This is a genomic window from Lysobacter sp. Soil_C_59 (genome assembly GCF_057656415.1).
The window spans coordinates 358220-440376 of sequence record NZ_JBDGKK010000004.1; the positions used below are offsets into that span (position 1 = coordinate 358220).

67 protein-coding genes and 1 riboswitch (1 of these 68 cut by a window edge) are annotated in these 82157 nt (G+C 67.8%); of the genes, 32 read left to right on the plus strand and 35 right to left on the minus strand.

Translation table 11 applies throughout. The features are described from left to right. Positions 1 to 909, minus strand: partial view of a protein-disulfide reductase DsbD gene (locus AC3A3Q_RS10905; protein WP_487586273.1) — the 5' end (the start) only. The gene continues 1500 nt to the left of window position 1, outside the view; the window shows 909 of its 2409 coding nt (coding positions 1-909); it begins with the start codon at positions 907 to 909; the stop codon falls past the left edge of the window. Continuing rightward, positions 902 to 1243, minus strand: coding sequence for a divalent-cation tolerance protein CutA (gene cutA / locus AC3A3Q_RS10910; RefSeq protein ID WP_487586274.1), 342 nt, complete (start codon positions 1241 to 1243; stop codon positions 902 to 904). Before cutA ends, AC3A3Q_RS10905 begins: the two co-directional genes overlap by 8 nt. Positions 1244 to 1375: 132 nt before the next feature. Here cutA and AC3A3Q_RS10915 point away from each other — a divergent pair, with 132 nt between their 5' ends. Then, a complete protein-coding gene (locus AC3A3Q_RS10915) occupies positions 1376 to 1861 on the plus strand; it encodes a hypothetical protein (protein ID WP_487586275.1) in 486 nt (161 codons plus the stop codon). Between the two features lie 15 nt (positions 1862 to 1876). Here AC3A3Q_RS10915 and AC3A3Q_RS10920 read toward each other — a convergent pair whose 3' ends face one another. Beyond that, complete coding sequence (locus AC3A3Q_RS10920; protein WP_487582411.1) at positions 1877 to 2278, minus strand: helix-turn-helix domain-containing protein; 402 nt, start codon at positions 2276 to 2278, stop codon at positions 1877 to 1879. A 510-nt stretch (positions 2279 to 2788) separates the two neighbouring features. Between AC3A3Q_RS10920 and groES the strand changes: the two genes are divergently transcribed. The 5 genes from groES to glnE all read left to right on the plus strand — a co-directional run bounded on the left by groES (position 2789) and on the right by glnE (position 11973). Further along, positions 2789 to 3076: a co-chaperone GroES gene (gene groES, locus AC3A3Q_RS10925; protein ID WP_487586276.1), complete on the plus strand. Its 288-nt coding sequence runs from the start codon at positions 2789 to 2791 to the stop codon at positions 3074 to 3076. A 143-nt stretch (positions 3077 to 3219) separates the two neighbouring features. Further along, positions 3220 to 4857, plus strand: coding sequence for a chaperonin GroEL (gene groL / locus AC3A3Q_RS10930; protein WP_200608712.1), 1638 nt, complete (start codon positions 3220 to 3222; stop codon positions 4855 to 4857). Positions 4858 to 5254: 397 nt separating this feature from the next. Continuing rightward, the gene (locus AC3A3Q_RS10935) at positions 5255 to 5863 is read left to right on the plus strand and encodes a DUF6445 family protein (RefSeq protein ID WP_487586277.1); all 609 of its coding nucleotides are present in this window, start codon (positions 5255 to 5257) and stop codon (positions 5861 to 5863) included. A gap of 363 nt (positions 5864 to 6226) precedes the next feature. Next, on the plus strand, positions 6227 to 8833 hold the full coding sequence (locus tag AC3A3Q_RS10940) for a S8 family serine peptidase (RefSeq protein WP_487586278.1): 2607 nt from the start codon (positions 6227 to 6229) through the stop codon (positions 8831 to 8833). A gap of 332 nt (positions 8834 to 9165) precedes the next feature. Further along, positions 9166 to 11973: a bifunctional [glutamate--ammonia ligase]-adenylyl-L-tyrosine phosphorylase/[glutamate--ammonia-ligase] adenylyltransferase gene (gene glnE / locus AC3A3Q_RS10945; RefSeq protein WP_487586279.1), complete on the plus strand. Its 2808-nt coding sequence runs from the start codon at positions 9166 to 9168 to the stop codon at positions 11971 to 11973. Positions 11974 to 12028: 55 nt separating this feature from the next. Here glnE and AC3A3Q_RS10950 read toward each other — a convergent pair whose 3' ends face one another. Next, entirely contained in the window at positions 12029 to 12985 is a 957-nt protein-coding gene (locus AC3A3Q_RS10950) for a mitochondrial fission ELM1 family protein (protein ID WP_487586280.1), read from the minus strand. 132 nt (positions 12986 to 13117) lie between these two features. On the opposite strand from AC3A3Q_RS10950, the gene AC3A3Q_RS10955 reads away from it, so the two are divergent. The 7 genes from AC3A3Q_RS10955 (at position 13118) to AC3A3Q_RS10985 (ending at position 18813) form a co-directional block, all read left to right on the plus strand. After that, the gene (locus AC3A3Q_RS10955) at positions 13118 to 13720 is read left to right on the plus strand and encodes a malonic semialdehyde reductase (protein WP_487586281.1); all 603 of its coding nucleotides are present in this window, start codon (positions 13118 to 13120) and stop codon (positions 13718 to 13720) included. Between the two features lie 38 nt (positions 13721 to 13758). Further along, positions 13759 to 14349 (plus strand): YceI family protein, encoded by a 591-nt coding sequence (locus tag AC3A3Q_RS10960; protein ID WP_487586282.1) that lies wholly within the window; start codon positions 13759 to 13761, stop codon positions 14347 to 14349. A gap of 10 nt (positions 14350 to 14359) precedes the next feature. After that, entirely contained in the window at positions 14360 to 15067 is a 708-nt protein-coding gene (locus tag AC3A3Q_RS10965; RefSeq protein WP_487586283.1) for a pirin family protein, read from the plus strand. A gap of 75 nt (positions 15068 to 15142) precedes the next feature. Continuing rightward, the gene (locus AC3A3Q_RS10970) at positions 15143 to 15340 is read left to right on the plus strand and encodes a zinc-finger domain-containing protein (protein WP_487586284.1); all 198 of its coding nucleotides are present in this window, start codon (positions 15143 to 15145) and stop codon (positions 15338 to 15340) included. A 34-nt stretch (positions 15341 to 15374) separates the two neighbouring features. Next, on the plus strand, positions 15375 to 16502 hold the full coding sequence (locus AC3A3Q_RS10975; protein ID WP_487586285.1) for a glycosyltransferase: 1128 nt from the start codon (positions 15375 to 15377) through the stop codon (positions 16500 to 16502). Next, positions 16483 to 17790, plus strand: coding sequence for an O-antigen ligase family protein (locus tag AC3A3Q_RS10980; RefSeq protein ID WP_487586286.1), 1308 nt, complete (start codon positions 16483 to 16485; stop codon positions 17788 to 17790). Before AC3A3Q_RS10975 ends, AC3A3Q_RS10980 begins: the two co-directional genes overlap by 20 nt. A 168-nt stretch (positions 17791 to 17958) precedes the next feature. Beyond that, positions 17959 to 18813 (plus strand): MBL fold metallo-hydrolase, encoded by an 855-nt coding sequence (locus AC3A3Q_RS10985; RefSeq protein ID WP_487586287.1) that lies wholly within the window; start codon positions 17959 to 17961, stop codon positions 18811 to 18813. A 23-nt stretch (positions 18814 to 18836) separates the two neighbouring features. Here the strand turns inward: AC3A3Q_RS10985 and lpxL are convergent, their stop codons facing one another. Next, the gene (gene lpxL / locus AC3A3Q_RS10990) at positions 18837 to 19772 is read right to left on the minus strand and encodes an LpxL/LpxP family Kdo(2)-lipid IV(A) lauroyl/palmitoleoyl acyltransferase (RefSeq protein WP_487586288.1); all 936 of its coding nucleotides are present in this window, start codon (positions 19770 to 19772) and stop codon (positions 18837 to 18839) included. A gap of 227 nt (positions 19773 to 19999) precedes the next feature. Between lpxL and waaA the strand changes: the two genes are divergently transcribed. Then, positions 20000 to 21295, plus strand: a complete 1296-nt coding sequence (gene waaA / locus AC3A3Q_RS10995) for a lipid IV(A) 3-deoxy-D-manno-octulosonic acid transferase (RefSeq protein WP_487586289.1) — start codon at positions 20000 to 20002, stop codon at positions 21293 to 21295. Positions 21296 to 21479: 184 nt separating this feature from the next. On the opposite strand, the gene AC3A3Q_RS11000 is transcribed toward waaA, so the two are convergent. The 3 genes from AC3A3Q_RS11000 to AC3A3Q_RS11010 form a co-directional block, all read right to left on the minus strand. Next, on the minus strand, positions 21480 to 22904 hold the full coding sequence (locus AC3A3Q_RS11000; protein ID WP_487586290.1) for a TolC family outer membrane protein: 1425 nt from the start codon (positions 22902 to 22904) through the stop codon (positions 21480 to 21482). 69 nt (positions 22905 to 22973) lie between these two features. Beyond that, entirely contained in the window at positions 22974 to 23621 is a 648-nt protein-coding gene (locus AC3A3Q_RS11005) for a protein-L-isoaspartate O-methyltransferase family protein (RefSeq protein WP_487586291.1), read from the minus strand. 202 nt (positions 23622 to 23823) lie between these two features. Beyond that, positions 23824 to 24507: a TetR/AcrR family transcriptional regulator gene (locus AC3A3Q_RS11010; protein WP_487586292.1), complete on the minus strand. Its 684-nt coding sequence runs from the start codon at positions 24505 to 24507 to the stop codon at positions 23824 to 23826. 122 nt (positions 24508 to 24629) lie between these two features. Here AC3A3Q_RS11010 and AC3A3Q_RS11015 point away from each other — a divergent pair, with 122 nt between their 5' ends. Continuing rightward, positions 24630 to 25697: an efflux RND transporter periplasmic adaptor subunit gene (locus tag AC3A3Q_RS11015; protein ID WP_487586343.1), complete on the plus strand. Its 1068-nt coding sequence runs from the start codon at positions 24630 to 24632 to the stop codon at positions 25695 to 25697. A gap of 3 nt (positions 25698 to 25700) precedes the next feature. Further along, a complete protein-coding gene (locus AC3A3Q_RS11020; protein ID WP_487586293.1) occupies positions 25701 to 28862 on the plus strand; it encodes an efflux RND transporter permease subunit in 3162 nt (1053 codons plus the stop codon). Positions 28863 to 28869: 7 nt separating this feature from the next. Here the strand turns inward: AC3A3Q_RS11020 and AC3A3Q_RS11025 are convergent, their stop codons facing one another. From AC3A3Q_RS11025 to thrA, 14 genes are all read right to left on the minus strand, one after another. Continuing rightward, positions 28870 to 29502 carry a hypothetical protein gene (locus tag AC3A3Q_RS11025; RefSeq protein WP_487586294.1) on the minus strand — a complete coding sequence of 211 codons (633 nt, stop codon included), beginning with the start codon at positions 29500 to 29502 and terminating at the stop codon, positions 28870 to 28872. A gap of 73 nt (positions 29503 to 29575) precedes the next feature. Further along, positions 29576 to 30664, minus strand: a complete 1089-nt coding sequence (leuB, locus tag AC3A3Q_RS11030; protein WP_487586295.1) for a 3-isopropylmalate dehydrogenase — start codon at positions 30662 to 30664, stop codon at positions 29576 to 29578. Then, positions 30654 to 31259, minus strand: a complete 606-nt coding sequence (gene leuD, locus AC3A3Q_RS11035; protein WP_487586296.1) for a 3-isopropylmalate dehydratase small subunit — start codon at positions 31257 to 31259, stop codon at positions 30654 to 30656. Before leuD ends, leuB begins: the two co-directional genes overlap by 11 nt. After that, the gene (leuC, locus tag AC3A3Q_RS11040; RefSeq protein ID WP_487586297.1) at positions 31259 to 32707 is read right to left on the minus strand and encodes a 3-isopropylmalate dehydratase large subunit; all 1449 of its coding nucleotides are present in this window, start codon (positions 32705 to 32707) and stop codon (positions 31259 to 31261) included. Before leuC ends, leuD begins: the two co-directional genes overlap by 1 nt. 58 nt (positions 32708 to 32765) lie before the next feature. After that, positions 32766 to 34337 (minus strand): 2-isopropylmalate synthase, encoded by a 1572-nt coding sequence (locus tag AC3A3Q_RS11045; RefSeq protein ID WP_487586298.1) that lies wholly within the window; start codon positions 34335 to 34337, stop codon positions 32766 to 32768. Continuing rightward, positions 34334 to 35425 (minus strand): threonine dehydratase, encoded by a 1092-nt coding sequence (locus AC3A3Q_RS11050; protein WP_487586299.1) that lies wholly within the window; start codon positions 35423 to 35425, stop codon positions 34334 to 34336. Before AC3A3Q_RS11050 ends, AC3A3Q_RS11045 begins: the two co-directional genes overlap by 4 nt. Positions 35426 to 35430: 5 nt before the next feature. Further along, complete coding sequence (locus tag AC3A3Q_RS11055) at positions 35431 to 36387, minus strand: aminotransferase class IV (RefSeq protein ID WP_487586300.1); 957 nt, start codon at positions 36385 to 36387, stop codon at positions 35431 to 35433. Continuing rightward, positions 36384 to 36620, minus strand: coding sequence for an ACT domain-containing protein (locus tag AC3A3Q_RS11060; protein WP_200608666.1), 237 nt, complete (start codon positions 36618 to 36620; stop codon positions 36384 to 36386). The genes AC3A3Q_RS11055 and AC3A3Q_RS11060 overlap by 4 nt, the downstream gene beginning before the upstream one ends. Then, entirely contained in the window at positions 36604 to 38343 is a 1740-nt protein-coding gene (ilvG, locus tag AC3A3Q_RS11065; protein ID WP_487586301.1) for an acetolactate synthase 2 catalytic subunit, read from the minus strand. The genes AC3A3Q_RS11060 and ilvG overlap by 17 nt, the downstream gene beginning before the upstream one ends. Then, positions 38343 to 39500: a ketol-acid reductoisomerase gene (ilvC, locus tag AC3A3Q_RS11070; protein WP_487586302.1), complete on the minus strand. Its 1158-nt coding sequence runs from the start codon at positions 39498 to 39500 to the stop codon at positions 38343 to 38345. Before ilvC ends, ilvG begins: the two co-directional genes overlap by 1 nt. After that, complete coding sequence (ilvD, locus tag AC3A3Q_RS11075) at positions 39424 to 41169, minus strand: dihydroxy-acid dehydratase (RefSeq protein WP_487586303.1); 1746 nt, start codon at positions 41167 to 41169, stop codon at positions 39424 to 39426. Before ilvD ends, ilvC begins: the two co-directional genes overlap by 77 nt. 337 nt (positions 41170 to 41506) lie before the next feature. Continuing rightward, positions 41507 to 42793 carry a threonine synthase gene (gene thrC / locus AC3A3Q_RS11080; RefSeq protein WP_487586304.1) on the minus strand — a complete coding sequence of 429 codons (1287 nt, stop codon included), beginning with the start codon at positions 42791 to 42793 and terminating at the stop codon, positions 41507 to 41509. Between the two features lie 135 nt (positions 42794 to 42928). Then, positions 42929 to 43906, minus strand: coding sequence for a homoserine kinase (locus AC3A3Q_RS11085; RefSeq protein WP_487586305.1), 978 nt, complete (start codon positions 43904 to 43906; stop codon positions 42929 to 42931). Next, positions 43903 to 46452 carry a bifunctional aspartate kinase/homoserine dehydrogenase I gene (thrA, locus tag AC3A3Q_RS11090; protein ID WP_487586306.1) on the minus strand — a complete coding sequence of 850 codons (2550 nt, stop codon included), beginning with the start codon at positions 46450 to 46452 and terminating at the stop codon, positions 43903 to 43905. Before thrA ends, AC3A3Q_RS11085 begins: the two co-directional genes overlap by 4 nt. 388 nt (positions 46453 to 46840) lie before the next feature. On the opposite strand from thrA, the gene AC3A3Q_RS11095 reads away from it, so the two are divergent. Together AC3A3Q_RS11095 and AC3A3Q_RS11100 are read left to right on the plus strand one after the other, a co-directional pair. Then, on the plus strand, positions 46841 to 47500 hold the full coding sequence (locus AC3A3Q_RS11095) for a CPBP family intramembrane glutamic endopeptidase (protein ID WP_487586307.1): 660 nt from the start codon (positions 46841 to 46843) through the stop codon (positions 47498 to 47500). A 93-nt stretch (positions 47501 to 47593) separates the two neighbouring features. Further along, positions 47594 to 48718, plus strand: coding sequence for a hypothetical protein (locus tag AC3A3Q_RS11100; protein WP_487586308.1), 1125 nt, complete (start codon positions 47594 to 47596; stop codon positions 48716 to 48718). Positions 48719 to 48764: 46 nt separating this feature from the next. Here AC3A3Q_RS11100 and AC3A3Q_RS11105 read toward each other — a convergent pair whose 3' ends face one another. The 4 genes from AC3A3Q_RS11105 to AC3A3Q_RS11120 are packed head-to-tail and all read right to left on the minus strand — an operon-like array spanning position 48765 to position 53449. Continuing rightward, entirely contained in the window at positions 48765 to 49793 is a 1029-nt protein-coding gene (locus AC3A3Q_RS11105; protein ID WP_487586309.1) for an alpha/beta fold hydrolase, read from the minus strand. Then, positions 49783 to 50832: a hypothetical protein gene (locus AC3A3Q_RS11110; protein WP_487586310.1), complete on the minus strand. Its 1050-nt coding sequence runs from the start codon at positions 50830 to 50832 to the stop codon at positions 49783 to 49785. Before AC3A3Q_RS11110 ends, AC3A3Q_RS11105 begins: the two co-directional genes overlap by 11 nt. An 18-nt stretch (positions 50833 to 50850) precedes the next feature. After that, entirely contained in the window at positions 50851 to 53085 is a 2235-nt protein-coding gene (locus AC3A3Q_RS11115; RefSeq protein WP_487586311.1) for an FAD-binding protein, read from the minus strand. Continuing rightward, complete coding sequence (locus AC3A3Q_RS11120) at positions 53072 to 53449, minus strand: DUF805 domain-containing protein (protein ID WP_487586312.1); 378 nt, start codon at positions 53447 to 53449, stop codon at positions 53072 to 53074. The genes AC3A3Q_RS11115 and AC3A3Q_RS11120 overlap by 14 nt, the downstream gene beginning before the upstream one ends. A 119-nt stretch (positions 53450 to 53568) precedes the next feature. Then, a riboswitch (TPP riboswitch) is annotated at positions 53569 to 53670 on the plus strand. Positions 53671 to 53721: 51 nt separating this feature from the next. Here AC3A3Q_RS11120 and thiC point away from each other — a divergent pair. The 6 genes from thiC (at position 53722) to AC3A3Q_RS11150 (ending at position 64370) form a co-directional block, all read left to right on the plus strand. Next, a complete protein-coding gene (gene thiC / locus AC3A3Q_RS11125) occupies positions 53722 to 55599 on the plus strand; it encodes a phosphomethylpyrimidine synthase ThiC (protein ID WP_487586313.1) in 1878 nt (625 codons plus the stop codon). Between the two features lie 122 nt (positions 55600 to 55721). Then, positions 55722 to 56399, plus strand: coding sequence for an ion channel (locus AC3A3Q_RS11130; RefSeq protein WP_487586314.1), 678 nt, complete (start codon positions 55722 to 55724; stop codon positions 56397 to 56399). A gap of 322 nt (positions 56400 to 56721) precedes the next feature. Then, on the plus strand, positions 56722 to 59007 hold the full coding sequence (locus AC3A3Q_RS11135; RefSeq protein ID WP_487586315.1) for a winged helix-turn-helix domain-containing protein: 2286 nt from the start codon (positions 56722 to 56724) through the stop codon (positions 59005 to 59007). A 144-nt stretch (positions 59008 to 59151) separates the two neighbouring features. After that, on the plus strand, positions 59152 to 60069 hold the full coding sequence (locus tag AC3A3Q_RS11140; RefSeq protein WP_487586316.1) for a helix-turn-helix domain-containing protein: 918 nt from the start codon (positions 59152 to 59154) through the stop codon (positions 60067 to 60069). Positions 60070 to 60402: 333 nt separating this feature from the next. Continuing rightward, on the plus strand, positions 60403 to 63249 hold the full coding sequence (locus AC3A3Q_RS11145) for a TonB-dependent receptor plug domain-containing protein (RefSeq protein ID WP_487586317.1): 2847 nt from the start codon (positions 60403 to 60405) through the stop codon (positions 63247 to 63249). A gap of 134 nt (positions 63250 to 63383) precedes the next feature. Further along, a complete protein-coding gene (locus AC3A3Q_RS11150; protein ID WP_487586318.1) occupies positions 63384 to 64370 on the plus strand; it encodes an aspartyl/asparaginyl beta-hydroxylase domain-containing protein in 987 nt (328 codons plus the stop codon). A gap of 60 nt (positions 64371 to 64430) precedes the next feature. Here the strand turns inward: AC3A3Q_RS11150 and ppa are convergent, their stop codons facing one another. Next, positions 64431 to 64985 carry an inorganic diphosphatase gene (gene ppa, locus AC3A3Q_RS11155; RefSeq protein WP_487586319.1) on the minus strand — a complete coding sequence of 185 codons (555 nt, stop codon included), beginning with the start codon at positions 64983 to 64985 and terminating at the stop codon, positions 64431 to 64433. 631 nt (positions 64986 to 65616) lie between these two features. After that, on the minus strand, positions 65617 to 67647 hold the full coding sequence (locus AC3A3Q_RS11160) for a sodium-translocating pyrophosphatase (RefSeq protein ID WP_487586320.1): 2031 nt from the start codon (positions 67645 to 67647) through the stop codon (positions 65617 to 65619). 254 nt (positions 67648 to 67901) lie between these two features. Between AC3A3Q_RS11160 and AC3A3Q_RS11165 the strand changes: the two genes are divergently transcribed. Further along, positions 67902 to 68420, plus strand: a complete 519-nt coding sequence (locus AC3A3Q_RS11165; protein WP_487586321.1) for a hypothetical protein — start codon at positions 67902 to 67904, stop codon at positions 68418 to 68420. A 51-nt stretch (positions 68421 to 68471) separates the two neighbouring features. Here AC3A3Q_RS11165 and AC3A3Q_RS11170 read toward each other — a convergent pair whose 3' ends face one another. The 3 genes from AC3A3Q_RS11170 to AC3A3Q_RS11180 are packed head-to-tail and all read right to left on the minus strand — an operon-like array spanning position 68472 to position 70947. After that, a complete protein-coding gene (locus AC3A3Q_RS11170) occupies positions 68472 to 68939 on the minus strand; it encodes a DUF2846 domain-containing protein (RefSeq protein ID WP_487586322.1) in 468 nt (155 codons plus the stop codon). Between the two features lie 11 nt (positions 68940 to 68950). Continuing rightward, complete coding sequence (locus AC3A3Q_RS11175) at positions 68951 to 69646, minus strand: hypothetical protein (protein ID WP_487586323.1); 696 nt, start codon at positions 69644 to 69646, stop codon at positions 68951 to 68953. A gap of 44 nt (positions 69647 to 69690) precedes the next feature. Continuing rightward, positions 69691 to 70947, minus strand: a complete 1257-nt coding sequence (locus AC3A3Q_RS11180) for a 6-phosphofructokinase (RefSeq protein ID WP_487586324.1) — start codon at positions 70945 to 70947, stop codon at positions 69691 to 69693. A 191-nt stretch (positions 70948 to 71138) separates the two neighbouring features. Between AC3A3Q_RS11180 and AC3A3Q_RS11185 the strand changes: the two genes are divergently transcribed. The 3 genes from AC3A3Q_RS11185 (at position 71139) to AC3A3Q_RS11195 (ending at position 74006) form a co-directional block, all read left to right on the plus strand. Further along, entirely contained in the window at positions 71139 to 71717 is a 579-nt protein-coding gene (locus AC3A3Q_RS11185) for an adenylate kinase (protein ID WP_200608633.1), read from the plus strand. A gap of 193 nt (positions 71718 to 71910) precedes the next feature. Beyond that, positions 71911 to 73350, plus strand: coding sequence for a Mur ligase family protein (locus AC3A3Q_RS11190; RefSeq protein ID WP_487586344.1), 1440 nt, complete (start codon positions 71911 to 71913; stop codon positions 73348 to 73350). 65 nt (positions 73351 to 73415) lie between these two features. Next, positions 73416 to 74006: an LON peptidase substrate-binding domain-containing protein gene (locus AC3A3Q_RS11195; protein WP_487586325.1), complete on the plus strand. Its 591-nt coding sequence runs from the start codon at positions 73416 to 73418 to the stop codon at positions 74004 to 74006. 14 nt (positions 74007 to 74020) lie between these two features. On the opposite strand, the gene AC3A3Q_RS11200 is transcribed toward AC3A3Q_RS11195, so the two are convergent. Next, a complete protein-coding gene (locus AC3A3Q_RS11200; protein WP_487586326.1) occupies positions 74021 to 76015 on the minus strand; it encodes a bifunctional DedA family/phosphatase PAP2 family protein in 1995 nt (664 codons plus the stop codon). Between the two features lie 121 nt (positions 76016 to 76136). Here AC3A3Q_RS11200 and AC3A3Q_RS11205 point away from each other — a divergent pair, with 121 nt between their 5' ends. From AC3A3Q_RS11205 to AC3A3Q_RS11215, 3 genes are all read left to right on the plus strand, one after another. After that, entirely contained in the window at positions 76137 to 76817 is a 681-nt protein-coding gene (locus AC3A3Q_RS11205) for a protein kinase family protein (protein ID WP_487586327.1), read from the plus strand. Positions 76818 to 76846: 29 nt separating this feature from the next. After that, complete coding sequence (locus AC3A3Q_RS11210) at positions 76847 to 77695, plus strand: SDR family oxidoreductase (protein WP_487586328.1); 849 nt, start codon at positions 76847 to 76849, stop codon at positions 77693 to 77695. Positions 77696 to 77812: 117 nt separating this feature from the next. Further along, positions 77813 to 79039, plus strand: coding sequence for an acetylornithine/succinyldiaminopimelate transaminase (locus AC3A3Q_RS11215; protein ID WP_487586329.1), 1227 nt, complete (start codon positions 77813 to 77815; stop codon positions 79037 to 79039). 42 nt (positions 79040 to 79081) lie between these two features. Here AC3A3Q_RS11215 and hemL read toward each other — a convergent pair whose 3' ends face one another. Together hemL and thiE are read right to left on the minus strand one after the other, a co-directional pair. Then, positions 79082 to 80365 carry a glutamate-1-semialdehyde 2,1-aminomutase gene (hemL, locus tag AC3A3Q_RS11220; RefSeq protein WP_487586330.1) on the minus strand — a complete coding sequence of 428 codons (1284 nt, stop codon included), beginning with the start codon at positions 80363 to 80365 and terminating at the stop codon, positions 79082 to 79084. Between the two features lie 49 nt (positions 80366 to 80414). Continuing rightward, positions 80415 to 81077 (minus strand): thiamine phosphate synthase, encoded by a 663-nt coding sequence (gene thiE, locus AC3A3Q_RS11225; RefSeq protein WP_487586331.1) that lies wholly within the window; start codon positions 81075 to 81077, stop codon positions 80415 to 80417. A gap of 92 nt (positions 81078 to 81169) precedes the next feature. Between thiE and AC3A3Q_RS11230 the strand changes: the two genes are divergently transcribed. Continuing rightward, on the plus strand, positions 81170 to 81361 hold the full coding sequence (locus AC3A3Q_RS11230; protein WP_158732207.1) for a rubredoxin: 192 nt from the start codon (positions 81170 to 81172) through the stop codon (positions 81359 to 81361). Positions 81362 to 81398: 37 nt separating this feature from the next. Here the strand turns inward: AC3A3Q_RS11230 and AC3A3Q_RS11235 are convergent, their stop codons facing one another. After that, positions 81399 to 81848, minus strand: coding sequence for a DUF192 domain-containing protein (locus tag AC3A3Q_RS11235; RefSeq protein ID WP_487586332.1), 450 nt, complete (start codon positions 81846 to 81848; stop codon positions 81399 to 81401). Between the last annotated feature and the right edge of the window lie 309 nt (positions 81849 to 82157).

Sequence of the window (82157 nt, forward strand, 5' to 3'; positions counted from 1 at the left end):
GCAGATGCCATCGGTCTGGCAGCCCTGGAAACCTGCGGTCAGGCGCACCGTGGCCGCATCGGTCTTGCCGCGCGCCAGTGCGACCGGCAATTCGACCTGGTCGAAATAGACCACCACGTTGCCGAAGTGCTCATCGCGGTGGGCAACGCCCTGCGGCCAGCGCGGTTTGCCCAGGGTGATGCCCGCCTTCGTCGCGGCGTCATCCAGGCGCAGCGTGGTCTTGTCGCGGTACAGGTAATAGCCCGGCGCCGGAGTGAAGCGCAGCAGCAGCGTGTTGCCGTCGCCGGAAATTGCTTCGAAGCCGAAGGCCTGCTCCGGCGGCAGCGGCAAGGCATCAGTGGCGCCGGCCTTGCCAGCCAGCAGGCCGCCGCCCAGCGGTGCGGCGCCGCGCGCAGGACCGAAGGCGACAGCCGGTTGCGTGGTCGCCGCACTTGCCTCGGGAAGGGTGACGCTGAGGCTGCGAGTCTGCGGTGGATAGCAGATGCCGGCGTCGGCGCAGCCCTGGTAACGCACCTTCAGGGTGACCTGGCGCGCGCCGCCCTGTGCCTGGCCCGGCAGCACCGCGGTGAGTGCCTGGCGGTAGGTCTCGACCCGGCCGAAGAACTCGTCTTCGTGCGCCTTGCCCTGCGGCAGCTGCAGCGGCTGTGCGGCAAAAGTGGCATCGGACTGCACCGCAACGCGGTGCTTGTACAGGTAGTAGCCGTCGGCGATGCGCCAATGGATCTCGATCCGGTCGCCGGTGGGCGCCTGTGCGCGCAAGGCGAACGCCTCGTCTACCGGCAGCAGGTCGTCGGGATTGATCGCCGCATGCGCGGGCGTGGCAGCGAGGCCGGACGCGACGAATGCCGCCGCGGTCATGGCCAGGGTCAGCAGCGCGCCGCGCAGGCGCAATGAAATGGATTCAGTCATCTTTTCGGGTCTGTTCGGCCACCCACTGCAGGTAGGGGGCAAGGCCGCCAACGGCTTCGACCGCGACCGCCTCCGGCAGTTCATAGGAATGCAGCGCCTGCAGTCGCGCGATCAGCGCGTCCTGGCGGTCGGCGGTGGTCTTGATCAGCAGCAGGACTTCGTCGGCCTGCTCGATCGCCCCCTGCCAGCGGTACGTCGACGACACCCCTGGCAGCACGTTGACGCACGCGGCCAGGCGCTCGCCGACCAGGGCCCTGGCGATGGCGTCGGCGCTTTGCGGATCGGCGCAGGTGCTGAGGACCAGCCGTACGGGCGAGGCGGGGGACGGGGTCATGAGGGGCGCAAGTGTAGCCGCCGCCCCGCGCACGGGCGAATCGCCGCTGCTGGGACGCAGGGTTGCGCAGGCCGGCGGCGGATGACGTAGGCTGCCGGCGCCGGCCCGGTCCGGCAGCCTGCAGGAGGTTCGATGTCGCTTCGCCATTGCTTACAGACCACCCTTGCCGCCAGGGCCATCCTCGCCCTGGGCCTGGTATCCGTGGTGCCGGCCGCCGCGGCCGCGCAGGCGGCGCCGGCGTTCGGCATCAACGTCCACGCCGCCTGCCACCTGTCCGCCGGTGCGACGTCGCGCCTGCTCGCGGACCTGAGCTGCGAAAGCGCCATGAGCTGCTGGGGCGAGCCGGACGCGATCACGCTGATCGACGCGGCTTCAGGCGAGGCGGTAGCGAGCTCGCCGGGTGAGCTGCTCTATGTCGATTCCGGCGGCAAGGTGCTGACCGATCCGCCGATGCAGGGCACGATCCGCGCGATCTGGGCGACGGCCATCGCGGCACCGCCCGCACCGGCGAAGTTGCAGCTGGCTGTCGACGGCGTCGCCGCCACCGCGGCGTTCGAGCCGGCGGCCGATTGCGCGGCATTGCCGGCAGGCGCGGTGAAGCGGCTTTCCGGCGGCTGAGCCGGAAGCAGGTTTCTACATGGAGGCGGGCTTGCCGCGTCCGCGTCCGGTGCGCAGTTGCGCCAGCTGTTCCACCACCTCCACCAGCGGCGCCTTCGAGCGCGTCGGCGCTTCGCGGAACGCGGCCAGCAACCGCAACTCCAGCGGGTCGTCGACCAGCAGCGCGTCCGCGGCCGCGACCGAGTCCAGCGCGGTGTCCGCCGACAGGCTCATCGTGCCGCGGCCGGTGGCCAGCCATTCGAACTGCACGCCGGTCACCATCGCGATCTCGCGCAGGTGCGCCACGCTCGGATACTTGCCGCGTGCCGCCTCCCAATGGCCGACCGCGCTGCGTTGCACGCCGACCGCCGCGCCCAGGGCGGCCTGGGACAGGCCGCAATGGCGTCGGGCCAAGCGGATTCGCTGCTGGGGTGTCATGTGGCCTCCGACCTTGGATACCGATATTCACCAGGTGACTGAGATTCGCCCAATGCTGTGTCCACTGGGTAGCACTGAGCGCCGATTGCAGCAGTGAAGTTCAATAGTTTCAAGCATTCCATGAAGGACGTGATACCGGGAGTCAGCAGGACACCGCTGGTCGAAAAAGCCCGCAGGGACGAAGATTGACCCCTGCCGACAAGGGCGTTGGTAGTGACAAGGCGTCGGTTCGGGGCCGTGCGCAGGACGCGACGAGCACAGGACAGCCACCTCCGCACCAGAAAGAGCGCGTTCCCTCGGGGGCGCGCTCTTTCTTTTTGTAGCGGCCGCAGCTGCCTGGAATGCCCGGCCCCTTGAAAGCCCGCCGCGGCCCCCCAATCTCCCCCGCTGTCCCGGTTCGCCGGGTTTCTTCGTCCCTGACATTGGCACTCGTCAGGGTCGACTGCTAAAATTCACCCAGTTTTGCTGTCCGTTCAACAACTTACGTAAATCCCTCGGAGATTTGTCGCGATGAATATCAAGCCGCTCTACGACCGCGTGGTCATCAAGCGCATGGAAGAAGAAAAGATGTCCGCTGGCGGCATCGTGATTCCGGACTCGGCCACCGAGAAGCCGATCAAGGGTGAAGTCGTCGCTGTCGGCACCGGCAAGGTCCTCGACAACGGCAACGTCCGCCCGGTCTCGGTGAAGGTCGGCGACAAGGTCCTGTTCGGCAAGTACAGCGGTACCGAGGTCAAGCTCGACGGCACCGAATTCCTGGTGGTCAAGGAAGACGACATCTTCGCGGTGCTCGGCTAAGCGAAGCGCAACGGGAAGAGGGAGCAGGGAAGAGGGAATGAAGCGCAATGCGCGCGTTCCGCACCCCGTTCCATCCCGTCAGTCGTCAAAGCCTTTCGTTCCCTATTCCCCATTCCCCATTCCCGCTTTTGAGGTAACAACAAATGGCTGCCAAGGAAATTCGTTTCGGTGAGGACGCGCGCGTCAAGATGCTGCGCGGCGTCAATGTGCTCGCCAATGCCGTCAAGGCCACGCTCGGCCCGAAGGGTCGCAACGTCGTGCTCGAGAAGAGCTTCGGCGCCCCGACCATCACCAAGGACGGCGTCTCCGTCGCCAAGGAAATCGAGCTTGCCGACAAGTTCGAGAACATGGGCGCGCAGATGGTGAAGGAAGTCGCTTCCAAGACCTCCGACAACGCCGGTGACGGCACCACCACCGCCACCGTGCTGGCCCAGGCGCTGATCCGCGAGGGCATGAAGGCCGTCGCTGCCGGCATGAACCCGATGGACCTCAAGCGCGGTATCGACAAGGCCGTCGTCGCTGCCGTCGACGAGCTGAAGAAGATCTCCAAGCCGTCCTCGACCAGCAAGGAAATCGCCCAGGTCGGTACGATCTCGGCCAACTCCGACGCCAACATCGGCGACCTCATCGCCCAGGCGATGGACAAGGTCGGCAAGGAAGGCGTGATCACCGTTGAAGACGGTTCGGGCCTGGAGAACGAGCTCGACGTCGTCGAGGGCATGCAGTTCGACCGCGGCTACCTGTCGCCGTACTTCATCAACAACCAGCAGTCGATGCAGGCCGAGCTGGACGATCCGTTCATCCTGCTGCACGACAAGAAGATCTCCAACGTGCGTGACCTGCTGCCCGTCCTCGAGGGCGTGGCCAAGGCCGGCAAGCCGCTGCTGATCATCGCCGAGGAAGTCGAAGGCGAAGCGCTGGCGACCCTGGTGGTCAACACCATCCGCGGCATCGTCAAGGTCTGCGCCGTCAAGGCGCCGGGCTTCGGCGACCGTCGCAAGGCGATGCTGGAAGACATGGCCGTCCTCACCGGCGGCACCGTGATCTCCGAGGAAGTCGGCCTGCAGCTGGACAAGGCCACGATCAAGGACCTGGGCCGCGCGAAGAAGGTGCAGATCTCCAAGGAGAACACCACCATCATCGACGGCGCCGGCGAAGTGTCGGGCATCGAAGGCCGCATCAAGCAGATCAAGGCGCAGATCGAGGAGACCTCCTCCGACTACGACCGCGAGAAGCTGCAGGAGCGCGTGGCCAAGCTGGCCGGCGGCGTGGCGGTGATCAAGGTCGGTGCTTCGACCGAGATCGAGATGAAGGAAAAGAAGGCTCGCGTCGAAGACGCCCTGCACGCCACGCGTGCGGCCGTTGAAGAGGGCATCGTCCCGGGCGGCGGCGTTGCACTGCTGCGCGCCAAGGCTGCGATCGCCAACCTCAAGGGTGCCAACGAAGACCAGAACCACGGCATCCAGATCGCCCTGCGCGCGATGGAAGCGCCGCTGCGCGAGATCGTGACCAACGCCGGTGAAGAGCCGTCGGTCATCGTCAACAAGGTCGCCGAGGGCAAGGGCAGCTTCGGCTACAACGCCGCCAACGGCGAGTTCGGCGACATGATCGAGCTGGGCATCCTGGACCCGACCAAGGTCACCCGCACCGCGCTGCAGAACGCAGCTTCCATCGCCGGTCTGATGATCACGACCGAAGCGATGGTTGCCGAGCTGCCGAAGAAGGACGAGCCGGCGATGCCGGGCGGCGGCATGGGCGGCATGGGCGGCATGGACTTCTAAGTCCCCGTCTTCTGTTGTTTGCTACACAAGGAACCCCGCAGAAATGCGGGGTTCTTTTTTTTGCCGTCATCCCGGCGAACGCCGGGACCCATTTTGACGTTGCCGTTGCTCTTGCTCCGGAGCGGCGTCGTCCGCCGGGCCGGGGATTGCTCCGCCCCTTCGCCGGACATCCTGTCCGGAGGCGGGGCGCGGGACATCCATGTCCCGCTGCTACGCAATCCCCAGCCCGTCGAACGCCGCTCCGGCATTTCATCGCCCGGTCTTCGTCGGTAAGCCGTCATTCCCGCGCAGGCGGGAACCCAGCGTCGTTGATTCCTTAGCCCGTCATTCCCGCGAAGGCGGGAACCCATGGACGTTGCTCTGGCCGGTCATCCCCGCGCCGGCTAAGCTCGCGCGCATGCCGACCTCCCTGATCATCGTTGACGACTTCCTCAGCCCGCGCGACGCGCTGCAGCTGCGTGAGGTCGGGCTGAAGCTGACCTATCCCGAACAGCAGGGCGCGTTTCCCGGTCGCAACTCGCTCGAGCGCATCGAGATCGATGGTCTGGAGCACAGCGTCTCGCACCTGGTCGGTGAGCGCGTGCGGCCGGTGTCGCCGCTGCAATCGCATGCCAAGTTCCGCATGACGCTGGCATCGGACAGCGGACGGGCGAAGGTGCACATCGACCAGGCGTACTGGTCGGCCATCCTGTACCTCAGTCGTCCCGAGGATTGCATGGGGGGCACCGAGTTCTTCCGCCACCGCCCCACCAACACCGACCGCGCGCCGATCACCGATGAAGAGATGCGCGCGATGGGCTTCGCGTCGATGGAGCAGATGCACCGCGAGATCATCGAGCGCGACAGCACCGATGAGTCGAAGTGGGAGCTCACCATGCACGCGCCGATGCGCTTCAACCGGCTGGTGCTGTTGCGGCCGTGGTTGTGGCACACGGCCGGGCCCGCATTCGGCGATCGCCTCGAGAACGGCCGACTGGTCTACCTGATGTTCTTCGCAGCGGCGTAATCGCGCCCCTCTCGTCGTTCCCGCGCAGGCGGGAATCCATGGACGCTGCCCTGACGCCGCCATTCGCGCAGTCGTGAAAGGTGGTTTCAAGCCGCGCGACCGGCAATTTCCATGCCACCTGATCGCCCCATTCACTGGCCGACGCGCAGTCGTAAGCGCGTTTGACTCCTTGCGCTATCGCTCGAGCCCCGGGCACGGCGTGAAGCCATTGTGAAATTCCGACGCAGTCATCTTCGCTGTGTCGGGAGGCGCGAATTCTTGTTGCATTGCCGCGCGCGGAGGCGACCGTTTTCAGGCAACAATGGCACCACAGGGGGCTGTTGCATTTTGCGTCATCACCTATTTTGAAGAAGGGGATTCGCAGTGAAGAAGCCATCCGTACTTGTCGTTACGGCGCTCGCGAGCGCCTGCATGGTCGCACTCGCCGCACCGGGTGCCGCCTTGCTTAACCAGGTTTTCCCCGACGAGCCCCTTGCCGAGCCCGAAGCCGGACCGCCGAAGGATGAAACCCCGCAACGCTGGTTCGTCGAACTCAGCGCCGCCCCCAAATCCGATGGCGGCTCCGAAGCATCGCTCCAGGCCGAGAAGAAAGCCTTCCGTGATGGCGCCCGTGCCGCGCGGATCAACTACCGCGAGAACTTCGCCTATGGCGATCTGTTCAACGGCCTGTCGATCACCGTGACGCGCAACCAGCTGAGCACCGTCGCGCGCCTGCCGGGCGTCAAGGCGATCTGGCCGGTCGAAGTGATGCAGATGCCGGACCCGGTGGCCAACCCGCAGCCCGATCTCTACACCGCGCTGTCGATGACCGGCGCCGACATCGCGCAGAATGAACTCGGACTCGATGGTCGCGGCATCCGCGTGGCAGTCATGGACACGGGCCTGGACATCGACCACCCCGACTTCGGTGGCAACGGCACCAACCACAGCACCGCATTCCCGACCGCTCGTGTGATAAGGGGCTGGGACTTCGTCGGCGATGCGTTCAATGCCGACCCGGCTTCGCCCACGTACAACCCGGTCGCCACGCCTGACAACAACCCCGACGACTGCAACGGCCATGGCACGCACGTGGCGGGCATCATCGGCGCCAACGGCGTGGTCAAGGGTGTCGCGCCCAAGGTGAAGTTCGGTGCCTATCGCGTCTTCGGCTGCGAAGGCTCGACCACCGCCGACATCATGATCGCGGCCATGGAGCGCGCCCACCACGACGGCATGGACGTGCTCAACATGAGCATTGGCTCGACCTACCAGTGGCCGGAATATCCGACCGCCAAGGCCGCCTCGCGCCTGGTCAACAAGGGGATCGTGGTGGTGGCTTCGGCTGGCAACAGCGGCGCCACCGGCATGTACTCCACTGGTGCCCCCAGCACTGGCGAGAAGGTCATCTCGGTTGCGTCGTTCGACAACATCGCCGCGCGCCAGCGCTACTTCACGGCTTCGCCCGATGCGCTGAAGGTCGGCTTCAACCAGGCAACCGGTTCGCCGCTGGCGCCCTCGTCGGGTAGCGCACCGCTGGGCCGCGTCGGCACGGCGACCACGACAGATGCCGCCTGCGCCGCGTTGCCGGCCGGCAGCCTCACGGGCCAGGTCGCGCTGATCCGTCGCGGTACCTGCTCGTTCTACATCAAGGCGATCAATGCGCAGAACGCCGGTGCGGTCGGCGCGGTGCTGTACGACAACGTTGTCGCCGCTCCGCTCAACCCGACTGTCGCCGGCACGCCGTCGGTGAACATCCCGGTGGTCGGCACCACCAAGGCGTTCGGCGACGTGCTCGATGGCCGGCTGGCGAGTGGTCCGGTCGAACTGACCTGGACCGGCGCAACCGACTCGTTCCCGAACGCGGTCGGCGGCTACATTTCAGCGTTCAGTGCCTATGGCCTGTCGCCTGACCTGACGCTCAAGCCTGACATCGGTGCACCGGGCGGTGCGATCTACTCGACCTATCCGCTCGAGAACGGTGGCTACGCAACGATCAGCGGCACCTCGATGGCATCGCCGCATGTGGCAGGCGCCGCAGCGCTGTTGCTGCAGTCGGCGCCGAACACCAATGCCAGGAACGTGGCGGCCATCCTGCAGAACTCCGCCGTGCCCAAGAACTGGTCGCTCGGCCCGGCCACGGGCTTGCTCGACCATGTGCATCGTCAAGGCGCGGGCATGCTGCGCATCGACGACGCCGTGACGGCCGCCGTCCGGATCAACCCGGGCAAGCTGTCGTTGGGCGAGGGCACCAGTGGTCCGACCACGCACGCGATCACGCTGAAGAACACCGGCAAGACCGCCGTGACCTACACGTTGTCCTACGTCAACGCGATCACCACCGGCCCCAACACCTTCACGCCTACGTTCTTCGTGGGTTCGGCCGGCGTGACCTTCTACTCGCCGACGGTGACGGTGCAAAAGAAGCAGAGCGTGACCATCCCGGTGACCATCACGCCTGCGGCGGATCAGCCGGGTGGCCAGTACGGCGGCTACGTGGTGTTCACGCCCAACGATGGCAGCCCGGTGCTGCGCGTGCCCTACGCCGGCTACATCGGTGACTACCAGCTGCGGCAGGTGCTTGTGCCGACCGTGAATGGATTCCCGTGGCTGGCGAAGTTGAATGCTGGCACCTTCACCAACCAGCCGGCCGGTGCGACGTACTCGATGGTCGGCGACGACATCCCGTTCTTCCTCGTCCACCACGACCACCAGGCCCGCGAGATGCGCCTGGATGTCTACGAGGCCGGTTCGGGCAAGCTCTGGTACACCGCCTACAAGGAAGAGTTCCTGGGCCGCAACTCCTCGGCGACAAGCTTCTTCGCCTATTCGTGGGACGGCATCACCACGAAGAACAAGAACAAGCAGCTGGTCGTGCCCAACGGCAGCTACATCCTGAGGCTGTACGTGCTCAAGGCGCTGGGTGATGAAAACAACCCGAACCATTGGGAGCAGTGGCAGTCGCCGGTGGTGACCATCGCGCGTCCCTGACCGTTAGACGAAACGAGGTAAGCCAGACCCCGCCGTGAGGCGGGGTCTGTGTTTTTGTGCGCTCTGCGCACGCAGGCACCGTCAAATCCCTATTCAGCGAATGGGTTTTCCACAGCTTCCTGAACCCGCGAGTTCTTTTTTGCAGTGCAGCGTGCAAGCCCCTAACGGTTCCTTCACGATCGGCCCCGCATCCCGACGTGGGGGAGGGAGCAGGCCCGCAACCGGTTCGACCGGGGCGGGCTTTTTTATTGCCCGGCCTTCTTGTTGCCGCGCTTTTCGACTGCCATGGCGTGCTGCTCCGGCTGCAAAGACGCGCATGCCATCATCTGTCGATGGACGATGTCGAACCCTTCATTTCGCGCGCACTCGCGCGCCTGCGCGCCGCGGCACCCGAGGCCTGGCACGCCGCTCCCGACCTTGATGCCCATCTGATCGCGCTGGCGCGAGCCAGCGACTTCGCGGTCGAAACCCTGCTGCGCCGGCCGGAACTGCTGCTGCGGCTGGCCGCCGACGCCGATGCGCCAAGTGAACACCTGCCGGACTTGCTGCCCGGCCACGGCGAACAATGGCCATCGTTGCTGCGGCGCCATCGCGCGTCCGAATCGACCCGCCTGATCTGGCGCGATGTGCTCGGCCTGGACGACGTCGACCAGACCCTCGCCGGCAGCACGCGCCTTGCAGAGCAGTGCCTGCAACTGGGCCTGGCTGCGCTGGAAAAGCAATTCGCGCAGCGTCATGGCGTGGTGCGCGATCGCGAGGGCAATCCGCAGCGACTGGTGGTGTTCGGCCTGGGCAAGCTTGGCGGCGAAGAACTCAACTTCAGTTCCGACGTAGACCTGGTCTACGCCTACGAGCATGACGGCGAGTCCGACGGGCCGCGCCCGCTGGATGCCGAACATTACTTCGCCCGCCTCGGCCAGCAACTGGCGAAACTGCTCGACGAGCTGACCGTCGATGGCTTCTGCCATCGCGTCGACCTGCGCCTGCGGCCGTATGGCAACGCCGGCCGCGTGGCCTGGTCATTTACCGCGATGGAGCAGTACTTCCAGCGCGAGGGCCGAGACTGGGAGCGCTATGCCTGGCAGAAGGCACGGCCGGTGGCCGGCGACACCGAGGCGGGCGAGCGCTTCCTCGATGGCCTGCGGCCCTTCGTCTACCGCCGCTATCTCGACTTCGGCGCGCTCGATGGTTTGCGCGCGATGAAGGCCGCCATCAGCGCCGAGGTCGCGCGCAAGGAACTGGCCGACGACATCAAGCGCGGTCCCGGTGGCATCCGCGAGATCGAATTCCTGGTGCAGGCGCTGCAGCTGATTTACGGCGGCCGCGAACCGGCGCTGCGTGGCCGTCGGTTGCTGCCGGCGCTGCAGGCGCTGGTGGAGGCACGCCAGGTCAGCGAAGAGGCCGCGGCCTTGCTGGCTCAGGCCTACCGTTACCTGCGCCAGCTGGAGAACCGCCTGCAGATGCTGCGTGACGCGCAGACCCATGCGCTGCCCGAGGCGCCGCAAGACCGTGCGCGCATAGCGACTGCATTGGCCTACACCGACTGGGACACGCTGCGTGATTCGCTGGACGTGCAGCGTGGTCGCGTCACCGCCGAGTTCGAGGCCCTGCTCGCGCCACGCCGCCGCCGCAATGCACCCGACGCGCTGACCGCCTACTGGCGCGCGCTGCCCGACAGTGGCGACAGTGCGGTGCTCGCCGACGCCGGCTTCATCGAGGCCGACAACGCCGATGCGGTGCTGCGCGATTTTGCCCGCAGCCCCGGCGTGCGCGGCCTGTCCGACAGTGCCCGCGCCCGCCTCGATCGCGTACTGCCGGCGCTGCTGCAGGCCGCGACGGCGTCGAGCGAACCGATGCTTGCGCTGAAGCGACTGCTGTCGCTGCTGCACAACGTGCTGCGCCGCAGTGCCTACCTCGCTCTGCTCGACGAACAGCCGGCGGCACTGGCGCGGCTGGTGGAAGTGGTCAGCCGCAGTGCCCTGCTGGCAGAGCGCCTGGCCGCGTATCCGCTGCTGCTCGACGAACTGCTCGATGCGCGCGTGGCCGGACCGTTGCCGGGGCGCGAGGCATTGCATGCCGCCTGCTTCGCCGTCGCGCAGGGCGATGACGACGATGCCGAGGCGGTGCTGCAATCCCTCAATGAAGTGCGCCAGGCACTGAGCTTCCGCATCGCGATGGCGCTGCGCGACGGCCGCCAGAGCGCTGCGGAAAGTGCCCGCCAGCTGGCATGGCTGGCCGACGGCGTGGTGATGCGCGTGCTGCACCTGGCCGATCACGAGGTCGCCAGCGCGCACGGTCGCATCGACGGCGCGCGCTTCGCCGTGCTTGGTTACGGCAGCCTGGGCGGCGAGGAGCTGGGATTTGGTTCAGACCTCGACCTGGTGTTCCTCTATGAGGCGCCCGGTGGCGAGGGCGCGTATTCGGACGGCGCGCGACCGCTGGAGGCCTCGCGCTGGTTCGCACGCCTGGCACAGAAGGTGGTTGCCCTGTTGGGCGCAGTCACCGGCGCTGGCCGCCTGTTCGATGTCGATGTACGCCTGCGACCGGACGGCGCCAAGGGGCTGCTGGTCTCGAGCCTGGCCAGTTACCGCGATTACCAGCGCGAGCGTGCCTGGACCTGGGAACACCAGGCGCTGGTGCGCGCGCGTTTCGTCGCCGGTGACGAAACGCTCGGTGCCGCCTTCGAGGAAGTACGGGCACAGACACTGGCACGGCCGCGCGATGCCGCCGCTTTGTGCGGCGACGTGGTGGCGATGCGCCGGCGCATGCGCGCCGAGCTCGATCGCAGCGATGCAGCCGCGTTCGACCTCAAGCAGGGCGAGGGCGGCCTGGTCGACCTGGAGTTCCTGCTGCAGTACGCGGTGCTGGCCGAATCGCTCGAGCACCGCGACTGGCTGCAGCCGCGCAGCACGCCCGAGTTGATCCGCGCGATGTCCGCCAGCGGCTGGTTCGGCGCGGATGAAACCGACGCGCTGCTGCAGGCGCACGCGGTGCTGCTTGAGGCCGGCCTGGCATGCACGCTCGACCGTCGCCAGCGACGGTTGCCGGTCACCGATGCGATTGCAGCGGCGAGGACGTCGATCAGCGAAGCGGCGCAGCGCCGCGGCCTGGCCTTCGACGGCGAGCCATCCGCCGTGTAGGAGCGAGCTTGCTCGCGAACAGTCCTGACGATTCAGATCGCGAGCAAGCTCGCTCCTACCAGCGCAGGCGTGCCTGCACCTGCGCTGCGACCCGTGCGGTTTCGCGCAGCGGCGTCACAGGATAGGGATCGGGCGCCTGGTCGAGCGCGCGAATGCGGCCGCGCTCCAGCAAGCTGGCGAGGAAGCGTCGCGGTCGGCCATCGATGCGGTCGACTCCGGCAACGAACACAGGTGCCCACGTGGCCGCTGCCTCCGACAGCATGTTGACCGAGTCGGCCGTGCAGACGATGCGGTCGGCCCAGCCGAGCAGGCCGGCGTAAGGATTGGCGCCGTCGGCCTCACCGCGCCAGACCACGCCAGGCAGCGCCGACAGGCGTTCGCGCAGGCGTTGCCGCACCGGCGCCGGCGTACGCCGCGATGCGGTCGCCAACACGCTTCCGCCTTCGCTCCGCACGATCGATTCCACCTGCGCCAGCACGCGCTCGTAGAGGGTGTCGTCGAAGCGCGCATGGGCGCTCGCGCCGCCGAGCAGCAAGGCGGTGCGCGGGCCGGGCAGGGCGGAGTAACTGTCGAAGTCGCGGCGCGCCGCCGCCAGCCACAAGTCGTCGACCGGGTGCAGGCTGCCCAGCAGGGCGATGACGTTGTCGCCGCGCAGGCGATCGTGCTCGGGTGCGATCACCAGGTCCCAATGATCGGTCGCGATGCGCGGGTCGAGGATCTGAACCGCGCGTGCGCCGCGCCCGCGCAGCAGGCGCGTTGCCAGCGCCGCCTGGCGGCCGCAGCCGATGGCCAGGCGCGGAGGCGCGGCCCGGGCGAAATCCTCGCCAAACGCGCGGCCGGAACCGGGCCATTGGCGCGGAGCCAGCCAGTGCCAAGGCGCCTGCGGCTGCAGGGTCCAGTCCCGGAACGGCTGGCCCAGCGCGTGTGCCAATGCGTCCGCCTGGCGGCGGTTTCCGGCCTTGGCGTCACTGAGCGACCACACCGTGGCGCTGTGCGCGCTTGCATTGTTCACACTGGCAGACCGCTGTTGTTGCACGATTGTGCTTAATCCGTTCTGGAAGCGTCGGGTGTTGCGATTGCGCCAGACTCTACACTTTCATACCTCGGCCGCGGGCTGTCCCGGCGGCTTCAATTGGAGTACCTGATGTCGCACCCGTCCCACGCCGCCCTCCCTGATGCAGTGCTCGATCAGCTGTTCCGCACCGCCCGCACGCACAACGAGCTTACCGGCGAGGTCAGCGACGAGACCCTGCATCAGCTCTACGAGCTGGCGAAGTGGGGCCCGACCAGCGCCAACATGTCGCCGCTGCGACTGGTGTTCGTGAAGTCGGCGCAGGCCAAGGCGCGGCTGGCGCCGGCCCTGGACGAGGGCAACTACGCCAAGACCCTGGCCGCGCCGGTCACGGCGATCGTCGGTTTCGACATGGCGTTCTACGAAAAGCTCCCGTACCTGTTCCCGCATACCGATGCGCGCTCCTGGTTCGATGGCCGCCCGGCACACGACCTGGAGGTCATCGCCCTGCGCAATGGCAGCCTGCAGGGCGCCTATGTGCTGATGGCCGCGCGCGCGCTCGGCCTGGATTGCGGCCCGATGTCGGGCTTCAAGAACGCCATCGTCGACGAGGCGTTCTTCGCCGGGACCCAGGTCAAGTCCAACTTCCTGATCAACCTCGGCCATGGCGATCCCGCCAAGCTGTTCGCGCGTTCACCGCGGCTGTCGTTCGACGAAGCCGCGCAGATCCTCTGATTCTTTTCGTTCGCCCCCTCCACAAGGAGCTCCACCTCATGTTCAAGCGCATCGCACTGGTTGTCGCCCTCGCCGCCGCCAGCACCGTCGCCGTCGCCGCGCCGGTCACCTACAAGATCGATCCCAACCACACCGACGTCGTCGCCAGCTGGAGCCATTTCGGCTACTCCAACCCGATCGCCCATTTCGGCGACGTCGATGGCGTCATCGTCTATGACGCCGACCACGTCGGCGCCTCCAAGGTCGAAGTGACCATCCCGCTGTCGGGCCTGGAAGCCAACGTGGCGGACTTCAACGAGCACCTGCGCAGCGCCGACTTCTTCGACGCCGAGAAGTACCCGACCATCACCTTCAAGAGCACCAAGGTCGAAGCCGCCGGTGACAAGAAGCTGCGCGTGTTCGGTGACCTGACCCTGCACGGCGTGACCAAGCCGGTCGTGCTCGACACGACCATCAACAAGATCGCCGAGCACCCGATCTCCAAGCGCGCCGCGGCCGGCTTCGATGCCACCACCACGATCAAGCGCAGCGATTTCGGCGTCGACAAGTACGCACCCAACGTCAGCGACGCGGTGACCATCCGCATCACGACCGAAGCCAGCGTGCCCAAGCCGGAAGCGAAGAAGTAAGCTTGCGGCAATGATCATCGAACGCCCATCCAGCGCCCGCGGCCACGTCCAGGCGGGTTGGCTCGACAGCCGCCACACGTTCTCGTTTGGCGGTTACTACGACCCGGCCTGGATGGGCTTCGGACCCTTGCGGGTGATCAACGAAGACCGCGTCGATGGCGGCGCGGGCTTCCCGCCACACCGGCACGCCAACATGGAGATCCTCAGCTACGTGATCTCCGGCGAGCTGGCCCACAAGGACAGCAGCGGTGGCGGTGGCGTGATCGGCGCCGGCGAGCTGCAGTGGATGAGTGCCGGCCACGGGGTCGAGCACAGCGAATACAACGGGTCTGCAACTGCGCCGGTGCATTTCCTGCAGATCTGGATCCAGCCCTCGCGGCTCAACCACGAACCGGCTTACGCCCAGCGTGCAGCCATCGACGCCGACACGCGTGGCTGGACGCTGCTGGCCACGCCGGACGGCCGCGAAGGCAGCCTGCCAGTGCGCCAGGACGCGATCGTGCGCGATGTGCGCCTGGATCGCGGCGAGACCGCCGAGCATCCGCTCGATCCGTCGCGGCTGTACTGGTTGCAGGTAGTGGCTGGCAGCATCAGCGCCAACGGCCGGCCATTGCAGGCAGGCGATGCGCTGGGCTTCCAGGGCGAATCCGGCCCGCTGCGGCTGGAGGGCGCCGGCGAAGGCCGCGCCGATGTCCTGCTGTTCGACCTGGCGCACTGAGCCAGGCCTCGCTTTGGGGTGGCCGGGCAGCGGCCTGCTAAACTAGCGGTCCCGCGTCGCCACCTGTCCCGTCCCATGACCGCAGCCACCGCCCATCCGACCCAGGCCAACGCCGAGAAGCGCTATGTGGTGCATCGCGGCGACCTGCCGCTGAGCTGCCCGCTGCCGTCGATGGCGCTGTGGAACTCGCACCCGCGCGTCTACCTGCCGGTCGAGGAAGAGGGCGACGTGCAGTGCCCGTACTGCGGCTCGCATTTCGTCCTGGAAGACTGACGCTTCCGTCGACGCCCATCCGACGGGACGTGCCATGCGTCGACTGACCGTCGTCCAGCTGCTACCGGCGCTGGAATCCGGCGGCGTCGAACGCTCCACCCTCGAGGTCGCGCAGGCGCTGGTCGATGCCGGCCATCGCGCCGTGGTCGTTTCCGCCGGCGGCCGCCTGGTGCCAAGGCTGCAGGCGCTCGGCGCCGAACACATCACCCTCGACATCGGCCGCAAGTCGCTGCTGACCCTGCGCCATGTCCGCACCCTGCGCGCGCTGCTGCTGCGCGAAGGCGCCGACATCGTGCACGCGCGTTCGCGACTGCCGGCCTGGATCGGCGTGCTGGCGCTGCGCGGCATTCCCGCGCCGCAACGACCGCACCTGGTCACGACCGTCCACGGCCTCAACTCGCCTTCGCGCTACAGCGCGGTGATGACGCGTGGCGAGCGGGTGATCTGCGTTTCGCAGACGGTGCGCGATTACGTGCTCCGGCATTATTCCGACACCGACGCGGCCAAGCTGCGCGTCATCGAACGAGGCATCGACCCTGCCCAGTTTCCGCACGCACCGCTGCCCGACACGGCGGCGCGGGCGTGGGCTGCGTCGCTGCACCCGGAGCTGGGCGGCAGCGGTCCGCTGTTGCTGCTGCCGGGTCGCGGTACGCGATTGAAGGGGCATGCCGACGCGCTCGACCTGCTTGCGCGCCTGCGCGGCGACGGCCTCGACGCGCGGCTGTGGTTGCCCGGTGCGCGCGAAGCTGGCCGCGAGGCCTACATCGCCGAACTCGAACGCGAGGCGGCCGAGCGTGGCATTGCCGGGGCAGTGTCTTTCACGGAAGCGACCGACGCGATCGCCCGCGCCTACGCCGCCAGCGACCTGGTGCTGCAGCTCTCGCGCAAGCCCGAGTCGTTCGGGCGCACGGTGCTGGAGGCCTTGTCCGTGGGACGGCCGCTGCTGGGCTGGAACCATGGCGGCGTCGGCGAACTGCTGGCGCGCTGGCAGCCCGACGGCGCGGTCGCACCGTTCGACCTGGGTGCGCTGCATCACAGAGCCTACGAACTCCTTACGCATCCGGCGGCGCCAACGGCTAGGATTCCCGATTCGCTGCGCGCGATGCAGGAGGCCACGCTTGCCGTCTACGCCGAACTCTCCGATGACCGCCGCTGCCGCTGACACCGGTGGCGCGCCGCGCACGCACGGCTGGCGCTGGGCGCCGGCCTGGATCCTGACCTACGTCGCCCTGTGGCCAGCACCGGGCTACGCCGAAGGCGTGCTGGTGCTTGGCGCTCTGGCGGCGATCATCCACCTGGCCATGTCGCGTTTCCGCGGCGGCACGAAGCTGTTGAGCAATCCGGCCTGGGCGCTGACCAGCGTGCTGTTCTTCGCCTACTGGACGCCGGAGCTGGTGTCGGCGATCGATGCCATCGACCCCGGCCGTGCGCTGCGCGAAGCCGCGGTCGACCTGCGCTACCTGCCGTTCCTGTGGCTGGTCGCGGCGGCCGTGGCCGAGCCGCGCGGTCGCCGTGTCACCTTCACCGGGCTGGCGGTGATCCTGGCGATCTGGACGGCCGACGCGCTGTTGCAGGCGGCCACCGGCAGCAGCCCGCTGTTCTCCGGCATCGATGGCATCAAGCATGCGATCAGTGGCCACGGCATGTGCACTCCGCAGGAAGTGGCCAGCGTCGACCGTCTCAGTGGTGTGTTGGGGCCGTGCAACCTCAAGCTTGGGCCGGTGCTGGCAAGCCTGTCGCCGTTCCTGTTGTTCGCCGGTGGGCGTCGCCTGGGCACGATCGGCTGGCTGCTTGCCGCTGCCGCGCTCGGCGTCGTGCTGGTGCTGGCCGGCTCGCGCGCCTCGTGGATCACCTTCGCCGTCGCACTGGCACTGTCGGGCTGGCGGCTGCTGGGCTGGAAGAAGCTGGCGGCGGTATTCGTGTTTGGTGCGATCGCCGGCGCCGTGCTGAGCACGGCAGTGCCGCAGGTTCGCGAGCGCATCGACCGCACCACGCACGTGCTGACCGCCGATGTCGAAGGCGTCGACAGCGCCTTGTCCGGGCGCGCACGGATCTGGAGCGCGGCCCTGTGCATGGTGCGCGACCATCCGTTCAACGGCGTTGGCGCGCGCGGTTTCCGCGAGGCCTTCCCCCATTGCGATCCGGCGCCGGGGCAGACCGCCGCGTGGGGTGGTGGGCCGGCGCTGCATGCACACCAGATCGTGCTCGAGGTGTTGAGCGAGACCGGGCTGTTCGGCCTGCTGATGTGGCTGGCCGGCGTCGCCCTGGCGTGGCGCGCGTGGCGCTTTGCCGACGAGCAGGCGCGCGAGCGTGCGCGACCGGCGATGTGGGCGCTGGCGGCGACGGTATTCCCGCTCAACACCCACTTGGCGTTCTACTCGACGTTCTGGGGTGGGCTGACGTTGTTGCTGGCGGCCTTGTATGCCGGCAGCCTGCTGGCGCGCGAGTAGCGACTGACGCGATGCCATGAGCGTCGTCTGCCAATGAGCCGCGAAGCAGCGACGCGAACCTCCTGGCGGGCGCGCCCATCGTGCGCGCTGTTGTTGTGCATCCTCTTCTTCTGCGTGCTTGCCCAACCCGCCCTGGCGACAACGCCACCTGCGCCGGCGCCCCTGGAGATGGTAGTCCTCGGATCCGGTGGGCCAGGTGCCAGTGGCCGTGCCGGCGCCGCCTATGTGCTGCTGATGGATGGCGAGCCGCGCATCCTGGTCGACGCCGGGCCCGGCAGCCTGGTGCGCCTGGGCGAGGCAAAGCTGGACATCAGGCAGCTGGACACGGTGCTGCTGACCCACCTGCATGCCGATCACGCGGCCGAACTGCCTGGCATCGTCAAGGCGCGCGCGGTCAGCGCCCGCACCGACATCGGCTTCCACGTATTCGGCCCCGCCGGTGCGCAGGGCGATGGCGATGTCGCGGCGCGATTTCCGTCCACCAGTGGCTTCGTTGAACGGCTGTTCGGCAAGTCCGGCGCCTTCGCCTACCTGGCCGACTTCGCCGGCACCATCGACTTCACGACCTCAGACCTGTTTCCACTGGGCGATACCGATCCGTCCAGGGAGCCCCGGGTCATCCACCGCATCGGCGACCTCGTCATCAGCGCCGTCGCGGGGCATCACCGCGACGCGCCTGCGGTGATCTATCGGGTCGACTACAAGGGAAAACGCATAACCTTCAGTGGCGACATCGACGCCCAGGGGCATGCCGCCCTTACGCGGATCGCCAAAGGCGCCGACCTGCTCGTGTTCAATGCCGTCGTCCTCGACCCGCCCGACTCTCCGCCGGCGCTCTACGCGCTGCATACCTCGCCTGGTGATATCGGCCGGATTGCCGGGGCAGCCGGGGTCAAGGCAGTGCTGCTCAGCCATCTATCGGCGAGTGTGGACGAGTCACGCGAACGCGTATCGCGATCCATCCAGGCGCACTACGCCGGAAGAATGCAGTTCGCCCAGGACGGGATGCGGATCGAGCCCTAGCCGGCACGGCGCCAGCGTCATCCTCAATTGCGGCGCGCGTAAGGCGAGGTCATTCCAGGCGGCCGCCGCTTGAAGCGGCGATGGATCCACAGATACTGGCTCGGCGCTTCGCGCACCATCGCCTCGATCGCGGCGTTTACGCGGGTGCTGTCGACGGTGGCATCCGCAGAGGGGAAATCGGCCAGCGGCGCGCCGATGCGCAGCACGTAGTCGCCACCCTCGCGACGGTGGAAGAACGGTACGACCGCACTGCCGCTCAGGCGGGCGAACTGATGAGTGGCGGTGATGGTGGCGGCGGCGACGCCGAAGAACGGCGCGAACACCGTGTCCTTGCCACGCATGTCCTGGTCCGGCGCGTACCAAAGGAACCCGCCTTGCTTGAGGTGGCGGATCGCCGGGCGCACTTCCTCGTTGGTGAACATCGCCTTGGCATAGCGCAGGCGGCCGCGCTTGACCGCCCACTCCATCACCGGGCTGCGGTGGCGGCGGTACATGCCGGTCAGCGGCAGGTGGTCGCACATCAGCCGGCCGCACATCTCCAGGGTCATGAAATGGCCCGAGACCATCAGCACGCCGCGCCCTTGGGCGCGGATGTCGTCGAGCAGCTCCAGGCCCTCGATGCGCACGGTGCGCCGCATCGGCGTGACCGAGCCCCACCAGGCACGTGCAAACTCGAACAGGCCGATGCCCAGGTCGCGGAAGCTTTCGCGCAGCAGGCGCTCGCGCTCTTCCGGCGTCTTCTCCGGGAAGCACAGCGCCAGGTTGATCCGCGCCGCGCGGCGACGGTCGGCGGCCACCAGCAAGGCCAGTGCACCGATGCCGCGACCCAGCCAGCGCTGCAGCGCCCACGGAAAACGGGCGCCCAGGCACATCACGCCCAGCGCCAGCCACATCGGCCAGTGACGCGGGCCGAACGGCGGGGAGGGCGGCGAGGTGGGGGATTCGATTGCCTTGGCCATTGGTTGGATTCTAGGGGCGATGGAGGGAGGTGGAGCGGGAATGAGGGGCGGCAGTGTGGAGCGGGAACGACTGGCTGTCATTGCCCCGCGCTGCGTGAGCGATGGCGTTGCACTTGCCTGCGGGCAGAGGCCCGCCCGTGCCCCTGCGGCATCGTTCCCCAATTCCCTATTCCCAATTCCCGCCCTCCATGCCCGCAGTGCCGGTCTCGTTGGTTATCCTAGTCACGATGTCGACAGACCCTATCGAGCGCCTGATGCGTGGCCTGTACTCGGTCGCGCTCTATCTTTTGGCGCCGATCACCGTTTATCACCTGATCTGGCGCGGCCTGCGCCAGCCGTCGTATTTCCTGCGCTGGCAGGAGCGGTATGCCTTCTATGCCGAGCGCCCGGAGCCGCCCACGCTGTGGCTGCACGCGGTGTCGGTCGGTGAGGTCAATGCGGCGGTGCCGCTGGTCAACGCCCTGCGCCGCACCCGGCCCGACCTGCGCCTGCTGGTCACCACCATCACGCCGACCGGTTCGGAGCGGGTGCAATCGCTTTGGGGCAAGAGCGTTTCCCACGTCTACCTGCCCTATGACCTGCCGGGTGCGGTCGGGCGCTTCCTGGCCAACTACCGGCCGCATGCGGCGCTCATCATGGAAACCGAGCTGTGGCCGAACCTGCTGTTCGGTTGCCGTGACCATGGCATCCCGGCACTGATCCTCAATGCGCGCCTGTCGGAGCGTTCGCTGCGCGGTTATCGCGTGCTGGCGCCGCTGGTGGCGCGTGCGTTGCGCACGGTGCGCACCGTGGCTGCGCAGTCGCATGCCGACGGGGAGCGTTTCATCCGCCTGGGGGCGCGGGCCGATCAGGTGGTCGAGGTCGGCAATCTCAAGTTCGACGTGGCCGTGCCGGAGAACCTGGGTGAGTTCGCGGCGCAGTGTCGCCGCCATTCTGGCGCGCGGCCGGTCTGGATCGCGGCCAGCACGCACGAGGACGAGGAGATGGCGGTCATCGCCATCCACCGTCGCCTGCGCGCGATCTTCCCCGACTTGCTGTTGTTGTGGGCGCCACGCCATCCCGAGCGTTTCCGCATGGTGGCCGACACGGCGCGCACGGCCGGCTGGCAGGTATCGACGCGTTCGCGCACGCAATGGCCGCATCCGGACGATGCGGTGTTCGTCATCGACACGCTGGGTGAGCTGATGAGTTTCTATGCCTGCGCCGATGTCGCCTTCGTCGGCGGCAGCCTGCAGGCGATCGGTGGCCACAATCTGCTCGAGCCGGCCGCGACCGGCACCGCCATCGTCACCGGTCCGCACCTGCACAACTTCGTCGAGATCGCGCAGCGCCTGCAGGCTGCCGGCGCCGTGCGCGTCGTCGACGATGCCGAGGCGGTGCGCGAGGCGCTGGAAGAACTGCTGGGCGATCCGCAGGCACGCGAACGCATGGCGGATGCCGGGCGCGCGCTGGTCGAGACCGGCCGTGGCGCACTGGCGCGGACGATGGCGTTGCTGCAGCCGCTGTTGCCGCCGGCGCCCTGATCGCAAAAACCGGGGTCAAAAACCGGGGTCAGAGTACCTTTTGCTCAAAAGGTACTCTGACCCCGGTTTTGATGACGCCCATCAACCCGTCATTCCCGCGAAGGCGGGAATCCATGGACCTTGCTTCCATAAAAAAACCGCCGGAGGTCCGGCGGTTTTCTTATGTTGCAACCGTTGGTCGGCTTCAGCCCTGCACGTCACCCGGTGCCACGTACGACTCGGTGTCGAGCGTGAGCAGGCGGTTGATGTCCTGGACGTCGGCGATGTCGAGCGTGCCGGCGGCCTGCTCGAGCAGCAGGCGGTTCTGCAGGTGGTTGTAGCGGGCGCGGGCGTACTCGAGCTGGGCGCGGAAGAGGTTGTTCTGGTTCTGCAGCACGTCCAGCACCGTGCGCGTACCGACTTCCAGGCCGACCTGCGACGCGTCGTAAGCGCTCTTGGCCGAAACCAGCGCCAGGCGGCGGGCTTCGACTTCGCTGACGCTGGCGACCAGGGTCTGGTAGGCGTTGCGCGTGTTGCGGATCAGTGCGCGCTTCTGCGATTCGAGCTCGTCGGTGGCGACGTCGCGGCGGGCCAGCGCCTGGCGAACGCCCGATTGCACCGCACCGCCGGAGAAGATCGGCACCGACAGCGTCACGCCCACGGCCGGGCCATACGAACGGTTGTCGATGTCGCGGGTGATGCCCAGGTCGTGCAGGGTGTTGTCGCCCCAGCCGGTGGAATCGCCGTAGCTGCCGTTGAGGTACAGGCGCGGCCAGTGGCCGGCGCGGGCGGTCTCGACGTCGGCCTCGGTCGACTGCACCTGCAGGTCCTTGGCACGCAGCGCAGGGTTGTTCTCGATGGCGGTGGCCACCCAGCCTTCGGCGTCGCGCGATTCCGGCAGTACCGGCTGGAAGTCCTTCGGCAGGCCCTTGACGCCGCGCACGTCCTTGCCGGTCAGCTCGGTCAGGCCCTGGTAGGCATCCTCGAGCACGTTGCGGGCCAGGATCGTGTTGGCGCGCGCGCTGTCGTACTGGGCGCGCGCTTCGTGCACGTCGGTGATCGGCGCCAGGCCGACTTCCAGGCGCTTGGAGGCGTAGTCGAACTGCTTCTTCAGCGCCGTTTCGGCCGCTTCGGCCGCGACCAGCGACTCCAGCGCAATCAGCACGTTGAAGTAGGCCGCCGAGGTGCGCGTGATCAGGTCGTTGCCGGCTGCCGCGAGCTGGAAGTCGCTGGCTTCGCTGAGCGCCTTCTGGCTCTTGTGGCGGGTGAAGTTGCCGCGGTCGTAGATCATCTGGCTCAGCCGGACCTCGCTGCTGCGCGTGGTCGTGTCGATCTGGCTGTTGCCGCCGCTGACGGAGCCGTCAGAGCCGAGCGCGAGGTTGCCGCGGTTGTGGTTTTCCGAGCGGCTGAGGTTGGCGCTGCCATCAATCTGCGGCAGCATCGCCGCGCGCGTCTGCACCGCGCCTTCCTTGACGGCAAGGCGGCTGGATTCGGAGGCGGACAGTTGCGGGTCGCTGTCGCGCGCCAGCTCGTAGGTCTGCAACAGGTCTTCGGCGGAAGCCGTGGCCGGCATCAGGGCCGACAGGCCCATGGCAGTGGCGAGGGCGATTACGAGCGGGCGGCGGATCATGCGATGTCCTTGTCCGTGTAGCGTTCTAGTTGAACCGTCCGCATAGGCCATGCAGACGTGTGAGGGTCGTCAGAACTTGAATGCCGGGGCGGGGGCCGCACCGGCGAGGTAGGGCAGATCGGTTTCGAACAACGATTGGATGCGCGAAGCGTTGACATCGTTGCGCAGCAGCACCGCTTCCATCACAGGCGAGCGGCCGCGCACTACGAACAACCGTCCGTCCGGCTGCAGCCAGTCGATGAAGCGCTGCGGGATGACATCCACCGCGCCGGTGACGCAGATCGCGCTGAAGCGGCGGTCCGGCGTCCAGGCCAGGGCGTCGGCGGTGACGACCTGGGCGTTGTCGACGCCCTGCTGCGCCAGCACGGCGCGCGCGCTGTCGGCGAGGTCGGCGTGGCGTTCGATGCTGACCACTTCGCGGGCCAGGCGGCCCATGCAGGCAGTCAGGAAGCCGCTGCCGGTGCCGATCTCGAGGACGTCGTCACCCGGATCCAGCGCCAGCGCCTGCAGGGTGCGGCCTTCGACCACCGGCTTCATCATCGACTCGCCATGGGCCAGCGGCAGCGCCAGGTCGGCATAGGCCAGCCGGCTGTGCTCGGCGGGCACGAAGGCCTCGCGCGGCAGTGTCGCCAGCACGTCGAGCACGCGCGGATCGAGCACGTCCCAGGGACGTACCTGCTGCTCGACCATCAGTTCGCGTGCCTTGATGTAATCCATGGGGTTCATCGGGGGGAAATCTCGCGCGGAAGACCGCGAATTGTACCGGTAATGACCCACCGGGCCGGTGCTGGCGCGGCGCACAGGATGGCCGAGCGGCGAGGTATGGACTGAGTGCCGGAAGTAATCAAGACCAGTCACCCTCCTGTCGTCAACCGCCAGATCTGGTCATATCAAGCATGCAAGTTGCCTGCATTGGCAATCAACGTGACGCCCGTACCGCAGGGGCCGGAACCACCTCGCGCACCGCGTAGGCGCGCAGGAACAGATCGACCGATGCGGCAAGGTGCGCTTCGATTTCCTCCTCCGTCGGGGCCGGGCCACCAAACACCAGGCAGGCGTGCGGCTCGCCCTTGAGCAGGGCGAAGAACTGTCCGGCCGCGCGCGGCACATCGGCGATGTCGAGTTCGCCGGCGCCGATCCGGCGCTCGAGCAGGGTGGCGAAATCGCCCTGCACCCGCATCGGGCCGGCTTCCCAGAACAGCTTGGGCAGGGCCGAATGGGCGACCTGCGGGGTGCACAGCATGCGATGGCCGGCGACCGCTTCGGGTGAGCTGATCATGGTGTAGAAGGCGCGGGCGATGGTCGCCAGGCGCTCGCGCAACGGCGTCGCCGGCGACGGCTCGAACAGCGACGACGGCAGCGACTGCTCGCAATGCGCCTCGATGGCGGCCGCGAACAGCGCGTCCTTGTCGCCGAAATGGCTGTAGACGGTGAGCTTGGAGACCCCGGCTTCGGCGGCGATCTGGTCCATGCTGGATCCGTCGTAGCCGAGCTGAGTAAACATTCTTTTGGCCGCTTCCAATATCGCGGCGCGCTTTCCCAGATCCTTGGGACGTCCCGGTCCGGTGGACTTCGGGGGGCTGGGCTGGCGTGAAACAGTCATGCGGGAATACTAGACTATTGAGTTTGATATTTATACAGTACTGCCAGGTACAATAATTAACCTCGAGGTCACCCGCAATGCGCAGCAGTCCCCCCACCGCTGCCCGACTCGCGCTGGTTGCGATGCTTGGCCTTTCGACCCTGGCCCTGATGGCCTGCAGCAGTGATGCCAAACCGGAGGAGGAAGCCCGCCCGGTGCTGGTGACCCGCCCGGGTGAATCGACCCAGACCGCTACCGCCTTCGCCGGCGAAGTGCGGGCGCGCGAAGAAAGCCCACTGTCGTTCCGCGTCGGCGGCAAGCTGATCGAACGCAAGGTCGATGTCGGTGCGCACGTGCGCAAGGGCGACCTGCTGGCCGTGCTCGACCCGGGCGACCTGCAGGCGCAGGCACGCGCGGCGCAGGCGCAGTTGGCTGCGGCCGAAGCCGAACTGGGTCGCGCCAAGGCCGACCAGGTCCGCTTCGCGCGCCTCGCCAACGACCAGCTGGTCAGCCGTTCCACGCTCGACGCGCAGAACGCCGCGACTCAGGCCGCGCAGGGGCAGGTCAATTCCGCCCGCGCCAATCTCGAAGTCGCCCGCAACCAGGCCGCTTACTCGCAACTGCGCGCACCGGCCGACGGCGTGATCGCCACGCGCAGCGCCGAGGCGGGACAGGTCGTCGCCGCCGGCCAGGCGGTGTTCTCGCTGGCCGCCGACGGTGTGCGCGAAGTCGCCTTCGCCTTGCCCGAGGGCATCGTCTCGGACATCAAGCCCGGGCAGCCGGTGCTGGTGGAGTCGTGGTCGCAGCCGGGCAAGCGCTGGCCCGGCCGCATCCGCGAGATCTCGCCGGCAGCCGATCCGGCCTCGCGCACCTATGCGGCGCGGATCAGCGTCGATGCGCCAGCCGGAGCCCTCGAACTGGGTCAGAGCGCGCGCGTCTTCCTGCCGGGAAATGGGCACGGCGGCCTCAGCGTTCCGCTGGCGGCCGTGCAGCGCGGTCCCCATGGCAGCGCTGTGTTCGTGGTCGACCCGAAGACCTCGACGTTGAAGTTGCAGCCGGTGAAGACCGGGCCGTTCGGCGAGGACCGCGTGCCGATCATCAGTGGCGTCAGCCCCGGCGACTGGGTGGTCGCCGCCGGTGGCCATCTGCTGCGCGTCGGCCAGAAGGTGCAGCCGGTGGATCGCGACAACCGTCCCGTGACGGCGAACTGACCCATGCGCTTCAACCTCTCCGAATGGGCCCTGCGCCATCGCAGCCTGATTGTTTACGCCATGCTGGTGATGGCGATCGCCGGCACGTTCTCGTATCTGAAGCTGGGCCGCAGCGAGGATCCGTCCTTCACCTTCAAGGTGATGGTGATCCGCACGCTGTGGCCGGGCGCGACCGCCGAAGAGGTCTCGCGCCAGGTCACCGAGCGCGTCGAGAAGAAGCTGATGGAGACCGGCCAGTACGAGTTCATCCGCTCGTACTCGCGCGCGGGCGAATCGCAGGTGATGTTCATCGCCAAGGATTCGCTGCGTTCCAAGGACATCGGGCCGCTGTGGTACCAGGTGCGCAAGAAGATCGGCGACATCCGCCCGACCCTGCCCAGCGACGTCGTGGGGCCGTTCTTCAACGACGAGTTCGGCGACACCTTCGGCAACATCTATGCGCTGACCGGCAAGGGCTTCGACTACGCCGTACTCAAGGACTATGCCGAGCGCGTGCAGCTGGCGCTGCAGTCGCAGCCGGACGTCGGCAAGATCGAACTGTTTGGTGTCCAGGACGAGAAGGTCTGGATCGAACTGTCGAACGTAAAGCTGGCCACGCTGGGCATCCCTGCCTCGGCGGTGCAGCAGGCGCTCGACGAGCAGAACGCGATGGTGCCGGCCGGCTTCTTCGAGACCGGCAGCACGCGCGTGCCGTTGCGCGTGGGCGGCAAGTTCAAGTCGGTCGAACAGATCCGCGAGTTCCCGATCCGCGTCGGCGACCGCACCTTCCGTCTCGGCGATGTTGCCGACGTGCGCCGCGGCTTCTCCGATCCGCCCGCACCGCGCATGCGCTTCATGGGCGAAGACGCCATCGGCATTGGCGTGGCGATGAAGGAGGGTGGCGACATCCTCAAGCTCGGCAAGACCCTGGAAGGTGAGTTCGCCGCCCTGCAGAAGACGCTGCCGGCGGGCATGGAGCTGCGCAAGGTCGCCGACCAGCCGGCCGCCGTCGAAGAATCAGTCGGCGAGTTCATCAAGGTGCTGACCGAGGCCGTGGCCATCGTGCTGCTGGTGAGCTTCTTCTCGCTCGGCCTGCGCACCGGCCTGGTGGTCGCGCTGTCGATCCCGCTGGTGCTGGCGATGACGTTCGCGGTGATGTCGTTCTTCGGTGTCGGCCTGCACAAGATTTCGCTGGGCGCGCTGGTGTTGGCGCTGGGCCTGCTCGTCGACGACGCGATCATCGCGGTGGAGATGATGGCCATCAAGATGGAGCAGGGCTTCAGTCGCCTGAAGGCGGCCGCTTTCGCCTGGGAAAGCACGGCCTTCCCGATGCTCACCGGCACGCTGATCACGGCCGCGGGCTTCCTGCCGATCGCCACGGCGCGTTCGAGCACGGGCGAATACACGCGGTCGCTGTTCGAGGTGGTCACGATCGCGCTGGTGGTGTCGTGGATCGCGGCAGTCGCCTTCATTCCGTACCTCGGCGACAAGCTGCTTCCTGATTATGGCCACGCCGCGGCGCCGCCGAAGCCGGGCTCGTTGCCGGCGCGCTGGCGCGGTTTCCGCGAGCGCCTGGCCGACCGCTTCCCGGCCTTCCACGACTACCTCGCGCCGAAGCCGCCGATCGATGGCCACGTCCACGATCCCTACGCGAGCAAGTTCTACACCCGTTTCCGTGGCTGGGTGACGTTCTGCGTGCGTCGACGCTGGCTGGTCATCGGCGTCACCGCGGCGGCGTTCGTGGCCTCGGTGTTCGCCTTCCGCTTCGTGCCGCAGCAGTTCTTCCCGGATTCGACGCGACCGGAACTGATGGTCGATGTCGAACTGGCCGAAGGCAGCTCGCTGCGTGCGACTTCGGAACAGGCCGAGCGCCTGGAAAAGATCCTCGCCGGCCGCAAGGACCTGGCCAGCTATGTCGCCTACGTCGGCACCGGTTCGCCGCGCTACTACCTGCCGCTGGACCAGCAACTGCCGGCGGCCAACTTCGCCCAGTTCGTGCTGACGCCGAAGAACCTGGAAGCGCGCGAGGACATTCGCCACTGGCTGATCGAGGACGTGTTCAAGCGCTTCCCGGAACTGCAGATGCGCGTCACGCGCCTGGAGAACGGTCCGCCGGTGGGCTATCCGGTGCAGTTCCGCGTGTCGGGCGAGCACATCGACCAGGTCCGCAGGATCGCCTACCAGGTGCAGCAGAAGATTCGCGCCAACCCGCACGTGGTCAACGTCAACTTCGACTGGGACGAGCCGAACAAGGTCGTGCGCCTGGTCGTCGACCAGGAGCGTGCGCGCGCGCTGGGCGTGAGTTCGGCGCGACTGGCGCAGTTCCTGTCGAGCTCGCTGTCGGGCTCGCACGTGAGCACCTACCGCGAAGGCAACGAGCTGGTCGAGATGCTGCTGCGCGGCCCGGCCGAGGAGCGCCTGCGCCTGGAAATGCTCAGCAGCCTGATGGTGCCCACGCAGAGTGGCCAGAGCGTGCCGCTGACCCAGATCGCCACCCTCGAGTACGGCTTCGAGGAAGGCATCATCTGGCACCGCGACCGCAGCCCGACGATGACCGTGCGCGCCGACATCTATGACGGTACGCAGCCGGCGACGGTCACCGCGCAGATTTCGCCCACCCTTGATGAGCTGCGGGCGAAGCTGCCGTACGGCTACTCGATCGATGTCGGTGGCAGTGTCGAGGACTCCGCGCGCGGACAGAACTCGATCGTCGCCGGCGTGCCGCTGTTCCTGTTCGCGGTGTTCACCTTGCTGATGATGCAGCTGCGCAGCTTCTCGCGCAGTTTCCTGGTGCTGCTGACTGCACCGCTGGGGCTGATCGGCGTGACCTTGTTCCTGCTGGTGTTCCGCGTGCCGTTCGGCTTCGTGGCGATGCTCGGCACGATCGCGCTGGCGGGCATGATCATGCGCAACTCGGTGATCCTGGTCGACCAGATCGAGCACGACATCGGCGCCGGCGCCGAGCACTGGCAGGCGATAGTCGAGGCGACGGTGCGCCGCTTCCGGCCGATCGTGCTGACCGCGCTGGCGGCGATCCTGGCGATGATCCCGCTGTCGCGCAGCGCGTTCTTCGGGCCGATGGCGGTGGCCATCATGGGCGGCCTGACGGTGGCGACGTTCCTGACGCTGCTGTTCCTGCCGGCGCTGTACGCGGCGTGGTTCCGGGTGAAGGCGCCGGCGCAGTAAACGTTGCCTACCAGCCCCAGGGTGCCGGCGGTGCCGGCACCGGTCGGGTCAGGTCGAACTCGATGCGGAAGCGGCGGCCTGGACGCGTGCGTTCGTAGGCGGCGATCTGGCCTGGCTCTATCTCCAGCGTCCACACGTTGGAAATGGAGTCGCTGCGCTGGTTGCGCTGGAACAATGCCTTGGACCGGGCATCGGCCGGAAACACCTGGCGCGTGGCGGTGCCGAGGTCGACCGTGGCGCCGCCATACAGCGTCAGCACATCCGGGCTGCCGTCGCGGTTACGGCGATCGTGATCGAGCGTGAGGCCGGAAGCCGTGCGCGTTATCAGCAACGTGCGGGAGTGGTCCTCCCCGACGTGGAAGGGAATGGCGATGCGGTCATGCTCGCACTGGCGGACATGCATGATCAGCGCCTTTCCCGCGTACGGCGCCCCCGGAGTAGGCGGATCGTCGGCCACGATGCGACCAGCGAACGCCTTGCCGCAAAGCGCCTGCAGGTTGGCGAAGAAGGCGTCCGCCGGCTGATGCCTTTCACTCCCGGGAACGGGCGGCGCGTCAGCCTCCGATGGCGCGGAGCGGCATGCAGGCAGAAGCAGCAGGGTGGCGATGATCGCCGTGACAAGCCGGAGGGTACGCGTCATGCGCGCACCCTAGCCGCGGGGGTGTGACCGCGCCATCAATGCGCGGGCCACCCGGATCCCGGCAACGGAACCTTCAGTCGCGCATCACCACTGGCTCACATTCGATCTGCAGCTGCGCCAGTACCGCGGCGGTTGCCGCCTGGGTGCTGACCCCGCGCCCGGCTGCGGCGATGTCGGCGGTGAACACGCCCGCATCGAGCGCCGCTCCGACCGCCTTCTCGATGCAGCGCGCCTCACTCTCCAGGCCGAGCGAGTGGCGCAACAGCAGCGCCGTGCTGAGGATCGTCGCGTAAGGGTTTGCGATGCCGCGGCCGGCGATGTCCGGTGCCGAACCGTGGATCGGCTCGTAGAGCCCCACCCGGCCTTCGCCCAGCGAAGCCGACGGCAACAGGCCAAGCGAACCGGCGAGCATCGATGCCTCGTCGGTCAGGATGTCGCCGAACATGTTCTCGGTGACGATCACGTCGTACTCGCGCGGCTTGGCCAGCAGGTGCATGGCCATCGAGTCGACCAGCTGGTGTTCGAGCGTGATGTCGGGGAACTCGTCGCGCACGATCCGCGTCGTTACTTCGCGCCACAGCCGCGAGGTCTCCAGAACGTTGGCCTTGTCGACGGAGGTGACATGGCCGCGACGCTCGCGCGCCAGCGTGCAGGCGCGACGGACCACGCGTTCGATCTCGGCGACGGTGTACTCGCACAGGTCGCTGGCCGAATCGTTGCCGCGCTGCTTGGCGCCGAAATAGATGCCGCCGGTGAGCTCGCGCACGACCACCAGGTCGACGCCGTTGAGCAGGTGCGGCTTGATCGGCGAGGCACCGAGCGCGGCCGGGTGTGGTTTGACCGGACGCAGGTTGGCGTACAGGCCCAGCGCCTTGCGGATCGCCAGCAGGCCCTGCTCGGGGCGCACCGCGGCCTTGGGGTCTGACCACTTCGGACCACCGACGGCACCGAGCAGCACCGCATCGGCGCGCTGCGCCGCCGTCAGCGTTTCGGGCGGCAGCGGCGAGCCGGTGGCATCGATGGCGGCGCCGCCGATCAGATGCTGCTCGAAGCGGAACACATGGCCATAGCGCTGCGCGACCGCGCGCAGCACCTCCACGGCCGCGGCGGTGACCTCCGGGCCAATGCCGTCGCCGGGAAGAACGACGATGTCAGCTTGCATGGACGAACTCCTGGTTGGATGTGGCGCGCTGGGATTCGAAATGGGCAATGGCTTCGTCCTGGCGGAGCAGGTAACCGAGCTGGTCGACGCCTTCGAGCAGGCAGGTCCGGGCGAAGGCGTCGAGCGGGAACTCGACGCGGCTGCCACCGGGCAGGGTCACGCTGCGCTGCGCGACGTCGATGTGCAGTTCGATGCCGGGCCGGTCGAGAAGTTCATCGACGACGGCCTCGTCGAGCACGATCGGCAGCAGCCCGTTCTTGAGCGCGTTGCTGCGGAAGATGTCAGCGATCTCGGCGCTGATCACCGCGCGCAGGCCGAGGTCGGCCAGCGCCCACGGCGCATGCTCGCGCGAGGAACCGCAGCCGAAGTTGCGACCGGCGACGAGGATGCCGGCACCGGCGTTCTCGGCGCGGTTGAAGGCGAACTCGGGGTTCAACGAGCCGTCAGGCAGGCGGCGCCAGTCATTGAAGGCAAACTGGCCAAGGCCCTGGCGCTGGGTGGTGGTCAGGAACCGCGCCGGGATGATCTGGTCGGTGTCGATGTTGCGTTCGCGCAGCACGACGGTGCGCGAGGTGAGCTCGGTAAAGGGGCGCATCAGGCCACCTCCAGGGTTTCAGCCAGCTGCGCCGGTGCCGTCGTCAGGTACGGTCTTGGATCGGTGATCTCGCCGGCAACCGCGCACGCGGCCGCGGTCAGCGGCGATGCCAGCACGGTGCGCGCACCCTTGCCCTGTCGCCCTTCGAAGTTGCGATTACTGGTGGAAACCGCGAGTTGGCCCGGGCCCACCAGGTCGCCGTTCATCGCGATGCACATGGAGCAGCCTGGCTCGCGCCATTCGGCGCCGGCTGCACGCACGATCTGATCGATGCCTTCGGCTTCGGCCTCGCGCTTGACCTGCTCCGAGCCCGGCACCACCAGCATGCGCACGCGGGGATGCACATGGCGACCGCGCAACACGCTGGCGGTCTCGCGCAGGTCGGACAGGCGCGAATTGGTGCAGCTGCCGACGAAGACCACGTCGACCGGTCGGCCTGCCAGCGCCGCGCCTGGCTGCCAGCCCATGTAGTCGAGGGCCTTGGCCTGGTCGCCATCGCCGGAGGCGGGTACGTGCGCGGCGATGGACGCGACCTGGCCCGGATGCGTGCCCCAGGTCACCGTCGGCTGGATGTCGGCGGCATCGATGCGCACTTCGCGATCGAAACGTGCGCCTTCATCCGTACGGAACTGGCGCCACTGCGCGACGGCTGAATCGAAGGCCGCACCTTGCGGCGCACGCGGGCGACCGCGCAGATAGTCGAAGGTGGTTTCGTCCGGGGCGATCAGTCCGGCGCGCGCACCCGCCTCGATCGACATGTTGCACACGGTCATCCGCTGCTCCATCGACAGCGCACCGATGGTGGAGCCGCGGTACTCGATGACGTGGCCGGTACCGCCGTTGACGCCGATCACGCCGATCACGTGCAGGATCAGGTCCTTGGCGCCGACGCCGGGTGCGAGCGCGCCATCGATCGTGATCGACAGCGTCTTCGGCTTGCGTTGCAGCAGGCACTGCGTCGCCAGCACGTGGCCGACCTCGCTGGTGCCGATGCCGAACGCCAATGCACCGAATGCACCGTGCGTGGCGGTGTGGCTGTCGCCGCAGACGATGGTCTGGCCGGGCTGGGTCAGGCCCATCTCCGGGCCCATCACGTGGACGATGCCGCGCTGCGGGCTGTCGTAGTCGAACAGCTCGACGCCGAAGCGCGCGCAGTTCTCGCGCAGCTTGTCGACCTGTGCACGTGCCTCGGCATTGACGTAGGGGTGCTGGCCGTCGGCGCCGACAGGCAGGGTAGGCGTGGAATGATCGAGCGTGCCCTTGGTCAGTTCCGGCCGGCGCACCGGCAGGTTGCGCGCGTCCAGTTCGGCGAAGGCCTGCGGCGAGGTCACTTCATGGATCAGGTGCAGGTCGATGTAGAGCGTGGCCGGCGCGGTCTCGCTTTCGGGCGTGACGAGGTGGGCATCCCACAGTTTGTCGAACAACGTTCGCGGTGCTTGGCTGGTCATTGGCTGGGCTTGGTGTCGGTGTGAGGTGCGGAAGAAGGGGCTGGACGAAGGCGCCGTGCTAGGCAAGCGCCGCCGTCCTGCGTTCGGGCTCGGCCGCGCCGGCCGCGCGCGTGCGCAGCACCCGGTTGGCGATGTCCAGCCATGCCAGCGCACTGGCTTCGAGGATGTCGGTGCTGGTGCCCGAGCCGGTGACCTCGACGCCGTCGACGCGGGCGATCAGGCTGGCCTGTCCCTGGGCGTCGTCGCCGGTGGTGACGCTGGAGACCTGGTAGCTGTCGATCTCCAGTGCCAGCCCGGCGGCGCGGGCCAGGGCCGCAAACAACGCATGCACCGGGCCGTCGCCGACGGCGGCTTCGCTCACCGTGGCGCCGTCGGCATCGACCAGCTGCACGCTGGCGGTCGGCAGGCTGTCTTGGTTCACGCCGGTACTGACATGCAGTCGGGCGAGACGATGGCCACGCGCGGCACGATTGTCGGCGCCGAGCACCAGCGCCTCCAGGTCGGCATCGAACACTTCGCGCTTCTTCTCCGCCAGCGACTTGAAGCCGGCGAACACGGAGTTCAGCTGTGCCTCGTCGAGGGCGAAGCCGAGCGTCTGCAGGCGATCGCTCAGTGCGGCGCGGCCGCTGTGCCGGCCCATCACCATCTGCGACTGCGCCCAGCCGACGTCTTCCGGACGCATGATCTCGTAGGTGCCGCGGTGCTTGAGCATGCCGTGCTGGTGGATGCCCGACTCGTGCGCGAAGGCGTTCTGGCCGACCACGGCCTTATTGCGCTGCACGGCCATGCCGGTGATGCGCGACAGCAGGCGCGAGGTCGGTACCAGCCTGCGGCTGTCGATGCGGGTGTGCGCGCCGTAGTACTCGCCGCGCACGCGCAGGGCCATCACCAGTTCCTCGAGCGCGCAGTTGCCGGCACGCTCGCCGATGCCGTTGATGGTGCATTCGACCTGGCGCGCGCCACCCTCGATCGCAGCCAGCGAGTTGGCGACGGCCAGGCCGAGGTCGTTGTGGCAGTGCGCGGAGAACACCGCCTGGTCGGCGCCGGCCACGTTTGCCCGCAGGAACTCGAACAGCGAGCGGATCTCGCTCGGCGTGGTGTAGCCGACTGTGTCGGGGATGTTCAGCGTGCGGGCACCGGCGGCGACGGCAGCGCTGCAGATCTGCGCCAGGAACTCCGGTTCGGTGCGCAGTGCGTCTTCGGCCGAGAACTCGACATCGTCGGCGTGCCGACGCGCCAGTTCGACGCCCATCACCGCGCGTTCGAGCACCTGATCCCGGCTCAGGCCGAGCTTGTGCTCCCGGTGCAGCGGGCTGGTCGAGATGAAGACATGGATGCGCGGATGCACGGCACCGTCGAGCGCCCGCGCACAGGCCTCGATGTCGCCCTCGTGGCAACGGGCCAGCGCCGCGACAGTGGCGCCACGCACCTCGCGGGCGATCGCGCGCACGGCGCCCATGTCGGTCTCCGAGCTGGCCGGGAAGCCGGCCTCGATCACGTCGACACCGAGCTCCGACAACGCATGGGCGAAGCGAAGCTTCTGCGCCGGCGTCATGCTGCAGCCGGGCGACTGCTCGCCGTCACGCAGGCTGGTGTCGAAGATCCGTACTCGGGAGGCGGGGTCGTTCATGCGGTGAGCTCCTCGTTGCGGGTGCGCACGGCGGCGGCGCGAATGGGTGGGTTTGGCGTTGCGGGTCGAAGCGTGGTGATGGCCGGCTCCAGTGGCGCCGGTTGTTCGCGATGGCGGCGGCGCGGACGTCGCGGCGCGCGCGGGCGGACTTCGGAAAGCAGTTGCGCCAGCACGCCGGCATCGAGATTGCCGCCGGAGACGACGGCACATTTGCGCTTGCCGGCGACGCGGCGACCTGCGGCCAGTGCGAGTGCGCCGGCGCCCTCGGCGATGACGTGCTCTTCCAGCGCCAATCGAACCAGGGTCTCGCGCAGCTCGGCCTCGCGTACGACGATCACGTCGTCCAGCAGTTGCGACAGCAGCTGACGCGTCAGATGGCCGGGCACCTTGACTCGCACGCCATCGGCCAGGGTCGCCGCCGGTTCGCGCGGCACGCAGTCGCCGCGCAACGCGCGCAGCATCGAATCGACGCCTTCGACCTGGGCGCCGATCACGCGCACGCCCTGCGATTTCATCGCCAGCGCGACACCCGAAGCGAGCCCGCCGCCGCCGATCGGCACCAGCACCACGTCCGGCGCCAGCGCCGCCAGTTCCAGCCCGACCGTGCCCTGGCCGGCGATCACGTCGGGATCGTCGAACGCCGACAGCACGCGGTAATCGTTCTGCAGGGCGAGTTCGGCCGCGAAGGCCTTGGCTTCGTCGTAGCTGTCGCCGTGCAGGCGCACCGTCGCGCCCCAATGGGCGACGCCGGCGATCTTGGTCTGCGGCGCGCAGCGCGGCATCACCGTGATCGCATTGACGCCAAGGCGATAGGCCGCCCAGGCCAAGCCCTGTGCGTGGTTGCCGGCCGACGCGGCGATGACCGTGCGATGGTCACCGCGCTCGCGCGCGGCCAGCAACGCATTGAGCGCGCCGCGCACCTTGTAGGAACCGGTGCGCTGCAGGTTCTCCAGCTTCAGCCAGCAGCCGAAGCGCTCGGCATAGTGGAGCGGGGTCGGTGGCAGGTAGCGGCGCAGGCGGGCCTGCGCCGCCAGTACGTCACCGACATCGACGGTCTGTACGTGCGTGTTTGCTACGTCGCCGTCCATGGCCATCAGACCGCCGTCAGCCAGCCGGCATGCGCCGGCTCTTCACCGCGGACGACGCGCGAGTACAGCGCCGACAGCTCGCGCGTGACCGGGTTGTCGCCGAACTCGCGGCGGTCGAGCACGCTGATCGGTGCTGTCTCGGCAGCCGTGCCGCAGACGAAGACCTCGTCGGCGTCGAGGAGCTCGTGATGGGTGACGGTGCGCGACTCGGCGCCGCTCAACTGGATCAGCGTGTCGCGGGTGATGCCGGGCAGGGCGTCGCGGTGCTCCACGGCGGTGACCTGGCCGTTGCGCACCATGAAGACGTTGGCGCCGGTGCACTCGACCACGTTGCCGTCGTCGTCGATGAACAGCGCCTCGTCGAAGCCGCGCGACTTGGCTTCGCGTTTGGCCAGGATCGAGTTGACGTAGCCCCCGCACAGCTTCAGCGGCGGCAGCGCGCTGGCCGGGTTGCGGCGCCACGGCGACACCGTCAGGCGGGTGCGGTCGCCGGCCAGGTGCACGCGCTGGGCCATGGTCGCGACCATGAAGTGCTGGGTCAGCTGCGAGACGTCGAGGCCGATGCTGCCGGTGCCGAACCAAGCCAGCGGGCGGATGTAGGCATCGCGATGGTCGTTGGCGCGCAGCGTTTCCAGCGTCGCTTCGAAGGCGCGCTCGACATCGAAATCCAGACCCAGCAGCTCGGCGCCCTTGCGCATGCGCTGCATGTGCTCGGGCAGGCGGAACACCGCCGCGCCCTGGCGCGTGGCGTAGCTGCGGATGCCCTCGAACACGCCGGTGCCGTAGTGCATGGCGTGCGTGGTCAGCGGTGCCTGCAGCGAGTCGGCGCTGGCGAGTTCGCCGTCGAACCACAGCATCGGGGTATCGGTGGACGTTGGGCGGCGGCGCGCATCGTCAAGCATGGACAGCGGCATCGCGGTGCCGCGCTGGCGCACACTCTGTTGATTCTCGGTGACGGTCATTGACACGGCGACACCTCCACCGAGAGGCAGTCGTAGAGCTTGGCGAGCTGGGTCTGCAGGCTGGTGTCGGCGCGATCGCCTTCGACGGTCAGGCGCAGGTACCAGCGGTCGCCGTCGGGCTGCGCTTCGCCATCGACAGCGAGTGGGCGGAAACCGCGGCGTTCGGCGGCGCCCAGTACACGCGCCAGCGCACCTTCGGCCTGACGCAGGGTGAGATCAAGCTGGTATCGCATGGCGGGGATCCTCGGCGGTGGGGGTGGCAATGGCGGCACGCGCATCGGCTTCCGGATCGAGCATCTGCGCGTTGTTGTGGTTGGGCGGCACCAGCGGCCACACGTTCGCGGCCTGGTCGATGGCCACGTGCAGCAGGGCCGGGCCGGGGGCGGCCAGCAGCTGCTGCAGGGCGGCCTCGACGCCGTCGGCGCGATCGACGTGCAGCGCCTGCACGCCGAAGGCGGCGGCTACGGCGACGAAGTCGGGGTTGTCGGACAGGTCGATCTCGGAATAGCGGCGCTCGAAGAACAGCTCCTGCCACTGTCGGACCATGCCCAGGGCCTGGTTGTCGAGCAGCACGATCTTCACCGGCAGGCCGTAGCGGCGCAGTGTGGCCAGCTCCTGCACGTTCATCAGGAACGAGCCGTCGCCACTCACGCACACGACCTGCGCCGACGGATCCTGCATCTGCGCGCCGATCGCGGCCGGCAGGCCGAAACCCATCGCGCCGAGCGCGCCGCTGGTCAGGTGCTGGCGGGGTTCCTTCATGCGCCAGTGCTGGGCCACCCACATCTGGTGCTGGCCGACGTCGCAGGCGACGACCGCATCGGGCGCCAGTTCCGACAGGCGCTTGAGCAGCGACGGCGCGTAGACACTTTCGCCCGGTGCGTCGTAACGCGCGGCATGTTCGCGGGCGCGCTGCTGGCAGGTCGCGCGCCAGGCGCGGCGGGCGACGCCGTTGCGTCCGTGCAGGTGCGCCGCGCACGGCAGCGTCAGCGCCGTCAACGTGGTGCGGATGTCGCCGCGCACGCCGACGTCGGCGTGGCGCAGCTTGCCGATCTCGCAGGCGTCCAGGTCCATGTGGACGACGCGGGCGTTCGGTGCGAACTCGGCCAGCTTGCCGGTGGCGCGATCGTCGAAGCGGGCGCCGACGACGATCAGCAGGTCGGCTTCCTGCACCGCCAGGTTGGCGGCGCGGCTGCCGTGCATGCCGAGCATGCCCAGGTTGAGTGCATGTCCGGACGGCAGCGCGCCCAGGCCCTTCAACGTCAGCACGGTCGGGATCTGGGTGGCGTCGACGAACGTGCGGAACGCGGCAACGCAATCGCCCAGCGCGATGCCGCCGCCGCCGTAGACCAATGGCCGCTGCGCCTGCGAGATCAGTGCCAGCGCCGCATGCAGTGAGGCATCGATGGGCGCGGGCACATCGTCGATGTCGGCCGGCACGTGCGCCGGCAACTGCGAGGCGTCGCCGAACTGCACGTCCTTGGGCAGGTCGATCAGCACCGGGCCGGGACGGCCGGAGCGGGCGATGCGGAATGCCTCCGCCACCATCCGCGGCAGGTCTTCGACCTTTCGCGGCAGGAAGCTGTGCTTGACGATCGGCATGGTCATGCCGAACACGTCCAGTTCCTGGAAGGCATCGGTCCCCATCAGCGCCGTCGGCACCTGGCCGGTGATGACCACCATCGGCACCGAGTCGAGCATCGCATCGGCGATGCCCGTCACCAGGTTCGAGGCGCCCGGCCCGGAGGTGGCGACGCATACACCGACGCGCCCGCTTGCTCGTGCGTAGCCATTGGCCGCGAATGCCGCGCCCTGTTCGTGGCGGACCAGCACATGGCGCAGGTCCGATCCGTGCAGGGCATCGTAGAAGGGCATGATCGCGCCGCCCGGGTAACCGAAGAGCGTATCGACGCCTTCGGTCACCAGGGCCTGCACCAGCCAGCGGGCACCGTTCATCACGCCGCCTCGGTCTGCGCCGGGCGCGCCGCGGTGGCCGCTGCCGGTTGCGGTGACGACGCCAGCCACTTCATGTTGGCGCGCAGCTTCTTGCCGACCGCTTCGATCGGATGGTCGAGGTCGGCCTGCTTGAGCGCCTTGTAGTTGGCGTTGCCGGCGGCGTACTCGGCGATCCACTGGCGCGCGAACGTGCCGTCCTGGATCTCGGTCAGCACCTTCTTCATCTGCGCGCGGGTGTTGTCGTCGACGACGTAGGTGCCGCGGGTAAGCGCGCCGTACTGCGCGGTCTCGCTGATGAACTCGTGCATGCGGGTGATGCCGCCCTCGTAGAACAGGTCGACAATCAGCTTCAGCTCGTGCAGGCACTCGTAGTAGGCGACCTCCGGCTGGTAACCGGCTTCGACCAGCGTTTCCCAGCCGGCCTGCACCAGCTTCGTCGCGCCGCCGCAGAGCACGGCCTGCTCGCCGAAGAGGTCGGTCTCGGTCTCTTCCTTGAAGGTGGTCTGGATGGCGTTCTGGCGGGCGCCACCGATGCCGGCGCAGTAGGTCAGCGCGAGCTGTTCGGCATTGCCACTGCGGTCCTGGTGCACGGCGTAGACGGACGGCACGCCGCGGCCGATCTCGTACTCGCGACGCACCAGCGCGCCCGGGCCCTTCGGCGCGACCAGCACCACGTCGAGATCCTCTCGCGGCGTGATCTGGCCGTAATGGACATTGAAGCCGTGCGCGAACAGCAGGCAGGCGCCGGGCGCGATGTTCGGCTCGATCACTTCGCCGTAGAGCTGCGGCTGGACCATGTCCGGCGTGAGCACGGCGACGAGCTGTGCGTTCCTGACCGCTTCGGCGGGCGTGGTGACGGTGAAGCCGTCGGCCTTGGCCTTGATCTCGGTCGGGCCGCCCGGTCGCAGGCCGATGGTGACATCGAAGCCGGAGTCGCGCAGGTTCAGTGCATGGGCGCGGCCCTGGCTGCCGTAACCGACGATGGCGACGCGGGGTTTGGAGCTGGTGGTCATTGCAAAGTCCTTGTGATGTTCGAAGCGGAAGGAGGAACAGGGACGAGCGACTTCAAAGCGGGATGTGTCAGGCGAGCGCGGGCTCGCGTTCAGTGGTGCTGCTGGTGCCCGTGTCGACCAACTGGCTGGCGATGCGGCGGTCATCGAGCGGGCCCGGCGCAGTCACCGCACCGCGCGAGGCGGAACTGACCACCCGCGCGTACTTGGCGAGCACGCCGGTGGTGACGCGCGGTGCGATGCGCGCGGCGGTGCGCGTCGACAGATCGGCATCGACGTCGATGCGGCGCGTGCCGACATCGATCCGCACGCGGTCGCCGTCGCGCAGCTTGGCGATCGGCCCGCCGTGCGCGGCCTCGGGCGAGATGTGGCCGACCATGAAGCCGTGCGTGGCACCGCTGAAGCGGCCGTCGGTGATCAGCGCGACATCGTTGCCCAGGCCCTGGCCGACCAGCGCCGCGGTGACCGCGAGCATCTCGCGCATGCCCGGGCCGCCGGCAGGTCCTTCGAAGCGGATCACCACGACGTCGCCGGCATTGACCTGGCGCGACTGCACCGCCGCGAACGCCGCTTCCTCGGAATCGAACACGCGCGCGGTGCCTTCGAAATGCTCGCGGCCGTGGCCGGCGAGCTTGACGATGCAGCCTTCCGGGGCGAGGTCGCCGTAGAGGATCGAGTAACCGCCGCGCGGCTTGATCGGGTCGTTGATCGGGCGGACGACATCCTGGTGCGCCGGTGCCGGGACGTCATCGAGTTCGGTGAAGAACGAACGGCCGGTGACGGTCGGAATGTCCTCGATCAGGCCGGCAGTACGCAGTTCGCGCGCGACCAGCGCCGTGCCGCCCTGTTCGAACATGTCCGCGGCGGTGTAGCGGCCACCGGGCTTGAGGTCGGCGATCACCGGCGTCATGCGCGCGGCCGCTTCGAACTCTTCCAGGTCGAAGGCGACGCCGGCTTCGTGCGCGATCGCCAGCAGGTGCAGGGCGGCATTGGTGGAGCCGGCAGTGGCCGAGACCGCGCGGGCCGCGTTGCGCAACGCAGCTGGGGAGAGGATGTCGCGCGGTCCCGGCCCGCCGTTGCGCAACCGGTCCATCACCAGCGCGCCGCAAGCCCGGGCGGCGGCCGGCTTGTCGGCGTGGATCGCCGGGATGTCGTTCAACTGCAGCGGCGACAGGCCGAGGAAGGTCAGCACCATCGCCATCGTGTTGGCGGTGAACTGGCCGCCGCAGGCACCGGCGCCGGGGCAGGCATGGGATTCGATGCGGTGCAGCTCGGCGTCGTCGATGCGGCCGGCGGAGTGCGCGCCGACGGCTTCGAAGACGTCCTGCACGGTGAGGGGGCGGTCGGTCTCTCCCGGCTTCGACGGACATCGGCCCGGCATGATCGTGCCGCCGTAGAGGATCACGGTCGGGATATCCAGCCGCGCCGCCGCCATCGCCGCGGCCGGGATGGTCTTGTCGCAGCCAACCAGCAGCACCATCGCATCCAGGCAGTGCCCACTGACGGCCAGCTCGATCGAATCGGCGATGGTCTCGCGCGAGGCCAGCGAGCAGCGCATGCCATCGGAGCCCATCGCGATGCCGTCGGTCACGGCGATGGTGTTGAACTCGATCGGGGTACCGCCGTTGTCGAGCACGCCCTGGCGCACGTCCTGCGCGAGGTCGCGCAGGGTGAAATTGCACGGCGACACGTCCGACCAGGTGTGGACGACGGCGACCAGCGGTTTCGCGATCGCGGCGTCGTCCAGGCCGGTGGCGCGCAGCATCGCGCGTGCCGGTGCATGTGCGGGGCCCTGCTTGATGGCGTTGCTTCTCACGAACTGGAGTCCTCGGTGGAATCCAGGTCCGCAAAAACAAAAACCCCGCGCCGTTTCGGGCGCGGGGTCTTTGTGTTTCAGACCTGGGTGGTGTGGTGTTGCTTACACGAACCCGTACCCCGCGCTGGCATGCCCGGTAATAAGTACGAGTACAAGAATGAGTGCCGCCGATGCGGTCAGGGTCAACGCAAGTCGCAGCGACTCGGCCGTGCCTTGCGGCCGGGCCTGAGTGGTCTGCGGGTGGTTGTTGCGCTGCGTCATGGAACCGAGGTAAACATGCCCGGCGCGGGCATGTCAACAGTTTCGTATGAAACAGCGCGAGGTTGCGACGAGCGGCTCATCGCTTCAGCAATCGCTCGCGCAGTGCGGCGTAATCGACGGCCAGGGACTGAGCAAAGGCCGGCCACGAAAGGGTTTCCGCCAATGCCGGCGGTGGCTCGACGGCATGGCCGACGAGTGGCTCGACGATGGTTTCGAACTTGGCCGGGTGGGCCGTGGCCACCACCGCCCAGGGGCGACGATCCCCTTGCGCTCGCAACTGCTCGAGCACATGCAGGCCGGTGGCGGTGTGCGGGCAGGGCACGATGCCATGGCGTCGTGGCGCCTCGCCGATGGTCGCGGTGATGGTGGCGTCGTCGACCGCGAATGCCTTCAATGCGCTGCGTAGCTGTGTGTCGTCGTCATGCCAGTAGCGCAGCCGTTCGAAGTTGCTCGGCGCGCCGACATCCATGGCATTGGCCAGGGTCGCGCGCGTCGCCTGGGGTGCGTAGTCGCCGCCGGCGAAGTAGCGCGGCAGCACGTCGTTGGCGTTGCTGGCCAGGACCAGATCGCCGACCGGCAACCCCATCCGCCGTGCGAGGAAGGCCGCGCAGGCGTTGCCGAGGTTGCCGGTGGGGACGATGAAGTTCAGTGGCTGGCCGTTGCGCGCGAAGAACTCCAGCGCAGCGTGTGCGTAGTACGCCACCTGCGGCAGCAGGCGTCCGAGGCTGATGCTGTTGGCGGAGCTGAGCGACATCGACTGCCGCAACGCTTCGTCCGACAACGCCTGCTTGGCCAGGCGCTGGCAGTCGTCGAAGCTGCCGGCGACGCGGTAGGTACGCACGTTGGCGCCCCAGCATTCCAGGCCATGCGCCTGGCGTGGCGAGACGCGGCCTTCGGGGTAGAGGATCACCACCTCGAAACCCGGACGGCGGTGGAAGGCTGCAGCCACGGCCGCGCCGGTGTCGCCCGAGGTCGCTACAAGGATCGTCGTCGGCGGTGCGTCCTGCGGCCGCAGACGTGACAGCGACTCGGCGAGGAAGCGCGCGGCATAGTCCTTGAACGCGGCCGTCGGTCCATGGAACAGCTCGAGCAGGTGGTCGCCCTCGCCAGTCATTCCACGCAGCGGAGCAGGGAAGGAGTAGGCGTGTTCGCAGATCGCCGCCAGCGACTCGCGCAGTGACGAAGCGGCGAAGTACGGCGCCAACACCGCGTGCGCCGTGTCGGCCAGCGTGGCCCCGGCTTGCACGGTAAGCGTCGGGATTCGCTCGGGCACGTAGAGCCCGCCGTCGGGAGCGAGTCCGGCGACAAGGGCCTGGTCGATGGACGTGGGGGGCGTGTTGCGGCGCGTGCTGGAGAAGTTCATGGGGCTCGTTGCATGAGTTTGTCACCCGTCATTCCCGCGAAGGCGGGAACCCAGTGACGTTGCTGTTGAGAATGCCGAAATCCACGTCACTGGGTCCCCGCCTTCGCGGGGATGACGGGTGACAGGCAAATCGAGTCAGAGCAGAACATCCGCCCGCGGTCCCGCCACGGGCGTGACGTACGCGCGCGAGCCGTATCCGGCCTGCGCGAACGCTGCCTGCATCGCCGGCGCCGCCGCTTCGGCCTCGGACTTCGATGCGAACCACGCGAACGTGCTGGGCCCGGCACCGGAGATGCTGGCGCCCAGCGCGCCATGGTCCAGCGCCGCTGCCTTGGCCTCGACGAAGCCGGGAATCAGCGGCGCGCGGCGCGGTTCCACCAGCAGGTCGTGCAGGCCTTCGCGCAGCAGCGACGCATCGCCACGTTGCAGCCCGGTCAGGAACAGCGCCAGGTGCGAGCTCTGCTCGACCACCAGCGACAAGGGGTACGGTTCGGCCAGCACTGCGCGGGCGCGTCGCGTTTCGAGCATCTGGTCGGGATGGACGACCACCGCGTGCAGCCACTCCGGTACCGCCAGCGGGATCATCCGCGTCGCAGTGGCCATCACCACGCCACCGAGCAGCATCGGCGCGACATTGTCGCCGTGGCGACTGCCGCTGGACACCGACTCGCCGTCGAGGGCGAATCCGTACAGCGCTTCGCGCGGCAGTGGCGCATCGAGCAATGCATTGGCGGCGACCAGCGCGGCCACACAGGACGCGGCCGAACCGCCGAGGCCGGAGCCGAGCGGGATGCCCTTTTCCAGTTCCAGCTCGAAACCATGGCCCAGGCCGAGCGCGGCGCGCAACGACATCAGCGCCTGGCCGGCCGTGTTGCGTGCCGCCTCGAGCGGCAGCGTGTCGGCACCGGCGACATCGCCGCGGATCGCCACGATCCGCACTTCCGGCTGTGCAATGCGACGCACCACCGCGACATCGCGAACGCCGGCAATGGAATGCCCGAGCAGGTCGAAGCCGACGCCGATGTTGCCGACACTGCCGGGCGCGAACGCGCGGCATTGCAGGCGATTTCCGGCGATGGCCGCGTCCGATGGGACTTCTATACCCACGCTCATGCGTGCGCCTCGACCGGCACGCCGGCATGCAGCTGCGGCATCCCGCACGGCGAGCCCAGCGATTGCGCGATCGCCAGCACGTCGCCGAACACGCCGGCGGCGGTCACGTCGGGACCCGCGCCCGGGCCCTGTACCACCAGCGGATTGTCGGCATAGCGACGGGTGCTGAACTGCACCAGGTTGTCGGTCAGGCGGGTATGGCAGCAGGCGTGTTCGCGCGGCAGGGCGACCACGCCGACGCTTGCACGACCATCGCGGTCGAGGCGGGCGAGATGGCGCAATGCGCGCTGCTGCGCGTCGGCTTCGCGGTAGCGGGCCAGCATCGGCGCATCCATTTCATCCAGGCGCGCGAGGAATTCGTCCCTGCTGACCGCGCGCAGTGCCTGTGGCACCAGGTTCTCCACTTCGACATCCTCCAGCGACAGCACGCGACCGGCTTCGCGCGCCAGGATCACCAGTTTGCGCGCGACATCGAGGCCGGACAGGTCGTCGCGCGGATCAGGTTCGGTATAGCCCAGCGCCTGCGCCTCGCGGACCAGCTGCGAGAACGGCACGCTGCCATCGAAACGGTTGAACAGCCACGCCAGTGTGCCCGAGAGCATGCCGTCGATGCCGAAAAGTTCGTCGCCGGTGTCGAGCAGGTTGCGCAGCGTCAGCATCACCGGCAGGCCGGCGCCCACCGTCGCCTCGTAGCGGAAGCGGCCGCCGCCGCTGCGGCTGGCGTCCTGGATCGCGCTGTAGCGGGTCCAGTCGCCGCTGCCGGCGTGCTTGTTCGGGGTGACGACGTGGATGCCGGCGGCGAGCCAGCGCGGATACAACGCGGCGACGGCGGGACTGGCGCTGCAGTCGACGATCAGCGCGTGCGGCAGGTGCTCGCCGCGGACGTGGCTGGCGAAACGCTCGAGGTCTACCGCCTCGGCAGCGCCGCCGTCCAGGCGTGCGACCGCGTCCGCCGGCTCGATACCGCGTTCGTCCAGGTGCATCGTGCGGCTGTTGGCGAGCGCGCGCAGGCGCAGGTCGAGGCCGGAGCGCTTGCGCAGCTGCGGCAGTGCCGCCGACAGCTGCAACAGCAGTGCGCGGCCGACCTGGCCCGGGCCAATCACGCCGACCGACAGGGTTTGCGGCGATAGCCAGAAGGCGGCGTGCGCGGCGCGCAATGCTCGCGTCGCGTCCTTGTCGCCGATGGCCACCGAGATGTTCCGCTCGCCCGCGCCCTGAGCGATCGCACGGGCATTCACCCGTGCCTGTGCCAGGCCGCCAAGCAGCCGCGCCGCCACGCCTGGCGTGCCGACCATGCCATCGCCGACCGCGGCCAGCACGGCGATGCCGTCGGTCAGGGTCACGCCCTGCGCCTGGCTGTCGGCGATGGCATCGGCGAAGGCGACGGCGACCGCATCGCGCGCACGCTGCGCCTGGTCGGCGCGCACGATGCAGCAGATCGAATGTTCGGAGGATCCCTGCGAAATCATCGTGACCGACACGCCGGCCCCGCGCAGCGCGCCGAACAGCCGCTCGGCCGCGCCCGGCACGCCGACCATGCCGTTGCCCACCAGTTCGACGATGGCCATGTCGCGCACCAGGCTCAGGCCTTTCACCGGCGCGCCATCGGGATCGCTCTTCGGGCTGATCAGCGTGCCGGGCAGGTGCGGCCGGCGGGTATTGCGGATCCACAGCGGAATGCCGCGCTCCTGCACCGGCGCCAGCGTCTGCGGATGCAGCACCTTGGCGCCGAAGTAGGCCAGCTCGCACGCTTCGGCGTACGACATCGAAGGCAGGCAGACCGCTTCGGGCACCAGCCGCGGGTCGGCGGACAGCACGCCGTCGACGTCGGTCCAGATCGTCAGCGCGTCGGCGTCGAACAGGTTGGCGAAGATCGCCGCGGAGTAGTCGCTGCCATTGCGACCGAGCGTGGTGGCGCGCCCTTGCGCATCGCGCGCAACGAAACCTGTCACGACTACGTGGCCGTTGCCGTTAAGCCCGCGCCACTGGGCCAGGCGCGTGCGGCTGGCGGGCCAGTCGACCGCCATGCCCATCTCGCCGGGATGCACGACCAGCACGTCGCGCGCATCCATCCGCAGCCAGCCCGGTGCGGTCGCGGCAAGCGCGGCGTGCATCAGTCGCGACGACCAGACTTCGCCCCAACCGGGCAGTGCCGCCGCGAGCGGCTCCGCGGCATTGCTGTCGAAGGCGATCGCGGCCAGCTCGCCACGCACCGACTCGAACTCCTCGTCCAATGCCGCCTGAAGCCTCTGGCCACCGTCGCCGTCGAGTGCATCGGCCGCGGCACGGTGCCGCTGCCGCAATGCTTCCCAGGCGGGTGCCCAGTCCTGGCCCGCGCGAGCAGCGGCGACCAGGGAAATCAGCGCATCGGTGACGCCCTGCATCGCCGACACCACCACGACACGGGTACTGGCCTGGTCATCGAGCAGGCCGGCGGCGACACGATACAGGCCGGCGTCGGCAAGGCTGCTGCCGCCGAACTTGTGGACGTGGCACTGCACTGCGCGTTTATTGCGGTCGGGCGGTGCGGCATCGGCGGAAGGCATGGCTCGGGCTCCTTGTGGGCCCCGCTTCCGGTCCGGGTGCACACCTGCGCACCCGGGTCGGGTGCGGAGGCGTGGTCTGAATCAACTGGACACGCCCGTCCGCACCCCGAAAGGAGTGGTACCGGTACCAGTGGTAATCGCAATGTTGCGATGCGTCATGGAGGCGAGAAGATCACGCGGTTCCGGGGGCTGTCAACAGTTGCATCTGTAACGGGGACATGTGTGACAAGAGAACGCTCTTTTGCGTCCGCCGGGGCCAGCCACGTAGCATCGAGGCAGATACCCATGGGGACGCCGCGGTGAGCGCCGGCGGCACGAATGGGGTCCATCGTCCAACTCCACGGCACTGGCGCGCGCCCGTGCACGGTCCTGTGCAGGCGCCATCAGCTTGAACGAATCACTGCTTCGATCCACCTTGAGCATCGGCGAAGCGGCGACCGTCGCGACGATCTGCTTCGGCCTTTTCATCGTGGCGTCCACCCAGTCCGTGCTGGCAGGATTTCCGCAGGCCACGTTCTCCGATGCCGGCAACGTCGCCACGGTTGTCATTGAGATCGTGCTTGCAGCGTGTGCGCTTGTGTACCTGCGCAGCCGGGATTTCGACATTGCCTCGCTGTATCCGCAACCCGACTGGCGCGGTACGGTGGTGGGCACGATTCTCTATGCCGCGACGCTGCTGGCGGGTTACCTCGTCACCGCACCGTTCGCCGGCGAGGACGGAAACGCGGGCATGGTGGCGTTCTCGTTCAGTGGCGTGTCGATGGCCACCACCATCGCGCTGGCCATGGTCAACGGCACGTTCGAGGAAGTTTTCCTGCTGGGCGTGCTGGCCCGCAGCCTCCGCGAACAAGGTGCCTCGATCGCCATCGGCGTATCGATCCTGGTGCGGATCCTCTATCACCTGTACCAGGGACCTGTCGGCGTCCTGTGGATCCTTGCATTCGGCCTGGCGGTGACCGTCTTCTACATGCGTACCGGCCGGCTTTGGCCCGTGGTGTTCGCGCACATGTTGGCCGATATCGTGCCGGTGTTGCTACTCGAGGCCTGATCCACAGGTGCATGTCGCGTTCCAGCCGCAGGCACCGATGTATTGGGATGAGCATGCTATGTCCAGCATGCTCATCATCCACAGGAGCATGCAATGAAAGGGATCTTCTCGAAGGGACTCGTCGTGTGTGGCATGTTGGGCTTCCTCGCCAGCGCGCCTGGCGTGGCGCAGGCGGGTGAACTCGGCAGCGAGGACCTCGTCTACTCGTATGACGAGATGTTCGATTTCGACATCGTCGCCTATCTGGCCAAGCACGCGCCGCACCTGCGTCGTCACGCCGAATCGATCTCGCACTGGGCCGGCTACAGCGGCGTCAGTCCGAAGGTGCTGATCGCGTTGATGGAATTGCAAAGTGGCGTGGTGTCCGGCCAGCGCCCCACTCCAGACGCGATGCGGCGCCCGTTTGGTGCCCTCGCCGACGGCGACGACTTCAACGCGCAGACCCGGGACATGGCACTGGCATTGCGCGAGGCCATGTACGAACGCGACTCCGCAGGCACCACCGGCCCGGTGCCACTGTCGCGCACGAGCCCGCTGCAGTCACTGTTCGCCCTGGCTGGAGCAGGCCGGGCCGAAGCCGTGCTGCGAGGCGACACGGAGTTCCAGCAGGTCTACGCTCGACTGTTCAACGAACCTCGAAAGGCCAAGGCGCCTTCGCCGCATTTCCAGCCCAGCGCGAACAGCGGGGCAGCCGCGGTCCTCCTGCAGTTTCCATTCCCGCGCGGAGAGCGATGGCACGTCGGCGGCGCTCATACCAATACCGGCTCGGGCAGCTTCCCGATGTCATCGCTGGATATGTCGCTGGGCGGCGGCTGGGGCAGCGACCAGGACAATGTGTGGGTGGCGGCGTCGGCGGACGGACAGTTCAAGCGCCATTCGTCGTGCTTCGCCGAAGTAGTGCACGACGGCGGCTGGTCGACGACCTATTACCACCTGTCAAACATCCGCTATGGCACCGGCGCTACCGTCTCGGCCAACGCCGCCATCGCCAATCCCGCCAACAACCGGCAGCAGGCGCTGTGCGACGGCGGCCAGTCGACAGGACCGCACCAGCACTGGTCACTGAAATCCAACGGCAGCTTCCATCACCTCAACGGCGTGACCCTGGCCGGATTCCAGATCACGGCCATCGGCGACAGTTACGACACCGACTGCGGCCGCTTCAATCTGTCGAAGGGCGGTTTCAGGTACTGCTCGGGGACGTTCCGCAACCCTTGATGTCGTCGTTCGCGCCCGGCCCGAACTGGGCCGGGCGCACACTTCGTCAGTGCAGGATCGATGCCGCGACTGTCGGGGCGTTGGCGCTGCCATGCAGCTCCCGCACCAGCACGGACTCGAAGGCGGCAGGGTCTTCGATATGCGGGATATGCCCGACCCGTTCGATCACGCGCAACTGCGACTGCGGCACGAGCGCCTGCAGCCGGTGGGCCTGCGACATCGGCGTGACCGTATCCTCGGTGCCCCACACCAAGGTCAGTGGCACTTGCAATCGGCTGATTCCGGCCGGCTCGGTGCTCAAGCCCTGTTCGGGCATGCACGCGAAATGGTAGGCCCATGCACCCAGTGCACCAGTGGCACCGTCGACGCTGGACGGTCGGCGGTACTGTGCGAGCCGGGCCGACGTGATCGCTTCCTTTCGGGCGACGAAACTCGCCAGCAGCTTCCTGCTCCACAGCGGGTTGGTTGCAGTGGCGGCGAGCATCGTGTGGCGTAACGGCGCGACCGCAAAGGCGCGGCAGGGAACCGAATCGGGCGCCGATCGCGAATCGAGCCCGAGTGCGGCATCGACCAGCACCAGTTGGCTCACGCGCGTCGGCGCGACCAGTGCCAGCTCCAACGCAGGACCGCCACCGAACGAGTGGCCGACGACGATCGCGCGATCGACGCCATGATGGTTGAGCACGCCGACCAGTCGTCTTGCCTGCGCGGCGCGACTGAAATCGACATCGACCGACTTGTCCGAGTAGCCGAACGGCGGCAGGTCGACGGCGATCACGCGGTAGCCGGCCCGGTTCAAGGCCGGGATCAGGCTGAACCAGGTGCCGCTCCATGCGGCCGTGCCGTGCACCAGCAACAGCGGCGTGCCGCCGGCGCGGCCCGTGGCCTGCGAATGCACCATCACGCCGTCGACGCTGGTGTACGTGCCCCCGGCCGGTGCGCTCGCGACCAGCGCGTCACGCTCGTGGACGAAGCCGTAAGACAGGCTGGCAAGCACGTACAGCGCCAGGACCAGCAGCACGAGTGCAAGCACGCGCAGGGGCCAGGCGAACGCACCGCGTGCGTTAGTAGTCAAAGACGTGCTCCACCGGCTCGCCACTGGCGACCTGGCTGGACAGCAGCGCATCCAGCCGCGCGACCGGAACCTCGAGCACGCGGCGCTCGAAACCGGCGCGGGTCAGGATCGGTTGCCGGATCAGCACGTGCGCATCCGGGTGGACCGGCTGCGCGACAGGCACCACCACGCTGACCAGGATCAGGCCGCGGTTGCCGGCGATCTCGACGAAGCGGCTGCCGCCTTGCGACAGCGTCGTCGCATAATCGGTGAATGTCTGGTAGCGCGGGACCTCGACCAGCGCCTGCCGGCCACCGCCCTGGTACAACCGCCGCAGTTCGGGCAGCTTGCCTTCGATGCCGTCCGGCAGGCCTTCGACCACCGCCACGGTGGTGGCACGCGGCGCCTCGAACGTCGAGCGCGTCGCCTGCTTGATCAGCGCGGCATAGCCGGCCTTCACGATCCACTCGCTGGTCAGTGCGTAGCGACGTTCCCACTTGCGCAGCGCGTCGTGGCCCCACCACGGTGTCTGCGTCCACAGCGTCTTCAACGGCGTGACGAAATCGAACTCGTACCAGGGCCGGACACGGATGAAGTCGACGTACGCGCGCGCCTGTTCGGTCGCAAGCCTGTCCTCGGGCGTGGCGTTCGGTGACGAGGTCAGCTCGGTCAGACGGCCGACGAGGGTTTCGTAGACGCCCTTGATCGCGTACTCGACGGTCGTGCTCACGCCGATCACCACGATCATCGTGTGGTACTCGCCGTTGAACGGATACTTGCCCTGCGTGGCACCGATGATCTGCCGGTAGGCGCCCCAGAACTGGCCGACATGGCTGAAGAACGGAAACGAGCTTGCCGGTTGTGACGCCTGCAGCACGTCCGCGTACTCGTCCGGGCTGAACACCAGGAACCATTCCGGGAAGGTGAGGTAGGTCTGGTCGGCACCGCGACGGTCTTTCTCCAGCGCCGTCAGCGCGTCCGTTCGCGATTGGGGCAGGGCGGCGGTGGCGCACGCGAACAGCACGATGGTCGCGAGTACGCGCGATCGCAGTGACTTCATGCGCGCCAATGTCATCGGTCAGCTCCGCTGGAAGCACAGCAACGTGTTGAGCGTCGGGTCGTGGTCCTGCAGCAGGCGCGGCCCGGTCAGCTCGAAGCCGTGCCGCCTCAGGATCACCACCCACTCGTCGATGGTGCGGAAGTGCCGCAGCTCGCGCGCATTGGTTTCCCACGACACGCCAAGGCCAGCGTTGAACACCGCGTGCGCCAGCGACACCAGCGCCCGCATGTAGTCGTCGCCGACATCATGGTCGCGAACGACCAGCAGGCCGCCGGGCTTGACCACCCGCTGCAGCGAGGCGAGGAACGCATCGAGACGGTCGAGCGGAATGTGGTGCAGGCCGATGTAGCAGGTCGCCAGCTCGATGCTGGCATCGCCGACGCTGGCCGCGATCGGCGCGTAGTCGTCCATCGGCACGAACCGACCCAGCTTGCGCAGGCGCCCTCGCTCGACGATGTCCACCGGCGAGAAGCCGGGCGCGACGTCGTTGACCAGGACCAGGTCTCCGCGCAGGTCGAGGTGGCGGCGCAGGTCGCTGACGTAACGGCCGGTGCTGCCGATCTCCATGTAGCCGTCGAAGCGTCGGCGCTGCCCCAGCAGTTCGAGTGTCTGCCGCGACATTTCGCGCTTCTGCCGGGACAGCGACGGGATCGCGTAGGTCAGCTCCGACAGGAACGGCTTGATCGACGGCAGTCGCGACTGCAGCGCGCGGTAGATGCCCTCGTCGTGGCGCTGCGCACGCGTCTCTTCCTGGATCAGCGCATGGAAGCGGTCCTCTGGGTAGAGGCGATAGATCGTCTGCAGGAAGCGGTAGAAGTCGTCGTTGCCACGCGTGTTGCCGTAGACGGCTTCGAAGTCGCCGAGGGGAGTGCTGGAAGCCAGGTTCATCGGATGCTCGGGCGTGGCTGAGTAATAGGTGTCCCACAACACGTTGCGCCAGCGGAAATCCGGATCGACGCGGCGCTTGAGCGCGAACAGCTCGCTGGCGCGGGGATAGGCACGGTGGAACTGCGCCGGCGTGGCGTGGGGCTGGTAGGGCAGGTAGTAGGTGCCGCCGCAGGCGATCGCGGCATCGATCAGTTCGCGCGTCCACACCGCGACCCGGGCCCTGGCGTTCGCCCGCGTGCGCTGCTTGTAGTAGAGGACGAAGGCAAAGACTTCCTCGCGCGCCCAGGCCAGCATCGAACCCGGGTCGGCGAAGGCATGGCGGACCGACACGTTGACCATGTTGACGCGGTGGCGCTTGAGGATCTCCGCCATGCGCGCAACGAACTCGTCGAAGCGCGCGACCGGGACGAAGTACTCCAGCAGTACATACGTGCTGCGCTTGCGCGATTCCGGCTCGAGTTCGGCGACGTCGTACCCGGCTTCGTAGTTGCGCCAGTGCACCGGCCTGGATAAGTAGATCAGCCGATCGAGAAGGTGCTCGCGCCGCCACTTGCCACCGATCGACTCGGTGAAGGCCCAGAAGAAGTAGCGGTGCAGCGGAAAGTGCCGGCGCAACGGCTGCAGGCGCTGCGGCACGGTGACGGCGTTGCTGGTGCGCCGCCAGGTCACTGCGCGGACGCGCTCGAAATGGGGCGGATAGAGGTCGGCGTTGTGGAACACCGCCTCGCCATCGCTGCGCACGCGCTCGTGGAAATAGCCGGCGTAGCGGCGGGTCGGCATGCAGGCATGCGCGCGCTGCACACGCGTGTTGTCGGTCAGTTGCAGCTCGGCTTCGACGATCACGCCGAGGCCGCCGTAACCGCCGATGGCACCGTGGAACAGCTCGCTGTTCCGTTCCGCGCTGGCATCGACGAGGTCGCCATTGGCCAGGACCATGCGGATCGATCGCACCGACAGGATCAGCGGGCCCAGGCCGACGTAGCGGCCGTGCACGTTCACGCTCAACGAGCCGCCGACGGTGAAGTTGGCGTAGGTCTGCATGATCTGGATCGACAGGTCATGCGGATCGATGAAGCGCTGGATGTCGCACCAGCGGCAACCGGCCTGGACGCGGATCACGCGATCCTGGGGGTGGAACTCGAGCACCTGGTTGAGCGCGCGCATGTCCAGGTGCAGGCTGCCCGGGCTGGCGGTCTGCCCGCCCATGCTGAAGTGGCCGCCGCCGACCGAGATCGGGCCGTCGGCGCGGCGCACGGCCTCGCGCACTTCGTCGATGCTGGTCGGCGTCGCCACCGCCCACACCCGGACCGGATTGAGGCCGGTCACGTCGTTGACGATGACCCCGGCGCGCTCAGCCCGGTTCAATGGCGGCCACCTTCAGGTAGTCGCGCCCCAGCGTGCGCGGATCCTCGCCGTACTGGTTGTCGCCCGCGGTGCCGCGCGCGAACACCAGCAGGAAGGCCACCAGCAGCGGGCCGAGCACCGGCACCAGCAACGCCAGCAGCCATGCCGGGGAACGGGCCTGGTCGTGCAGGCGCCGTACCGACAGCGACAACAGGACCGCGAAGAAGGGCAGGTAGAGCACCAGCGTGCTGGCGCTGCCGGCCACGCGCTCGAGAAACACATACAGGACGGTGAACACCGCGCTGGCGGCTATCGCCCGCCACAGCAGGCTGCGTCGCCGTAGGCGACCTTGCCACCGGGTCCATCCCAGGATCCATTCCGTCATTTGTCCCCAACCCCCCGTCAGGTGCCTTTCCCGGCCGGCTGAATACTAGGCATGGCGTCCCCCGGGCGGTCAACGGGCGGCACATTGCTGGCCGTCGCGGCCGGGGCATGGTCAAATGCGCACTGAAGCGGGGGTACCTGCGCCAGGTGGCGCGGGTTGAGACAGACCCTTCGAACCTGATGCGGTTGAGACCGCCGTAGGGAAGCTTCGCGACACCGCCACGGCCGCGGTGCGCGCCGCCGCTTCGTCCCGCCCCCATCCGGACGAACGCCATGAATGCAGTGCCCTCCGAACTTGTCCGCCAGGCTGAGCAGCTGTCGGCCGACGTTACCCGCCCGATTCCGGGCTCGCACAAGATCCACGTCGAAGGGTCGCGTCCGGACATTCGCGTGCCGATGCGCGAGATCGCGCTGGCGCGCACGCCGACCATGTTCGGCGGCGAGGACAACGCGCCGCTGGCCGTCTACGACACCTCCGGCGCCTACACCGACGCCAACGCGGTGATCGACCTGGCGCAGGGCCTGGCGCCGCTGCGTGCGCAGTGGATCGCCGAGCGAGGTGACACCGAAGCACTGACCGGCCTGTCGTCGGAGTTCGGCCGCAAGCGCGAGCACGATCCCAAGCTTGATGCGGTGCGTTTCGGCAACCGTCCGCTGCCGCGCCGTGCGATCGCCGGTGCCAACGTCACCCAGATGCATTACGCCCGCCGCGGCATCGTCACCCCGGAGATGGAGTTCATCGCGATCCGCGAGAACCAGCGACTGGAATCGATCCGGGAGGCGCACCTGCTGCGCCAGCACGCCGGTGAAACCTTCGGCGCCAACATCCAGAAGATCATCACGCCCGAGTTCGTGCGCGACGAAGTCGCCCGCGGCCGCGCCATCATCCCCAACAACATCAACCACCCGGAAAGCGAGCCGATGATCATCGGCCGCAACTTCCTGACCAAGGTCAACGCCAACATCGGCAATTCGGCCGTGTCCTCAGGGATAGCCGAGGAAGTGGAGAAGCTGGTGTGGTCGATGCGCTGGGGCGCCGACACGGTCATGGACCTGTCGACCGGCAAGCACATCCACGAAACGCGCGAATGGATCATCCGCAACTCGCCGGTGCCGATCGGCACCGTGCCGATCTACCAGGCACTGGAGAAGGTCGACGGCCGCGCCGAGGAACTGACCTGGGAGATCTTCCGCGACACGCTGATCGAACAGGCCGAGCAGGGCGTGGACTATTTCACCATCCACGCCGGCGTGCTGCTGCGCTACGTGCCGCTGACCGCCAAGCGCGTCACCGGCATCGTCTCGCGCGGCGGTTCGATCCTGGCCAAGTGGTGCCTGGCGCACCACAAGGAAAACTTCCTCTACACACACTTCGAAGACATCTGCGAGATCATGAAGGCCTACGACGTGGCCTTCTCGCTCGGCGATGGCCTGCGCCCAGGCTCGATTGCCGATGCCAACGACGCGGCCCAGTTCGGCGAACTCGAAACGCTCGGCGAGCTGACCAAGATCGCGTGGAAGCACGACGTCCAGACCATGATCGAGGGCCCCGGCCACGTGCCGATGCAGCTGATCAAGGAGAACATGGACAAGCAGCTGGCCGAGTGCGGCGAAGCGCCGTTCTACACGCTCGGCCCGCTGACCACCGACATCGCGCCGGGCTACGACCACATCACCAGCGCCATTGGTGCGGCAATGATCGGCTGGTTCGGCACGGCGATGCTCTGCTACGTCACGCCGAAGGAACACCTGGGCCTGCCCAACAAGCATGACGTGCGCGAAGGCCTGATGGCCTACAAGATCGCCGCGCACGCGGCAGACCTGGCCAAGGGCCACCCGGGTGCACAGGCGCGCGACAACGCGATGAGCAAGGCGCGCTTCGAGTTCCGCTGGGAGGACCAGTTCAACCTCGGCCTCGATCCGGAACGTGCCCGCGAGTACCACGACGAGACGTTGCCCAAGGACGCGCACAAGGTCGCGCATTTCTGCTCGATGTGCGGCCCGCACTTCTGCTCGATGAAGATCACCCAGGACGTGCGCGACTACGCCAAGGAACATGGTGTCGACGAACAGGTCGCGCTGGATGAAGGCATGGCCGAGAAGTCGGCCGAGTTCCTCGCCCAGGGCGCGCAGGTCTACCACAAGGCCTGATCGCCGGCCGCGCAGCCGTGCCGCCACCACGCGATGGTGGCGCCACGCTGTAAGGGCACCACGCTGCCAAAGCAGGAGATCGGCTACGCTCTGCCGCATTCACACGGACAGGGCAGGGCGAGATGGGCGAGACCCGCATGGGCTGGATGCGTTGGCGCGTGAAGGCACGGCGCAATCCATCGGCGTTCCTGCTCGCCGCGCAGCTGCTGAGCCTGGTGCTGTACCCGCTGTTCGACGAGATGCGTTCCGGTCGCGTGCTGTTCGGCGCGTTCGGAGTGGTGGTGATGGTGCTGGCCGTGCTGGTGGTGAACAACAGCCCGGCCAGGACCTGGATCGCCCTGGTGCTGGCCGCGCCTGCATTCCTGCTGTCGGTGATCGCCGTCGTCATCGACGACCATTCCCTGGTCACCCTCTCGGCCGCGTTTGAAGCGCTGCTGTACCTCTACGCCGCCTGCAGCCTGATCGCCTACATGCTGGGCGACCACAAGGTGACCACCGACGAGCTGTTCGCCGCCGGCGCCACCTTTACCCTGCTCGCCTGGAGCTTCGCCTACATCTACTTCGTTTGCCAGGCGATGTATCCGGGAAGCTTCACCGGTGCGGTCAATCCCGACCAGCCACGGACCTGGCTGGAGCTGCTGTTCCTGAGCTTCACCACGCTGTCGGCCACCGGCCTGGGCGACATCCTGCCGCTGTCGTCGCCGGCGCGTGTGCTGGTGATGCTGGAGCAGTTCGCCGGCGTGGCCTACATAGCGGTAGTCGTGTCGCGCCTGATCGGGCTGACCATCCTGCGCAAATAAGGGTGCCGCGGCGGCCTGCGCCGGGTCGCGGGCAAAAAAAACGCGCCGAAGCGCGAATTCTGGAACAGAGATTTCTGTAGTACGTCGGCGAGAGAGGGCCTGGAGCCACCCCGAATGAACGGGATTAAGCCTCTGGGACGTTAGAATGTTGGCCTGACCAGCGTTTGCCCTTACCCGCCCGGGCATTTTGCCGAGTCGGTCAATTGGATGGATCCTGACCGAACGGCACATGACGGCTGTTCAGCTTGCTGTTCACCATTTTGGATCCATGCCCCGACCCACCGACCCAATATCGCCAGCCACGCCATCCGACAGGATGCGCGTGGGCGATTGTCTGGTGGATGTCCCGCTGCGCGAGATCCGTGCGCCGGGCAAGCGCCGGCCGCTTCGGATCACGCCCAAGTCGATGTCGGTACTGCTGGTGCTCATCGAGCAGGCCGGGCGTGTGGTCAGTCGCGATGCGCTGATGGCCGAGGTCTGGCCCGACACGTTGCCGACGAATGACGTAGTCACCCAGGCCATCACCCAGTTGCGCAAGGCGTTCGACGACGAGCGCGGCAACCCGCGCTACATCGAGACCATCGCCAAGAACGGCTACCGCCTGCTGGCGCCGGTGGAGTGGATCTATTCGCAGGCGCCCGCCGATACCCAGGCCGAGGACGCGCGCTGGGCCGACCCGTCACGCACGACCTCCAAGTACCCGGCGATCGCGCCGGCCGATCCGAGTGAACCGCTGGCGCCCGTGCCGTTCCCGGCCACCAGCCTGCCGCGCGGCAATTGGCGCTCGATCGCCGCGGTCGTGGGCACGGTTGCGGTGCTGGTGTCGGCGTTGTTGACCTGGGCGCTGGTTCGCGGCGGCGACGCGCCAACCGAGGTCGACGAACAATCGATGCCGTCGATCTCGCACGGCCTGCGCAGCGAGCGGCCGTATCGCCTGATCACCTCGATGCCGGGCTTCGAACTCGCGCCGACCTTGTCGCCCGATGCCGGCATGGTCGCTTACGTGGCCATTCCCGAAGGCCAGCGCGGCACGTCGATCATGGTGCAGACGACCGAGCAGACGCAGCCGCGCCTGCTGACCCGGCCGCCGGAAGGCGCCGACGACAGCGCCCCGGCCTGGTCGCCAGACGGGCGTTGGGTCGCTTTCATCCGCATCGCCGGAAGTGCGTGCAGCATCCGCGTGGTCACGCCCAACGCGCGCGGCGAGCACGAAGTGGGTACCTGCGACTACCGCAGTCCCCCCACCTTCGACTGGATGCCGGATGGAAACGGTTTGTTGTTCGGCGGCATGCAGGGCGATCGCGGCAGCCTCGGCCTGCGCCTGCTGGACCTCGACAGCGGCGGTTGGCGTGAGCTGGCCTACGACCACGATTCCGACGACCTGGATTCGTCGCCGCGCTATTCGCCCGACGGCAAGTGGATCGTGTTCGTGCGCAACGCGCCGCTGGGTGATTTCTGGCGGATTCCCGCCGCCGGCGGCAAGACGGAACGCCTCAGTCGCCTGCGCGCCGACGTGAAGGGCTGGGACTGGCTTCCAAGCGGCGACTCCGTGGTGTTCAGCGTGATGATCGACGGCAACTACCGCATGTTCCGGCTCGACACCGGTTCCGGCGAAGTGCGTTCAATGGGCCTGGACGATGCTCAGTCGCCGGTGACGGCGCCGGCCCGGCGGGCGATGGCCTTCGTCCAGCGCCGGCCGTACTTCGGCCTGTACCGGGTCGCACTCGGGCAGCCGGGCGAGGGCAGCGTGCACGTGGTCGAACCCCTGTTCGCCTCGACCTCGCGCGACCTGCTGCCGACGATCGCACCCGACGGGCACCAGCTGGCCTTCATTTCCGACCGCTCCGGTGCCAATGGCCTGTGGTGGGGCGACCTGAGCCAACCCGACACCCTGCGCATGATGAGCGGCGTCCGGCCGGGCTCGCGCTACGCACCGGCCTGGTCGGCCGACAGCCAGCGCTTGCTGGTAACCGGTGTCGACGGTGGCAACCGCAGCATCCTGCAGGAAGTGACCCCGGCCAGCGGTCGCGTCGCCCGGCTGGACCTGCCCGAACCCGACCCCCTCCAGGCCCAGTACACCCCCGACCCGAACCGGCTGCTGGTGCTGTCGGCCAACAGCGACGGCCATCCGGCATTGCGCCTGTATGACCGCAGCCAGAAACCATGGCGGTCACTGGCGCGGATCGGCGGCGTGTCCAACTTCAAGGTCGACGTCGGCCGGAACCGGATCCTGTTCACCCGCCTGACCGAGGGCGGGCTGTGGCAGGCCGACCTGGACCTGACCGCCGCCAGCGTCACCCGCATCGACGAGGCCGAGCCGACCTCGGACCGCTACCGCCTGTGGGCCGTCGCCCCCGATGGCGAGGTCCGCTACGTCGAGCAGCTCCAGGGCTGCGCCGCCAGCCTGCGCCAGATCCTGCCGGCCGGGCCCGACGCTCCGACCAGCTGCATGGACCAGACCAGACGCTCGGCGATCAACGGTTTCAGCCTCGGCGGCCCGCGCGGAGATGTGGCCTACGTCGCACTTATCGAATGGGACGGTGCCGATATCGGTTACATGGAGCTTCCGGAGGAACCGAAAGCTTTCGTCCCCGGTTGGATCAACTGACTGATCCAAAAGAAGAAGTTCCTTTCGGAACTCCTTCGGGTAAGCCTTCGTTGCGAATTCGTATAAGTCTCCGCCAACTTTCCTGATGTAGACGACCGTCTCAGGCAAATCCATTGACCATTCTCGGCACATGAGGTGGACCAAATGGAGCAAGTGCAATGGGCGGACCGCGGGCAGCTGCTGCAGCTCGACACGGCCGAAGGCGCGGTTCAGGGCGGCTGCATCGGTGTTTCCAGGCTGGGCAGCGTGCAGGTCGCCGGTGGCTTCTCGATCTGGGTGCAACTGCATGGCAGCTCGTGGGTCGAGGCCAAAGAGGGCAAGTTCCGGCTGCGTCGCGGTGACTGGATCGCCTTCGAGAAGGATTCCAAGCCGACCGTCCAGGCCGACCGCTTCGGCGTCTGTGTTGGTCTCACCCTGTCCGGAGACGCCCTCCGCGAGATGACCCGGTTCGCCGACCGCGGCCTCTACGCCGGTCGCGGCAACATGCCGCGCCGCGATGCCCGCATCGCCCTGCGCCTGTGGCGCGAGGCGGCCGCGCGCCTGGCCGAGAACCCCTCGGCGGTGTTCGACGCCGCCGCGCTGCGCCCGATCCTGCTGCACCTGGCCGGCGTCCAGCGCGAACTGGCCGCACGCATCCCGCGTTGCCCGGGCCGCTCGCGCAGCCGCAAGCGTCAGGTGTTCGGCCGCCTCCAGCGCGCCCGCCTGTACCTGGAAGGCAATTGCGATCGCGTGGTCCGCATCAGCGAACTGGCCGAGCTGACCAGCTTCTCCAGCTGGTACTTCTCCAAGACCTTCCACAGCCTCTACGAGGAAAGCCCGCAGGCCGCCTCCGCGCGCATGCGCCTGGAGCACGCGGCCGACCTGCTGACCAGCACCTCGATGATGATCGGCGAGGTTGCCGCGGCCAGTGGCTTCGACAACTGCTGCAGCTTCGCGCGCGCCTTCCGTGCCCGCTTCGGCGAATCGGCGACCCGCTACCGCAGCGCGGCAATGTCCAGCCGGGCGGCAACGGCGAAGTCGGGTGCCTCGACCCGCAAGGCCGTCGAGCGCACGGGTACCTGATACACCGGCGCCTGTGCGCCAGGGGCGGCCGCAACGGCCGCCTCTCCAGACACAAGGGCGAAAACCCGCGCACTGCGCGGGTCCTGTGTCTCTCTCTTAACTCCCCTGGATGTTCCGCGACGGCCGTTGCACGCCGTTGTCGGCGCGTGCCCGCAAGGCGCGCCATCGCGCCTCCCGGCGCCCGTGCAGCAGACCGGACCGGCGTGACGGCAGTGTCCTCGAGGACCGATTCGGCAAAGTCTCTCAGCGCTAGCCGCAAAGCGGTGGAGCCCACTGGAACGTAAGTTTGATGGGCGTTTAACACGCTCATAACAGTTATCTGGAGAGAGATAAATGAACCATCGCAATCTGCGCACCGCGATGCGCGTCGGCATGCTGCCGGCCGGCATCGCGATCGCATTGGCGCCGGCGTTTGCCAGCGCCCAGGAAGCTGCCGCCGAGCAGCAGGGTGCCACCACCCTTGATCGCATCGAAGTCACCGGCTCGCGCATCCGCGGCGCCGACATGGAAACGCAGCAGCCGATCATCACGCTGAGCCGCCAGGACATCGAGAAGCAGGGCTTCACCTCGGTTGCCGACGTCCTGCAGAACCTGACCTCGGCCGGTTCCCCGGCGATCTCGCGCTCGGACGCTCTGGCTTCGGGCGAAGACGTCGGTGGTTACTACATCGACATCCGTAACCTGGGCGCCCAGCGCACCCTGATCCTCGTCAACGGCAAGCGCCTTGGCGCATCGACCTCGGGTCTGCAGGACCTGAGCCAGATCCCGATGGCCTCGATCGACCGCATCGAAGTCCTGAAGGACGGCGCCTCGGCGATCTACGGTTCCGACGCCATCGCCGGCGTCGTCAACATCATCACCCGCAAGCGCTATGAAGGCGCGGAAGCCAGCGGCTACCTCGGCCAGTACGGCGAAGGCGACGGCGACACGCAGGACTTCTCCTTCACGATGGGTTCGGCCGGCGATCGCGGCGGCGTGACCCTGTCGGTCGAGTATTACAAGCAGGATCCGGTGGCCGCCAAGGACCGTTGGTTCTCGGAAGACGGCAACACCGGTGGCGCGTGGAGCCCGGTCAGCCAGAACGGCTCGTTCTGCGACCCGTGCACCCCGACCGCTTCGGCTGTGTGGTGGACGCTCAATGACGGCGGTACCCCGGGCAACCGTGCGGACTACCACCGCATCACGCCGGCCGAGTACGCCAACTCGAACGAGCAGATGTTCCTGATGACGGGTATCGAGCGCCGTTCGGTGTTCGCCAACGCCAACTACGACATCACCGACAACATCACGTTCAACGCCGACATCCTCTACAACCACCGCACCACCGACCAGCAGATCGCAGGTTACCCGTACCAGTCGGGTTCCTTCGGTACGCCGCTGTCCGGCACGAGCGTGTTCAACCCGATCCCGGGCCAGAACACCGCGTTCCGCCGTCGTCTGTGGGAAGTGCCGCGCACCACCAAGAGCGACCTGGAAACCTACCGCTTCGCCGGTGGCTTCAACGGTTACTTCGAGCTCGGCGGTCGCGGTTGGGACTGGGACGTGGGCGCGTTGCTGAACCGCAACACCACCACCAAGACCGCTCACGGCGACGCCAGCCTGCTGGCCACCGAGCAGGCGCTCGGCCCGTCGTTCATCAACGGTGACGGCGTCGCCCAGTGCGGTACCGCTGCCAGCCCGATCGGCCTGGACTCCTGCCGCCCGTGGAACCCGCTGCTGCCGTACGGCGTCGCAGGTCAGGGCTCGCTGGCTGATCCGGAACTGCAGAAGTTCCTGTTCCCGCAGTACACCGACACCGGCCTGACCCGCACCACCAGCTACACCGCCAACATCTCCGGTGGTCTGTTCGACCTGCCGGCCGGTGAAGTCGGCATGGCCGTGGGCGTGGAGCACCGCCAGGAAGAAGGTCGTTTCGTTCCGGACGCGTTCGCGCAGTCGGGTAACAGCACGGGCCTTGCTGCAACGACCACCGCCGGCGAGTACTCGCTGGACGAAGTCTACGCAGAGCTCAACGTGCCGCTGCTCGCCGACGTCGCCTTCGCCAAGGAGCTGACGATCAACATCGCTGGTCGTTACTCCGACTACAGCAACTTCGGCGACACCACCAACGGCAAGTTCGGCTTCACCTGGCGCCCGATCGACGAGCTGCTCGTCCGCGGCACCTGGGCTGAGGGCTTCCGCGCTCCGACGATCAACGACCTGTACGGCGGCATCGGCTCGAGCTTCGAGTCGTTCGTCGACCCGTGCGGCCGCACCTCGCCGGGCTCGGTTGCCGGCAACGCAGCCTGCACCGGCGCCGGCGTGTCCCCGACCTACGTCCAGCTGGGCCAGGGTCTGGTTCCCTGCACCTCGTTCCCGTGCCAGACGCCGGACCAGTTCATCACCGGTTCCAACCCGAACCTGCTCCCGGAAACCTCCAAGAGCAAGACGGCTGGCATCGTGTGGAGCCCGCGTTGGGTTGAAGGTCTGGACCTGTCGCTCGACTGGTACAGCTACAAGATCGAGAACATGATCATCTCGGACAGCGTCGACCGCATCCTGCGCGACTGCTACGTCCTGGGTAACCCGGCCCGTTGCGAAGGCATCGTGCGCGCTCCGGATGGTCACATCACCGACCTGTTCTTCGGCCTGGCCAACCTCGGCCAGATGGAGACGGAAGGCTGGGATCTGGGCGTCAAGTACCGTCTGCCGGAGTTCTCGTTCGGCAAGTTCTCGGTGGATTGGCAGACCTCGTACGTCAGCAAGTACGACGAACAGGGTGAGAACTCGGACGGCGACGCGATCACCATCGGCCGCGTCGGCGAAACCGGCATCTTCCGCGTCCGTTCGAACATGGGCGTGAACTGGGAGCTGGGCGACTTCTCGATCTCCTACATGGCTCGCTACTACTCGGCGATGAAGGAGCCGTGCGTCGGCCGTGGCGTCTGCACCCTGCCTGACCGTTACCAGAACGGCGAAGAGGCCGCTCAGCGCGTCTCGGGCTCGAACACCTTCCACGACCTGCAGTTCGCTTACCAGGCACCGTGGAACGCGACCGTCGCAATCGGCGCGAACAACGTGTTCGACCACCAGGGTCCGCTGATGTACGCAAACACCTCGGGTCGTTCGAGCGACTTCCCGTACTACGGTGGTTTCGACATCGGTCGCTTCGTGTACCTGAAGTACCAGCAGCGCTTCTGATAGGCTGAAACGCAACAAGGCAACACCACTACGGCCCCGCAAGGGGCCGTAGTTTTTTCTGCGGCCGGCATGCCGAATCTGGCGCCGGGCGTGGCGGACGGTACGATAGCGGCAGTCTTCCGGTCGGATCCGCGATGAAACTGCAGGTGCCCTTCATCCAGCTGCCCCTGGCCTTCGACGCCGGCGCGCTCGCGGCGGAGATCGCCGCCCTTGGCGAGGGGCCGTGGCGGCCGCACCCGCAGGGCTTCCCCGGCAACTCGATGCTGCCGCTGGTGGCCGTCGACGGCGACGCCGGCAATGAGGCCTTTGCCGGGGCGATGGCACCGACGCCGGAATTGCTGCGCTGTCCCTACCTGACCCAGGTGTTCGCCAGCCTCGGCGTCACCGCCGGCCGCAGCCGCCTGATGCGCCTGTCCGGCCACGCCGAAGTGACCCGCCATGCCGACCAGGGCTATTACTGGACCGAGCGCGTGCGCGTGCACATCCCGGTGGTGACCCAGCCGACGGTGCGTTTCGAGTGCGGCGACGCCGCGATCAACATGGCCGCCGGCGAATGCTGGATCTTCGACACCTGGCGCCAGCACCGCGTGCTCAACGACGCGGTCGAGTCGCGCGTGCACCTGGTGGTCGACACGGTCGGCGGTGGCGCGTTCTGGGACCTGGTCAATCGCGGCCGTCCGCACGATGCGCCGCGCCAGGGCTGGCCACAGCTGCCGGTGCCGGTGCAGCCGGGCGTGGTGGCGCGGTTCCCGTGCGAGACGGTCAACGTGCCGACCGTGATGACGCCGTGGGAACTCAACGACCATCTCGGCCTGCTGATCGCCGATGCGGTGCCGCACCCGAACCTGGCCCAGGTGCGGCAGATCTCCACCCGCTTCGCCCGCACCTGGCAGGGCCTGTGGTTCGAGTATGGCGATCGCGCGGAAGGTCTCCCCGTGTATCGCGCGCTGCTGCAGCGCTTCATCGAGGAGATCCGCGTGCCGAGCCAGCCGATGGTGCTCAAGAACGAGCTGCGCTGGTACAGCGCGCTGATGACGGTCGTGTGCAAGTTCGCCGTCAGTGCAGAGCAGGCGCCGGCGTCGTCGGCGGCACAGCAGCGCGACGTCGGCGACAACGCCTGAGGCTGAAACGACGAAGGCCGCCCGGGGGCGGCCTTCGCTGGAGTCGGCGCGGGGCCGGACTCAGAACTTGGGCTTGTCTTCTTCCGACGTCGCGTTGTAGCGCTCGATCGCGTCGTTGAGGATCGACTTGGCTTCGGCGGCATTGCCCCAGCCTTCGATCTTCACCCACTTGCCCTTCTCCAGGTCCTTGTAGTGCTCGAAGAAGTGGCCGATGCGGTCGAGCCAGTGCTGCGAGACCTGCTCGATGTCGGTGATGTGGGCGTAGCCGCCGAAGATCTTCGGCACGGGCACGGCGATCAGCTTCTCGTCGCTGCCGGCTTCGTCGCTCATCTTCAGCACGCCGACCGGCACTGCGCGGATGACCGAGCCGGGCACCAGCGGCAGCGGCAGGATCACCAGCACGTCGGCCGGGTCGCCGTCGCCGCACAGGGTGTGTGGGACGTAGCCGTAATTGCACGGGTAGCGCATCGGGGTGGACAGGATGCGGTCGACGAAGATCGCGCCCGAAGCCTTGTCGACTTCGTACTTGACCGGCTCGGCATCCTTGGGGATTTCGATGATGACGTTGATCTCATCCGGCGGGTTCTTGCCGGTGGGGACGAGGTCCAGACCCATGCGTTGCTCCAACTTCTGATGGCCGCGCCAGGACGGCGGGGCGGGATTTAGATATGCGGCCGGGCATTTTACGCGGCTGGCTGCTGCGGCGCAGCAGCGGGGGTGTTCAGGTTCTCTGAACTGTCTCCAGCCCGCGAGAGAGGCGTCGGGGTCTGGGGAGGGCTGAGGCTGAGGCTTCCGAGGGACGCCGTCCGCCGGGCCGGGGATTGCTCCGCCCCTTAGTCAGACATCCTGTCTGATGCGGGGCGCGGGACATCCATGTCCCGCTGCGGATCAATCCCCGGCCCGTCGAACGCCGCTCCGGCATTTCATTGCCCGGTCTTCGATAACGCCCATCAACCCGTCATCCCCGCGAAGGCGGGGACCCAGCGACGTTGCCCTTGGCCCGTCATTCCCGCGAAGGCGGGAACCCAAGGACGTTGCTCCCCGCGGGCACTGCGCTCTCGCCAACAGTCGAAGTCAATAAAACAAAGACAGCTTCCGAAAGGAGGGGGTGGGGTGTATTTCGCGAACAATAAACGGAGCGAAGCGGAGGTTCGCGGAATACACCCCACCTCCTCCACCCACCGACCATGTGCGCAAAAGAAAACGGACCGCAATGCGGTCCGTTCTCCGGCCAAGCGTTCCGCCGTTAAAGCAGCGGCACCATCAGCAGCGCCACGATGTTGATGATCTTGATCAGCGGATTGATCGCCGGGCCAGCGGTGTCCTTGTAGGGATCGCCGACGGTGTCACCGGTGACCGCCGCCTTGTGCGCGTCGGAACCCTTGCCACCATGATGGCCGTCCTCGATGTACTTCTTGGCGTTGTCCCAGGCGCCGCCGCCGGTGGTCATCGAGATGGCGACGAACAGGCCGGTCACGATCGTGCCGATCAACAGGCCACCGAGCGCCTTCGGACCAAGCAGCAGGCCGACCACGATCGGCACGGCCACCGGCAACAGCGACGGCACGATCATTTCCTTGATCGCCGACTTGGTCAGCATGTCGACCGCCTTGTCGTACTCAGGCTTGGCCGTGCCTTCCATGATCCCCGGGATCTGGCGGAACTGGCGGCGCACTTCCTCCACCACCGCACCGGCCGCGCGACCGACTGCCTCCATCGCCATCGCACCGAACAGGTACGGGATCAGGCCGCCGATCAGCAGGCCGATGATCACGTAGTGGTCGGACAGATCGAACGCGTAGGTGACACCGGGATTGTTCGCCGACAGGTTGTGCGTGTAGTCGGCGAACAGCACCAGTGCCGCCAGCGCCGCCGAACCGATCGCATAACCCTTGGTCACCGCCTTGGTGGTGTTGCCGACCGCATCGAGCGGATCGGTGACATTGCGCACCTCCGGCGGCAGCTCGGCCATTTCGGCGATGCCACCGGCGTTGTCGGTGATCGGGCCATAAGCGTCGAGCGCGACGATCATGCCGGCCATCGACAACATCGCCGTGGCGGCAATCGCGATGCCGTACAGGCCGGCCAGCGCGAACGCACCCCAGATCGCCAGGCACACCGCGATCACCGGCAGCGCGGTCGACTTCATCGACACGCCCAGGCCGGCAATGATGTTGGTGCCGTGGCCGGTGGTGGAAGCGGCCGCGATATGGCGCACCGGACCGTACTGCGTGCCGGTGTAATACTCGGTGATCCACACGATCGCGCCGGTCAGCACCAGCCCGATCAGCGCGCACCAGTACAGATTCATCGCACCGTGGCTGTTGTCGGCCATCAGCTGGGTGGTGATCGGATAGAACGCGATCGCCGCCAGCACCGCCGACACGATGACGCCGCGGTACAGCGCGCCCATGATCGAGCCGCCTTCCTTCACCTTGACGAAGAACGCACCGATGATCGAGGCGATGATCGACACGCCGCCCAGCACCAGCGGATACAGCACCGCGTTGCGCCCGGCATCGGCGGCCATCAGGCCACCCAGCAGCATCGTCGCGATCACGGTGACCGCGTAGGTTTCGAACAGGTCGGCGGCCATGCCGGCGCAGTCGCCGACGTTGTCACCGACGTTGTCGGCGATCACCGCCGGGTTGCGCGGGTCGTCCTCGGGAATGCCGGCTTCGACCTTGCCCACCAGGTCGGCACCGACGTCGGCACCCTTGGTGAAGATGCCGCCGCCCAGTCGCGCGAAGATCGAGATCAGCGACGAACCGAACGCCAGGCCCACCAGCGCGTGCAGCGCCGCTTCACCGGTGACGCCCAGGTAGCGCGTCAGCACCACGTAGTAGCCAGCCACGCCGAGCAGGCCCAGGCCGACGACGAGCATGCCGGTGATGGCACCGCCGCGGAAGGCGACGTCCATGGCCGGGCCGATGCCCCTGCGCGCGGCTTCGGCAGTGCGCACGTTGGCGCGCACCGACACGTTCATGCCGATGTAGCCGGCCGCGCCCGACAGCACCGCGCCGATCAGGAAGCCGATCGCCGTGTGCCAGCTCAGGAAGATGCCGATCAGCACGAACAGCACCGCGCCAGCGATGGCGATGGTCGTGTACTGGCGATTGAGGTAGGCGCGCGCGCCTTCCTGGATCGCGCCGGCGATCTGTTGCATTCGTTCGTTGCCGGCGGGCTGCGCGTTGATCCAACGCGCGGAAATGATCCCGTAAAGGATCGCGATGACGGCGCAAACCAGCGCCAATGCCAAACCGTACTGCTCCAGCATGAACCCCTCCCCTTAAGAGTGGACACATCAGGAATTTCGAGTCGATCGCCTTGAGTTGTAGTGCTGCACGGGCCGTGGGGCCACCGCCGCAACGGTCCGACTATCGCACAGACCCTGCGCCGATCGCACCCTTGCCGGCGCACGTCGCCCGTTCGCCCCGGCACCGGTTGTGATCGAAGTCGCAGGCGTGAATCCGTCGTTCAGCGCGTCCATGCCAGCCTTCTGGACCTGTCACCACGGGGGCCGCCCCTGCCATGCGACTGTTGCCCGCCCTGCTGCTTGCCGCGCTCGCCCTGCCGGCGATGGCCGCCAATCCAAAGTCGGACCCCAAGCCGGAAATCACCCGCGAGCCGGCCAAGCCGCAAGCGCTCAACGCTGTCCACACGCTGCGCCAGATCCCGGAGGCGTGCGCGCGCCTGGAGGGCATGTTCACCGGCCAGGCGGCCGACCCCTACGCATTCGCGGTCGTGCGCATCAGCCCGACCTGCCAACCGCGTGCGCGCTTCGTCGATGCGGCCAAGGCCAAGCCTTCGGAGAAAGCGGGCTGGAAGCTCAACGACCTGATCCGCGTGCCCAGCGCCGCTTGCGGCACCCAGTTCGCGGTGGTGCGGGTGTGGCGCAAGCCGGTCGAAGTCGCCACGCCGGCGCTGGATGCCCAGGGCAAGGCGCGCATCTACCTCGATGAGGCGCGCAAGCAGGCGCAGTCCGGCCAGATGGCGGCTGTGCCGATGTTCGCCGCGCAGATGGCGGTCGAAGGCACGCCCTGTCGCTAGCGACGCAAAAAAAGGACCGCTTTCGCGGCCCTTTTGCTGTTGCGGCAACCGTCAGTTGGCGAGCTTGAGTTTGGCCGACATCGACAGGAAGGTTGCCTCGTCCGACGGCGACAGGTTCGGCCGGCCAGCGACAATGCCCATGCCCAGCGAGCCGAGCACGTAGTAGGTCTCACCGGCTTCGACTTCGATCGACAGCACGTCCTTGGTTTCGCCGTGCACGTTGTACTCGTGCTTGCCCGGCTCGACGGTCGCGACAAAGTACTTGCCGCTGCGCAGCTTGCCCAGCTCGGCATCGCCCTCGCGAACCTTGAAGCCGATCGCGGCGCCGACGAACTTGGACTCGCGGAAGAACACGATCTGCGCCTTGTCCTGCGGCGCGGCGGCAACGAGCTTGTTGCCGATGGCGACGGCTTCGGTGGAAGTTGCGGGGGTCGCGGGTGCGACGGCTTCCTGGGCGAAGGCAAACGCCGGGATGACCAGCAGCGACAACAGGATCGAGCGGGAAAGCTTGGAACGCATTCTGACGACTCCTACGGTTGGGTAGCGGTGCCTGTCGGCACCTCGGGTTGGCGTGGGGTAAGTGGGGGCGCTTCGTCCGGGGAAGCGGCGGCAGCCGGGGCCGCGCCTTCGGCGGCAGGCTGTGGCGTGTTCAATGCGACGTCCTGGGCGAGCTTTGCCATCGCCCGCGTGCCGGCGGGAATCTCGATTTCGCTGCCATGCACGAACATCGCCACCGGACCGATCAACATGGCCGTGGTGATGGCTGCAGTGGAGGCGTCCTTGCCGCGCGCACTGAGCTTCATCGCACGCAGGCCGATGCGTCGGCCATCGCTGGTTTCCAACTGGCGCGCAGCCAGCAGGAGCTCACCGGGCTTGCCGCCGGCGCGGGAGGGAGAGGCGTGTATGACCTCGCCGGTGCCGATCGTTCCTGCTGGCACGTAGACATCGCCGCCGACGCTCAACGCAGTCACCAGGCGCAGCGCGAAGTGGTCGCCGTTCTTGTGTCGTTTCGAGCTGATCGGCTCGACGATTTCCAGTTCGACTGCGCTGCCTGCGCACAACGCGGTGCAGGCTGGCTTGCCGATGGCGTCTGCAGTCGTGTCGGCAACCGATCCGCTGGCAACGACCGTGGCCGGGCTGGCACCGGTGTCAACCGTAACGGCTTCCTGCGCGCAGACATTGCCGATGGCCATGGCGGCCACCAGCATCAAGGATCTCGAAACCATGCTGCCCCCCGCAGCGTGTGTCCGCCGAGGCTAGAGCAGCGCGCTCAGGTTTCCAAGGGGGTGAGCTTTTTTCTCACTGCCACGTTCTTCAAGGTCACGTATTTGGGAATGCCATCGCGCCCGTACGGCGGCGGCGCTTCGCCGCGGATCAACGGTTCCAGGTAGCGGCGCGCTGCAGGCGTGATGCCGTAGCCGTCCTTGCGGATGAAGCCGGCCGGCATCTTCTTCTCATGATTGGCGACCTTCGACAGCGGTGCCGGCTCGATCTTCCAGCGGTACGGCGAATCGCTGCTGCGCACGATCACCGGCATCACCGAGTTCATGCCCTTGAGTGCGTACTCCACGGCCTTGCGCCCGACCGCCTGCGCCTGCTCGAGGTCGGTCTTCGAAGCCAGGTGCCGCGCCGAACGTTGCAGGTAGTCGGGCAACGCCCAGTGCACCTTGTAGCCGAGCGAGTCCTTGACCCGGCCGGCGAGGAACGAGGCCACGCCGCCGAGCTGGGTGTGCCCGAACGAGTCCTTGCCGCCGCCCGCATCGGCGACGAAGCGACCGTCCGCGGTCTGGATGCCTTCGCTGGCCACGACCACGCAATATCCGACGCGCTCGACGGTGGCCTTCACCTTGGCGAAGAAATCGGCCTCGTCGTACGGACGTTCCGGAAACAGGATCAGGTGCGGTGCCTCATCTGCACCTTGCCCGGCCAGTCCGGCCGCCGCCGCCAGCCAGCCGGCATGGCGCCCCATCGCCTCGTAGACGAACACCTTGGTCGACGTGTCCGCCATCGCCGCGACGTCGAGCGCGCACTCTCGCACCGACACCGCGGTGTACTTGGCGGCCGAGCCGAATCCCGGGCAGCAATCGGTGACGGCCAGATCGTTGTCGACCGTCTTGGGCACGCCGACGCAGGTCAGCGGATAGCCGAACTCGGCGGCCAGCTGCGACACCTTGAGCGCGGTGTCGGCCGAATCGTTGCCGCCGTTGTAGAGGAACCAGCGCACGTCGTGGGCGCGGAACACATCGAGCAGGCGCTCGTAGCGGGCGCGGTCCTGGTCGAGCGACTTGAGCTTGACCCGGCACGAGCCGAAGGCGCCGCCGGGGGTATGGGCCAATGCCCGGATCGCCGCCGCCGACTCGCGGGAGGTATCGATCAGGTCCTCGCGCAGGGCGCCGAGGATGCCGTTGCGGGCGGCCAGTACTTTGACCTTGCGGGCCCGGGCGGTCTCGATGACGCCGGCGGCGGTGGCGTTGATGACAGCGGTGACACCGCCAGATTGCGCGTAAAGCAGGGTTCCGGAGGGCATGTCCATTCCTGGGATGTGGGGACAGGACCAGGCCGGGATGCGGTAAGCTGCCCGCAATATTTGCCCGGCGGGGCTGGGTCGTGAGCGAGTGTAGCGCCGCCGCGGGCAGCCGCCCGATGGTCGGACCGCCAGCGCCGCGCGCGGGCCGCGACGGGCCACGAGAAAATTTTCCCGTTTTAGGAGTGATTTTGATGCGATTGGTACTTCTGGGCGCGCCCGGTTCCGGCAAGGGCACGCAGGCCGCGCGCCTCAAGGAGCATCTGCAGGTGCCGCACATTTCCACCGGCGACCTGCTCCGCGCCGAAGTCGCTGCCGGCTCCAAGCTGGGCCTGGAGGCCAAGGAAGTCATGGCCTCGGGCAACCTGGTCAGCGACGAGATCCTGCTGGGCATGCTCGAGGACCGCTTCTCGCGTCCCGACACCCGCGACGGTTTCATCCTCGACGGCTACCCGCGCAACCTGGCCCAGGCCGACGCGCTGGACAAGCTGCTGACCCGTATCCGCCAGCCGATGGACTACGCCGTGCAGCTGGACGTGCCGACCGACCTGCTGGTCGAGCGCATCGCCGGCCGCGCCAAGGCCGAAGGCCGCGCCGACGACAGCCCGGAATCGGTGCGCACGCGCCTGAAGGTCTATGACGACCAGACCGCGCCGGTGATCGAGTTCTACCGCCAGCACGGCCAGCTGACCGTCGTTGACGGCGTGGGCGGCCTGGATGATGTGTTCAACCGCATCATCGAAGCGCTGGTGCCTGCGAAGGAAGTGGGCTGATTGTTGACCCCTCTCCCCTCGTGGGAGAGGGACGGCCGCGAATGCGGCCAGGGAGAGGGGGGAAGCCGGCGCCGGCTGATATTGCTGGCGCGTCGCCCCCTCCCCTTGCCCTCTCCCGCAAGCGGGAGAGGGGGAGTGATGGCCGTGCGGCTTCTTCTTCGATGATGTTGTTGCGATCGTTTGGGATGACTTGATCTTGAAGATTCATATTCTGGGCATCGCCGGTACCTTCATGGGCGGCGTCGCCGCACTGGCGCGCGAACTGGGCCACGAAGTCGAAGGCAGCGACCAGGCCGTCTATCCGCCGATGTCGACCCAGCTCGAACAGCTCGGCATCGCGCTCAAGCAGGGTTACCAGCCGCAGCACATCGCCGCCGACTGCGACCAGATCGTCGTCGGCAACGCGCTCTCGCGCGGCAACGCCGCCGTCGAGCAGGTCCTCGACGACGGCCGCAGCTACACCTCCGGCGCGCAGTGGCTCAGCGAGAACCTGCTGCCGGGACGCGACACGCTCGCCGTCGCCGGCACCCACGGCAAGACCACCACCACCACCATCCTCACCTACCTGCTGCAGTCGGCCGGGCGCGAGCCGGGCTTCCTGATCGGTGGCGTCGCCGAGGACTTCGGCGTGTCGGCCCGCATCGGCAGTGGCCGCGAGTTCGTGGTCGAAGCCGACGAGTACGACACCGCCTTCTTCGACAAGCGCAGCAAGTTCGTCCACTACCGTCCGCTGGTGGCGATCCTCAACAACCTCGAATACGACCACGCCGACATCTTTCCCGACGTCGCCGCGATCCAGCGCCAGTTCCACCACCTGGTGCGGACCGTGCCGCGCCGCGGCCGGCTGATCGTCAACGGCGAAGACCGCCACCTCGCCGAAGTGCTGGCCATGGGTTGCTGGACGCCGGTCGAGACCTTCGGCCTCGATGCGAGTCTGGCGCCGCAGCCGGCGCAACCGCAGGGCCATGGAGACCGAGCCGACGAGCGCGCCGCCGCGAATGCCAGCTTCAACTGGACCGCGCGCATGATCGAAGAGGACGGCAGCGTCTTTGCGGTGATCCACGATGGCGTTGAAGTCGGTGAAGTGCGCTGGCCGCTGCTCGGCCGCCACAACGTGATGAATGCGCTGGCGGCCTTGGCGACCGCCAATGCAGTGGGCGTCGACGTCGCCAGCGTGCTGCCGGCGCTGGCGCAGTTCCGCAGCGTCAAGCGCCGCATGGAAGTCATCGGCCAGGCGCAGGGCATCACGGTCTATGACGACTTCGCCCACCATCCCACCGCGATCGCGACGACGCTCGCCGGCCTGCGCGCGAAGGTCGGCGCGGCGCGGATCGTGGTGGCCATGGAACCACGCAGCAATTCGATGCGCCTGGGCGCCCATGCGCAGGCACTGGCACCGTCGCTGGACATCGCCGATGCGGTGGTCTTCCTGCACCGGCCCGAGCTGGCGTGGGATGCGACGACCGTGGTTTCGGCCCTGCGAGGCGAGGGCATTGCCGTGGCCGACGCGGACGCACTGATCGAAGTGCTGCGCGAGCGCGCCCGCGCCGGCGACCACATCGTGTTCATGTCCAACGGCGGCTTCGACGGCGCACCGCGCCGCTTCCTCGCCGCGTTGTCGAACAACGCCTGACCTTCGGCGGCCTGCCGTCGCCAGGCGACGGCCGCTCGACTGCGAATCGTCCTAAACTGGACGAAATGCCGGTAGACGACGCCCCGACCCAGTCCCTGGGATTGTTCCCGCTGCACACCGTGCTGCTGCCCGGTGCCGCGATAGGCCTGCGCGTGTTCGAGCCGCGCTACCTCGACCTGATCAGCGACTGCGGTCGCAACGGCAAGCGCTTCGGCATCTGCCTGATCATGAGCGGCGAAGAAGTGGGTGCGCCGGCGTCGGCGGCCGCATTCGGCACCGAGGCGGTGATCGAGGATTTCGGCCGCGGCGACGATGGCCTGCTGACATTGCGCGTGCGTGGCGCACGCCGTTTCCACGCCCAGCGAGTGCGCGTGCGCGACAACGGCCTGCAGGTTGCCGACGTCAGCTGGTGCGATCCCGATCCCGACGACGATCTGCGTCCCGAGCACGGCCTGCTGGCGACGCTGCTGCAGCAGATCATCGACCAGGTCGGTGGGGAGCATGCCAAGGCGCCGCAGGCGAAGTTCGATGATGCCGCCTGGGTCGGATGGCGCCTGGCCGAGCTGCTGCCGCTGGAAGATTCGCAACGCCAGGTGCTGCTGCAACTTGACGACCCGCACCAGCGGCTGGACCGGTTGCTGGCCCTGTTGCCCTGACGGGCAATCGATCGTTACTGCGTGCCGGCGGTCTTCACCCGCAGCACCTGCGTCGCCCCGTGGGGGTGAGCCGACTGCTGCGATTCCAGGCCCTTGAGTGCTTCGGCGACCAGCGCGTGCGCATGGCCGTCATCGCTGGCCGGCAGCCACAACGCGGCCGCGCCCAGCGGCTTGGTCAAATGCAGGGTTTGCGTGCTGCCCAGCCAGAGCGGAGTGCCGTCGCCGAGCAGCACTGGCGCCGGCCACAAGCGCAGCGCGTACTGCTCGTCCTTGTGGTCGCCATCGCGCAGCATCAGCAGCGTTTCCGCCTGTGCGTCCAGCGTCGCCGGCAACACCGGCTGCCGCTGCGTCGGCTTGTCGTCGTCGAGCAGGCCGACCGTGTCGACCCAGTTGGCTTGCGGCTGGACGCGCCAGCCCTGCGCCTGCAGGCGCACCTGCAACGGTGCCAGCGGACCGGCCACCTGCAGATCCAGCGGCCAGCGTCGGCGCTGGTCGCGTTCGTTGCGTGTCGCCGGCAGATCGGTCCAACCCTGCTGCCACCACTCGTCCTGTGCCATCACCGTCGTCGGCGTCGCAGCAGCGAACTTGGCCAGTAGTGCATCGGCCGAACGCGGCGCATGCCAAAGCGCGGCAATGACGAAGGTCGAATAGAACAGCCACGCCAGCGGCCGCATCCAGAACGAGCGCGCGACGTGGCGGCGATAGGCGATGCCCAGGATCAGCAGCCAGAGGATGCCGAACAACGTGCCGCCGACCAGGTCGCTGGGCCAGTGCGCGCCAAGGTAGAGGCGGGCGAATCCCACCGCGGTCGTGACCACGCCGGCGAGCAGGTACGGCCATACCCGCGTGCGGCCCGGCAACTCGCGCGCGATCAGCACGGCGAAGAAGCCGAACACGATCGTGCACATCGTCACCGCGACCGACGGGAAGCCGAAGCCGGCCGGCGCGGTCGGGGGACGCGGCATGTCGATCGCGGCTTCCAGCAACGAGGTCAGTGTGAGGCCAAACACCAGCGCCGCCAGCCAGTGCGCCGCCGCCATCCAGCGCTTGCGCCAGATCAGGTAGGCCAGCGCCACCGCCGCGGCAGGGCCGAGCACGGCGGCATCGCCCACGCTCGCCAGCCCTGCCATCAGGCGATCGGCAAGCGGATTGCGCAGGCCCCACATGAACTCATGGACCGTGTGGTCCAGCGCGAGCGGTCCACCGCTGGCAAGCAGCGATGCCAGCAGCGTGAACCAGGCCCAGCTGATGCCCAGCAGGCACACCGCGAGCATCAGCAGCGATGGCGATTCCGGACGGTTCGGATCGATCAGCGCGGCTGCGTAGCGGCCAAGGTGCGGGTGATGGCGGGTCCAGTACAGGGCGCGTGCGAGCAGATTGTCGGCGTGGGCGGCGAACCAGCGCCACGTGTAGAGCACGATCGCCCAGACCAGGCCGATGGTGAGCGCCAGCGCGGCCAGCACGATCGCCAGCCGGTCGGCGACCGCGGCGACGGCGTCATACGACTTGCCCAGCGCCCAGCCCGGGGCGAGGAAGGCCAGCGACCACACCAGGCAGGCGCCCAGGCTCGGCAGCGCATAGCGGCGCATCGGCATGTGCAGCATGCCGGCGATGGCCGGCACGAACGGACGCACCGCGCCGACGAATCGAGCGATCACGATGCTCATGCTGCCGTGGCGACGGAACAGTGCCTCGCCGCGATCGAGCCACTGCGGATAGCGCGAGAATGGCCAGCGGCTGCGCAGTTGCGGGCCCCAGCGGTGGCCGACCCAGTAGCTCAGTCCATCGCCGATGAAGGCGCCGAGCGTCGCGCAGGCCAAGGCATAGGGGCCGCTGACATGGCCCAGCCCGACCAGCGCGCCGACTGCGAACAGCAGCGGCAGCGCCGGCACCACGATGCCGACGATGACGAGGGCATCACAGAAGGCAATAAGGAAAATGACAGCGCCGGCCGCGATAGGGTTTGCCGCGATCCATGCAGTCGCGCTTTCGATCCAGGCCGGTTCCATCGGCCGATTATAGGCAGCCCGACCATTACGGCGCGATGGTCGGTGTGCAGGGTGACTGCAAGCACGGTGAGGCCGGCATGCCGTCTCGCGGAGGCGGCGAGCGATTCCGTACACTGGCGCGATGCCCGTACGCAACGCCAGCACCGACCTCGACGCAATCGAAGTCCAGGCCCTGAAGGCCGACAGTTTCGGCCGGATCGCGCTGATGCGCGACGGCGATGGCCTGTTCGTGCGCCGCGACCTGCGTCACGTGCCGCTGTGGCTGCGCCTGCCGGCATGGTGGCTGGCGCGTCGCGAAGCCCGCGGCCTCGAACGCGTCGCGGGCCTGGCGGCGACACCGCAACTTCTGCGCTGGGACGGCCGCCGGCTCGATCGCAGCTACATGGCCGGTTCGGCGATGTACCAGCGGCCACCGCACGGCGACCTGGCGTATTTCCGGCGCGCGCGGCGATTGCTGCAACAGCTGCACCGGCGCGGCCTGGCCCATAACGACCTGGCCAAGGAGGCGAACTGGCTCGTGCTGGACGATGGCGCGCCGGCGATCATCGATTTCCAGCTCGCCACGCGCGGCAGCCCACGCGCCCCCTGGATGCGCCTGCTGGCACGCGAGGACCTGCGCCACCTGCTCAAGCACAAGCGCACCTATTGCCCGCAATTCCTCACACCCGTCGAGCGGCGCGTGCTCAAGCGCCACTCGTGGCTGCGCGAGGCCTGGTTTGCGACTGGCAAGCCGGTCTACCGCTTCGTAACGCGCAAGCTGCTGAAATGGGAAGACAACGAAGGGCAGGGGCCCAAGCCCTGAGCCCGAGCACCGCTTTGGAGAGCGCCGCCATGCGTACCCTGTCCGGAAAAACCCTCTTCATCACCGGCGCCTCGCGCGGCATTGGTCGTGCCATCGCCCTGCGCGCCGCTCAGGACGGAGCCAACGTCGTCATCGCGGCGAAGTCCTCGGTTCCCAATCCGAAGCTGCCGGGCACGATCCACAGCGTCGCCGCCGAGGTCGAAGCCGCCGGCGGCAAGGCGCTGGCAGTGCGCTGCGACATCCGCGAGGAAGACGACGTGTACGCCGCGGTCGCGGCCACGGTCGACCTGTTCGGCGGCATCGACATCCTGGTCAACAATGCCAGTGCGATCTGGCTCAAGGGCACGCTCGAGACGCCGATGAAGCGCTACGACCTGATGCAGCAGGTCAATGCGCGCGGCAGTTTCCTGTGCGCGCAGGCTTGCATGCCGCACCTGCTCAAGGCGCCCGATCCGCACATCCTGTCGCTGGCACCGCCGCTCAACCTGGATCCGAAGTGGTGGGCGCCGCATACCGCCTACACCTTGGCGAAGATGGGCATGAGTTTCGTCACCCTCGGCCTCGCCGCCGAATTCGGTCCGCAGGGCGTGGCGGTCAATGCGCTGTGGCCGCGCACGGTCATCGCCACCGATGCGGTCAACATGATCCCCGGCGTGCGCCTGGAAATGTGCCGCAAGCCGGAGATCGTCGCCGACGCCGCGCACGCGGTGCTGGTGCGGCCGTCGGACGACTTCTACGGGCACTTCCTGATCGATGACGACGTGCTCTTCGCCGCCGGCGTCACCGACTTCGCCCAGTACGCCATGAACCCGTTCTGCGAGCACCTGATCCCGGACCTGTTCCTGACCGACTCGCAACTGGCCAGGAAGCCGCGCTAGCGGGCAGGTCTGCCTGCCAGGGCGATTTTCACGGCAACGGGGCGTCAACAGGGGGCGCAGGGCGGCCGCGATGGGCGACAATGTCGTCTTCCCCGCATCGCCCGACTTCGCCCCTCCATGACTGCCACCAGCGCCGACCTGTTTTCGCTCTCCGAACGCTACTACCTGCCCGTGTACCGGCCCCGCCGGATCGTGCTCGATCATGGCCGCGGCGCGCGCGTGTGGGATCGGGAAGGGCGCGAGTACGTCGATTTCGGCGCCGGCATCGCCGTCAATGCCCTCGGCCACGCCAATCCTGTGCTGGTCGCGGCGCTTACCGAGCAGGCAGGCAAGCTCTGGCACACCAGCAACGTCTTCGTCAGCGAACCGCCGCTGCGCCTGGCCGAGGAGCTGGTCGAAGCATCGCGCTTCGCCGAGCGCGTGTTCTTCTGCAACTCCGGCGCCGAAGCCAACGAAGCGGCGATCAAGCTCGCGCGCAAGTGGGCCACCGCGCAGGGGCGCGACCCCGACCGTCGCGTCATCCTCAGTTTCCGCGGCAGCTTCCACGGCCGCACCCTGGCCGCCGTCACCGCAACCGCGCAGCCCAAGTACCACGAGGGCTTCGAACCGCTGCCGCCTGGCTTCCGCTACAGCGACTTCAACGATCTCGCCGCGGCCGAAGCGGCGATGGCGACCGGTGACGTCTGCGCGGTGCTGGTGGAGCCGGTGCAGGGCGAGGGCGGCGTCACGCCGGCTACCGAGGAATTCCTGCTTGGCCTGCGCGCGCTGTGCGATCGCCACGGTGCGCTGCTGATCCTCGACGAGATCCAGTGCGGCATGGGCCGCACCGGTCACCTGTTCGCCTGCCACGGCTATGGCGTCACGCCCGATGTCGTGACCCTGGCCAAGGCGCTGGGCAGCGGTTTCCCGATCGGCGCGATGCTGGTCGGCGCCAAGGCGGGCGAGTCGATGCAGTTTGGCGCGCACGGCACCACGTTCGGCGGCAACCCGCTGGCCGCGGCGGTCGCGCGCGCGGCACTGCGAGAGATTTCCTCGCCGCAGGTGCTGGCCAATGTCGTGCGCCAGTCGCTGGCGATCCGTGATGCGCTGGCCGCGCTCGACGCCGAGCTGGGCCTGTTCTCCGAGATCCGCGGTTGCGGCCTGATGCTCGGTGCGCAGCTGCGCGAAGCGCATGCCGGCAAGGCCGGGCTGATCCTCGACCTGTGCGTGGAGCAGGGCCTGTTGCTGCTTCAGGCCGGTCCGGACGTGCTGCGTTTCGTGCCGGCGCTGAACATCAGCGATGAGGATGTGGCCGAAGGCCTGGAGCGTCTGCGCGCGGCGCTGACGGCATTCGTCAACGCGTGATGCGCGTGGGAGCGGCGCAGGCCGCTCCCATCACGGCAGCATTCAGAACGTCGCGAACGACGCGCGGGCCGCTTCGAGGGTGCGGGCGATCTCCGCCTCACCGTGCGCGCTCGATACAAAACCAGCTTCGAACGCCGACGGCGCAAGGTACACGCCGCGCTCCAGCATCGCGTGGAAGAAGCGATTGAAGCGCGCGCTGTCGGACGCCTTCGCATCTTCGAACGTTTCCACCGGCCCTTCGCGGAAATACAGGCCGAACATGCCCGGCGCGCGCGTCGTATGGAACGCGATTCCGGCCTCGCGCGCCGCCTGTTCCAGGCCGTCGCAAAGCACGTTGGTCGTGCGCTCGAGCGCGTCGTGGAAGCCCGGTGCCTGGATCAGTTCGAGCGTCGCCAGGCCCGCCGCCATCGCTACCGGATTGCCGCTGAGCGTGCCTGCCTGGTAGATCGGACCGCTCGGCGCGACCTGCGCCATCAGGTCGCGACGTCCGCCATAGGCGCCGACCGGCATGCCGCCGCCGATGATCTTGCCGAAGGTGGAGAGATCCGGCGTGATGCCGTAGCGCTGCTGCGCGCCGCCGAGGGCGACGCGGAAACCGGTCATCACTTCATCGAAGATCAACAGCGCGCCGTGCTTCGTGCACAGCTCGCGCAGGTGCTGCAGATAGCCGTCGCGCGGCAGGATGCAGTTGGCGTTGCCGACGATCGGTTCGATGATCAGGCCGGCGATCTCGCCGCCGATCTCGTCGAACAACTTCGTCGCCGCATCGAAATCGTTGTAGGCGATCGTCATCGTCAGGTCGGCGAGCGCCGACGGAACACCCGGTGAATTAGGCAGGCCAAGCGTCATCACGCCGCTGCCGGCCTTCACCAGGAAGCTGTCGCCATGACCGTGGTAGCAGCCTTCGAACTTGACGATGCGGTTGCGGCCGGTGGCGCCACGGGCGACGCGGATCGCCGACAGCGTCGCCTCGGTGCCGGAGTTCACCATGCGCACCATTTCGCAGCTGGGCACGATGGCGGTGATCGCCTCGGCCATCGTCACTTCCAGCGCATTGGGCACGCCGAAGCTGAGACCGTCGCGCATGGTCTTCTCGACCGCGGCCAGCACCTTCGGATGGGCGTGACCGGCGATCATCGGCCCCCACGAACCGACGTAATCGATGTAGCGGTTGCCATCGACGTCCTGCAGGTAGGCACCTTCCGCGCGCTGGGCGAAGAACGGTTCGCCGCCGACCGACTTGAACGCGCGCACCGGCGAATTGACGCCGCCGGGGATCAGTTCGAGGGCGCGGGTGAACAGGTCGTGCGATTGCGTGTGGTTCATGGGAAGTCTCTTGGCTCCCTGTCCCGTCTGCGGGAAAGGGTTGGGGGTGTCAGATGGAAGCAGGCAGTTCGAAGCAATCGAGATATCGGCGCACCGCAGCGGCGGGATCGGCGGCATCGAATACGCCGCTGATCACCGCGAGCAGGTCGGCGCCGGCCTCGACCAGGGGACGTGCATTGTCCGGGGTGATGCCGCCGATGGCCACCCGCGGCAATCCCAACGCTGCCGAGTCCCGCAGCAGTTCGAGGCCCGCTTTGCGGGCATTGGGCTTGGTTGGCGAGGGGAAGAAGGCGCCGAAGGCGATGTAGTCGGCGCCCGCCGCGGCTGCCCGCCGCGCCAGCGCCAGGTCGGCGTAGCAGGAAGCCCCGAGGATGGCGCCTTCCGGCAGCGCGGCGCGGGCGGCGGCGAGCTCGCCGTCGTCCTCGCCCAGGTGGGCGCCGTCGGCGCCGATGACCGTCGCCAGGCGCCAGTCGTCGTTGATGATCAGCGGTACGTCGTGGCGGCGGCACAGGGGCAGCAGCGCGGTCGCCTGGCGTTCGCGCAGGGCCGGGTCAGCCGCCTTGTTGCGGTACTGGAGCCAGGCCGCGCCTGCCGCCAGCACGGTTTCGACCCGCGCCAGCAGGCGCGCGGTGTCGTTGTCGTCGGGGGTGATGGCATAGAGGCCGCGCCGCGAGACATGCCTGGAACCATGGCCACAAATCGGCGGATTCATCCTGGAAGCTTCCGTGGGCGCGGGCGCGGTGGGACAATGCGCATTCCGCAATCCCGCATTATCCGTCCAATTCCCCCGGGTCCGATCCGTCCATGTCAGAGCTTGCCGCCGCCACCACCTACCGCACCTGGATGTGCGTCGTCTGCGGCTTCATTTACGACGAGGCCCAGGGCCTGCCGGAAGAGGGCATCGCGCCGGGCACGCGCTGGGAAGACGTGCCCGATACCTGGACCTGCCCGGATTGCGGCGTGACCAAGGACGATTTCGAGATGATGGTGCTCTGAGGCACGGTGCCCCGACCGCTTTCGCGGTCAGGGTCGTTCAGGGCGTTCCGAGCCCCGGCCCGAACTTCAGTTCGGCGCCATCCTTGAGCCCCAGCCTGGCCGCTTCGCCGGCATTGAGCTCCAGCACGTAACGCGCGGGCACATTGCTCGGATACGGCGGGCAGCCGTCGCCAAGCGAGCACGGCGGCGTGTCGCGACGCTGCGAGACAAGCTTGCGGTCGCTGTCGAAGTACAGGATGTCCAGCGGGATCTTGGTGTTCTTCATCCAGTAGGCGAGCGGCTCCTGGCTCTCGTGGATGAACAACATGCCGTGGTCGGCGGCCATTTCCTCGCGGAACATCAGCCCGCGTGCGCGCTCGGCGTCATCGTCGGCCACTTCCACCTCGAAGCGCTGTCCTCCCAGTTCGACCCAGGGGCTGGAGCCACCCATCGCGCATCCAGACAGGGCAAGGCCGCAGCAGGCGACCAGAAGACGGGGCAGGAACATGGTGAAGCTCCTTTGAGCGTTGGTCCGGGGCCATGACGGCCGTAGCGCGACGAAACATCGTGCAGCGATGAATGCGAGTCAAGGGGCGCAGCCTCACCCCGTCATCCCCGCGCAGGCGGGGATCCATGGACGTTGCTTCAAGGGCCCCAAGCCCGCCCAGAGCGTCCGATCGCGCTCACTCGGCAAAGCCGTAAAAAAACTTTAACGAACCCCTTCCATTCCCCGTTGTGCATGTGCACAATGCGCGCCCCGCCACGGTGAACATCACTTCGGCGGGACGCGGAAAAGACGGGATGAAACGAGGCGGTT

Bases quoted from the DNA above. Each gene is read 5' to 3' on its own strand.
- glnE (WP_487586279.1), top strand. From the start codon at position 9,166: ATGGACGATGTCGAACCCTTCATTTCGCGCGCACTCGCGCGCCTGCGC.
- AC3A3Q_RS10920 (WP_487582411.1), bottom strand. From the start codon at position 2,278: ATGACACCCCAGCAGCGAATCCGCTTGGCCCGACGCCATTGCGGCCTG.
- AC3A3Q_RS11120 (WP_487586312.1), bottom strand. From the start codon at position 53,449: ATGACGGAATGGATCCTGGGATGGACCCGGTGGCAAGGTCGCCTACGG.
- AC3A3Q_RS11185 (WP_200608633.1), top strand. From the start codon at position 71,139: ATGCGATTGGTACTTCTGGGCGCGCCCGGTTCCGGCAAGGGCACGCAG.
- AC3A3Q_RS11210 (WP_487586328.1), top strand. From the start codon at position 76,847: ATGCGTACCCTGTCCGGAAAAACCCTCTTCATCACCGGCGCCTCGCGC.
- AC3A3Q_RS10985 (WP_487586287.1), top strand. From the start codon at position 17,959: ATGGTAGTCCTCGGATCCGGTGGGCCAGGTGCCAGTGGCCGTGCCGGC.
- leuD (WP_487586296.1), bottom strand. From the start codon at position 31,259: ATGCGCCCCTTTACCGAGCTCACCTCGCGCACCGTCGTGCTGCGCGAA.
- waaA (WP_487586289.1), top strand. From the start codon at position 20,000: ATGTCGACAGACCCTATCGAGCGCCTGATGCGTGGCCTGTACTCGGTC.
- leuC (WP_487586297.1), bottom strand. From the start codon at position 32,707: ATGACCAGCCAAGCACCGCGAACGTTGTTCGACAAACTGTGGGATGCC.
- AC3A3Q_RS10955 (WP_487586281.1), top strand. From the start codon at position 13,118: ATGTCGCACCCGTCCCACGCCGCCCTCCCTGATGCAGTGCTCGATCAG.
- cutA (WP_487586274.1), bottom strand. From the start codon at position 1,243: ATGACCCCGTCCCCCGCCTCGCCCGTACGGCTGGTCCTCAGCACCTGC.
- AC3A3Q_RS10965 (WP_487586283.1), top strand. From the start codon at position 14,360: ATGATCATCGAACGCCCATCCAGCGCCCGCGGCCACGTCCAGGCGGGT.
- AC3A3Q_RS10915 (WP_487586275.1), top strand. From the start codon at position 1,376: ATGTCGCTTCGCCATTGCTTACAGACCACCCTTGCCGCCAGGGCCATC.
- AC3A3Q_RS10960 (WP_487586282.1), top strand. From the start codon at position 13,759: ATGTTCAAGCGCATCGCACTGGTTGTCGCCCTCGCCGCCGCCAGCACC.
- leuB (WP_487586295.1), bottom strand. From the start codon at position 30,664: ATGCAAGCTGACATCGTCGTTCTTCCCGGCGACGGCATTGGCCCGGAG.
- AC3A3Q_RS10980 (WP_487586286.1), top strand. From the start codon at position 16,483: ATGACCGCCGCTGCCGCTGACACCGGTGGCGCGCCGCGCACGCACGGC.
- ilvG (WP_487586301.1), bottom strand. From the start codon at position 38,343: ATGAACGGTGCCCGCTGGCTGGTGCAGGCCCTGGTGACCGAAGGCGTC.
- groL (WP_200608712.1), top strand. From the start codon at position 3,220: ATGGCTGCCAAGGAAATTCGTTTCGGTGAGGACGCGCGCGTCAAGATG.
- AC3A3Q_RS11060 (WP_200608666.1), bottom strand. From the start codon at position 36,620: ATGCGATACCAGCTTGATCTCACCCTGCGTCAGGCCGAAGGTGCGCTG.
- AC3A3Q_RS11170 (WP_487586322.1), bottom strand. From the start codon at position 68,939: ATGCGTTCCAAGCTTTCCCGCTCGATCCTGTTGTCGCTGCTGGTCATC.
- AC3A3Q_RS11235 (WP_487586332.1), bottom strand. From the start codon at position 81,848: ATGTTCCTGCCCCGTCTTCTGGTCGCCTGCTGCGGCCTTGCCCTGTCT.
- ppa (WP_487586319.1), bottom strand. From the start codon at position 64,985: ATGGGTCTGGACCTCGTCCCCACCGGCAAGAACCCGCCGGATGAGATC.
- AC3A3Q_RS11045 (WP_487586298.1), bottom strand. From the start codon at position 34,337: ATGAACGACCCCGCCTCCCGAGTACGGATCTTCGACACCAGCCTGCGT.
- AC3A3Q_RS11130 (WP_487586314.1), top strand. From the start codon at position 55,722: ATGGGCGAGACCCGCATGGGCTGGATGCGTTGGCGCGTGAAGGCACGG.
- thiC (WP_487586313.1), top strand. From the start codon at position 53,722: ATGAATGCAGTGCCCTCCGAACTTGTCCGCCAGGCTGAGCAGCTGTCG.
- thiE (WP_487586331.1), bottom strand. From the start codon at position 81,077: ATGAATCCGCCGATTTGTGGCCATGGTTCCAGGCATGTCTCGCGGCGC.
- ilvC (WP_487586302.1), bottom strand. From the start codon at position 39,500: ATGACCGCCGCATCGCCAGCCAGTTGGTCGACACGGGCACCAGCAGCA.
- AC3A3Q_RS11175 (WP_487586323.1), bottom strand. From the start codon at position 69,646: ATGGTTTCGAGATCCTTGATGCTGGTGGCCGCCATGGCCATCGGCAAT.
- AC3A3Q_RS11215 (WP_487586329.1), top strand. From the start codon at position 77,813: ATGACTGCCACCAGCGCCGACCTGTTTTCGCTCTCCGAACGCTACTAC.
- groES (WP_487586276.1), top strand. From the start codon at position 2,789: ATGAATATCAAGCCGCTCTACGACCGCGTGGTCATCAAGCGCATGGAA.
- AC3A3Q_RS11150 (WP_487586318.1), top strand. From the start codon at position 63,384: ATGAAACTGCAGGTGCCCTTCATCCAGCTGCCCCTGGCCTTCGACGCC.
- AC3A3Q_RS11180 (WP_487586324.1), bottom strand. From the start codon at position 70,947: ATGCCCTCCGGAACCCTGCTTTACGCGCAATCTGGCGGTGTCACCGCT.
- AC3A3Q_RS11020 (WP_487586293.1), top strand. From the start codon at position 25,701: ATGCGCTTCAACCTCTCCGAATGGGCCCTGCGCCATCGCAGCCTGATT.
- AC3A3Q_RS11110 (WP_487586310.1), bottom strand. From the start codon at position 50,832: ATGAAGTCACTGCGATCGCGCGTACTCGCGACCATCGTGCTGTTCGCG.
- AC3A3Q_RS11000 (WP_487586290.1), bottom strand. From the start codon at position 22,904: ATGATCCGCCGCCCGCTCGTAATCGCCCTCGCCACTGCCATGGGCCTG.
- AC3A3Q_RS11165 (WP_487586321.1), top strand. From the start codon at position 67,902: ATGCGACTGTTGCCCGCCCTGCTGCTTGCCGCGCTCGCCCTGCCGGCG.
- AC3A3Q_RS10935 (WP_487586277.1), top strand. From the start codon at position 5,255: ATGCCGACCTCCCTGATCATCGTTGACGACTTCCTCAGCCCGCGCGAC.
- thrC (WP_487586304.1), bottom strand. From the start codon at position 42,793: ATGAACTTCTCCAGCACGCGCCGCAACACGCCCCCCACGTCCATCGAC.
- AC3A3Q_RS11195 (WP_487586325.1), top strand. From the start codon at position 73,416: ATGCCGGTAGACGACGCCCCGACCCAGTCCCTGGGATTGTTCCCGCTG.
- lpxL (WP_487586288.1), bottom strand. From the start codon at position 19,772: ATGGCCAAGGCAATCGAATCCCCCACCTCGCCGCCCTCCCCGCCGTTC.
- AC3A3Q_RS11145 (WP_487586317.1), top strand. From the start codon at position 60,403: ATGAACCATCGCAATCTGCGCACCGCGATGCGCGTCGGCATGCTGCCG.
- AC3A3Q_RS11205 (WP_487586327.1), top strand. From the start codon at position 76,137: ATGCCCGTACGCAACGCCAGCACCGACCTCGACGCAATCGAAGTCCAG.
- AC3A3Q_RS11140 (WP_487586316.1), top strand. From the start codon at position 59,152: ATGGAGCAAGTGCAATGGGCGGACCGCGGGCAGCTGCTGCAGCTCGAC.
- AC3A3Q_RS11010 (WP_487586292.1), bottom strand. From the start codon at position 24,507: ATGACTGTTTCACGCCAGCCCAGCCCCCCGAAGTCCACCGGACCGGGA.
- AC3A3Q_RS11055 (WP_487586300.1), bottom strand. From the start codon at position 36,387: ATGACCGTCACCGAGAATCAACAGAGTGTGCGCCAGCGCGGCACCGCG.
- AC3A3Q_RS10975 (WP_487586285.1), top strand. From the start codon at position 15,375: ATGCGTCGACTGACCGTCGTCCAGCTGCTACCGGCGCTGGAATCCGGC.
- AC3A3Q_RS11230 (WP_158732207.1), top strand. From the start codon at position 81,170: ATGTCAGAGCTTGCCGCCGCCACCACCTACCGCACCTGGATGTGCGTC.
- AC3A3Q_RS11100 (WP_487586308.1), top strand. From the start codon at position 47,594: ATGAAAGGGATCTTCTCGAAGGGACTCGTCGTGTGTGGCATGTTGGGC.
- AC3A3Q_RS10970 (WP_487586284.1), top strand. From the start codon at position 15,143: ATGACCGCAGCCACCGCCCATCCGACCCAGGCCAACGCCGAGAAGCGC.
- AC3A3Q_RS11005 (WP_487586291.1), bottom strand. From the start codon at position 23,621: ATGGATTACATCAAGGCACGCGAACTGATGGTCGAGCAGCAGGTACGT.
- AC3A3Q_RS11160 (WP_487586320.1), bottom strand. From the start codon at position 67,647: ATGCTGGAGCAGTACGGTTTGGCATTGGCGCTGGTTTGCGCCGTCATC.
- AC3A3Q_RS11085 (WP_487586305.1), bottom strand. From the start codon at position 43,906: ATGAGCGTGGGTATAGAAGTCCCATCGGACGCGGCCATCGCCGGAAAT.
- AC3A3Q_RS11025 (WP_487586294.1), bottom strand. From the start codon at position 29,502: ATGACGCGTACCCTCCGGCTTGTCACGGCGATCATCGCCACCCTGCTG.
- thrA (WP_487586306.1), bottom strand. From the start codon at position 46,452: ATGCCTTCCGCCGATGCCGCACCGCCCGACCGCAATAAACGCGCAGTG.
- hemL (WP_487586330.1), bottom strand. From the start codon at position 80,365: ATGAACCACACGCAATCGCACGACCTGTTCACCCGCGCCCTCGAACTG.
- AC3A3Q_RS11200 (WP_487586326.1), bottom strand. From the start codon at position 76,015: ATGGAACCGGCCTGGATCGAAAGCGCGACTGCATGGATCGCGGCAAAC.
- AC3A3Q_RS11015 (WP_487586343.1), top strand. From the start codon at position 24,630: ATGCTTGGCCTTTCGACCCTGGCCCTGATGGCCTGCAGCAGTGATGCC.
- AC3A3Q_RS11050 (WP_487586299.1), bottom strand. From the start codon at position 35,425: ATGGACGGCGACGTAGCAAACACGCACGTACAGACCGTCGATGTCGGT.